The 113,110-nt window shown below is 55.9% G+C and carries 106 protein-coding genes, 17 pseudogenes and 1 other annotated feature (1 of these 124 cut by a window edge); of the genes and pseudogenes, 41 read left to right on the top strand and 82 right to left on the bottom strand.

The features are described from left to right. From LJU29_RS28325 to LJU29_RS28310, 4 genes are all read right to left on the bottom strand, one after another. Positions 1–384, bottom strand: partial view of an AAA family ATPase gene (locus LJU29_RS28325; protein WP_005730296.1) — the 5' portion only. 267 nt of this gene lie to the left of the window's left edge; only the first 384 of its 651 coding nucleotides appear in the window; it begins with the start codon at positions 382–384; its stop codon lies beyond the left edge, outside the window. 158 nt (positions 385–542) lie between these two features. Continuing rightward, a complete protein-coding gene (locus LJU29_RS28320) occupies positions 543–971 on the bottom strand; it encodes a GntR family transcriptional regulator (protein ID WP_005730295.1) in 429 nt (142 codons plus the stop codon). Between the two features lie 127 nt (positions 972–1,098). Then, positions 1,099–3,168 (bottom strand): LPD7 domain-containing protein, encoded by a 2,070-nt coding sequence (locus LJU29_RS28315; RefSeq protein WP_306459410.1) that lies wholly within the window; start codon positions 3,166–3,168, stop codon positions 1,099–1,101. A 287-nt stretch (positions 3,169–3,455) separates the two neighbouring features. Then, positions 3,456–3,875, bottom strand: coding sequence for a hypothetical protein (locus LJU29_RS28310; protein ID WP_054097448.1), 420 nt, complete (start codon positions 3,873–3,875; stop codon positions 3,456–3,458). Positions 3,876–4,197: 322 nt separating this feature from the next. Here LJU29_RS28310 and LJU29_RS29860 point away from each other — a divergent pair, with 322 nt between their 5' ends. After that, entirely contained in the window at positions 4,198–4,659 is a 462-nt protein-coding gene (locus tag LJU29_RS29860) for a hypothetical protein (RefSeq protein ID WP_371321929.1), read from the top strand. Positions 4,660–4,861: 202 nt separating this feature from the next. Here the strand turns inward: LJU29_RS29860 and LJU29_RS28300 are convergent, their stop codons facing one another. After that, entirely contained in the window at positions 4,862–5,587 is a 726-nt protein-coding gene (locus tag LJU29_RS28300; protein ID WP_057443892.1) for a plasmid mobilization protein, read from the bottom strand. A gap of 362 nt (positions 5,588–5,949) precedes the next feature. Between LJU29_RS28300 and LJU29_RS28295 the strand changes: the two genes are divergently transcribed. After that, a complete protein-coding gene (locus tag LJU29_RS28295; protein ID WP_005734769.1) occupies positions 5,950–6,339 on the top strand; it encodes a hypothetical protein in 390 nt (129 codons plus the stop codon). Positions 6,340–6,353: 14 nt separating this feature from the next. On the opposite strand, the gene LJU29_RS28290 is transcribed toward LJU29_RS28295, so the two are convergent. The 26 genes from LJU29_RS28290 to LJU29_RS28170 form a co-directional block, all read right to left on the bottom strand. Further along, a complete protein-coding gene (locus LJU29_RS28290; protein WP_020304530.1) occupies positions 6,354–6,926 on the bottom strand; it encodes a hypothetical protein in 573 nt (190 codons plus the stop codon). Continuing rightward, complete coding sequence (gene stbB / locus LJU29_RS28285; protein ID WP_096059924.1) at positions 6,923–7,642, bottom strand: StbB family protein; 720 nt, start codon at positions 7,640–7,642, stop codon at positions 6,923–6,925. The genes LJU29_RS28290 and stbB overlap by 4 nt, the downstream gene beginning before the upstream one ends. Positions 7,643–7,951: 309 nt before the next feature. Then, positions 7,952–8,557, bottom strand: coding sequence for a single-stranded DNA-binding protein (locus LJU29_RS28280; protein ID WP_019741003.1), 606 nt, complete (start codon positions 8,555–8,557; stop codon positions 7,952–7,954). A gap of 27 nt (positions 8,558–8,584) precedes the next feature. Continuing rightward, complete coding sequence (locus tag LJU29_RS28275; protein WP_257112992.1) at positions 8,585–8,869, bottom strand: hypothetical protein; 285 nt, start codon at positions 8,867–8,869, stop codon at positions 8,585–8,587. Positions 8,870–8,871: 2 nt separating this feature from the next. Beyond that, the gene (locus LJU29_RS28270) at positions 8,872–11,061 is read right to left on the bottom strand and encodes a type IA DNA topoisomerase (RefSeq protein ID WP_257112991.1); all 2,190 of its coding nucleotides are present in this window, start codon (positions 11,059–11,061) and stop codon (positions 8,872–8,874) included. Positions 11,062–11,088: 27 nt separating this feature from the next. Then, a complete protein-coding gene (locus LJU29_RS28265; protein WP_010217641.1) occupies positions 11,089–11,451 on the bottom strand; it encodes a TrbM/KikA/MpfK family conjugal transfer protein in 363 nt (120 codons plus the stop codon). Between the two features lie 40 nt (positions 11,452–11,491). Next, entirely contained in the window at positions 11,492–13,174 is a 1,683-nt protein-coding gene (locus tag LJU29_RS28260; protein WP_257112981.1) for a type IV secretory system conjugative DNA transfer family protein, read from the bottom strand. Then, on the bottom strand, positions 13,174–13,407 hold the full coding sequence (locus LJU29_RS28255) for a hypothetical protein (RefSeq protein WP_257112976.1): 234 nt from the start codon (positions 13,405–13,407) through the stop codon (positions 13,174–13,176). The genes LJU29_RS28260 and LJU29_RS28255 overlap by 1 nt, the downstream gene beginning before the upstream one ends. Before the next feature lie 112 nt (positions 13,408–13,519). Further along, positions 13,520–15,502, bottom strand: a complete 1,983-nt coding sequence (locus LJU29_RS28250; protein ID WP_371321928.1) for an ATP-binding protein — start codon at positions 15,500–15,502, stop codon at positions 13,520–13,522. Next, entirely contained in the window at positions 15,477–15,944 is a 468-nt protein-coding gene (locus LJU29_RS29855; protein WP_371321927.1) for an ATP-binding protein, read from the bottom strand. The genes LJU29_RS28250 and LJU29_RS29855 overlap by 26 nt, the downstream gene beginning before the upstream one ends. 124 nt (positions 15,945–16,068) lie before the next feature. Continuing rightward, entirely contained in the window at positions 16,069–16,335 is a 267-nt protein-coding gene (locus LJU29_RS28245; RefSeq protein WP_004644125.1) for a hypothetical protein, read from the bottom strand. A gap of 46 nt (positions 16,336–16,381) precedes the next feature. Then, on the bottom strand, positions 16,382–16,747 hold the full coding sequence (locus LJU29_RS28240) for a hypothetical protein (RefSeq protein ID WP_004667995.1): 366 nt from the start codon (positions 16,745–16,747) through the stop codon (positions 16,382–16,384). After that, positions 16,732–17,118 carry a hypothetical protein gene (locus LJU29_RS28235; protein ID WP_004667993.1) on the bottom strand — a complete coding sequence of 129 codons (387 nt, stop codon included), beginning with the start codon at positions 17,116–17,118 and terminating at the stop codon, positions 16,732–16,734. Before LJU29_RS28235 ends, LJU29_RS28240 begins: the two co-directional genes overlap by 16 nt. Positions 17,119–17,127: 9 nt before the next feature. Next, the gene (gene virB11, locus LJU29_RS28230; protein WP_257112975.1) at positions 17,128–18,186 is read right to left on the bottom strand and encodes a P-type DNA transfer ATPase VirB11; all 1,059 of its coding nucleotides are present in this window, start codon (positions 18,184–18,186) and stop codon (positions 17,128–17,130) included. A gap of 9 nt (positions 18,187–18,195) precedes the next feature. After that, the gene (locus LJU29_RS28225) at positions 18,196–19,545 is read right to left on the bottom strand and encodes a TrbI/VirB10 family protein (protein ID WP_257112970.1); all 1,350 of its coding nucleotides are present in this window, start codon (positions 19,543–19,545) and stop codon (positions 18,196–18,198) included. Then, positions 19,532–20,341, bottom strand: coding sequence for a TrbG/VirB9 family P-type conjugative transfer protein (locus LJU29_RS28220; protein ID WP_122393730.1), 810 nt, complete (start codon positions 20,339–20,341; stop codon positions 19,532–19,534). Before LJU29_RS28220 ends, LJU29_RS28225 begins: the two co-directional genes overlap by 14 nt. Next, positions 20,331–21,119 (bottom strand): VirB8 family type IV secretion system protein, encoded by a 789-nt coding sequence (locus tag LJU29_RS28215; RefSeq protein WP_057442458.1) that lies wholly within the window; start codon positions 21,117–21,119, stop codon positions 20,331–20,333. Before LJU29_RS28215 ends, LJU29_RS28220 begins: the two co-directional genes overlap by 11 nt. 36 nt (positions 21,120–21,155) lie before the next feature. Further along, positions 21,156–21,470: a conjugal transfer protein gene (locus LJU29_RS28210; protein ID WP_257112968.1), complete on the bottom strand. Its 315-nt coding sequence runs from the start codon at positions 21,468–21,470 to the stop codon at positions 21,156–21,158. 73 nt (positions 21,471–21,543) lie between these two features. Then, a complete protein-coding gene (locus LJU29_RS28205) occupies positions 21,544–22,476 on the bottom strand; it encodes a TrbL/VirB6 family protein (RefSeq protein ID WP_257112967.1) in 933 nt (310 codons plus the stop codon). Positions 22,477–22,486: 10 nt separating this feature from the next. Continuing rightward, entirely contained in the window at positions 22,487–22,840 is a 354-nt protein-coding gene (locus LJU29_RS28200) for a hypothetical protein (RefSeq protein WP_122322525.1), read from the bottom strand. 32 nt (positions 22,841–22,872) lie between these two features. Then, entirely contained in the window at positions 22,873–23,559 is a 687-nt protein-coding gene (gene virB5, locus LJU29_RS28195) for a P-type DNA transfer protein VirB5 (RefSeq protein ID WP_257112965.1), read from the bottom strand. After that, complete coding sequence (locus LJU29_RS28190) at positions 23,556–26,081, bottom strand: VirB4 family type IV secretion/conjugal transfer ATPase (RefSeq protein WP_495629106.1); 2,526 nt, start codon at positions 26,079–26,081, stop codon at positions 23,556–23,558. The genes virB5 (LJU29_RS28195) and LJU29_RS28190 overlap by 4 nt, the downstream gene beginning before the upstream one ends. After that, complete coding sequence (locus LJU29_RS28185) at positions 25,969–26,445, bottom strand: VirB3 family type IV secretion system protein (protein ID WP_080546703.1); 477 nt, start codon at positions 26,443–26,445, stop codon at positions 25,969–25,971. Before LJU29_RS28185 ends, LJU29_RS28190 begins: the two co-directional genes overlap by 113 nt. A 12-nt stretch (positions 26,446–26,457) precedes the next feature. Then, positions 26,458–26,793, bottom strand: a complete 336-nt coding sequence (locus LJU29_RS28180; protein ID WP_306459409.1) for a conjugal transfer protein — start codon at positions 26,791–26,793, stop codon at positions 26,458–26,460. Next, positions 26,793–27,500, bottom strand: a complete 708-nt coding sequence (locus LJU29_RS28175) for a lytic transglycosylase domain-containing protein (RefSeq protein WP_257112958.1) — start codon at positions 27,498–27,500, stop codon at positions 26,793–26,795. Before LJU29_RS28175 ends, LJU29_RS28180 begins: the two co-directional genes overlap by 1 nt. A 390-nt stretch (positions 27,501–27,890) precedes the next feature. Beyond that, a complete protein-coding gene (locus LJU29_RS28170) occupies positions 27,891–28,538 on the bottom strand; it encodes a helix-turn-helix domain-containing protein (RefSeq protein ID WP_019740455.1) in 648 nt (215 codons plus the stop codon). A 501-nt stretch (positions 28,539–29,039) separates the two neighbouring features. On the opposite strand from LJU29_RS28170, the pseudogene parA (LJU29_RS29440) reads away from it, so the two are divergent. Next, positions 29,040–29,668, top strand: a pseudogene (gene parA / locus LJU29_RS29440) (ParA family partition ATPase). Next, positions 29,665–29,895, top strand: a complete 231-nt coding sequence (locus LJU29_RS28150; RefSeq protein ID WP_019742104.1) for a hypothetical protein — start codon at positions 29,665–29,667, stop codon at positions 29,893–29,895. Before parA (LJU29_RS29440) ends, LJU29_RS28150 begins: the two are co-directional and overlap by 4 nt. Before the next feature lie 53 nt (positions 29,896–29,948). On the opposite strand, the gene LJU29_RS28145 is transcribed toward LJU29_RS28150, so the two are convergent. From LJU29_RS28145 to LJU29_RS28070, 16 genes and pseudogenes are all read right to left on the bottom strand, one after another. Then, entirely contained in the window at positions 29,949–30,458 is a 510-nt protein-coding gene (locus LJU29_RS28145; RefSeq protein WP_019742103.1) for a GNAT family N-acetyltransferase, read from the bottom strand. After that, positions 30,455–30,736 carry a type II toxin-antitoxin system TacA family antitoxin gene (locus LJU29_RS28140; RefSeq protein ID WP_019742102.1) on the bottom strand — a complete coding sequence of 94 codons (282 nt, stop codon included), beginning with the start codon at positions 30,734–30,736 and terminating at the stop codon, positions 30,455–30,457. The genes LJU29_RS28145 and LJU29_RS28140 overlap by 4 nt, the downstream gene beginning before the upstream one ends. Before the next feature lie 376 nt (positions 30,737–31,112). Next, positions 31,113–32,360 (bottom strand): type II restriction endonuclease, encoded by a 1,248-nt coding sequence (locus tag LJU29_RS28135; protein WP_019742101.1) that lies wholly within the window; start codon positions 32,358–32,360, stop codon positions 31,113–31,115. Continuing rightward, positions 32,357–32,802: pseudogene (locus tag LJU29_RS28130) on the bottom strand (very short patch repair endonuclease). The gene LJU29_RS28135 and the pseudogene LJU29_RS28130 overlap by 4 nt, the downstream one beginning before the upstream one ends. 108 nt (positions 32,803–32,910) lie before the next feature. Beyond that, positions 32,911–34,094, bottom strand: a pseudogene (locus LJU29_RS28125) (TraB/TrbI/VirB10 family type IV secretion system protein); the annotation flags it as partial. After that, positions 34,081–34,890 carry a TrbG/VirB9 family P-type conjugative transfer protein gene (locus LJU29_RS28120; protein WP_122393730.1) on the bottom strand — a complete coding sequence of 270 codons (810 nt, stop codon included), beginning with the start codon at positions 34,888–34,890 and terminating at the stop codon, positions 34,081–34,083. The pseudogene LJU29_RS28125 and the gene LJU29_RS28120, both read right to left, overlap by 14 nt. Next, positions 34,880–35,667: pseudogene (locus LJU29_RS28115) on the bottom strand (VirB8 family type IV secretion system protein). Before LJU29_RS28115 ends, LJU29_RS28120 begins: the two are co-directional and overlap by 11 nt. A gap of 36 nt (positions 35,668–35,703) precedes the next feature. Next, complete coding sequence (locus LJU29_RS28110; protein ID WP_257112968.1) at positions 35,704–36,018, bottom strand: conjugal transfer protein; 315 nt, start codon at positions 36,016–36,018, stop codon at positions 35,704–35,706. A gap of 73 nt (positions 36,019–36,091) precedes the next feature. Continuing rightward, positions 36,092–37,024 (bottom strand): TrbL/VirB6 family protein, encoded by a 933-nt coding sequence (locus LJU29_RS28105; RefSeq protein ID WP_257112967.1) that lies wholly within the window; start codon positions 37,022–37,024, stop codon positions 36,092–36,094. A gap of 10 nt (positions 37,025–37,034) precedes the next feature. Next, entirely contained in the window at positions 37,035–37,388 is a 354-nt protein-coding gene (locus LJU29_RS28100) for a hypothetical protein (RefSeq protein WP_122322525.1), read from the bottom strand. Positions 37,389–37,420: 32 nt separating this feature from the next. Next, positions 37,421–38,107 (bottom strand): P-type DNA transfer protein VirB5, encoded by a 687-nt coding sequence (virB5, locus tag LJU29_RS28095; protein WP_257112965.1) that lies wholly within the window; start codon positions 38,105–38,107, stop codon positions 37,421–37,423. Beyond that, positions 38,104–40,629, bottom strand: a complete 2,526-nt coding sequence (locus LJU29_RS28090) for a VirB4 family type IV secretion/conjugal transfer ATPase (RefSeq protein WP_495629106.1) — start codon at positions 40,627–40,629, stop codon at positions 38,104–38,106. Before LJU29_RS28090 ends, virB5 (LJU29_RS28095) begins: the two co-directional genes overlap by 4 nt. After that, complete coding sequence (locus tag LJU29_RS28085) at positions 40,517–40,993, bottom strand: VirB3 family type IV secretion system protein (RefSeq protein WP_080546703.1); 477 nt, start codon at positions 40,991–40,993, stop codon at positions 40,517–40,519. Before LJU29_RS28085 ends, LJU29_RS28090 begins: the two co-directional genes overlap by 113 nt. Before the next feature lie 12 nt (positions 40,994–41,005). Then, positions 41,006–41,341 carry a conjugal transfer protein gene (locus LJU29_RS28080; RefSeq protein ID WP_306459409.1) on the bottom strand — a complete coding sequence of 112 codons (336 nt, stop codon included), beginning with the start codon at positions 41,339–41,341 and terminating at the stop codon, positions 41,006–41,008. Next, the gene (locus LJU29_RS28075; protein WP_257112958.1) at positions 41,341–42,048 is read right to left on the bottom strand and encodes a lytic transglycosylase domain-containing protein; all 708 of its coding nucleotides are present in this window, start codon (positions 42,046–42,048) and stop codon (positions 41,341–41,343) included. The genes LJU29_RS28080 and LJU29_RS28075 overlap by 1 nt, the downstream gene beginning before the upstream one ends. 390 nt (positions 42,049–42,438) lie before the next feature. Next, positions 42,439–43,086, bottom strand: a complete 648-nt coding sequence (locus LJU29_RS28070) for a helix-turn-helix domain-containing protein (protein WP_019740455.1) — start codon at positions 43,084–43,086, stop codon at positions 42,439–42,441. A 501-nt stretch (positions 43,087–43,587) separates the two neighbouring features. On the opposite strand from LJU29_RS28070, the pseudogene parA (LJU29_RS29435) reads away from it, so the two are divergent. Together parA (LJU29_RS29435) and LJU29_RS28050 are read left to right on the top strand one after the other, a co-directional pair. Next, positions 43,588–44,216 (top strand): annotated as a pseudogene (parA, locus tag LJU29_RS29435) (ParA family partition ATPase). Next, positions 44,213–44,443, top strand: coding sequence for a hypothetical protein (locus tag LJU29_RS28050; protein WP_019742104.1), 231 nt, complete (start codon positions 44,213–44,215; stop codon positions 44,441–44,443). Before parA (LJU29_RS29435) ends, LJU29_RS28050 begins: the two are co-directional and overlap by 4 nt. 53 nt (positions 44,444–44,496) lie before the next feature. Here LJU29_RS28050 and LJU29_RS28045 read toward each other — a convergent pair whose 3' ends face one another. The 8 genes and pseudogenes from LJU29_RS28045 to LJU29_RS28010 all read right to left on the bottom strand — a co-directional run. Next, positions 44,497–45,006 carry a GNAT family N-acetyltransferase gene (locus LJU29_RS28045; RefSeq protein WP_019742103.1) on the bottom strand — a complete coding sequence of 170 codons (510 nt, stop codon included), beginning with the start codon at positions 45,004–45,006 and terminating at the stop codon, positions 44,497–44,499. Beyond that, positions 45,003–45,284, bottom strand: coding sequence for a type II toxin-antitoxin system TacA family antitoxin (locus LJU29_RS28040; protein ID WP_019742102.1), 282 nt, complete (start codon positions 45,282–45,284; stop codon positions 45,003–45,005). The genes LJU29_RS28045 and LJU29_RS28040 overlap by 4 nt, the downstream gene beginning before the upstream one ends. 376 nt (positions 45,285–45,660) lie before the next feature. Beyond that, positions 45,661–46,908 carry a type II restriction endonuclease gene (locus LJU29_RS28035; protein ID WP_019742101.1) on the bottom strand — a complete coding sequence of 416 codons (1,248 nt, stop codon included), beginning with the start codon at positions 46,906–46,908 and terminating at the stop codon, positions 45,661–45,663. Beyond that, positions 46,905–47,350: pseudogene (locus LJU29_RS28030) on the bottom strand (very short patch repair endonuclease). The gene LJU29_RS28035 and the pseudogene LJU29_RS28030 overlap by 4 nt, the downstream one beginning before the upstream one ends. Beyond that, entirely contained in the window at positions 47,350–48,612 is a 1,263-nt protein-coding gene (dcm, locus tag LJU29_RS28025) for a DNA (cytosine-5-)-methyltransferase (protein ID WP_004661998.1), read from the bottom strand. The pseudogene LJU29_RS28030 and the gene dcm overlap by 1 nt, the downstream one beginning before the upstream one ends. Positions 48,613–49,855: 1,243 nt before the next feature. Then, positions 49,856–51,084, bottom strand: a protein-coding gene (locus LJU29_RS28020; protein ID WP_257112954.1) for an IS91 family transposase whose coding sequence is annotated in 2 segments (ribosomal slippage) — positions 49,856–50,043 and positions 50,043–51,084 — 1,230 coding nt in all. Because the reading frame shifts where the segments join, the coding sequence is not laid out codon by codon here. Continuing rightward, entirely contained in the window at positions 51,065–51,346 is a 282-nt protein-coding gene (locus LJU29_RS28015) for a hypothetical protein (RefSeq protein ID WP_257111429.1), read from the bottom strand. Before LJU29_RS28015 ends, LJU29_RS28020 begins: the two co-directional genes overlap by 20 nt. A 90-nt stretch (positions 51,347–51,436) precedes the next feature. Continuing rightward, positions 51,437–51,550: pseudogene (locus LJU29_RS28010) on the bottom strand (recombinase family protein); the annotation flags it as partial. Between the two features lie 103 nt (positions 51,551–51,653). Between LJU29_RS28010 and LJU29_RS29430 the strand changes: the two are divergent. Beyond that, positions 51,654–51,836, top strand: a pseudogene (locus LJU29_RS29430) (hypothetical protein). 40 nt (positions 51,837–51,876) lie between these two features. Here the strand turns inward: LJU29_RS29430 and LJU29_RS28005 are convergent. From LJU29_RS28005 to LJU29_RS27995, 3 genes are all read right to left on the bottom strand, one after another. Continuing rightward, entirely contained in the window at positions 51,877–52,956 is a 1,080-nt protein-coding gene (locus tag LJU29_RS28005; protein WP_054996845.1) for an LD-carboxypeptidase, read from the bottom strand. 742 nt (positions 52,957–53,698) lie between these two features. After that, positions 53,699–54,679, bottom strand: a complete 981-nt coding sequence (locus LJU29_RS28000; RefSeq protein WP_257112708.1) for an IS5-like element ISPsy2 family transposase — start codon at positions 54,677–54,679, stop codon at positions 53,699–53,701. A 322-nt stretch (positions 54,680–55,001) separates the two neighbouring features. Beyond that, positions 55,002–55,823: a C58 family peptidase gene (locus tag LJU29_RS27995; protein WP_257112953.1), complete on the bottom strand. Its 822-nt coding sequence runs from the start codon at positions 55,821–55,823 to the stop codon at positions 55,002–55,004. Between the two features lie 425 nt (positions 55,824–56,248). Between LJU29_RS27995 and LJU29_RS27990 the strand changes: the two are divergent. Continuing rightward, positions 56,249–56,722: pseudogene (locus LJU29_RS27990) on the top strand (IS3 family transposase); the annotation flags it as partial. A 280-nt stretch (positions 56,723–57,002) separates the two neighbouring features. On the opposite strand, the pseudogene LJU29_RS27985 reads toward LJU29_RS27990, so the two are convergent. After that, positions 57,003–57,386: pseudogene (locus LJU29_RS27985) on the bottom strand (methyl-accepting chemotaxis protein); the annotation flags it as partial. 374 nt (positions 57,387–57,760) lie between these two features. Here LJU29_RS27985 and LJU29_RS27980 point away from each other — a divergent pair. The 3 genes and pseudogenes from LJU29_RS27980 to LJU29_RS27970 all read left to right on the top strand — a co-directional run bounded on the left by LJU29_RS27980 (position 57,761) and on the right by LJU29_RS27970 (position 60,394). Further along, positions 57,761–58,969 (top strand): IS91 family transposase, encoded by a 1,209-nt coding sequence (locus tag LJU29_RS27980; protein ID WP_257113025.1) that lies wholly within the window; start codon positions 57,761–57,763, stop codon positions 58,967–58,969. Between the two features lie 179 nt (positions 58,970–59,148). After that, positions 59,149–60,117: pseudogene (locus LJU29_RS27975) on the top strand (pyocin-S2/colicin E7-DNase domain-containing protein); the annotation flags it as partial. A gap of 1 nt (position 60,118) precedes the next feature. Then, positions 60,119–60,394, top strand: a complete 276-nt coding sequence (locus tag LJU29_RS27970; RefSeq protein ID WP_004666912.1) for a bacteriocin immunity protein — start codon at positions 60,119–60,121, stop codon at positions 60,392–60,394. A 675-nt stretch (positions 60,395–61,069) separates the two neighbouring features. Here the strand turns inward: LJU29_RS27970 and LJU29_RS27965 are convergent. Further along, positions 61,070–61,972 carry a hypothetical protein gene (locus LJU29_RS27965; RefSeq protein WP_257113024.1) on the bottom strand — a complete coding sequence of 301 codons (903 nt, stop codon included), beginning with the start codon at positions 61,970–61,972 and terminating at the stop codon, positions 61,070–61,072. A 63-nt stretch (positions 61,973–62,035) separates the two neighbouring features. Here LJU29_RS27965 and LJU29_RS27960 point away from each other — a divergent pair. After that, a protein-coding gene (locus LJU29_RS27960) for an IS3 family transposase (protein WP_122320854.1) occupies positions 62,036–63,198 on the top strand; the annotation gives its coding sequence in 2 pieces (ribosomal slippage) (positions 62,036–62,291 and positions 62,291–63,198; 1,164 coding nt in all). A gap of 312 nt (positions 63,199–63,510) precedes the next feature. On the opposite strand, the gene LJU29_RS27955 is transcribed toward LJU29_RS27960, so the two are convergent. The 3 genes from LJU29_RS27955 to LJU29_RS27945 all read right to left on the bottom strand — a co-directional run bounded on the left by LJU29_RS27955 (position 63,511) and on the right by LJU29_RS27945 (position 64,614). Next, the gene (locus LJU29_RS27955; RefSeq protein WP_257113022.1) at positions 63,511–63,927 is read right to left on the bottom strand and encodes a TrfB-related DNA-binding protein; all 417 of its coding nucleotides are present in this window, start codon (positions 63,925–63,927) and stop codon (positions 63,511–63,513) included. A 61-nt stretch (positions 63,928–63,988) separates the two neighbouring features. Beyond that, complete coding sequence (locus LJU29_RS27950; RefSeq protein WP_005622028.1) at positions 63,989–64,276, bottom strand: helix-turn-helix domain-containing protein; 288 nt, start codon at positions 64,274–64,276, stop codon at positions 63,989–63,991. After that, complete coding sequence (locus LJU29_RS27945; RefSeq protein WP_005760316.1) at positions 64,276–64,614, bottom strand: type II toxin-antitoxin system RelE/ParE family toxin; 339 nt, start codon at positions 64,612–64,614, stop codon at positions 64,276–64,278. The genes LJU29_RS27950 and LJU29_RS27945 overlap by 1 nt, the downstream gene beginning before the upstream one ends. Before the next feature lie 207 nt (positions 64,615–64,821). Between LJU29_RS27945 and LJU29_RS27940 the strand changes: the two genes are divergently transcribed. Continuing rightward, on the top strand, positions 64,822–65,442 hold the full coding sequence (locus LJU29_RS27940) for a recombinase family protein (RefSeq protein ID WP_257113020.1): 621 nt from the start codon (positions 64,822–64,824) through the stop codon (positions 65,440–65,442). Between the two features lie 25 nt (positions 65,443–65,467). On the opposite strand, the gene LJU29_RS29425 is transcribed toward LJU29_RS27940, so the two are convergent. After that, positions 65,468–65,764 carry a hypothetical protein gene (locus LJU29_RS29425; RefSeq protein ID WP_057431766.1) on the bottom strand — a complete coding sequence of 99 codons (297 nt, stop codon included), beginning with the start codon at positions 65,762–65,764 and terminating at the stop codon, positions 65,468–65,470. Positions 65,765–66,308: 544 nt separating this feature from the next. Between LJU29_RS29425 and LJU29_RS27935 the strand changes: the two genes are divergently transcribed. From LJU29_RS27935 to LJU29_RS27910, 6 genes and pseudogenes are all read left to right on the top strand, one after another. Beyond that, positions 66,309–68,339 (top strand): hypothetical protein, encoded by a 2,031-nt coding sequence (locus tag LJU29_RS27935; RefSeq protein WP_057454612.1) that lies wholly within the window; start codon positions 66,309–66,311, stop codon positions 68,337–68,339. Between the two features lie 353 nt (positions 68,340–68,692). Further along, positions 68,693–69,690, top strand: a pseudogene (locus LJU29_RS27930) (IS3 family transposase); the annotation flags it as partial. Continuing rightward, positions 69,687–70,640, top strand: coding sequence for an IS5-like element ISPsy2 family transposase (locus LJU29_RS27925; protein WP_257113019.1), 954 nt, complete (start codon positions 69,687–69,689; stop codon positions 70,638–70,640). The pseudogene LJU29_RS27930 and the gene LJU29_RS27925, both read left to right, overlap by 4 nt. Positions 70,641–71,202: 562 nt before the next feature. Next, complete coding sequence (gene xopAD / locus LJU29_RS27920) at positions 71,203–78,942, top strand: XopAD/skwp family type III secretion system effector (RefSeq protein ID WP_257113018.1); 7,740 nt, start codon at positions 71,203–71,205, stop codon at positions 78,940–78,942. A 458-nt stretch (positions 78,943–79,400) separates the two neighbouring features. Next, on the top strand, positions 79,401–79,652 hold the full coding sequence (locus LJU29_RS27915; RefSeq protein WP_004643047.1) for a type II TA system antitoxin, ParD family: 252 nt from the start codon (positions 79,401–79,403) through the stop codon (positions 79,650–79,652). Next, on the top strand, positions 79,649–79,960 hold the full coding sequence (locus tag LJU29_RS27910) for a type II toxin-antitoxin system RelE/ParE family toxin (RefSeq protein ID WP_053486599.1): 312 nt from the start codon (positions 79,649–79,651) through the stop codon (positions 79,958–79,960). Before LJU29_RS27915 ends, LJU29_RS27910 begins: the two co-directional genes overlap by 4 nt. A gap of 105 nt (positions 79,961–80,065) precedes the next feature. On the opposite strand, the gene LJU29_RS27905 is transcribed toward LJU29_RS27910, so the two are convergent. Next, entirely contained in the window at positions 80,066–80,380 is a 315-nt protein-coding gene (locus LJU29_RS27905) for an HU family DNA-binding protein (protein WP_005758826.1), read from the bottom strand. A 156-nt stretch (positions 80,381–80,536) separates the two neighbouring features. On the opposite strand from LJU29_RS27905, the gene LJU29_RS27900 reads away from it, so the two are divergent. Together LJU29_RS27900 and LJU29_RS27895 are read left to right on the top strand one after the other, a co-directional pair. Beyond that, complete coding sequence (locus LJU29_RS27900; RefSeq protein ID WP_257111429.1) at positions 80,537–80,818, top strand: hypothetical protein; 282 nt, start codon at positions 80,537–80,539, stop codon at positions 80,816–80,818. Beyond that, a pseudogene (locus LJU29_RS27895) lies at positions 80,799–82,018 on the top strand (IS91 family transposase). Before LJU29_RS27900 ends, LJU29_RS27895 begins: the two are co-directional and overlap by 20 nt. Before the next feature lie 227 nt (positions 82,019–82,245). Here the strand turns inward: LJU29_RS27895 and LJU29_RS27890 are convergent. From LJU29_RS27890 to LJU29_RS27870, 5 genes and pseudogenes are all read right to left on the bottom strand, one after another. After that, positions 82,246–82,518, bottom strand: coding sequence for a type II toxin-antitoxin system RelE/ParE family toxin (locus LJU29_RS27890; protein WP_004662083.1), 273 nt, complete (start codon positions 82,516–82,518; stop codon positions 82,246–82,248). Beyond that, positions 82,508–82,693 carry a type II toxin-antitoxin system RelB family antitoxin gene (gene relB, locus LJU29_RS27885; protein ID WP_003381808.1) on the bottom strand — a complete coding sequence of 62 codons (186 nt, stop codon included), beginning with the start codon at positions 82,691–82,693 and terminating at the stop codon, positions 82,508–82,510. The genes LJU29_RS27890 and relB overlap by 11 nt, the downstream gene beginning before the upstream one ends. Positions 82,694–82,743: 50 nt before the next feature. Further along, positions 82,744–83,022: a hypothetical protein gene (locus LJU29_RS27880; RefSeq protein ID WP_004666944.1), complete on the bottom strand. Its 279-nt coding sequence runs from the start codon at positions 83,020–83,022 to the stop codon at positions 82,744–82,746. A 92-nt stretch (positions 83,023–83,114) separates the two neighbouring features. Then, positions 83,115–83,489: pseudogene (locus tag LJU29_RS27875) on the bottom strand (recombinase family protein); the annotation flags it as partial. Positions 83,490–83,667: 178 nt separating this feature from the next. Next, a protein-coding gene (locus LJU29_RS27870) for an IS91 family transposase (protein ID WP_257113017.1) occupies positions 83,668–84,896 on the bottom strand; the annotation gives its coding sequence in 2 pieces (ribosomal slippage) (positions 83,668–83,855 and positions 83,855–84,896; 1,230 coding nt in all). A gap of 196 nt (positions 84,897–85,092) precedes the next feature. Here LJU29_RS27870 and LJU29_RS27865 point away from each other — a divergent pair. Then, a protein-coding gene (locus tag LJU29_RS27865; RefSeq protein WP_257110834.1) for an IS3-like element IS51 family transposase occupies positions 85,093–86,315 on the top strand; the annotation gives its coding sequence in 2 pieces (ribosomal slippage) (positions 85,093–85,378 and positions 85,378–86,315; 1,224 coding nt in all). After that, positions 85,371–85,487 (top strand) — a sequence feature (AL1L pseudoknot). (Overlaps the previous gene by 117 nt.) A 997-nt stretch (positions 86,316–87,312) precedes the next feature. Here the strand turns inward: LJU29_RS27865 and LJU29_RS27860 are convergent. The 4 genes from LJU29_RS27860 to LJU29_RS27845 all read right to left on the bottom strand — a co-directional run bounded on the left by LJU29_RS27860 (position 87,313) and on the right by LJU29_RS27845 (position 88,905). Next, a complete protein-coding gene (locus LJU29_RS27860) occupies positions 87,313–87,528 on the bottom strand; it encodes a hypothetical protein (protein WP_054077176.1) in 216 nt (71 codons plus the stop codon). Continuing rightward, positions 87,528–87,764 carry a hypothetical protein gene (locus LJU29_RS27855; protein ID WP_054077177.1) on the bottom strand — a complete coding sequence of 79 codons (237 nt, stop codon included), beginning with the start codon at positions 87,762–87,764 and terminating at the stop codon, positions 87,528–87,530. The genes LJU29_RS27860 and LJU29_RS27855 overlap by 1 nt, the downstream gene beginning before the upstream one ends. Positions 87,765–87,808: 44 nt before the next feature. After that, positions 87,809–88,015 carry a hypothetical protein gene (locus LJU29_RS27850; protein WP_054077178.1) on the bottom strand — a complete coding sequence of 69 codons (207 nt, stop codon included), beginning with the start codon at positions 88,013–88,015 and terminating at the stop codon, positions 87,809–87,811. Positions 88,016–88,242: 227 nt separating this feature from the next. Beyond that, positions 88,243–88,905, bottom strand: coding sequence for a recombinase family protein (locus LJU29_RS27845; protein WP_257113028.1), 663 nt, complete (start codon positions 88,903–88,905; stop codon positions 88,243–88,245). A gap of 11 nt (positions 88,906–88,916) precedes the next feature. Here LJU29_RS27845 and LJU29_RS27840 point away from each other — a divergent pair. The 5 genes from LJU29_RS27840 to LJU29_RS27820 all read left to right on the top strand — a co-directional run bounded on the left by LJU29_RS27840 (position 88,917) and on the right by LJU29_RS27820 (position 92,956). Then, positions 88,917–90,079 (top strand): IS3 family transposase gene (locus LJU29_RS27840; RefSeq protein ID WP_122320854.1). Its coding sequence is split into 2 segments (ribosomal slippage): positions 88,917–89,172 and positions 89,172–90,079, totalling 1,164 coding nucleotides; the frame shifts between segments, so codons are not numbered across the junction. 382 nt (positions 90,080–90,461) lie between these two features. Further along, positions 90,462–91,166 (top strand): nucleotide-binding protein, encoded by a 705-nt coding sequence (locus LJU29_RS27835; protein WP_004661990.1) that lies wholly within the window; start codon positions 90,462–90,464, stop codon positions 91,164–91,166. Further along, positions 91,163–91,486 carry a hypothetical protein gene (locus LJU29_RS27830; protein WP_004666942.1) on the top strand — a complete coding sequence of 108 codons (324 nt, stop codon included), beginning with the start codon at positions 91,163–91,165 and terminating at the stop codon, positions 91,484–91,486. Before LJU29_RS27835 ends, LJU29_RS27830 begins: the two co-directional genes overlap by 4 nt. 110 nt (positions 91,487–91,596) lie before the next feature. Beyond that, positions 91,597–92,238 carry an SOS response-associated peptidase gene (locus tag LJU29_RS27825; RefSeq protein ID WP_057423598.1) on the top strand — a complete coding sequence of 214 codons (642 nt, stop codon included), beginning with the start codon at positions 91,597–91,599 and terminating at the stop codon, positions 92,236–92,238. Positions 92,239–92,425: 187 nt separating this feature from the next. Then, entirely contained in the window at positions 92,426–92,956 is a 531-nt protein-coding gene (locus LJU29_RS27820) for a PBECR2 nuclease fold domain-containing protein (RefSeq protein ID WP_057423597.1), read from the top strand. A gap of 982 nt (positions 92,957–93,938) precedes the next feature. Here LJU29_RS27820 and LJU29_RS27815 read toward each other — a convergent pair. After that, positions 93,939–94,889 carry a tyrosine-type recombinase/integrase gene (locus LJU29_RS27815; protein WP_257113015.1) on the bottom strand — a complete coding sequence of 317 codons (951 nt, stop codon included), beginning with the start codon at positions 94,887–94,889 and terminating at the stop codon, positions 93,939–93,941. Then, positions 94,890–95,576: a hypothetical protein gene (locus tag LJU29_RS27810; protein ID WP_122323139.1), complete on the bottom strand. Its 687-nt coding sequence runs from the start codon at positions 95,574–95,576 to the stop codon at positions 94,890–94,892. Positions 95,577–95,708: 132 nt separating this feature from the next. Here LJU29_RS27810 and LJU29_RS27805 point away from each other — a divergent pair, with 132 nt between their 5' ends. Next, positions 95,709–96,209, top strand: coding sequence for an Hcp family type VI secretion system effector (locus LJU29_RS27805; protein WP_054078349.1), 501 nt, complete (start codon positions 95,709–95,711; stop codon positions 96,207–96,209). A gap of 24 nt (positions 96,210–96,233) precedes the next feature. Beyond that, the gene (locus LJU29_RS27800; protein ID WP_019331484.1) at positions 96,234–96,761 is read left to right on the top strand and encodes a DUF2778 domain-containing protein; all 528 of its coding nucleotides are present in this window, start codon (positions 96,234–96,236) and stop codon (positions 96,759–96,761) included. A 365-nt stretch (positions 96,762–97,126) separates the two neighbouring features. On the opposite strand, the gene LJU29_RS27795 is transcribed toward LJU29_RS27800, so the two are convergent. Beyond that, the gene (locus LJU29_RS27795) at positions 97,127–97,900 is read right to left on the bottom strand and encodes a helix-turn-helix domain-containing protein (protein WP_122302952.1); all 774 of its coding nucleotides are present in this window, start codon (positions 97,898–97,900) and stop codon (positions 97,127–97,129) included. A 108-nt stretch (positions 97,901–98,008) separates the two neighbouring features. Here LJU29_RS27795 and LJU29_RS27790 point away from each other — a divergent pair, with 108 nt between their 5' ends. Next, positions 98,009–99,109 carry a polyamine ABC transporter substrate-binding protein gene (locus tag LJU29_RS27790; protein WP_257113010.1) on the top strand — a complete coding sequence of 367 codons (1,101 nt, stop codon included), beginning with the start codon at positions 98,009–98,011 and terminating at the stop codon, positions 99,107–99,109. Positions 99,110–99,418: 309 nt separating this feature from the next. On the opposite strand, the gene LJU29_RS27785 is transcribed toward LJU29_RS27790, so the two are convergent. Continuing rightward, positions 99,419–99,772 (bottom strand): helix-turn-helix domain-containing protein, encoded by a 354-nt coding sequence (locus LJU29_RS27785; protein ID WP_003319387.1) that lies wholly within the window; start codon positions 99,770–99,772, stop codon positions 99,419–99,421. Positions 99,773–100,014: 242 nt separating this feature from the next. On the opposite strand from LJU29_RS27785, the gene LJU29_RS27780 reads away from it, so the two are divergent. The 3 genes and pseudogenes from LJU29_RS27780 to LJU29_RS27770 all read left to right on the top strand — a co-directional run. Next, complete coding sequence (locus tag LJU29_RS27780) at positions 100,015–100,548, top strand: transcription termination/antitermination NusG family protein (RefSeq protein WP_031598405.1); 534 nt, start codon at positions 100,015–100,017, stop codon at positions 100,546–100,548. An 88-nt stretch (positions 100,549–100,636) separates the two neighbouring features. Next, positions 100,637–100,849 carry a hypothetical protein gene (locus LJU29_RS27775; protein WP_257113007.1) on the top strand — a complete coding sequence of 71 codons (213 nt, stop codon included), beginning with the start codon at positions 100,637–100,639 and terminating at the stop codon, positions 100,847–100,849. A gap of 27 nt (positions 100,850–100,876) precedes the next feature. Next, a pseudogene (locus LJU29_RS27770) lies at positions 100,877–101,188 on the top strand (lytic transglycosylase domain-containing protein); the annotation flags it as partial. Positions 101,189–101,366: 178 nt separating this feature from the next. Here the strand turns inward: LJU29_RS27770 and LJU29_RS27765 are convergent. Continuing rightward, positions 101,367–102,227 (bottom strand): annotated as a pseudogene (locus LJU29_RS27765) (IS91 family transposase); the annotation flags it as partial. 90 nt (positions 102,228–102,317) lie between these two features. On the opposite strand from LJU29_RS27765, the gene LJU29_RS27760 reads away from it, so the two are divergent. Together LJU29_RS27760 and LJU29_RS27755 are read left to right on the top strand one after the other, a co-directional pair. After that, positions 102,318–102,599 carry a hypothetical protein gene (locus LJU29_RS27760; RefSeq protein ID WP_057424767.1) on the top strand — a complete coding sequence of 94 codons (282 nt, stop codon included), beginning with the start codon at positions 102,318–102,320 and terminating at the stop codon, positions 102,597–102,599. A 1-nt stretch (position 102,600) separates the two neighbouring features. Further along, on the top strand, positions 102,601–103,803 hold the full coding sequence (locus LJU29_RS27755; protein WP_257113005.1) for an IS91 family transposase: 1,203 nt from the start codon (positions 102,601–102,603) through the stop codon (positions 103,801–103,803). Between the two features lie 9 nt (positions 103,804–103,812). On the opposite strand, the gene LJU29_RS27750 is transcribed toward LJU29_RS27755, so the two are convergent. Beyond that, positions 103,813–104,736, bottom strand: a complete 924-nt coding sequence (locus LJU29_RS27750; protein ID WP_060404573.1) for a recombinase family protein — start codon at positions 104,734–104,736, stop codon at positions 103,813–103,815. A 206-nt stretch (positions 104,737–104,942) separates the two neighbouring features. Here LJU29_RS27750 and LJU29_RS27745 point away from each other — a divergent pair, with 206 nt between their 5' ends. The 6 genes from LJU29_RS27745 to LJU29_RS27720 all read left to right on the top strand — a co-directional run bounded on the left by LJU29_RS27745 (position 104,943) and on the right by LJU29_RS27720 (position 111,197). Continuing rightward, positions 104,943–105,182 (top strand): ribbon-helix-helix domain-containing protein, encoded by a 240-nt coding sequence (locus LJU29_RS27745; protein ID WP_010216588.1) that lies wholly within the window; start codon positions 104,943–104,945, stop codon positions 105,180–105,182. After that, positions 105,182–105,601: a putative toxin-antitoxin system toxin component, PIN family gene (locus LJU29_RS27740; RefSeq protein WP_044324867.1), complete on the top strand. Its 420-nt coding sequence runs from the start codon at positions 105,182–105,184 to the stop codon at positions 105,599–105,601. The genes LJU29_RS27745 and LJU29_RS27740 overlap by 1 nt, the downstream gene beginning before the upstream one ends. 3 nt (positions 105,602–105,604) lie before the next feature. Beyond that, positions 105,605–108,580 carry a Tn3 family transposase gene (locus LJU29_RS27735; protein ID WP_257113003.1) on the top strand — a complete coding sequence of 992 codons (2,976 nt, stop codon included), beginning with the start codon at positions 105,605–105,607 and terminating at the stop codon, positions 108,578–108,580. A 30-nt stretch (positions 108,581–108,610) separates the two neighbouring features. Continuing rightward, entirely contained in the window at positions 108,611–109,324 is a 714-nt protein-coding gene (locus LJU29_RS27730; RefSeq protein ID WP_057432826.1) for a YecA/YgfB family protein, read from the top strand. A 381-nt stretch (positions 109,325–109,705) separates the two neighbouring features. Then, the gene (locus tag LJU29_RS27725; protein WP_257111235.1) at positions 109,706–109,987 is read left to right on the top strand and encodes a hypothetical protein; all 282 of its coding nucleotides are present in this window, start codon (positions 109,706–109,708) and stop codon (positions 109,985–109,987) included. Between the two features lies 1 nt (position 109,988). Beyond that, complete coding sequence (locus tag LJU29_RS27720; RefSeq protein WP_257113001.1) at positions 109,989–111,197, top strand: IS91 family transposase; 1,209 nt, start codon at positions 109,989–109,991, stop codon at positions 111,195–111,197. Between the two features lie 172 nt (positions 111,198–111,369). Here LJU29_RS27720 and LJU29_RS27715 read toward each other — a convergent pair. Together LJU29_RS27715 and LJU29_RS27710 are read right to left on the bottom strand one after the other, a co-directional pair. Then, a pseudogene (locus LJU29_RS27715) lies at positions 111,370–111,582 on the bottom strand (DUF4113 domain-containing protein); the annotation flags it as partial. Between the two features lie 202 nt (positions 111,583–111,784). Next, entirely contained in the window at positions 111,785–113,110 is a 1,326-nt protein-coding gene (locus tag LJU29_RS27710; protein WP_257112998.1) for a replication initiation protein, read from the bottom strand.

Below are 113,110 nucleotides of genomic sequence, written 5' to 3'. Positions count from 1 at the left end.
CGCCAGTCGTGCCAAGTTATCAACCTTGGGAAGGGTTTTGAGATCTCGTCGCTTGGGTCGAAAAGGGATCAACATATGAGTAGCTACCGTCATTGCTGACCGCAGCGCCTCCGAATCGGACCCTCCAGCATCGACCACAATCTGCCTATATCGGCCACGTAAGTCTGTCAGCGTTTGACGAATATTGCCGTGCGCCTGCACGACAGGAATCGCAGGGAGGTCTCCTTGAGCAGACCGTTCGGCGGCCCAGTCGGCAGTCGTGCCCTGTGGGTCCGCATCTAGAAGCAGGACATCACCCCCTCGAGCCTGCAGCCAAACGGCCAGATTTTGAGCTAAACAGCTTTTCCCGCTGCCGCCTTTTTCACCGCCTAAAAGTAAGATCATGAGAAGCCCTTGTAGGATTACTAAAGTGACATAACTTACATAAGTTACTGAAATTTTGCTATGCGCGAAATACGAAACTGCCACTCTGCATCTGCTTGATGTGAGCTAGACGGCCTTTGGATAACAGAATGGCTATGACATCGTGATCAACCGGAGCATCAGGAAGGGGTAGGGCGCAGCCGGCCGAGAACGCGCAGGATTTCATTTTCGAAGGCGACTTTTGATTCAAGGTCGCCTAGCTTTTTATGGCTTTCTGCAACGCGCCTCAGCAAGCCAGGCAGGTGACCATGCTGGGGCGGCTCGTTGCCGTTCGTGACCAAGTAGCCTTTATGATACTGCGCGGCGATGTAACCCTGCGTCTCCAACGAGCGCAGCGCCTCGCGCACGGGCATTCGGCTGACCTGAAAGGCATTGGCGATGGCTTGCTGCGCAAGCCGTTCACCCGGTTCAAGCCGTCCATCCGTGATGGCTTCGCGAAGCGCTTCTTCTATCGTCGCGCGGGGCAGCGCTACAGGCTGTGCAATGCCGAGGGCAATCGTTTCAAGCACGTGCTGCGCGTGCAGCTTTTGCGTTCTGCTGTTACTCATTTACGTCTCCTTTCCATGCATGCGAACAGAACCCTGCGCCGGCGCGCTGAACTCGGCGCTGCGCAGGGTTAAGCGGTTGTTTTCGTGGGAGCCACATCGGGACCTGGAGGCGGCTGATCCAAACGCCTCAGTCCATGCCCATGCCGTCTTCTTCATCAGGCGATGACAGCTCCGGTGTGCCAGCGGCTTCGGCCTGCCCCTTGGGCGTGGTTTCGGCCACTTCCCGATCAGGCGCGATCGGCTGCGCTGACCATTCACGGCGGTTGACCGTCTTGTTCGTCACCGTGCCGTCCTCTTCAATGACCTGCACCACGACAGGCTGGGTGCCCAGGTCTTCCAAACGTACCGGGTCGCCTTGCTTCAGATCTGCATCGTTCATCGCCTTTTCCAGCCCTACGCCCCACACGGTGCGGGGCTTACCTCCCTCGGGCTTGAGCGTCACGAAGTAGCTCATCTGGTTGTCGTCATTGTGCTGATACGGTGCTTCTCCGTGCTCGATCAGCGTGCCCTCGATGACTTTGCTCCTGGACGGGGCTGTCTGGCCCGTTGCTGCTTGAGGGGCTGGGTACAGACGTTGTTCAACCTGGTTGACGATACCAACCGCCATGGCAGTGATTTCATCCAGGTCCTTGACCGATTCAGGCCAGGTCTCGACTTGCCGATAGGCATTTTCAAGGCCGCCTTTAAACGCTTCGCGGTAGCTGTCGTTTTCCATGTACGCCGTCAGCAGGGCAGCCGCTTCCGGGCTCTTGTCATCCGTCGCAATGATCCAGACGGCATGGTCTTCACATCGCAAGCCCATGACCGTATCAGAGGCTCTGACATCCGCTTCGGACATCGGAAAATCACGACGCCATTGTGCTTCAAGCCTCACCAGCTCGCTGGGGCTCTGCAAGTCCGGATCGTCGGCCCGTGCAGGCTTCGCGGCTTCTGGACTCGCCGACGCAGTGCTGGTGGCCACTGTCGGGCTAACGGGCTCGGGCGCAGCGTCTGAAGGCGTTGGCACGTTGGCCTGCGCTTCAGACGTTGCCGTTGCTGCAACATCCGCAGCCGGTTGCGCACGCTGCGCCTGCCATTGAGCAAACGCCTGGTCGCCTTTGGGCTGACCGCGCTCTGGAATGCCCAAGGTGATCGCCACCAGTTCGACGAACGCAATGCGTTCCGGTTCCGGCACGGTGTCCAACTGGGTGGCCAGCGCCTGGCTAACCTGCTCGGCGGTTTTTCCTTCTCCATACAGCGCTTCGATGGGCACCGTAACGCCCATCCTATCCGCCTGGTCCCTGACGTCACGTGTGGAATCGTCAACGTGCCGAGGCAGATCGGTGGCAGGACCAATGCTCTGGCCACCACGCTCAATGTCCAGCTCTGCACGGCGAGCCGCCAGGCTTTGGTTCATGGCCTTGTCAGTGAAGTGAACGTCCAGACCGTTCTTGGCCACGGCCTCGATCACCAGCTTTTTGAAGTCGGCGGTGCCGGTGATGGTGAGTGTGCTGCCAAACCTTTCCCGGGCCAGCTGAAGGGCCACGGACACACCGGACTCGGTAATCCCCGTGCGACGCATAGAGATTGTTTTACCCGTGTCCACAAACAGTGTCTTGTCGGTCTGCTTGTCCAGGTAATGCACGTTCTGACTGAACTTGGCCTTGCGCGTGTACAGATCCTTGGCGCTAAGGTCACGCGCGCGCTGACTGGCGGCGGCGGGATCAACCTGTTTGGCAAAGCGATCCATGACCCGCTTCACACGGTCACGCACGCCTTCAGGGCCAGGCCCTCTGGCACCGCTGATGCTGAAGCCTGGGTCTTCCTTTTCGTCTTCTAAAAGATTGCGTATGGCTGCACTGCCCATGAGATTTACCTCGATGTTGGGTTTCGGGTTATGGAACTGTTCACGTGCTTTGAGCCGTTCGAAGGTCAGCACGGAAACCAGCTGCGCCTTGTCCTGGCGGGTTAAGCGTTGATCGGAGAACACGGCGCGCCTGAGCGCGTAATACTGCTGATCGATCCGGCGTATGGCCCGGCGATGAGCCGGGGCAATCTGGTTGTGCTGCGCTTCCCGCGTGAAATACGCGGCCACCGTCGAGGCCTGCCTGTTAACGGTCAGGGCCTTGATCGAGGCGCGCTTGAACACCAGCGCCTTGTCTGCGGGCCGCTTGAGCGGATCGAACAGCATCCGGGCGCGCTGCTCGATGTCAGCCACCGTGGCGACCCGGTGGGGGTTCTTGGCGTAGGGCGGGACGACAGAACCAGGCCGCCATTGGCGGGGAGGGCGAGGCTTGTCTGAAGTCCTTGGCCTACGCCCGGCAGTGGATCGTCCAGGCGTTGCTGTCGCAGTCGCTGCCTTGGGCATCGACGTGACGGAAGGTGCTCTGTAGAACACCAGCGCGTTGTCAGAAGGCTTCTTGAGCGGATCAAACAGGCGTCGGCCTCGCTCCTCGATGTCAGCGATGGTGGCGACACGGTGAGGGTTCTTGGCATACGGCGGGATTATTCGTCCAGCTCGTACTCGGGCGTTTCGGGGCTTTCCAGCTCCGGCCCGGCGTCGGCCTGTAGCGCCTGCTGGCGTTGCTGTTCCCGTTGCTTCCTGAGAAACGGCGGCAGGCCCGCTTCCTCCTCTTCCTCGCTCAGCTGTGGACCCGTTCCGTCTTCCTCGTCCTCCTCCTGGTACAGGTGGTCGCAATCCAGAATCTCCTCCTGGTTGCGACTGTCCCACGTGAACGTGTGCATCACTGGGCAGTAGCACCGCACCGTCACGGCTTCGGGCCGATCCGGCTTGCCGGTGATCTGCCACATTGCTGACGGACAGGTCTTGCAGGCCATCGGCAGGTGCGGAAGTGCGTCGCCCCGCAGTTTCAGCAGGACTTCGCTGGTGATCTCTCTGTCGTTGCCCGGTGTGTACTGAGTCATGGGATTCTCCATAAGTTTGATAGAACCTGGCTTCGCGTTCGGCCAGTAGCCGAACACGATCTTCAGGGGAGGCTTCGGAATAGGCTTTGCGAAACTTGGGGGTGGCCTTGTTGACGTACTTGATTTCCCTTGCGCGCTGCGGCCAGGCAAGCAAACGTTCCTGGATCACACTGGCTTCAAGCGGTGGTTTCTTCAGTTCACGCCTGACAATGAAGTCATCCTGAAAGATGGTGTCTTTCAGGTTCGTGCCCTTTGCGTCACCCGGCAATTTGACCGAAATGTATTCAGTGTCCTTACCTTCATTACGGATGCGCGTTTCACCGTGCTCAGCCACCAGGGCATAAAAATCGGCACGTGTAGTTACGCCGCGTTCGATGACTTGCTTGACCAGCTCCTGTTTGAACTGGCGGTTCTTGCCGTAAAAGTCATCGCCTTTATAGCGAGACAGGACACTGGCCGCATCGGTGATGTCCGCACGGACATTCTCACGCGGCGAAGACAGGCCATACTTCTGGTTTATGTGCTCCTGAAAAGCTTCAAAGTACTTTTCATGATTCTTGTACACATCAACTGGATTGGCCTCATTGCCACTCAACAGGTTGATACGTGGGATAATGATATGAATGTGAGGCTTGCGTTCAATTACGTCACCGGTTTTCCTGTCAGTGACCGTCTTCATTTTGGGCAAGTGCGCTTCGGCATACAGATTGAATTCTTCAGGCTTGTACGCATGCATAAAGAAGTTCTTGAAATCGGTTGTCACCGCCTTGAGCAATTCAGGTGAAACCGTGTCTTCTTTGAAGCTGAGCGTGAACGTGAGATAGCGATCCTGGCCATGATCCGGGATACTCTCGTAGATGGCCCTGGTGACGCTGAGCTGCCCCTCAATGATCAACCGATGGTCCAATTCATCACGCGTAAACTCTCGACCTGATTTATTGCCTTGTTCTAAATACTCCTGCGCTCCGGTGTTATAGCCACTGACTCTAATCAGCATATTCTATACCTGCTAACAAAATCGTTTCGATGACCACAAGCGATTCATACCATTTGTCTCTCACACTGTCGGCAATAAGGCCCCTATCACTGGCTGATTTAGCGATATAAGCCAACTGAGAAATGTTGTTACCGGCTTTGTTGACGATGAATACTATTCTTTTCCTAAACCCGGTAAACTCTCTGAACACCGGTGTTTTATTTAAAATCAGCTCTCTAAAAAAGGCTGATGCAGAACAGCCCGCCCGTTTGATCATGTCATTAAACTGGGCCATTTCGTCTTGGGTGAGTCGAAACCGGATGATATGAACTTTTTTGCCAGATACGTTAGGTGAGCCACGGTTGCCGTTATGGACTGGCCTCGCCGGTTTTGGTGGGTCAGTCTCGGGCAATACCGTGAGCAATAGTTGTTGAATAGCGTTCAGCTTATTAAGCCAGTGGAGATACTGCTTTTGATAAAGCGTGCCGTTATATGGTGCCGAGTTAGCGGAGTAAGCAACTCGGTTTAGAGCATGTCCGGACTTTTCAAATATCTGCTGCATCCGCTTCTTGTCGATTGCGGACTGCTCAAAGGTAGGCGAACGGCTGATCACCAGATCACGAAAGAATCGGGCTGGCTTCAGGCTGGATTGCGCGATGGGCTCGGCAAACCGAGCGAACTGTTCATCCGTGAAACGGCATGACACGGCGCATGACTTGTTCACTTTTTCGGCCACAAGATCACCTCCTGGGGGCACCTGGAATGACGACAACCAACAACAACGACAACGCTTTCCCGCTCTGCGGGGTTTCAAAGGGGTATCCCCTTTGGCACGTCGATTGGATACGAAAAAGGCGAAGCTCTTTTTTGTAGACAATCGGTAACGTGCCTGTTTAGCGAATTCGAGATTTTGGGTCAGATCCAAGATTGTCTCTGAATGTCTCTCGATGACACAGAATGTCTCTCTGTGTCACTAATCCTGTTAGGTTGACTCTAAATGTCTCTACTTGACTTTGAGTGTCTCTAAATGTCACAAATGGTCTCTAACCCTCGTAAGCCACATTCGAGCATCGTTGAGAACACTGAAAGGAGAAGAAAATGGACGACTGGCGCAACAAACCACGAACAGGCAAGAGCCAGGTAACACCATGGCTGCAACAGATTCAGGCACGCATCGACATGGGGGCCACGATGAAGCAGGCCTACGACGAGCTGATGTCGAATGAGTCCATTTCGCTTGGGTACCGCCAGTTTGTTAGGTACGTCCACACGCTGACATCCAACACACAAGCCACAACACAGAAGACAACGGACAAGCAAACCGCTATAGCTGAGGAACATGCGAAAACGCCCCCTGAGCCAAAAAAGGCAGACAACCAGAGAACACCGATGACACCCGCTGACTTTCGAAAGATCAGGGAAGACTTCGATAGAATGGACTTGAATGCACTTGTTTCAGGCAAGGGGCTGATATTCGACGAAAAATGAATAGCGCGTACTGGCTAGTTCTTATACTTGTCTTTGATACCTGTAGGAATTTTTTCCAACAAAGCGCGTTGTTCTTTATATTCTTGATAGAACCACTTGTTGGTTTCATTAACGTCTTGGCTTTCAATAGCGATCCAGGTCATGCCACCGATCATCATAGCTGCCATCACGACTAATCCTGCAAGCATCATATGGTTAAATCGAGTGGCTTGCGTATCTCTGAGATTTCCAGACAACGCAGACACACGATTTTCCAGTTGTTCAATCTTGACCGTCGCACGATTGAGTGCAGGCTCGAAAGCATTAGCAAGACTGTCATGAATGGCCTCAGAAAGCTTGATCCCGACATCTAGACCAGCCTTGGTCGTGGTGGCTTGAATCAATTCTTTAGTGCTTTTCTGGAGAAACAATGCGGTGTCTTCTGCATCTTCAACAGCATCAGCGACAATTCTTAACGAATCATCCATTGAAAGCTCAAGCAACCTGGGTATGTTCTTGATACTGTCGTGCAAGTGACCCACGTCACTTAGCAACTCGGTAATGAGAACGTCACGTGCAGTGGCTGTATTCTTTTCAATCGTGCTCATAGAGCATCCTCCTCCGCGAACAACGCATCAAAGACTACATCAAGCTTACGATTAACGCCTTTGGCGAGAAGCTTCAAGCCATACATATCTGACCAAAGCTCACGATCTTTCATGTCAGCGCTCTTGTCTTTCAGCAACGTCTTGTAGTCGGCGTCATCGCTCATCAACGATGTAAGAGAAATACGCTTGACTGAAAGAGCGTCGAACAGTTCAGTTTCAAATATTGCGCACTTGCGATTGCAGATAAACGAATGTGCAAGATCGTAATAGGAAATAATGATGGAGAATTCCGAATCAACGTCACTTTTCACCCGATTGAATACCAATCTTATCTTGTGAGCCGGAATGCCCATCGCGGCCAGCGTTCCAATCATGGTTGCTGTCTCTTTCTGCTCCTTGGTTCCAGAAGTTACTGGAACAACGTAGTAATCAATTTCATCGTGAGCCTCTTCGAAGCTTTCCAGGTTGGCCATGAAGTCTTCAACGTTGGAAGCACCCACGTCGATGATGGCCTGGTCTTCAAGCATGAGACGTTTGAACAGCTCACGAAATTTGTTGCCGCGCAGCTTTTCCACGTCCATGCCGAGATTTTCTGCGGTCTCGTTAATCGACTCGATAGCGTAGATCGGGGCACCGTCCATGCGTGGCGATAGCAGGTTGGCGGCAATGGTGGTTTTGCCGACAGTGCCGGTGTAATTGATGATGACGACTTTCATAGTGAATGATCCTGAGTGATTTAAGGTTGATCGAAGTCGCGGTGCCAATAACTGGGCACCGTTTTGAAATGTGGTTGGCTGGGCCGTTTGAACACCAAGGGCGCAGCCCTTGTCATCCCGCAACGGCCGCGTTGACCTCGGGAGCGCGGGGCGGTGAAGCTACCCCACACCCCCAAGGTGAGCCTTTTCTGAACGAGGTAGCGTCAAGTGTGCGCTGCGCCCGTGCTTCCGTTCGCCGCGACGATAGAGCGCGTCACGACGAGCCGGGAGCGCGGCACCTGACGTGGGCAAGATCGATGTGTGGGTGGGTCAGACCAGCATCCAGTTGAACCGGTAGGGGTCCATGAAGGGGATATCGTCATCTCCGGCTCCAAAATCCCCAGCGGGTTGCGGTGCAGGCGCTTTGGCCTGAGTCTGCTTGCCTGATGCACGTGACGGTTTTGGTGCCGCTTTGCCCTTGCCGGACGGTTTTTCCGGTGTCGCCTGTTGGGGAGCTTGCTGCCGTGGGGCTTCCTGGTGATCGCTGTCACTGCTGCCGTGGCCGTTCTGCCCTTGTTGAGCGTCGCCCTGTGGACGGCCTCCGAGCAACTGCATGGTGCCCTGCATGTCCACGACGATTTCCGTTGTGTAACGCTTGACCCCGTCCTTTTCCCATTCACGGGTTTGCAGCTTGCCCTCGATGTAGACCTGCGAACCCTTGCGCAGGTATTCACCGGCGATTTCGGCGACCTTGCCGAACAGCGACACGCGGTGCCATTCAGTCTTTTCGACCTTCTGCCCGCTCTGCTTGTCAGCCCACTGCTCGCTGGTGGCCAGGCTCAGGTTGGTCACCGCCGTGCCGTTGGGCAGGTAACGACAGTCAGGGTCTTGTCCGCAGGTGCCTACCAGGATCACTTTATTGATGCCACGCGCCATGATTGCGCTCCTTCTTCAATGAGTTCGTTAAGGGGTGTCTTCGTTGGGGTCAAACACGAATATCGTGCTCAGAAGCTCTCGGCCACGGGTTGTGGTCTGCTCGGCAGGGCCCAGCAGCAATGCCGTTTTGCCGTCTGCCGACAACTCAAACTCCGCAAAGCAGTTGTCGCAATCCACTGGGCGCCAGGTCATTTGCCACCTTCTGACGTTGACGATATCTACAGTCGCAGGGGTTTCGCAGTTGGGGCAGTGCGCCGTCATCGTGTCACCGTCTGGCCACTGCGCTGCCTTGGGCTGTTGTTCCTCTGGCATAGCTAATGCCTCCATTGAAGAGGGGGGCACGCGCGCGTGGGTTTGCGGCTGAATACGAACTCCAGCTTGGCTTCGTGGTTGAGCTTCAGGGCCGCGTCAAAGGACTTGCCGGTTTTCTTGCTGTGAAAACCCTTCAGTACGCCGGTCTTGCCGTTCGTCAGCAGCGCCTCGATCTGGCCGGGCGACAGCATCTTGCCGCTGACTTCCGGATGGAACTTGAAGGCGCAGGCGCGACAGCCGATCACTCGCGGGGTGACGGCCAGTTCACCGCCGCACATGGGGCACTGAGCGTTCAGACTGTCCAATATCGGCTTACCATCGCCTTGCACGTTGCCCAGGTCGATGTTCTGCACCTGGTCTGCGATGAAGCCTTCCAGTTCGTCCAGGAACTCCTCCACGGTCAGTTCACCGGCCTCGATCATTTGTTGCTGTTCATGCCAGAGCGCGGTCATGTCCGGCGTCGTCGCAATCGCTGGCAACGCGGCGATGAACTCCAGACCCAGCTGGGTGGGGATCAGTTTTTTCTTCTCTACCGCGTAAAAACCACGCTCCTGAAGCTTGGCCAGCATAGCGGCGCGGGTCGCCGGGGTGCCGATGCCGCCGTTCTCGCCTTTCTTGCCCTGGTCGCGGTCGATCAGCAGCTGCTTGATGCGCGGGTCTTGCACGTACTTGGCGACCCTCTGCAGGTCTTTGAGCAACGTGGCTTCGGTGTAGAGCGGCAGGGGCTTGGTTTTTTCCTTGGCCACCGTAATGCCGTCGCATACCCCGGCGTCACCGACTTTCAAATCCGCCAGCGCATCGAAGGGGCTCGCAACCTCGGCGGCGTCCGATGCGTCTTCGTCTTGCTCGTTTTCTTCAGTGACCTGCGCCGACCAGCCGGGCTGCGTCACTTTGGTGGAGCGCGCAACGAAGGTGTGGCCGCTCACGCCAAAACGCACTTCGGCACTGAGGTAACGTTTTTCGGGCAAGAACTGCGCGACGTAACGTTTGACGATGGCCATGTACACGGCGCGTTCATCGTCACTCAGCTGGGCAATGTCGATCTTCACTGCCGTTGGGATGATCGCGGTGTGCGCCGAGACCTTGCTGTCGTCGAAAGCCCGGGTTTTGCGTTCCGAATTCACCTCGGCAAACATCCCGGTCAGGTCCGGCAGGGCTTCGCTGAGCAGGCTCAAGGTCTGCGGGGCCTCGGCAAACTGTTCGTCAGACAAGTAACTGCAATCGGACCGGTTGTAGGTGATGGCCTTGTACTTCTCACGCAGCGCCTGGGTCAGGGCCAGGGTTTTCTCGGCATCGATGCTGTGGGTCTTGCTCATGTACACCTGAAGGTCCAGCAACGCGAACGGCAGTGGTGCCGCCGTTTGCTTCTCTTCCACACGCGCCTCGATCACGTCTGCGGGCTTCATTCGGCACGCATCAGCCACTTGAGTGGCATACGCCTCGTCGATGATGCGGTTCTTGTCATCAATCGGGGCATCAGCGGCCACCACGAGGCGGCACTGCGCACGACTGCTGCCAACGGCCAGGCTTGCCGCAACCGTGTAGTAAAACGCACTGGCGTGACTCTTGTTGGCCAGATAGCGATTCACGATCAGCCCCAGGATCGGGGTTTGAACGCGCCCCACTGATAACACGCTTTTGACGCCCTTGGCCCTACCGGCTAGGGTGCAGGCGCGGGTCATGTTGAACCCGTAGAGCTGGTCACCAATGCTGCGGGCCAGTGCCTTCTGGAACAGGCCGTAAAACTCGCTGTTGTCGCGCAGGCCTTCCAGCGCTTTGCGGGCAGCATTGGCATTCATGTCGTTAATCAGGATGCGTTTGACCGGCGCGGTGTTGCCGAAATGCACCAGGACCTCATCGACCAGCAGTTGGCCTTCGTCGTCCGGATCACCGGCGTGGACGATTTCCGAGGCGCGACTGATCAGCTGCTGGACGATGCTCAGCTGATCCTTGGTGCGTGCGATGGGCTGGTACTTGGGCGGGCGCAGCTTCAGGGGCAGGTCGGCCTGAACCCAGTTTTTATAATCGGGGTTGTGCACCTCGGGCGGGGCCAGTTCGAGCAAGTGGCCCACGCACCAGGTGACGATATTGTTGCTGCCACACTCGAAATAGCCGTCCTTGCGTATGACGGTGCCCAGCGCCTCGGCAATGACCTGGCCCAGGGCAGGCTTTTCCGCAATGAATACTCGCATGGTGTTCTCCTTGTCAGGATCTGGGGCTTAGCCCCGGACCTTGCCGAACTTGTCGTTGATTTTTTGGGTGTAGCTCTGATCAGCACCGGGGCAGCTGTTGAGGTAGTCCTGGCGCGCCGTGGCGGTCTGGCTCCATTTGATGTTCCCGTGCTTCTTGACCAGAATGCTGAAGTAGTCCTGCTCGGCGCTGCGGCACTCGCTGCCACCGCTGTTGCCGGTGAATTTGCCGTAGAGGCACAGCACGGACTTGCACGGGTCACCGGCGAAGGCCGAGCCGCTGCCCAGCAGACACACTGCGAACAGCGCGCAGAGCAGCGTTTTGCCGCGACCGGGCACGGCGTTGCCAGCGACATGACCCTGGCGGTCAGCCGTTTTGCTGAAGGTATTCATGTGTTGCTCCTGCAAGCGTTTGGATGTGCCAGTGGGGGGACTACATCGTTTCGGGGGTATCGTCAGCCTGCGCAGGCTCGGGATCCGGCTCGACCTCAACTGGCTGTGCCTTGTCCGTTGCGGCCTTAGCCACTTCGATTGCCTGAGCGTTGGTGTCTCTGGGATTCCAGCGCTGCCGTTGTTCGGCCTGCATGGGCTTGGTATCGGCCACCGCCACCTTGGCTTCGACAGTGCGCACCGGCACGGTGAGCGCGTCGATTTTGGAAGCATCGCCAATCGGCACATCGGGCGTCGGCATACCGGCTCGCTCTTTGAACACGGGTTCTTCGTACCAGAAGATTTTCCGGGCTCGGATGTTGGCAGCGGGCGTCGTCTTTGTGGCTTCCACAAAAATCAGCTCTTCGCCGTAAGGCAGGGCGCTGACCTCCTGCGGCAACAGCAACGGTCGGGGCTGTTCGCTGTAACTGTCTGTTTGACCTCGAGCACCGATTTCATGCTTCTGTCTGTTCAACGACTGGTTATGGACGCGCACCGTGGTGTTACCCAGGCGCGTGCTGTACTCCTTGGCCAGCTCGACATTGCCGGTGCCGTAGACGATTTCGATGTGAAAGGCCTGCATGATGCCGTTGCCAGCCTCCCGGCCATACGTGCGCTCGCTACGCAGCTGGTCCTTGCCTTGAAAAATGATGATGTAGCGAAGGCCTGCACCGCGTGTCAGCGCCGGGGCCATTTCCATGATCTCGATACGGCCCATGACCGCGATTTCGTCGATCACGAACAACACCTGATACTTGAGTATCAACGTGCCGTCTGCGCAATGACCACCCTGCTCGGGCATCACATCGGTGTTCTGCTGAATGGCCTGAGTGAAGAACAGGTTCATCAGCGGGCCGTATTTCTTGATGGCGTTACCGGTCACGCAAAAGTAGATGCTGATCTTCTCCTTGCGCAGCTTGGTGAAGTCAATGTCGGTGTCTGAGACTGCCCAGGCCACCGTTTTCTCGGCATACATGGACAAGGCACCGCGCAGGATATCGACGGTGGTGGACCATCCGCTGCTCTTGTTCTTCGAGGCCTCGAACACGCCATTGAGCTCTCGAAGGGTTTCCACTGACAGCGCGTTGGGGCCAGTGCTGTGTTGCTCGATGGCTTGCTGCGCCCACACACCGAGCCCGGTGCCCAGTGACGCCACCTCATAGGCCTGGGGCAAGGTCAGCTTCATACCATTGAGCTTCATGCCCTCCATTTCCATCAGGTACAGCAAGATGGCCGCAAACACGTTGGCAGCCTTGTTGTACCACTCCTGGTTCTTGGGGTTGTCCGACACGAACAGCACACCCGCCAGCGTGCGTATCTGCCCCAAGCGGTACAGCGGGTCGCGGCTGAGGGCGCTCAGCGGGTTCCAGCGGTGCGTCTCCAGAAGCTCCGGCGAAAAACGGTAGACCTTGTGTCCGGCTGCGGCCCGAAAACCTGCCGTGTCCCTCCAGTTTTCGAATTTGGGGTCGTTCACCACCACCGAATCGGGGTAGCTCAACAGATTGGGGGTAACGACTCCCACCGTTTTGCCGGTTCCAGGGGGCGCGGCCAGCATGACGAACGTCTGGCCATAGCTGGCTAAGAAGGTGTCCTTGGTAGGGTGTTTGCCAATGAGGATCGCGGGATGCTCCTCGATCCGTTCTTGGGGATTGTCCGGGCTGATGGGTTTCGATTTAGCCTTGCCCATCAGCGGCCCCCTGCTTGACGCTGAAGCGCCTGTTCGTTGTTGCTTTGCGCCTGAAGCGCGGCCTGTTGGTGTTGCAGAGCGATGGACTGCTGCTGGTTGGCCTGCATCTGCTTGAGCGAGGCGCTGATGACTTCAAGCTGGTTCGACTGTCGATCAAGCTGTGACTGAGTCGCGCAGCCGGTCAGGGACAGCATGAACACAGCGGACAGGGTCAGTGTGATTCGAACGTTCATCGTGATATTTCCTTTGAGTAGGCACAGCCAAACGCCAGGCGGCTGGTAGCTGACTGTGTGGCGTTGCATTGGGGATGGTCTGAAAATGCAGGTGTATCAGGCGGCGAGGCGGCTACTTATTTGCACAGCACTCGCTTGAGTTATCGAGTAGCTGTTGATCGGCATGTCGCCACTTCAAATAGTCCTCGACACGCCAGAAACCGGCAGCGGCAGCATTGCGTTCAAGCACCCACCAGGTTTCGCCAGGCTCGACCATGACGTGGTATTCCTTCGCTAACTTACGGCGTGGATCATCTGCCTGGTCCGCAGCCAGCTGCTCCAGATTGGCCTGGTCTTCGCTGCGCATCTCCTGCGCGTCGCCGCCGGTTGTCAGCAGATACTCCAGCGCTGCGGCTGGAATATCTTCAGGCTCTGCGAACTGGCATTCCCATTCACTGCGTATCTCCTGTTTATCGCTTCCAGTGGCCAGCAAATGACCGAGGTAGTCCAGGGCACCGGCTGGAATGTCCGCTAACGGCATGTCCAGAATCCGGGCAACTTCGGGTTTCGCCTTCTCTGTGGCCTCATCAAGCGCCTGACTGATCCGCTCATATTCAGCCTCATCGGCTTCCCGTTTAGCGCGCAACCGCTCGCTGTTCGCCACCTGATCGGCCTTGGCCTGCTCGATGACCCTGTTCCAGTCGGGCGGCGGTGGGCAGACGCCCTTATCAATTAACCCGGCATTGATCCTGCTGAGCAAGACCATGTCCTGCTCCGGCACCGGCGTGCTGACGATTGGGTCCTCCGAATCGTCCTCGATGGCGTCCGACAAGCCGCGCTTCATACGTCCAGTGCCCACTCGCCTCACCAGGTGAAGCTCTCCCCAAGCGTTGCCGGTTGCCCTCTTGCCTTCCATTTCCATGCTCGTGGTGTATTTCATCAACCACTTGTGCATGAACCGCTGACGCTCGGGTGCCATGCGCAGGGAAATGTCATGGAAACGCTGATAGAACGCTTCGTCATGACCGCACGCCAGGCTGTCGCCCTGGTGCGCCACCTCATGCTCGACCAACCCGAAGATATAGGCCGCCGTTTTCATTGGCTCAGATTTAAGGCGTTGGACGATAGTGCGGTTGATGGCCAGGTAGGTTTTACCATCCGTCCACGCTTCACTGGTGTTCGACTCGCCGAGCAACACATCCAGGCGGTCTTTGCTATGCCGAACGGTGCCATCCTTCCAGCGTTCAGCCCCCACACACGCACCGGCATAGTGTTGCAGGCACCAGCGCAACGCTATCCAGGCCCGGCGCGTTTCTTTGTCCAGCGCCTTTTTCTCATCGACAATCGATGTTCGCTCGACATAAGCCTTCTTGACCGTCGCGAAAGCGGCGCACTGGGGCACCTTCAGGTCTCGGTACCAGTGACTGACGGCAGGTCTGGCATTGGCAATCACCCGTTCCAGCACATCTTCAAAATCTTCAACGCTATGGCAACCGAAGCGGTCGAGCGTTTGCGGATGCAGTACCTGGATGATGCGCTGCCCGGCAATGCCTTCGCCCTTGGGTATGTCACTGCCCTTTAAAACAACGGTGTAGGTGCCTTTGTGTTCACGAAACGCCTTGCCAATAAAATCCATCAGGGTGATATGCCGTTTACCTGGCAGCACCGTAATGACTTCTTCATGGCAGAATATTTTGCCTACATCAGCTGCACCGCTGAGCAACGACAGTGCTGATCGCGCTCGACGTGCTTCTGTCTTGCGGCGTCCACCCAATTCCCCCGAGACCTTGTCAGCCAACGGGCCGAACACCTTGGCGATGGCTTTCCAGACCGGGCAGGTCTTGCGCAGTATCTCGCTACGGGAGACGTTGAGGGCAATCGCCTGCTTGGTCACGATCAGGCCTCCAGCCCCCCAGAGGTGCGAGGAATCGTGACGGACCAGCACGCCCTGGTTGTAGATCGAAACCGCGCCTTCTTCCTTGGCCCGGTAATAGGCGTATTCATCCTCGAAGTCCCATTTTTCCGTTGCAGGATCGCGCGTAATGACACGGCCATTGAGTTCAACGCTGATGCGGGTGTAGCGCACCAGGTCACGAATCTCCTGAACGGCAGACATCAACTCCAAATCGTTGAGCGGTTCGTACCAGGTGCCCTCGATGGAGCAACCCCGGTACGCCGTGTTCAAGATCGTCCAGCTCGTAGTTGTAGCCCATCGAGCGGGTATCAACGGTCATCTGCCAATCGTTGGAAGCCCAACGTGTCTTGGCATGCGCCATGATCTGACCCCGGCCCAGGCGAAACCGGCCATAGGTGGCATCGCCTTCCTGGTGCGGTGTGCCAAAGCGTCCGAAGTAGCGCAGCACGTCATTGCGGCTGGCAAATCCGCGACCGTCATCAGCGCAGTGAAAGCCCTCTTTGGTCATGGTCAGGCGCAATGCGGTGGCATCGGCGTCTACAGAGTTCATCACCAGCTCGATGATGGCCTTGCCGATCGATCCGGCCTGACTATGGATGATGTGTTGAATGATTTCAGGGTCCAGCTCAAAAGGTAGCAGCACGGTACACCTCATATAGGTAAGGCCAGGCACAGCCAAACGCCAGGCGGCTGGTAGCTGACTGTGTGGCGTTGCATGGGGATGTTTGAAAATGCGGATGTATCAGGGGGTGACGCGAGCGTAATGCCTACTTGCGGGTCTTACTGGTGCCCTGTGATGGCTTCACCAGTCCGCACACACGGGCATAGCCTGACTCACTATTGGCGAGCGTGCTCCAGCTCCCCTTGTGGCCGGTGTTCAGCATCTCGATAAACGCTTTTACCTCATCGTCGGTTTGCGCAGCCGCGAACTCGATGGTAGTGGTGAAGTTAGCCAAGATGGCTTCTGCTGATGCCTTCGAGAGCGCCAGTACGTCTTTTGCGTCACTTTTTGCGAGCACTTTTTCGGTGGTCATCGTAATGCCTCGTCTGTTGTCTGAATACATGTAGTGAGCGTAAAGCCTACTTGCGGGCCTTACTGGTGTTCTTGTACTCGCCCTGGTACTCGAACTGGCGCAGCTCGCGGTCGTTGGCAAAGCGGGCATCACCGTGCAACGAAGTTTTGGGCTTCAAGCGCACGAAAACGGCCATCAACGTAACGCCGACCGGCAGGAACGTCAGGGCTGCCGTCACACACCATGACCACGGCACGTACAGCATGCGCCGGTCGTTCCAGGGCAGTTTGCGGGCCTCCCACAGCGTGTCCCAGGACAAGCCCGCGAAGTGCCCTTGGGTCAGTTGCAGAAACATCGCCCCCCCTGCGTACAGGCCTGCCACGAAGAACACCAGCATCAATGCGATGACCAGTAATGTCAGTCTCCACCACATAAACTTCTCCTGTCACCCTGCCGGGCGAGCGTGTGCTCGGTCCCCTGAACATGAGCACGTGCAGCCTCGAAGGCTGCGAACGTGTTCGGATAAGGCTGGATCGCTTCGATCATCGTGAACACTTGCCCCAATGCATCACGGTTGTGCCGCTCGCGTTCTACAAGGGCTTTCTCCAGGCCGCGTGCAGGGTTGCGCGTAATGCTGTTATGCAGGGTGACGTAATCCATCTGGATGGCTTCGGCCACTGCGTAGAACTGTGAGTAATTGAGCAGCAGAACGTATGGCTGCGTGGGTGGCTTGGGCCTTTCTGCTACGCGCTTACCGCTACCGCGTGTTGCAAACTTCCGAGTAAAAATCCGTTTCAACCACATGACACACTCCTATTTAGCTCGTTGACGCTGACCATTGAGCAGGGCCAGCTTGTGTTCAGGTTCGTAATGCACTTCCAGGATGTCCTGCTTTTCCATGTACACCACCACATCGAACGAGGTGCGGACAAGGCGCTCGATGTAGTCGTAGTCCAGGCCCTTGCCGACCTCCGATTGCTTCACCAGACCGCACACACGAGCATAGCCCGCTTCACTGTCGTTGGCGTGCGCCGTGGTCACGGTGCCCTTGGTGCCGGTGTTCAGAATCTCGATGAAGTGCCACACCTCATCCCCGGTCAGCTCGGCCAGGAACAGGTGGTCGGGCTTCATCCGCAGCGCGCTGGCCACCAGCGCTTTGGGCGTCACCACATCGCTATAAAGCAGATGCACATGGTTGGGATGAAAGGGCAGGGAGTCTTCCAGTGATTCCTGGATCGTGACCATGCGCCGGTGAGCCGGAAAGAGGTCGATCAGCGTCTTGCCGTAGGTGGTTTTCCCTGACCCTGGCCCGCCAAACACGATGATGTTCTGACGATGGGCAACGGCCATTTCCATGAACGGGTCAAAGTCCCCGGCAGCGTGAGCGTCCTTCATGTCGCACTGCCAGGGCTTGAGGGTCAGCACCGGTGAAGCGATGGCCTGGGCCCGGTCATAGCGGCCACTGTTGACGTAATCCTTATGGGTAAAGCGCAGCAAGGAGGGTTTGCGAAACGTCATCGACAGGGTGCCTTCCTCGCACGCCGGTGCCATGACGATCTGGCCCCGCTCCCCGCCAGGCAATTTAACGGTGTGAATCGGTGAATGAGGAGCCAGCACGCGGGATCTCAGCGCACAGAGCGCATTGGCCAGCCGCCAACACAGGCTGTAGGTGAGCCAGGGCGCGTCCTCGCGCACCCAGCCGTCTGGACCGTCTACCCAGATTTCAAAGGGCCGGTTAATGGCCACATCCTGGGTGCCGGGGCGATTCAGGCGCTCGGTGACGCCTGCCTGGGCGAGAAAGTCCAGGACCAGCGTGTCTTCGGTCAGCCCTTGTTCCTCAGGGTCTTGCGAGTGATCTTGTTCTTGCGTCATGAATACTCCTTAGCGGTTCTCGAAAACCGATGAAAAGTCGATGTCGCGGGCCACGATGACGGTGATGACCGTGCCCGGCAGCAGGTGCGCGGTGTCCGGAATGTTGATGGTGCTGTCCAGCGCCTTGTTGGCCATGCTCTCCACGTTCTGCTCGCTGTTGTTCACCGTGTAACCTCCAGACCCCGAGCTTTTCTGCGTGGTGTTGGACGCAGCCTGAAGCGCGTCCTGGATGAACGACAACATCACTGCACCGCCAAAGCGCTGCATGTAGTGGCGATTGATCCAGGCTTCGGTCCCGCTGGCTCCCATGGGGCCTGCACCCAAGCTGTCAATCTTGGCCCGTACACCCGATTGGGTTTCGATTTCGGTCCAGGTGGTGAACACACTGGTTTCGCCTGGCCCAACCTCAACCGTCTGTTCACCGGTGAGCTTGTCACCCGCTGCCGCAATCACCGTGGAGCCATCGGCGGAATACAGCGGATCGGTCAGACGACAATCCACCAGCCCTGGGTGGGTGCTGATGATTTCGGTGTACAGCGCGCAGCGCGTGTAGGTGTTGTGGCTGACCAGGTACTTGCGGTTCGGTGCCAGGTACGCCTTGGCCGGGGCAAAGGTGGTACCGCCCAGGTTGCTCAGGCTGCTGCGTTTTCTGCTGGACGATTCACCACCCAAACCGCTGCTCGATCCGCCTTGCACGTCAGCCAGCAATGAAGGCGGCAGTGAGGGCTGATCGTTGGTCGGCTGTTGCGGCTGAGTGTCCGCAGCGCCGGTGCCCATCGCATCTTCCGAAGTGACGAACATTGCAGCCCCCAGTTTGCGTTGCCGGGGGGTCTCCACGACCGGTGTGTTCTGGCCGGGCGGTGGCGGCACACTGGCGGCATGTCCCTGATCGGTCGATCCGCGATTGGCGTCCCTTTTATCCTTTTCCTCCTTCGCCAATCGGTCTCTTTCAGCGCGGGCTCTCCTGTCCTCTTCGGCTTTGTCAGCGGCCAGTTTGGCTTCCCGTGCCTTTTTCATGCTGTCGTCGCTGACCTGATTGACGTCCAGGGTCGCGTCCTTCTTGACGTTGGTTTCATCAACCTCTGAGCCGGTAGTTTTCATCTGGGAAATGGTGAAGTACCAGAGTCCGCCAATCACCAGCAGCCCTACAAACACCAGCCCGGCCAGGCCCAGGTAAAGCGACTTCTTGTTTTGGGCATCGCCTGTGCGTTTGGCCCGCACGTCAAAGGCCCCTCGGGCCTGGGTGCTGGCAGGCTCGGAGGCCGTTGCCTGTTCCGGGGTCGCTGCTGGTTCGGGTGGCCCGATGCTGTCCGGCCCTGGGGTGTTCGCCGGGGCTTGGTCGTTGTCATTGTTCTGCATGCTTGAGCTCCCGAATCTCGCCGGTGGTGGTCCCGTTGAAGTTGTACCCCGTGTTCACCTGAACGGTAGGCCGGGCCTCTACAACCAAGCCGTTTAGGCGGAACCGAAACAGCCGGCTGACCCCATGCACCACGACCACGTTCTGTTCGTTGTGCGCGTCCGCCAGGGTTTCGGTGCCATCGGGCAATACCTGGTACAGCACCGGGCGAGGCCCGTTGCCGGTGAAGCGGAAGCAGGTAAGCATGCCGTTGTCCCAGCCCTCATACGGCGCTATGGACCGGCTCTCTGAACTGGAGCGCTTCTGATAGGGGCCGTTTTGCACCGGGCCGTCGCACGGGTTGCCGGGGTCACGGCGTACCGCGCCGGACTTTTTCGGCGGCTCGGGGTAGGTGAAGCGCAGCGCATAGGTCATGTCCGCAGCACGAGTCACCAGTTTCAGTTCCAGCAGGTAGGTGTGCCGGTTGGTGTTGATCACCAGGTTGGTATTGGGCTCCTGGTCGGTGATGGGTTTGATGGCCACCAGATTACCGGCCTTGTTCGGACCGATGGACCAGGCCTTGGGATCACCTGACACCATCAGGCCTGACGCCTCGTTGATGGTCTCGTTGGCCGGAAGCTGAACCAGCGAGGTACGACCTATCGAGGCCTGGATGCGGTACACGTTGTCCGGGCTGTAAACAGCGGTCTGCACGCGCCGGTCGAGTGATGAGCCGGTGCCCAGGCTCTCGGCAAGAGCCGGGACGACACACGTTAAGGCCAACAGCGCCGTCAGGCCTGAAACGGCTTTATTTACCATTGGACACCCCCACTTCCTGGGTCATCGTGTAGGCCTTGACCCCAAAACCTCGGGGGTTAAGCCACTGGTCACCGGCTTTTTTGGCAGGGTTCTTGTAGTCGTAGGTCACCGTCGCCACCCAGGTCACCGGGGCCAGCTGAGGGTCGGGGGTGCCGTTGCGGTCCAGCACGGTTTTGGTGATCCGCACCTGGGCGGTGCCTTCCCGGTCTTTACGCTGGAGGAAGTTGATATTGTTGATATCCGTGCGGATTTGCCGGTTGGTCCCCAGCACTTCCAGATAGCCCTTGGAGGACAACTGGAAATTACGGTATTCGGTAAACGTTTCACCGTAGGACATCAGCTCCACCATGCCGAACTCTGCGTCGTGGCTTGAGAAGTTGTAGCTCTCGCGAAACCGTACATAAGTCGAGAGCCAGAACTCGTCATCGATCTGCTCCGGTGGCTTGCCCTTGTCGTCGGCCCACACCACGTCCGTGTAGCCGGAGTTGTTGTCTACCCGTACCAGGCCAAGTTGCACGGTCTTGAGCGGGGTCAGGCCCATCACGGCGGCGATGGACATAAAGGTCAGCACACCGAAGAAGCCCGCCAGGCGACGGGCGTTTTTGGTCTTGGCCTTCTCGTCGGCGGCGATGTTCTTCTCGAAATACCGCGCTGCGTGGATGAATGCCTGTTCGGCCAGGCTGATGTCTTGTGCGGTGGCCGCGTCGATGCTGGTACGGGCGGCCAGTTGCCGCTCCTGATCGATCACGTCCTGTTTGGATTTTCGAAACTTTTTCATAGATCACCTAAACGGGACAAACACGCGCTGCGCGGATCAGTTCGCGGAGCATTTGGAGTCGTTGGGCGGGACCTCGGCGGGCTTTGCCGGGGAGGCGCTTGCGGCAGTTGCCGGGCGCTTTTGACTGGTGGTCTTGAGCGGCTGGGCCTGGGGCACGGGGCTTGCCGCTGGCCGTACCTGGCCAGGCACGGGGCGCGTAGCCGGTATCACGGCGGCTGGTACAGGCGCAGGCTTGTGGGTAAAGGGCATGTCTTCCCACTGCCCTTCCGGTTCGGAAAGCTTGGGTGCAGAGCCACACCCTGACAGCAAGGCAGCCGAAAGCAGCCCGCTCAAAGCAAGTTTGACATTCATAGTGGAGTACCTGAGAGAAACGAGGGTGTTGCGAGTAGGGAGAGGATGTAGCCGGTAACGGTAAATCGGTGTGCTATTTGATGTTGTTGCGTCCCCTCCGCAGTCTGGAAATGCCGGCAGCGGCACCGCTGGTCATGCTTCTTGCTGCTCCAAATCCTGAAATTTTGCTGATCATTCCGCCTCCGGAGGGGCCACCGCCCATGATGGAGGCTGCTTGCTGAGGCAGTTCGATGACCAGCGCTGTGAACGTGCAAAAGACAATCAGGATGGTGATATTGCCCGCCAAAGTGGTGTTCAAGGAGCCATCTTTAATCATCACGGTGTTGATAAAACCAATTTCGATAGCCAGCACAACTGATATCAGGACCTGAGCCAACATAAAGCCTGCGATGGCTGCAACCCACCCCCAGAAATACTGCTTGGTCTGTTCAAACAGCAGAAAGGCGATGAACAGAGGCCCTACGGCCACGATAGCCGTTGTCAAAACCTTCAGTACAAAGAGCGTGGCGACGGCGGCCAGCAAGAACGGTATGCCTCCCAGTACATAAAACACCACCCCCTGAATCCCCAACCAAATATCAGAGAAACTGGCTCTGAATATATTGAAGTTCATGGCATTGATAAGCGCTTGCAGGTTTATGGTATACGTTGCAATCAAACTATCTATCTGATTGGTCTGCACGCCCTCCTGGCCGGACAAAATGCCCCCCATCCAGTTGGGTAAACCGGTAACGAAGGGCACAATCGTTTGTACGTACCATTGCACACTGAACGCACACGCAGTGATGGCAGCCATTTTCATAATTTCTTTGGCCACATCCTCGAAGGCAACGTTCATTCCTCGGTACAGCCATTGCATGTTTCGCAGCGTGAAGTGGATCAACCACATCGTCCCGAAGAGCGCTCCAAGCCCCAGCATCACCTTGGCCATCCCGGTGACCAAGGCGCTTTGCAGGGCGGCATCAACGAAATTGAACAACGTCTGGGCTATCTTTGTTACGTCCATGCCGCCTCCGTTATTTTGCTCGGGTGTAGGTAGTGTTATCGAAATAGATGACGTTGCCTTCCAGGCGCATGGTTGCAAGACCACTAGCCATACTTAGGACACTATCCGACTCTGCTTTGGCTTCAAATCGCTGCAGGTTAGTTTCCATTTTTCCATACCCCACAATATCAGCTGTAGTTTCGAGGTTTACGTGGAAAATTTCGCCATCCTTAGATATATCCATTACATAGGTTGGTTTGCCCATTCTTTTCATGTTTTCGCCAGTCCATCGCCCCACAAATCCATCCCCTTTGCTATCGAAGCAACCCGACAGCGCCAGTGCAAACAACACCAAGCAAGAAAAAGCCGTCATTCTTTTAAACATGGGTCATCTTCCCTTTTGAATTTATTGGTTAATCAATCGTAGCTGGGCCGCACGCTCGTTTTACCGTTCATGTAATCACGGAACGCCTGGGCCCGTTTTTCGTTTTCCATTTTCTCTTGTTGCTGCTGAAGCATCTGCATGTTGGCCAGCCGCATCTGCTGGTTTTGCAGCTCGATCAGCTCCTGCTGGTAGCGCAGCTGTAAGTCCTCCTTCTGCTGTGGGGTCGTCACCTCGTTCAACCGTGCCCGTAGCAAATCGGCATTCTTGACCCGTTCGGTGCTGGCGTTGTAATTGCGCTCCAGCGCATCGGCAACCGACATCATCTGGTCGAATTTCTGCTGCACGCTGGCATTATCCGAGGTTAAGCCGTAGCGGTCACGCAAACTGGCGATGTCCCGTGCCGTGCCGTAGACATCGGCCCAGTCGCCCATGGGCATGACCTTGTTCAAGGCGGGGTCGTTCAGGAACCCACCCAGCATGTCATTGCCGGTGATGATGCTCTTGTAGTGGTTGTACTGCTGCGCGGTCTCGCGGATGGCGTCCTTGGCCGTGGTCAGTGCATCCATCGCCTGCTTGGCCTGGGCCAACGCATTCGCCCTCAGCGTGAGCAGGGTAGACGGGTCCAGGACCGGAACGCCTGGCACTGCGGCGTGGGCAGCAGGCAGGGCGGCGGTCACTATGAGCGCGCTCAGCGCATAAGCCATCACGTGTTTGTTCATGATGAAACCTCCATTTCGTTGTGTTCCTGAAGGGCCTTCCAGGCTTTCTGGAAGGCCGGCATCCAGCGCTGTGCATCTCGCGTGTTCATGGACTGGCGCAGGTTGTCGGCGTAGTCGAACGCGGGCAGCCATACAGCGGGGTCGTCGGTGTTCAACCATTGGCGCACGGCCTCGGCCACCAGAAACGCATCGACCCATACCTTGGGATCGGTCGTGCCCAGGTGTTGCCGGATACGCTCGGCGACCGCCAGGTTCATTTTCGTGGCCGACAGCAACGGCAACCAGTATTTGAGGGGGCCGCCCAGCTCCATCTTCAGCTTCACCGTCTGGTGACCCTGCTGCACCACCATTTCCCGGCTGAGTTTCCCCATGTCACGCACCGCTTCGAACAGCTTGCCCGTGACGCCAAACTTGGCGTAACTCTTAGCCTGGGCGTTTTTGTTGGGCAGCCAGATGGGCGTAATCACCTGCTGAATGACCGCCGGAGCATACTTCGTCGCCAGCGCTTGCTCGGGATACTGGGTGTCCATGATCAGGATTTCCCCGCGCATGCGTCCGCTTTGCAGCACCTCCTGGATGGCGTCTGCCGTACTCTTGAAGGACAGCGGTGCCCAGTACTCGGCCACCACGTTGAGCAGCAGGTTGCCGGGGCGGGCCTGGTGCATTTCGCGCTTCATGTAGAACAGCGTGTTCAGAAACGCCTCCATGACCTCGGGGTGTTTCTCGGCATAATTGTTTTTGAGCAGCTGCGTGCAATCGAAGGCGAGACGCCGGTAGGTCTGCGCATCGAACTGGTTGACCGGCGAATCCAGTACCCAGGCGTATTGCCCTACACGGCCCTCACCGGCCAGGCGACACCATTTCGATAGCCGGGTCCGCAAGCAGTTTTCGCCTTGTTCGGGGATGTTTCGCAGCAGCAATGACATGCTGCGATTGCGCACGTTGGTGTGCGCCATGACCGCCTCGATAGAGTCCTTGATCCTTGTCTGGTCAGCGTCGTTGCTCTTGTCAGGGCCACCGGCGCAGCACAGCACCAGGTCAAACAGCATTTGCCGCAACCCCGGACTGTCGTGAAACTGGAACGGGTTGACGCCGGTGAAGTGCCCCAACTGCACGGTGTAATACTCGGCCCCCAATGCACACAGCAGGTGTCTCAGCGACTCGTTGTAGTCGATGCTGAATATCAGCGGATCGAAGCGGCTGAGAAAGGTCAGCAGGGTGGCCTCAGCGGTGGTTTTACCGACCCCCGTCTGGCCCGTGAAGACCGCATGCCCTGGCAACATTTCACCGAGGTTGTTCTGACCGGGCGGGCTGTCATGCACGTTGAGCACATATAAGGCCTTGTTGACCGTCAGCACCGGCATCACGCCCGTTCCATCACCGATGGGGTTGCCCTTGACCTTGCCCGTGGGGGTGGAGTGCAGTGAAAAGCTGTCCGCCAGGTTCTCGGTCGATTTCATCATGGGGTACATGGCCTCGGTCACACCTGGGAACTGCGTGTACCAGGTATCGACGTTGCTCATGGTCGAACGCACAAAGGTCGCGTCACGCACCGTAAACACCGACGTCATTTTCGTGCCGTTCTCGATGGCCTGGTCCGGGGTCTTGCCGTAAACGATCAGGGAGGCGTGATAACGACCGAACGCCTTTTCACCCAGGGTGATGCCTTCGATGGCTTTTTCAAGCTCCTTGGTTTGATGGGAGTCGTTTTCGACCGAGCCCAGATCCGCCTTGTGCTTTTGGAATTTGTCCTTGGCCTTGTTGCGATCCTCGAACAGAAACGTTTGCACCAGGGTGAACTCGAATTGCTGCTCGTTGGCTTCATCCCACATGCCGGGGTAAGTCCCGCCACTGGGGTAGTCGCGCAGGTCAAAGGTGGTCGCGAAACGCTGACCGCCTCGGTTGGGCCGGTTCTCCACAAAATCGTAGTTTTCAAAGTTGGTGACGCTGTCAATGATCGCGTCGCCCAGACGGGTATCACTGACCAGCACGTCTTTTTCGTGCCCGTTGATCAGCAGGCTGTAGTAGCGCCCGATCTGCGAGAACAATGCGCCGTGTTCGTTCTCCTCCAGGCCCATGATCGCTGGGTCATATTCGGCCAGTAGGGTTCTGGTCAGTGACAACAGGTCGTTCATGCGCTGGATTCCGTCATCCAGCTCGCGGTACTTAAGAACCAGGGCAAGGCCGTAGCCCACCTGGTAGAAGGTGCCGTTGCGAAACGGTTCGGTATAAGCGTCTACGAAGTCCTGCAGGGCAGGCAGCGGCATCGTGTACTGCGTGTCCAGCTCGATGCCTGTCTTGGTGGTGTAGGTGTGCACCAACAGGTTTTTCCCTTCTTTCTTGCCCAACGCCAGAAAGTAGCGGTTGCGGGTCTCGCACAGGCGGATCAGTTCTGCATCACTGCGAGTCTCAGGGGAGACCCCCTTGAGCTGGATCAGGCTCACCAGGCGATTGCCTGACAGAGTTGTCATGAGCTCGTCTACCGGATAGCCCATCAGCGGCACTTTGTCCTCCGCTGGCATAACGCTTTTGTGAAAATCGTGCGCCATAGAATTTGCTCCATTGCGGATTAATGGGGGTCAGCAACAACGGTTTGCCGTACTTGAGGTTCAGCCGGAGACGCCGCAGTGCAAAGCGGACGCGGCGTAAATATTGAGGATCGATCAGGCCAACAACCCTCAAGGCGATGAGGGCAATCAGGAATGGGGAGGCAACGACCAGGCCCCACACCCAGGACAGCAGAAACGTCGCGGCAACACCGAAGACCAGGCCGCCCATCAGCAATCCCACCATCGGCATGATGGGGATGTTCCAGAACATCGCGGGCCGACTCATCGCGTTGTAGCTTGGGGAAACCTCTTTTTTGAGCACTTCGTTACCGGCCATAAGCACTCCTGGTCAACCCGGCACGCCGGTGCCGAACACCTGCCAGGCCGCCGTGCCCAAGGCCACCGAGCCACCGACAACCAGCAGCACACCCACCTGTTGCAAGTAGTCCATGAAGGTGTGCGAGCGGTCGCCTGTAGAACGGGCAATCAGCCATTGGGCACCTGACCAGATCAGGCAAGCCAGGCCCAGGGTTCCCGCCAGGGTGTAGAGGCCCAGACGGATATTGCTGCCCAACTGGTTCAACGTAGTCAGCCAGTCAGCGGAAGCGATTCCGGGCAGGCAGGCTACGGCCACCAGCAAAATGCACAGCTCGCCTTTGTTGGGCACAAGGGTACGTTTGATCATCATTGATCCTCTTGAGGGAGATTTGAGGGTTCGTCAGGGGGTGAAGCGGGAACAGCAGGTGAAGCGGATGGCGCAGAAGCAGCCGGCGGTGCCGGCGGCAGATAGCGCGGGTACTGGCGCAGCACGTCCCAGCTTTCATAGGTCGGATCAACGGTGGACGCCGGGGCCTGAGCGCGCTGGAGCTGGCTCGGATCAGCTGAACCACTTTCCAGAGCCGGGACGGTGACGCTGGTGCCGCCTGCGTTGGCCAACACCCGTTGCACATGGCTGCTACCGCCAAAAGCGGCCTCGGCCTTGAAGCCGCGTTTGGGGTTGCCGCTGTAGTAGCAGGAAATGGCCTTGTGCAGCGCTACCTGCCGGTTGGGCTCCTTGGCGCTGGTCACTGCATAGCACTGCTCAAGAACAGCGGCGGCCATGCGCAGGTTGGTGCAGGGTTCGAATACAGTTTCAGGGCGGCTGACATCGAAATGCTGCCGGTTGATTTGGCCCAGGCCGATGCTGAAGTTAGCGCCCTCCTCCACCAGCTGCTTCACCACCAATACAGCTTCATCCAGGCTTTGCGGTTGACGCGGCAACACTTTGCCGACCACGCCAATGGCATAGGGATTGAAGGAGGATTCTGTCTTGACGATGGGAGTAAGCGTGGCGGGATGTATCGAGGGAGCGCATTGCATAGCCAGGGCCAGAAAGGCACTGGTGGTGAGCATTGCAGGTTCCTTACGTTATGGGAGGTTTCCCGAATGGCCTTGTACAAGGCCATTTGGTGAAACCTCTCGATCTCCCAAAAATGAGATCGAGGGGTCTTAAATCGTATTTCCGGCCGCGACCCTGTCCGCCAGAAAACTTGTTTGGGGCTTTACGCTGCGCACCCTGGGCCAGTTGCCAACCCTCTGAGCCGTTAAGGCCGACCCATCGCTGCCTTGAAAGAGCTGGTTCCTACCAGCACTATTCTGCGCTATTCGCAGAATCAAGGCTGCATTATGCGCAGAACAATTTCTGCGTCGAGTGCAATTTAAGTAAGAAAAAGCCCGCTGTGCGGGCTTATGAGGGTTTGGAGATAGAAGAGCGCTGTTAGAGCAATTAGGAGTAGCCTGGAATCATAGGCCCGACATCCTCGCATCTACTACTCGTCCGATGAAGCGACAGTTACCGTCGATTTCGATGGTCCTGTATTTTTCATTAAGGGGTCGGAGATACCGGTATCCCGCGTCTTCTACATATTGCTTGAAGGTTTTATCACCAGAATCAAGCATTTCGACTACGTAAAATTTTCCGTTGATCACTTCGGCATCAGGCTTAACGAGAATCAAGGATCCTTCAGGAAAGCTTGGGTTTCCGGTGCAAGTCATCGAATGGCCGTTAACCATAAGCCAATAAGCTCCGTAACCAGCGTTTTCTGTGGACTGTATCATCCTATGACTTTCTCCGATTTTCCCAGGCGATTCGGTAACCTCTCCCGCTGCTACCCAGCTAATAAGAGGAAATTCACGAGGCTCGCGTATAGGCTGACGCACGCCGGATACGTTATTGGGGTCTGAGTACAGAACTGTTTCCATTTGCTGCTGTGCAGTAAGCTGGATACCTAGCGCCGCCATGATGAGCTTTAGCTTTTCGGGGGTAGTCCCCTGCAAGCCACGCTCGAAACGTGAAAGGTTTCCTGAGTCCGAGCCGATTTGATAGGCAAGCTCCTCTAGGGAAAGCTTTTTTGCCTTACGTGCGTTTCTTATGATTTGTCCTATATCCATAGGGCATGAATTTTCCAGCTACCATGCTTGGTGCGCAAAGTCGTATGCGCAAATTTTGCTTGAATTGATTATGCGCCAATCGCAGAATTCACTGTATTTTCCAATCAGGCAGCACTTATGACACCGCTAAAAAAAGCTCGAACAGCCCGAGGTTGGACCCTAACTGAAGTATCCAACCGTCTCGCTGACGTCGGGGCAGACAGGACAGACACGGGAAACCTTTCCCGAGTTGAAAGGGGTGAGCAACGCGCCTCCACAGCGTTGGCAGAAAATCTTTGCCGCATTTTTGATGGCGAAATTACCGAGCTGCACATCCTATACCCAGAGCGCTATAGGTCAGACTCTGCCAACTGATGCTTATAGGTAGACGAAAATTTTGGCGGCTCCGTAAGCCCCCACCTAAATAGACGTCCTTCCAGCTTCCTAATGACTTTATTTTCTGTATAATCGTAAATGCGATTAATCTCAAATACGCAAAATCGCATTTACGCAGAGGCCGATATGATAATAGGTGTTTTGAATCAGAAGGGCGGGGTAGGTAAAACGACGCTATCAGTCAATATCGCTGCTGCTCTTGCCAAAAGGGGGGCACGCGTCCTGCTAATTGACGCTGACCCTCAGGGAAGTTCTTTGGACTGGTCAGCAGCCCGCGAAGGTGAACCGCTTTTTTCTGTAGTGGGCCTGCCCCGTGCATCCATTCATAAAGAAATAAGCCAGGTTGGCCAAGGCTATGATCACATCATCATAGACGGCCCTCCGCGAGTTACTGACCTTGCCCGCAGTGCGATCATGGCCAGTGACCTCGTGTTGATCCCGTGCAGCCATCCCCATATGACATTTGGGCAGCTGATGAGGTTGTGAAGCTCGTACAGGAGGCCACAGTATATAAAGAAAGTCTCAAATACGCTTTTGTGGTAAATCGTAAAATCGCAAATACGGCTATAGGTCGCGATGTAGGTGAAGCCCTGGCTGCCTATCCGGTGACTTTGCTGTCAGCAACAATTACACAGCGTGTTATCTACGCCGAAGCAGCAGCGCAAGGAAAAGCCATTTTTGAAATTTCAGCAGAAGGGCCAGCAACGAATGAAATTGAAGCCTTGGTAGCTGAATTGATGGAGTTCGGAAAATGAGCGCTAAGAAAATCTTGATTGGAGCTAAGCCCACCGTCAACGCAGCTGCCGAAGAATGGGTGCAGAACCGTGAGGTCCAGGCCAGCGACAAAGAAGCCAACAAACGCCTGACTATCGACATACCAGAAAGCTTACATCGAGCTATCAAAATACAATGTGCTGAACGTGGTAACCGGATTGCAGATGAAGTGAGAGAACTTCTTTTACAGAAGTACGGAAAGCAGTAAATACGCTTATAAGTTTTTACTTATTCACGATTATGAGGGTAAACCATGATAAATCAGCGGCTCCCTAGCAAATTTTGGACGGTTGCTAACGCCAAAAATAGGGTATGCGGCGAATCTGGCAATGCAATAAAACCGTGATGCCCATAGAAAGCCACTGCCGCCTCGTCCTTGGCATCCACCATCAGGGCGAAGGCTGCAATCTCCGAACGGATAGCACGGTCGAGCGCATCGGCCAGCAGCGCACCGCCAAGACCTTGCGACTTGAAAGCCTGGTCGACAGCCAAGCGCCCCATACGAACGGCGGGCACGGTCGGATAGCGCGGTAACTTCTTGCCGATACTGGCCGGAAGATCGGCCAATAATAGGCTTGCTGCTGCCAATGTGTAGTAACCCGCGATGCGCTGCCCGTCTGCTAAAGCCACAAAGCAAGCGGCCACGCGGCGGCGAACGTCTTGGGTGACTTGCTCGCGTAGGTATCGATTTAATGGCTCCGAATCGCTGTTGAATGCCGCGCGATCATGCGTGGCATCGAGCAGCGCGAGCCTGAAGGGTGCAACGCTCATTCAGTGCGCAAGAGCTTGCTGCGATGAGCAAAAGCACGTTCCAAAGCACGGACTGGTTGCGCCGGTGATAGCAGTGCTTGTGCAAAGCAATCCTGATCGGCCAGCGATAGCCGGATAACTTCGGCCTGCTCAATGGCGCGTTGCGCCGCATCCTGCACAGCAGACACCACGAAATCAGTCATGGTACGCCCTTGAAGTTCGGCTGCACGCTTAAGCATCGAATGCAAATCGGTGCTAATTCTGGCTTCTAGACGGGCAGTGGATACGGCAGTGGGCATGATTTTATCCTCCTTGTGCAACTGTACGGCAATTTGCCGTACGAATCTAGATAGGCTTTTGGTGATTCCGGCTTATCTTGACCAGCTCGAACGTTTGTTTGCGTAATGTGCAACGGTCGATTATGCGCAGGGGGAACAAAAACAACCTGAACCATGCCCTTGGCGTTAGGTATGGCTCAAAAGAGTAGTTCTTTCTGGCACGGCTCATTAGGGTTGCCTTTAGGTCAACTGAGCCATAGCTGATAAGCTCGGCTTATTTGGGTATACCGAAATGAGCCATATGATGACGACTCTCAATGTTGCGCGGGTGTACCTGCGTGTCAGTACAGAATCTTGGGGCATTTGACAAAAGTGGAATTAAAGTACGTTAAAGCAGTCAGGCCATCTGCCGGAAACGTACCAAGTCCGTGAATGCCGCCACGTCCATCAACCACGCTTGCTGGGCAGGTGTATAGGTCTGATGCAGGCCACGAGGCAAGACGAGTTGCAGGCACTTGCTCGCCATTTCGTCGGTCTGGTGCGTGGAGATAGCTGTTTCCAAGGTCAGCAGGTGTTTGTTGTTGATCCTGTCAGCCTCAGCGAGCACCTGCCGCCAGCGATCCTTGCAGGTTGATTTCACGCCCAGCATAGTAAGCTTCAACGAGTCATACGCCGGGTTGTGGTATTCCGCCATGCCAGGGAACAGAAAATCCGGCTTCGCCTTGTTTTCTGTGACAGCGGTGCGTGCGTAGCGCAAACCGTTTTCCGCAAACAACAGTTCAAGATGGTTTTCCAGCGCAAGGCCGACCCGGCTCTTGCGACGATTTTGCACCGACAGAGAAAATGACAGGAAGCCATCCACGTCAACGCCTACATCCACTTCGCCTGCGAATCCTTTTGATAAACGGTCGGCGATAAGGTAGCGTTCAAGCGTGCGAAACAGGATTTCTTCGCGCTCCATCCAAGTCATTATCACGAGGTCTGGTTCGGCGCGTGCGTCAAGGTCTTTAAGGGTCGAACGTGCATAAGCCGAAAATTCGCGGGTGGTTGGAAACTTCCCTTTGAATTTTTCAAGCATGACATCAAGGTAAGTTTCGGCAGATGTCTCGACTACAACGCCGATGCTTTCCAGAATGAAGCGCGATGCAAATTCGATGCGATCCTGTTCCGTTTCCAATTCGGATTTAACAGAAAAACCGGGATGTGCAAGATCGGCAAAACCAAACAACCATTCAATCTGCCTGGCGATGCTCGACCCGCTTTCAGCAATGACAACCAGCAGACTGCCATCGCGGGGCTTCGCAATCACAAGCAGATCGCCAGCAGCAGCATTCAGCGAAACATTGGTCGTCTTGAAATATAGGCGATATTCCCAGCGCATTACACCACGTTCGTTTCGTGCCCGCTGCCGTGCGTCATACCATGTCAGCGTACTGTCTTCGACTATGGGTTCATCGTCTTGGTCGGTGAGATACATCAGCTTTGCCTGATATTGCACCTTGCCTTCCGGCTCGCCCAGAATCTCCCGCAAGCCCTCTACGCCGTTGAACTCATGCTGGTGCGATTTGATGACATCGGCTTCGACCGCGCTCAAACGCTTGGCTGCGACGCCCTCGAAATACTCGGACAGATACCCTCGTTTCATCCCCGCTCCTCGATAAATCGGGCACTGCCTTGAAGCCAGTCGGCAAGGCTTTGTGCGACTGCCTCAATGTTTTTACTCGCACCACGAATGGCGCATTCCCAGACGATGCCAACCCGCCACCCGCTCGCAAGCAGGGCTTCGCTCGCTTTGTGATCGTTTGTGCGGTTCCGTTCGATTTTATCTTGCCAGAAGTCCGGGCGCGTGCTGGGCCATTTAAACAACGGGCAGTCATGTCTATGCCAGAAGCATCCATGCACGAATATCACTGCATGGTAACGTGGCAGCACGATATCGGGCTTGCCCGGTAATCGCGGACATGGAGACGGAACCGGAAGCCCTTACGGTGCAGCAGACTTCGAATCAGAATTTCCGGTTTCGTGTTGCGCCCCCGTATGCTGGACATCAGCCTGCTACGGGTGGCACTGTCCACTACATCGACCATCAGGCAAACAACGGCAACGCAAGCGGAGTGCCGTCACGCTCATGCGCTATCAGCGCCTGAACGTGGGGAACCATGATGCGGGCCACTTCCTGCATGACCGGCATCACGACCAGACCCCGAGCTTTTCTGCGTGGTGTTGGACGCAGCCTGAAGCGCGTCCTGGATGAACGACAACATCACTGCACCGCCAAAGCGCTGCATGTAGTGGCGATTGATCCAGGCTTCGGTCCGCTGGCTCCCATGGGGCCTGCACCCAAGCTGTCAATCTTGGCCCGTACACCCGATTGGGTTTCGATTTCGGTCCAGGTGGTGAACACACTGGTTTCGCCTGGCCCAACCTCAACCGTCTGTTCACCGGTGAGCTTGTCACCCGCTGCCGCAATCACCGTGGAGCCATCGGCGGAATACAGCGGATCGGTCAGACGACAATCCACCAGCCCTGGGTGGGTGCTGATGATTTCGGTGTACAGCGCGCAGCGCGTGTAGGTGTTGTGGCTGACCAGGTACTTGCGGTTCGGTGCCAGGTACGCCTTGGCCGGGGCAAAGGTGGTACCGCCCAGGTTGCTCAGGCTGCTGCGTTTTCTGCTGGACGATTCACCACCCAAACCGCTGCTCGATCCGCCTTGCACGTCAGCCAGCAATGAAGGCGGCAGTGAGGGCTGATCGTTGGTCGGCTGTTGCGGCTGAGTGTCCGCAGCGCCGGTGCCCATCGCATCTTCCGAAGTGACGAACATTGCAGCCCCCAGTTTGCGTTGCCGGGGGGTCTCCACGACCGGTGTGTTCTGGCCGGGCGGTGGCGGCACACTGGCGGCATGTCCCTGATCGGTCGATCCGCGATTGGCGTCCCTTTTATCCTTTTCCTCCTTCGCCAATCGGTCTCTTTCAGCGCGGGCTCTCCTGTCCTCTTCGGCTTTGTCAGCGGCCAGTTTGGCTTCCCGTGCCTTTTTCATGCTGTCGTCGCTGACCTGATTGACGTCCAGGGTCGCGTCCTTCTTGACGTTGGTTTCATCAACCTCTGAGCCGGTAGTTTTCATCTGGGAAATGGTGAAGTACCAGAGTCCGCCAATCACCAGCAGCCCTACAAACACCAGCCCGGCCAGGCCCAGGTAAAGCGACTTCTTGTTTTGGGCATCGCCTGTGCGTTTGGCCCGCACGTCAAAGGCCCCTCGGGCCTGGGTGCTGGCAGGCTCGGAGGCCGTTGCCTGTTCCGGGGTCGCTGCTGGTTCGGGTGGCCCGATGCTGTCCGGCCCTGGGGTGTTCGCCGGGGCTTGGTCGTTGTCATTGTTCTGCATGCTTGAGCTCCCGAATCTCGCCGGTGGTGGTCCCGTTGAAGTTGTACCCCGTGTTCACCTGAACGGTAGGCCGGGCCTCTACAACCAAGCCGTTTAGGCGGAACCGAAACAGCCGGCTGACCCCATGCACCACGACCACGTTCTGTTCGTTGTGCGCGTCCGCCAGGGTTTCGGTGCCATCGGGCAATACCTGGTACAGCACCGGGCGAGGCCCGTTGCCGGTGAAGCGGAAGCAGGTAAGCATGCCGTTGTCCCAGCCCTCATACGGCGCTATGGACCGGCTCTCTGAACTGGAGCGCTTCTGATAGGGGCCGTTTTGCACCGGGCCGTCGCACGGGTTGCCGGGGTCACGGCGTACCGCGCCGGACTTTTTCGGCGGCTCGGGGTAGGTGAAGCGCAGCGCATAGGTCATGTCCGCAGCACGAGTCACCAGTTTCAGTTCCAGCAGGTAGGTGTGCCGGTTGGTGTTGATCACCAGGTTGGTATTGGGCTCCTGGTCGGTGATGGGTTTGATGGCCACCAGATTACCGGCCTTGTTCGGACCGATGGACCAGGCCTTGGGATCACCTGACACCATCAGGCCTGACGCCTCGTTGATGGTCTCGTTGGCCGGAAGCTGAACCAGCGAGGTACGACCTATCGAGGCCTGGATGCGGTACACGTTGTCCGGGCTGTAAACAGCGGTCTGCACGCGCCGGTCGAGTGATGAGCCGGTGCCCAGGCTCTCGGCAAGAGCCGGGACGACACACGTTAAGGCCAACAGCGCCGTCAGGCCTGAAACGGCTTTATTTACCATTGGACACCCCCACTTCCTGGGTCATCGTGTAGGCCTTGACCCCAAAACCTCGGGGGTTAAGCCACTGGTCACCGGCTTTTTTGGCAGGGTTCTTGTAGTCGTAGGTCACCGTCGCCACCCAGGTCACCGGGGCCAGCTGAGGGTCGGGGGTGCCGTTGCGGTCCAGCACGGTTTTGGTGATCCGCACCTGGGCGGTGCCTTCCGGTCTTTACGCTGGAGGAAGTTGATATTGTTGATATCCGTGCGGATTTGCCGGTTGGTCCCCAGCACTTCCAGATAGCCCTTGGAGGACAACTGGAAATTACGGTATTCGGTAAACGTTTCACCGTAGGACATCAGCTCCACCATGCCGAACTCTGCGTCGTGGCTTGAGAAGTTGTAGCTCTCGCGAAACCGTACATAAGTCGAGAGCCAGAACTCGTCATCGATCTGCTCCGGTGGCTTGCCCTTGTCGTCGGCCCACACCACGTCCGTGTAGCCGGAGTTGTTGTCTACCCGTACCAGGCCAAGTTGCACGGTCTTGAGCGGGGTCAGGCCCATCACGGCGGCGATGGACATAAAGGTCAGCACACCGAAGAAGCCCGCCAGGCGACGGGCGTTTTTGGTCTTGGCCTTCTCGTCGGCGGCGATGTTCTTCTCGAAATACCGCGCTGCGTGGATGAATGCCTGTTCGGCCAGGCTGATGTCTTGTGCGGTGGCCGCGTCGATGCTGGTACGGGCGGCCAGTTGCCGCTCCTGATCGATCACGTCCTGTTTGGATTTTCGAAACTTTTTCATAGATCACCTAAACGGGACAAACACGCGCTGCGCGGATCAGTTCGCGGAGCATTTGGAGTCGTTGGGCGGGACCTCGGCGGGCTTTGCCGGGGAGGCGCTTGCGGCAGTTGCCGGGCGCTTTTGACTGGTGGTCTTGAGCGGCTGGGCCTGGGGCACGGGGCTTGCCGCTGGCCGTACCTGGCCAGGCACGGGGCGCGTAGCCGGTATCACGGCGGCTGGTACAGGCGCAGGCTTGTGGGTAAAGGGCATGTCTTCCCACTGCCCTTCCGGTTCGGAAAGCTTGGGTGCAGAGCCACACCCTGACAGCAAGGCAGCCGAAAGCAGCCCGCTCAAAGCAAGTTTGACATTCATAGTGGAGTACCTGAGAGAAACGAGGGTGTTGCGAGTAGGGAGAGGATGTAGCCGGTAACGGTAAATCGGTGTGCTATTTGATGTTGTTGCGTCCCCTCCGCAGTCTGGAAATGCCGGCAGCGGCACCGCTGGTCATGCTTCTTGCTGCTCCAAATCCTGAAATTTTGCTGATCATTCCGCCTCCGGAGGGGCCACCGCCCATGATGGAGGCTGCTTGCTGAGGCAGTTCGATGACCAGCGCTGTGAACGTGCAAAAGACAATCAGGATGGTGATATTGCCCGCCAAAGTGGTGTTCAAGGAGCCATCTTTAATCATCACGGTGTTGATAAAACCAATTTCGATAGCCAGCACAACTGATATCAGGACCTGAGCCAACATAAAGCCTGCGATGGCTGCAACCCACCCCCAGAAATACTGCTTGGTCTGTTCAAACAGCAGAAAGGCGATGAACAGAGGCCCTACGGCCACGATAGCCGTTGTCAAAACCTTCAGTACAAAGAGCGTGGCGACGGCGGCCAGCAAGAACGGTATGCCTCCCAGTACATAAAACACCACCCCCTGAATCCCCAACCAAATATCAGAGAAACTGGCTCTGAATATATTGAAGTTCATGGCATTGATAAGCGCTTGCAGGTTTATGGTATACGTTGCAATCAAACTATCTATCTGATTGGTCTGCACGCCCTCCTGGCCGGACAAAATGCCCCCCATCCAGTTGGGTAAACCGGTAACGAAGGGCACAATCGTTTGTACGTACCATTGCACACTGAACGCACACGCAGTGATGGCAGCCATTTTCATAATTTCTTTGGCCACATCCTCGAAGGCAACGTTCATTCCTCGGTACAGCCATTGCATGTTTCGCAGCGTGAAGTGGATCAACCACATCGTCCCGAAGAGCGCTCCAAGCCCCAGCATCACCTTGGCCATCCCGGTGACCAAGGCGCTTTGCAGGGCGGCATCAACGAAATTGAACAACGTCTGGGCTATCTTTGTTACGTCCATGCCGCCTCCGTTATTTTGCTCGGGTGTAGGTAGTGTTATCGAAATAGATGACGTTGCCTTCCAGGCGCATGGTTGCAAGACCACTAGCCATACTTAGGACACTATCCGACTCTGCTTTGGCTTCAAATCGCTGCAGGTTAGTTTCCATTTTTCCATACCCCACAATATCAGCTGTAGTTTCGAGGTTTACGTGGAAAATTTCGCCATCCTTAGATATATCCATTACATAGGTTGGTTTGCCCATTCTTTTCATGTTTTCGCCAGTCCATCGCCCCACAAATCCATCCCCTTTGCTATCGAAGCAACCCGACAGCGCCAGTGCAAACAACACCAAGCAAGAAAAAGCCGTCATTCTTTTAAACATGGGTCATCTTCCCTTTTGAATTTATTGGTTAATCAATCGTAGCTGGGCCGCACGCTCGTTTTACCGTTCATGTAATCACGGAACGCCTGGGCCCGTTTTTCGTTTTCCATTTTCTCTTGTTGCTGCTGAAGCATCTGCATGTTGGCCAGCCGCATCTGCTGGTTTTGCAGCTCGATCAGCTCCTGCTGGTAGCGCAGCTGTAAGTCCTCCTTCTGCTGTGGGGTCGTCACCTCGTTCAACCGTGCCCGTAGCAAATCGGCATTCTTGACCCGTTCGGTGCTGGCGTTGTAATTGCGCTCCAGCGCATCGGCAACCGACATCATCTGGTCGAATTTCTGCTGCACGCTGGCATTATCCGAGGTTAAGCCGTAGCGGTCACGCAAACTGGCGATGTCCCGTGCCGTGCCGTAGACATCGGCCCAGTCGCCCATGGGCATGACCTTGTTCAAGGCGGGGTCGTTCAGGAACCCACCCAGCATGTCATTGCCGGTGATGATGCTCTTGTAGTGGTTGTACTGCTGCGCGGTCTCGCGGATGGCGTCCTTGGCCGTGGTCAGTGCATCCATCGCCTGCTTGGCCTGGGCCAACGCATTCGCCCTCAGCGTGAGCAGGGTAGACGGGTCCAGGACCGGAACGCCTGGCACTGCGGCGTGGGCAGCAGGCAGGGCGGCGGTCACTATGAGCGCGCTCAGCGCATAAGCCATCACGTGTTTGTTCATGATGAAACCTCCATTTCGTTGTGTTCCTGAAGGGCCTTCCAGGCTTTCTGGAAGGCCGGCATCCAGCGCTGTGCATCTCGCGTGTTCATGGACTGGCGCAGGTTGTCGGCGTAGTCGAACGCGGGCAGCCATACAGCGGGGTCGTCGGTGTTCAACCATTGGCGCACGGCCTCGGCCACCAGAAACGCATCGACCCATACCTTGGGATCGGTCGTGCCCAGGTGTTGCCGGATACGCTCGGCGACCGCCAGGTTCATTTTCGTGGCCGACAGCAACGGCAACCAGTATTTGAGGGGGCCGCCCAGCTCCATCTTCAGCTTCACCGTCTGGTGACCCTGCTGCACCACCATTTCCCGGCTGAGTTTCCCCATGTCACGCACCGCTTCGAACAGCTTGCCCGTGACGCCAAACTTGGCGTAACTCTTAGCCTGGGCGTTTTTGTTGGGCAGCCAGATGGGCGTAATCACCTGCTGAATGACCGCCGGAGCATACTTCGTCGCCAGCGCTTGCTCGGGATACTGGGTGTCCATGATCAGGATTTCCCCGCGCATGCGTCCGCTTTGCAGCACCTCCTGGATGGCGTCTGCCGTACTCTTGAAGGACAGCGGTGCCCAGTACTCGGCCACCACGTTGAGCAGCAGGTTGCCGGGGCGGGCCTGGTGCATTTCGCGCTTCATGTAGAACAGCGTGTTCAGAAACGCCTCCATGACCTCGGGGTGTTTCTCGGCATAATTGTTTTTGAGCAGCTGCGTGCAATCGAAGGCGAGACGCCGGTAGGTCTGCGCATCGAACTGGTTGACCGGCGAATCCAGTACCCAGGCGTATTGCCCTACACGGCCCTCACCGGCCAGGCGACACCATTTCGATAGCCGGGTCCGCAAGCAGTTTTCGCCTTGTTCGGGGATGTTTCGCAGCAGCAATGACATGCTGCGATTGCGCACGTTGGTGTGCGCCATGACCGCCTCGATAGAGTCCTTGATCCTTGTCTGGTCAGCGTCGTTGCTCTTGTCAGGGCCACCGGCGCAGCACAGCACCAGGTCAAACAGCATTTGCCGCAACCCCGGACTGTCGTGAAACTGGAACGGGTTGACGCCGGTGAAGTGCCCCAACTGCACGGTGTAATACTCGGCCCCCAATGCACACAGCAGGTGTCTCAGCGACTCGTTGTAGTCGATGCTGAATATCAGCGGATCGAAGCGGCTGAGAAAGGTCAGCAGGGTGGCCTCAGCGGTGGTTTTACCGACCCCCGTCTGGCCCGTGAAGACCGCATGCCCTGGCAACATTTCACCGAGGTTGTTCTGACCGGGCGGGCTGTCATGCACGTTGAGCACATATAAGGCCTTGTTGACCGTCAGCACCGGCATCACGCCCGTTCCATCACCGATGGGGTTGCCCTTGACCTTGCCCGTGGGGGTGGAGTGCAGTGAAAAGCTGTCCGCCAGGTTCTCGGTCGATTTCATCATGGGGTACATGGCCTCGGTCACACCTGGGAACTGCGTGTACCAGGTATCGACGTTGCTCATGGTCGAACGCACAAAGGTCGCGTCACGCACCGTAAACACCGACGTCATTTTCGTGCCGTTCTCGATGGCCTGGTCCGGGGTCTTGCCGTAAACGATCAGGGAGGCGTGATAACGACCGAACGCCTTTTCACCCAGGGTGATGCCTTCGATGGCTTTTTCAAGCTCCTTGGTTTGATGGGAGTCGTTTTCGACCGAGCCCAGATCCGCCTTGTGCTTTTGGAATTTGTCCTTGGCCTTGTTGCGATCCTCGAACAGAAACGTTTGCACCAGGGTGAACTCGAATTGCTGCTCGTTGGCTTCATCCCACATGCCGGGGTAAGTCCCGCCACTGGGGTAGTCGCGCAGGTCAAAGGTGGTCGCGAAACGCTGACCGCCTCGGTTGGGCCGGTTCTCCACAAAATCGTAGTTTTCAAAGTTGGTGACGCTGTCAATGATCGCGTCGCCCAGACGGGTATCACTGACCAGCACGTCTTTTTCGTGCCCGTTGATCAGCAGGCTGTAGTAGCGCCCGATCTGCGAGAACAATGCGCCGTGTTCGTTCTCCTCCAGGCCCATGATCGCTGGGTCATATTCGGCCAGTAGGGTTCTGGTCAGTGACAACAGGTCGTTCATGCGCTGGATTCCGTCATCCAGCTCGCGGTACTTAAGAACCAGGGCAAGGCCGTAGCCCACCTGGTAGAAGGTGCCGTTGCGAAACGGTTCGGTATAAGCGTCTACGAAGTCCTGCAGGGCAGGCAGCGGCATCGTGTACTGCGTGTCCAGCTCGATGCCTGTCTTGGTGGTGTAGGTGTGCACCAACAGGTTTTTCCCTTCTTTCTTGCCCAACGCCAGAAAGTAGCGGTTGCGGGTCTCGCACAGGCGGATCAGTTCTGCATCACTGCGAGTCTCAGGGGAGACCCCCTTGAGCTGGATCAGGCTCACCAGGCGATTGCCTGACAGAGTTGTCATGAGCTCGTCTACCGGATAGCCCATCAGCGGCACTTTGTCCTCCGCTGGCATAACGCTTTTGTGAAAATCGTGCGCCATAGAATTTGCTCCATTGCGGATTAATGGGGGTCAGCAACAACGGTTTGCCGTACTTGAGGTTCAGCCGGAGACGCCGCAGTGCAAAGCGGACGCGGCGTAAATATTGAGGATCGATCAGGCCAACAACCCTCAAGGCGATGAGGGCAATCAGGAATGGGGAGGCAACGACCAGGCCCCACACCCAGGACAGCAGAAACGTCGCGGCAACACCGAAGACCAGGCCGCCCATCAGCAATCCCACCATCGGCATGATGGGGATGTTCCAGAACATCGCGGGCCGACTCATCGCGTTGTAGCTTGGGGAAACCTCTTTTTTGAGCACTTCGTTACCGGCCATAAGCACTCCTGGTCAACCCGGCACGCCGGTGCCGAACACCTGCCAGGCCGCCGTGCCCAAGGCCACCGAGCCACCGACAACCAGCAGCACACCCACCTGTTGCAAGTAGTCCATGAAGGTGTGCGAGCGGTCGCCTGTAGAACGGGCAATCAGCCATTGGGCACCTGACCAGATCAGGCAAGCCAGGCCCAGGGTTCCCGCCAGGGTGTAGAGGCCCAGACGGATATTGCTGCCCAACTGGTTCAACGTAGTCAGCCAGTCAGCGGAAGCGATTCCGGGCAGGCAGGCTACGGCCACCAGCAAAATGCACAGCTCGCCTTTGTTGGGCACAAGGGTACGTTTGATCATCATTGATCCTCTTGAGGGAGATTTGAGGGTTCGTCAGGGGGTGAAGCGGGAACAGCAGGTGAAGCGGATGGCGCAGAAGCAGCCGGCGGTGCCGGCGGCAGATAGCGCGGGTACTGGCGCAGCACGTCCCAGCTTTCATAGGTCGGATCAACGGTGGACGCCGGGGCCTGAGCGCGCTGGAGCTGGCTCGGATCAGCTGAACCACTTTCCAGAGCCGGGACGGTGACGCTGGTGCCGCCTGCGTTGGCCAACACCCGTTGCACATGGCTGCTACCGCCAAAAGCGGCCTCGGCCTTGAAGCCGCGTTTGGGGTTGCCGCTGTAGTAGCAGGAAATGGCCTTGTGCAGCGCTACCTGCCGGTTGGGCTCCTTGGCGCTGGTCACTGCATAGCACTGCTCAAGAACAGCGGCGGCCATGCGCAGGTTGGTGCAGGGTTCGAATACAGTTTCAGGGCGGCTGACATCGAAATGCTGCCGGTTGATTTGGCCCAGGCCGATGCTGAAGTTAGCGCCCTCCTCCACCAGCTGCTTCACCACCAATACAGCTTCATCCAGGCTTTGCGGTTGACGCGGCAACACTTTGCCGACCACGCCAATGGCATAGGGATTGAAGGAGGATTCTGTCTTGACGATGGGAGTAAGCGTGGCGGGATGTATCGAGGGAGCGCATTGCATAGCCAGGGCCAGAAAGGCACTGGTGGTGAGCATTGCAGGTTCCTTACGTTATGGGAGGTTTCCCGAATGGCCTTGTACAAGGCCATTTGGTGAAACCTCTCGATCTCCCAAAAATGAGATCGAGGGGTCTTAAATCGTATTTCCGGCCGCGACCCTGTCCGCCAGAAAACTTGTTTGGGGCTTTACGCTGCGCACCCTGGGCCAGTTGCCAACCCTCTGAGCCGTTAAGGCCGACCCATCGCTGCCTTGAAAGAGCTGGTTCCTACCAGCACTATTCTGCGCTATTCGCAGAATCAAGGCTGCATTATGCGCAGAACAATTTCTGCGTCGAGTGCAATTTAAGTAAGAAAAAGCCCGCTGTGCGGGCTTATGAGGGTTTGGAGATAGAAGAGCGCTGTTAGAGCAATTAGGAGTAGCCTGGAATCATAGGCCCGACATCCTCGCATCTACTACTCGTCCGATGAAGCGACAGTTACCGTCGATTTCGATGGTCCTGTATTTTTCATTAAGGGGTCGGAGATACCGGTATCCCGCGTCTTCTACATATTGCTTGAAGGTTTTATCACCAGAATCAAGCATTTCGACTACGTAAAATTTTCCGTTGATCACTTCGGCATCAGGCTTAACGAGAATCAAGGATCCTTCAGGAAAGCTTGGGTTTCCGGTGCAAGTCATCGAATGGCCGTTAACCATAAGCCAATAAGCTCCGTAACCAGCGTTTTCTGTGGACTGTATCATCCTATGACTTTCTCCGATTTTCCCAGGCGATTCGGTAACCTCTCCCGCTGCTACCCAGCTAATAAGAGGAAATTCACGAGGCTCGCGTATAGGCTGACGCACGCCGGATACGTTATTGGGGTCTGAGTACAGAACTGTTTCCATTTGCTGCTGTGCAGTAAGCTGGATACCTAGCGCCGCCATGATGAGCTTTAGCTTTTCGGGGGTAGTCCCCTGCAAGCCACGCTCGAAACGTGAAAGGTTTCCTGAGTCCGAGCCGATTTGATAGGCAAGCTCCTCTAGGGAAAGCTTTTTTGCCTTACGTGCGTTTCTTATGATTTGTCCTATATCCATAGGGCATGAATTTTCCAGCTACCATGCTTGGTGCGCAAAGTCGTATGCGCAAATTTTGCTTGAATTGATTATGCGCCAATCGCAGAATTCACTGTATTTTCCAATCAGGCAGCACTTATGACACCGCTAAAAAAAGCTCGAACAGCCCGAGGTTGGACCCTAACTGAAGTATCCAACCGTCTCGCTGACGTCGGGGCAGACAGGACAGACACGGGAAACCTTTCCCGAGTTGAAAGGGGTGAGCAACGCGCCTCCACAGCGTTGGCAGAAAATCTTTGCCGCATTTTTGATGGCGAAATTACCGAGCTGCACATCCTATACCCAGAGCGCTATAGGTCAGACTCTGCCAACTGATGCTTATAGGTAGACGAAAATTTTGGCGGCTCCGTAAGCCCCCACCTAAATAGACGTCCTTCCAGCTTCCTAATGACTTTATTTTCTGTATAATCGTAAATGCGATTAATCTCAAATACGCAAAATCGCATTTACGCAGAGGCCGATATGATAATAGGTGTTTTGAATCAGAAGGGCGGGGTAGGTAAAACGACGCTATCAGTCAATATCGCTGCTGCTCTTGCCAAAAGGGGGGCACGCGTCCTGCTAATTGACGCTGACCCTCAGGGAAGTTCTTTGGACTGGTCAGCAGCCCGCGAAGGTGAACCGCTTTTTTCTGTAGTGGGCCTGCCCCGTGCATCCATTCATAAAGAAATAAGCCAGGTTGGCCAAGGCTATGATCACATCATCATAGACGGCCCTCCGCGAGTTACTGACCTTGCCCGCAGTGCGATCATGGCCAGTGACCTCGTGTTGATCCCGTGCAGCCATCCCCATATGACATTTGGGCAGCTGATGAGGTTGTGAAGCTCGTACAGGAGGCCACAGTATATAAAGAAAGTCTCAAATACGCTTTTGTGGTAAATCGTAAAATCGCAAATACGGCTATAGGTCGCGATGTAGGTGAAGCCCTGGCTGCCTATCCGGTGACTTTGCTGTCAGCAACAATTACACAGCGTGTTATCTACGCCGAAGCAGCAGCGCAAGGAAAAGCCATTTTTGAAATTTCAGCAGAAGGGCCAGCAACGAATGAAATTGAAGCCTTGGTAGCTGAATTGATGGAGTTCGGAAAATGAGCGCTAAGAAAATCTTGATTGGAGCTAAGCCCACCGTCAACGCAGCTGCCGAAGAATGGGTGCAGAACCGTGAGGTCCAGGCCAGCGACAAAGAAGCCAACAAACGCCTGACTATCGACATACCAGAAAGCTTACATCGAGCTATCAAAATACAATGTGCTGAACGTGGTAACCGGATTGCAGATGAAGTGAGAGAACTTCTTTTACAGAAGTACGGAAAGCAGTAAATACGCTTATAAGTTTTTACTTATTCACGATTATGAGGGTAAACCATGATAAATCAGCGGCTCCCTAGCAAATTTTGGACGGTTGCTAACGCCAAAAATAGGGTATGCGGCGAATCTGGCAATGCAATAAAACCGTGATGCCCATAGAAAGCCACTGCCGCCTCGTCCTTGGCATCCACCATCAGGGCGAAGGCTGCAATCTCCGAACGGATAGCACGGTCGAGCGCATCGGCCAGCAGCGCACCGCCAAGACCTTGCGACTTGAAAGCCTGGTCGACAGCCAAGCGCCCCATACGAACGGCGGGCACGGTCGGATAGCGCGGTAACTTCTTGCCGATACTGGCCGGAAGATCGGCCAATAATAGGCTTGCTGCTGCCAATGTGTAGTAACCCGCGATGCGCTGCCCGTCTGCTAAAGCCACAAAGCAAGCGGCCACGCGGCGGCGAACGTCTTGGGTGACTTGCTCGCGTAGGTATCGATTTAATGGCTCCGAATCGCTGTTGAATGCCGCGCGATCATGCGTGGCATCGAGCAGCGCGAGCCTGAAGGGTGCAACGCTCATTCAGTGCGCAAGAGCTTGCTGCGATGAGCAAAAGCACGTTCCAAAGCACGGACTGGTTGCGCCGGTGATAGCAGTGCTTGTGCAAAGCAATCCTGATCGGCCAGCGATAGCCGGATAACTTCGGCCTGCTCAATGGCGCGTTGCGCCGCATCCTGCACAGCAGACACCACGAAATCAGTCATGGTACGCCCTTGAAGTTCGGCTGCACGCTTAAGCATCGAATGCAAATCGGTGCTAATTCTGGCTTCTAGACGGGCAGTGGATACGGCAGTGGGCATGATTTTATCCTCCTTGTGCAACTGTACGGCAATTTGCCGTACGAATCTAGATAGGCTTTTGGTGATTCCGGCTTATCTTGACCAGCTCGAACGTTTGTTTGCGTAATGTGCAACGGTCGATTATGCGCAGGGGGAACAAAAACAACCTGAACCATGCCCTTGGCGTTAGGTATGGCTCAAAAGAGTAGTTCTTTCTGGCACGGCTCATTAGGGTTGCCTTTAGGTCAACTGAGCCATAGCTGATAAGCTCGGCTTATTTGGGTATACCGAAATGAGCCATATGATGACGACTCTCAATGTTGCGCGGGTGTACCTGCGTGTCAGTACAGAATCTTGGGGCATTTGACAAAAGTGGAATTAAAGTACGTTAAAGCAGTCAGGCCATCTGCCGGAAACGTACCAAGTCCGTGAATGCCGCCACGTCCATCAACCACGCTTGCTGGGCAGGTGTATAGGTCTGATGCAGGCCACGAGGCAAGACGAGTTGCAGGCACTTGCTCGCCATTTCGTCGGTCTGGTGCGTGGAGATAGCTGTTTCCAAGGTCAGCAGGTGTTTGTTGTTGATCCTGTCAGCCTCAGCGAGCACCTGCCGCCAGCGATCCTTGCAGGTTGATTTCACGCCCAGCATAGTAAGCTTCAACGAGTCATACGCCGGGTTGTGGTATTCCGCCATGCCAGGGAACAGAAAATCCGGCTTCGCCTTGTTTTCTGTGACAGCGGTGCGTGCGTAGCGCAAACCGTTTTCCGCAAACAACAGTTCAAGATGGTTTTCCAGCGCAAGGCCGACCCGGCTCTTGCGACGATTTTGCACCGACAGAGAAAATGACAGGAAGCCATCCACGTCAACGCCTACATCCACTTCGCCTGCGAATCCTTTTGATAAACGGTCGGCGATAAGGTAGCGTTCAAGCGTGCGAAACAGGATTTCTTCGCGCTCCATCCAAGTCATTATCACGAGGTCTGGTTCGGCGCGTGCGTCAAGGTCTTTAAGGGTCGAACGTGCATAAGCCGAAAATTCGCGGGTGGTTGGAAACTTCCCTTTGAATTTTTCAAGCATGACATCAAGGTAAGTTTCGGCAGATGTCTCGACTACAACGCCGATGCTTTCCAGAATGAAGCGCGATGCAAATTCGATGCGATCCTGTTCCGTTTCCAATTCGGATTTAACAGAAAAACCGGGATGTGCAAGATCGGCAAAACCAAACAACCATTCAATCTGCCTGGCGATGCTCGACCCGCTTTCAGCAATGACAACCAGCAGACTGCCATCGCGGGGCTTCGCAATCACAAGCAGATCGCCAGCAGCAGCATTCAGCGAAACATTGGTCGTCTTGAAATATAGGCGATATTCCCAGCGCATTACACCACGTTCGTTTCGTGCCCGCTGCCGTGCGTCATACCATGTCAGCGTACTGTCTTCGACTATGGGTTCATCGTCTTGGTCGGTGAGATACATCAGCTTTGCCTGATATTGCACCTTGCCTTCCGGCTCGCCCAGAATCTCCCGCAAGCCCTCTACGCCGTTGAACTCATGCTGGTGCGATTTGATGACATCGGCTTCGACCGCGCTCAAACGCTTGGCTGCGACGCCCTCGAAATACTCGGACAGATACCCTCGTTTCATCCCCGCTCCTCGATAAATCGGGCACTGCCTTGAAGCCAGTCGGCAAGGCTTTGTGCGACTGCCTCAATGTTTTTACTCGCACCACGAATGGCGCATTCCCAGACGATGCCAACCCGCCACCCGCTCGCAAGCAGGGCTTCGCTCGCTTTGTGATCGTTTGTGCGGTTCCGTTCGATTTTATCTTGCCAGAAGTCCGGGCGCGTGCTGGGCCATTTAAACAACGGGCAGTCATGTCTATGCCAGAAGCATCCATGCACGAATATCACTGCATGGTAACGTGGCAGCACGATATCGGGCTTGCCCGGTAATCGCGGACATGGAGACGGAACCGGAAGCCCTTACGGTGCAGCAGACTTCGAATCAGAATTTCCGGTTTCGTGTTGCGCCCCCGTATGCTGGACATCAGCCTGCTACGGGTGGCACTGTCCACTACATCGACCATCAGGCAAACAACGGCAACGCAAGCGGAGTGCCGTCACGCTCATGCGCTATCAGCGCCTGAACGTGGGGAACCATGATGCGGGCCACTTCCTGCATGACCGGCATCACGACACTATTGCCGAACTGGCGATACGCTTGCGTATCGCTTACCGGGATTCTGAACGTATCGGGAAACCCCATCAGACGTGCGCACTCACGTGGCGTAAGGCGGCGCGGGCGTTTCTTGCCTTGATTGACCAGAATTTCCGAGCCATCCTTGTGATACCGCGCAGACAGGGTGCGCGTCACACTATCTGGAAACGCCATGCCAAAACCGAAGCCGTTACCGGCTGCGCGGTGTTTTTCGGCGTAAGCTTGGAGGTAGGCCCACAGGTTAGGCGTCAGTGTGTATTTTGGTTGAACAACACGTTTTTTGTGATCGAAAAATCTGTCTTCGTCCCATGGCAAAACGCGTTCTGTTCCATCGGTCTTGTGCAGGATCGACGCCAGACGGGGCCCGTCTGTTGGCAGGCGCAAGTCGTCCCATGAAAACCCTGTTTTCTCGCGAAAGCCGACGATGATAATCCGCTCGCGGTGCTGCGGCGTGAAATGCTGGCCGTCGATTACCTTGTAATGCACATCGTAACCAAGCTCTTCTCGTAGCGTTTGCAGGATTACCTCGAATGTGTTGCCCTTGTCGTGCGAAAGCAGGTTTTTCACGTTCTCCAGCAGGAACGCCGCAGGCCGTTTGGTAGCGATCATGCGGGCAACGTCGAAAAACAGCGTTCCCTGGGTGGTGCATTCAAAACCGTGTGGCCGTCCGAGCGAATTCTTCTTGCTCACCCCAGCGATACTAAACGGCTGGCATGGAAAACCGCCCAGCAGTACATCATGATTGGGCACGTCTTCAGCAGGAAATGGCACGATATCGCCGACGAACTGGTGGCGGTCGCCATAATTTTCGATGTAGGTTTTTTTCGAGAAGTCGTTCCACTCGCTTGTGAACACGCATTCACCGCCATGCGCCTCGAAGCCCATGCGAATACCACCGATGCCCGCGAACAGATCAACGAAGCGAAAGCGATGATCGCCAGTCACAGTACCAGTTGTCAGCGTTTGCAGCATGTCGCGCAACGCCGGTTCAAGCATGGTCGGACACGGAGTCTCCCCCTTTTCCCAGCGTCCTATGGTTTTGGCATTCTTTCCGACGCGCTCGGCGATTTCGCGTTGGGTAAAACGGCTTCGTGCCTGCTTAAGCAGTTCAAGCGGCTGGGCATGTGTCATTTTTTCCTCTCTGGGTATATTTGCGGACATTATGACCTATATCATTCCCTTTACATAGGATTTTCTGAAAGGGGTTGTAAGCCGGAATCCCAGAAATTTCCTTCATGGTTGGGAAGCCAGTACGGGTGCGGATTAACGCCAAACAGTTGTTTTCCGGCAGCGACACCGCCAAGCCGAAAACTGTTTGATTGAGCGGCCAAAACATGTACGGAAAACCGTGTCGGATAGCAAAAGCAGCCGGAAACCGCTCTGGTGACGTTTTCCGACGGAATTTTCCGGGGTTCCGGCTTACACCCCCAACCTGGCTGGAAACAGAGCTAACTGTATGGACGTACAGTTAACGGCGTGCCGCCATCACCCGTCAACTCAAGCCGACCAACTGCGCAAAACGCATGCCTTCATTGAAGGCAAACAGCGGTTAGATAGGTTCTGATATTTATGCGAAGCCAGCGCGCACACGCGCCCGGTTGAGGACTGGGGCGACTTGTCGCCCTGGGCCTCAGAATCCGGGTCAAGCGCCCGTAGGGTGGCCGTAGGCCAGGGCAGGGCAGCTTCATCGCCCTGGGCCGCTTAGACGGCTGATCCACTTTGTCACAGGCACAGACCATACGCGCCGTGCCGAAGGCACGACTTGCGCGTGCATTACCGCTTTATGAGGTGGTTTTCCACCGCGTAAATCCCTGTTTTTCCTGAAAGGGGAAACTGAAGGGGGGATAAAATTCCATTTATTTCAAACACTCCAGTGCGCCACCTCCGGAGTGGCCAAAAATAGCCGTTGGCACAGCCAAAAAAGGGGTCGATAGAGAAAACGGACAAAATCGTACGTTAAGCATTCGACCTGTCAGGTTAAGAGCATAGAGATAGACGCCTCGGCGTCTGACGCGGTGCCAGTGAGCAGCCTGACGCCGGGCTGAGGTGTACTTCAAACGGACAAGCCTAAAAACCATAAGTCTCTGAAAAGTATTGTGATCTTGCTAAAAATCTAACCGCAAACGATGGCATAACGTACGATTTTGTCCGAATTCTGCTGGCTCCCCTTAAACACAGAACATGAGGATGGTTCATGCATAGGAATTTCAAAATGCCTATGCATCAGGCTGACGCTATGACGGAGGCGTCATGCCTTCATAGCGATGCGTAGTAAGACGCTGAGGCGTTACATATGCAGTGAAAATCCCTATCAGAAAGCGTTAATGCAGGTTATTTCACCGCGAAGCCTAGGTGCGGACGCACCTTCCCCCTGTCAGGGCTTCACGTACCTCATCTGCGCGATCGCCTGAGCGTTGAGGACCAGTCCCTGCACCGTCAGCCCGCTGATTGCCGCCGTGTATACCATCCGCGCGCCACACAGCACGCAACGGAACGGATCGACGTTTAGAAAGGCTTTGGCCATCTGCACAAAATACAGCTTCGGTGTCGGTCTGGCGTCGCCATCTTCAATGCTTCATACACCTTCGGCAGGTATTTCCCACACACCCGATTGGCCAGAAAACCAAAATACCGGATCATCCGGAAATGCTTTTCCGGGATGTGCTGCACCACCCGGCGCAGCATGTCGGCCTGGCTCAGCGTTTCCTGCTGATAGGTCTGCGTGCGGTGATCCAGGTAGGTAAAGCTCAACGTGGCTCCGGAGGTGTAATGCGCCAGACGACTGCCCGAGATGGGCGGTTTTTTCAGGTAGCGGCCCAGGTAATTGACGGTCTTTCGCCCGTTTTCCGTCTTCTTCGACAAGTGGATGTGCCAGTGCTGGCCGCCAGCGGTCAGTATCAGACGGTGCCAGTCGCTTTCACAGAGGATGTGGGCCAGCGGCGGCGGCATCGTCAATTGCGAAAGCGGCTGTCCCAGCAGGTAATCGCGCACCAGCCACATCCAGCGCCGCCGCAGGGCCTCTTTGTGGAACGACAGATTTTTCCAGACGCCCTGCTCATCCAGGCCGCCCGCGGTCACCGACAGGTGGACGTGGGGATGCCAGTTGAGCCGCCGGCCATAGGTGTGCAGCCCCCCGAAAATCCCGACGCGCAAACCGCGCCGCCTGGCGGTGTAGATCAGGTTATCGGCCGCCAGACGAAACAGCGCATCGAGCAGCCAGCGGTTGTAGAAGAACAGGGACCACAGCGTGTCGGGCAGCGTGAACACCAGATGCTGCCAGGGGCAGTCGGGCAGACGGTTGTTTTGCACGGCGATCCACTGGTCGGTGGCCTTTTTGCCGCAGGAAGGACAGGCCCGGCAATGGCAGGTGTTGCACAGGTATTTGACGTGTGGGCAATGCTCATTGGCGCAGGTGTAGTGTTTGACGCCCAGTATCGAGGTGCCGCAGGCGAGCATTTTGCTGATCGACTCCACTTCGATTTGGCGCAGACCGCCGGCCTCCAGCAAATCTGCCCAGCAGCCGTTGGCCGTGAAGAGGTTTTTGAGCGGTCGAGGTTTGTAAGCAGGCGGTGCAGAGGCCACGTCAGCAGGGCGGCTCCTCATCGTGGTGAATGACGGCGGTGATGGCGAATCCGCCTGGCCCTTCTCTCATCGAAACGCTTACGCAAGAAGCGTCGGGAAACATGTCGTTCAGATACGTTGTCTGGCAGCAACTACAAAGATCGACATTACCGAAAGGATTGATATCGAAGAAAAAGTCGGTATCGGGAACGAAGGTGGTATGCCCGGCGCGTTGGAGACGGGTCTGCTTTGCCTTGGCTTTTGCCCGGCTCGCCCGTTTACGTTTTTTGGTCTCTGACGCCATGTGTAAGCCTGTGCTGAGGAGGGATCGACTCGATTTCGGCTATGATAACCGATTTCAAAATCCCACAATTTGCAGCCGCAGGCTGCCCAGTTCATGCATTTTGGTGTTCGGTTTACGCCCAGCGTATCGACCGGCGCACTTGGCCAAGTCTATGCCTTGGCGCTGTCGCTCTCGCCGGTCCTCGAAGTCGTCACGCGCTATTTGGGGTCGGTTCCGGCTGGGGGCGAAATGACACCCTAAGCTTTTCGCCGTTGGGCCAGAGATATTCGCCAGTCAGAATACGTGCGCCCAGCCCACCGGTAAAGATATGCGCCAGGAGCTCGGGCGGCACATCAAGCTCTTCATTTCACTGCTCTGGGGCTCTCCGGAATTCCCGTCTGACGAGCTGACGTTCACCCTGCACACACCTGAATGCTAGATCGCCCGATATCTGGGTATCAGCAAAAACACCGTCACTGACATCGTGCGCAGGCATCGCGAAACGGCTTAAGGTGTCATTTCGCCCCCAGCCGGAACCGACCCCATGCAGGTTATTCATTTACAGGAGTCTGTGTCAGGCTGCACAACCGGGACAGGTTGTTGCATAAAATACTGGCCTGATGATCCAGAATAAATGGCTGATTAGTTTCACCATGCCCGAATTCCGGGTAATAATAAACCGGATAGTTAACGCGCCCGGCGAACTGTTTTATCACATACCGGTAAAGCGTTTTTTCTTCGTCGCTGGCATTCAGGCCGTAAAACTGACCAAAAATAACACCGCGTGGGTGAAATTTCCGGCTGTACTCTATCTGATGCAAGGTGCGGTCAAGCTGTTCAGGAGTTCCCCCCGTATCTTCCAGCATCATAATTTTATCTGAATAGCTGCCCTCATAGACAGTGGAAAACAGAGACTGAACCAGGGTCAGGTTCCCGCCATCCAGTTTACCACTCACTGTTTTTGCTGCCTGACGGTTCATCGGCTCGATGCCGGTGTAATTAACCCCGTGAGACAGGGCCTCAAAGACTTCATTCAGACTGTTGTTCATACTGAGTTTTTTACTGTTATCAATCTCATGCATTTCTTTATTATAAGACGCCACCACGCCATGCACGCCTGGCCAGTTCAGCTCATGACTGACAAAGCTGTGAATGGCCGTTACGTCACTGAAGCCGATGAGGATTTTCGGCGTTGAGGCTGAAATACGCTGTCGGCTTGCATGCAGGGCAGGGTAAAGGTTGAGCGCCCCCGAGCCGCCCCTGACAAACCAGAGGTAGTGCACGTTGCGATTACTGAGAGCATTAATGAGGGTCCGGGCCCGCTTTTCATCCGTATTGACGTAACCCAGCCTGGTAGGCTTCTGGTCGAGATATCGTTTGTCAACCGCGTAGCACTGGCGGGAAAACGCCGTCTCAATCTCCGGGATGATGTTCTCGTCATATTGCGACGAGCTTGCAATCAGGAATACCGTCCCTTTTTGACCGGAACAGACTTTTCGTTCAGGCACCCCAGCCGGGGGAGCTGTTTTCTTCACAATGGTCGGTGGTAAGGTGGTCGCAAACCCGGACAGGAAAAGCACAAGAACGAGGAGCGCGGTTTCTTTAAATGCCGTGCTTTTTATCTGAATCATATTCATCTTCCTTAACAATATGTTCGCCGCTGTTTTTGTTACGCTGGCATCTGCTGCGCGGCGGACGGTCACTACTTTTTTAGATTTGAAAAAGACTCTCCGACGGACCGCAGGTCTTTTATTTACACGGCTGTAAAGCGGCAGCGGTGGCAGGTTTACTGAAAAAACAGCTGACGTTTACCAGCTTCCGGCACAGCCCCGGTACTCAGGGGTTCTGTGCCGGAACCCGGATCAGGAGTCTACCCGTTAATCAGGCTGTATCCCGTGAATTCGAATGTCTCACCATACCTGACGGATATAATGAGGGCCCCGTTACCGACCGTTGTGGTATCGACATATTCATTGCTAATCAGTGCGTTCGCATCCCCTCCGGTAGTGGCATTTCCTCTCGCGTTTTTCACCTTCAGCCTCAGTCCGATCCCCTGAGTTCCCGCGTCAGTGTGAATGATAAGCTCCCCTCCTGCCACATCGCTGGCAACAAGCCTGAGCACATTGCCATCAAAGCCGGCGGATGCAAAAGGAAACGCCGTACTTGCCTCAAGGGCGTAGTCGCTGAGGCTTTTGCCCGACGCAAAGTCATAATCAACGGGTGTAAAGGAAGGTCTGAAGTAGCCGGATGTTTTCCGGCTACCGAGTCCTCAGCACTTTTCAAAAAACGATGCATGTCGAAATTTGCTCAATTATCTTCGCTTTTTAGCTCTTTCGGCCGCTGCAAAGCCTTTTGCGGTAACCATTTCCTGCATTACACGCGCACCTCTCCTGCGCTCGCCAACAAATGTCGGCGGGCCATCCACAGGTTTGACAGGGCGAACAACGTCACCATCTGCGCGGTGTTCTTGGCCAAGCCCCGAAAGCGCACTTTTTCATAGCCAAACTGGCGTTTGATGACCCGAAACGGATGCTCGACCTTGGCGCGAATCTGGGCCTTGGCCTTCTCGATTTTTCGGATCGCCTTGTACAAAATACTGCGTTTTCCGTGCTTTTTGTAAGTGCTGCGGCGGGCGGCAATCTGCCAAATGACCTTGCGCCCAGCGTGTTCTTCGCGCTTCTCGACCCCGGTGTAACCTGCGTCGGCGCAGACTACGTTTTCCTCGCCGTGCAGCAGTTTGGCAACCTGCGTGACGTCTGCCACATTGGCCGCTGTTACTACCACGCTGTGCACCAGGCCTGACTCGTCGTCGGCGCCGATGTGAGCCTTGGCGCCGAAATAGTACTGGTTACCTTTCTTGGTTTGATGCATCTCAGGATCGCGTTTGCCATCCTTGTTCTTGGTCGAACTGGGCGCGTGAATCAGCGTGGCATCGACGATGGTGCCTTGACGCAACGACAAGCCACGGTCGCCCAGATAACCATTAATTACGCCGAGAATCCCGGTCGCCAACTCGTGCTTTTCCAGCAGACGACGGAAGTTGAGAATGGTGGTTTCGTCTGGAATTCGCTCCAGGCTCAGGCCTGAAAACTGACGCAGGATGGTCGTCTCATACAGCGCTTCTTCCATCGCCGGATCGCTGTAGCCGAACCAGTTCTGCATCAGATGAACACGCAGCATCGCCATCAGTGGGTAGGCGGGCCGGCCACCTTCTCCTTTTGGATAATAGGGCTCAATCAGGGCAATCAAACCTTTCCAGGGCACCACCTGATCCATCTCGATCAGGAACAATTCCTTACGGGTCTGCTTGCGCTTGCCGGCATACTCGGCGTCGGCGAAGGTCATCTGTTTCATCATCGAAAAGCTCGGCGACTGGTGTCCGGAGATTTTGCCAAATTAGGAAGTCTTTTTCAGAGTTTCCTTAGATTATCTGTAGCTCATAGTGAATTTCGATGCAAAAATAATTGCTTCGCCAAGTCTTCGCTCTCGCCTAGACCGCCGCCTAGTGTACTGTTTTCGAAAAAAATCAGTTGGTAATCCTTGAAAAAATCAAAATTTATCAATGGTTTGCTCTGTCGCGCATTGGTAACTTATTTCGCAACCAGTGCACTAGATGCATTCGTGGCGGACTTGAACTGGGTAACGAAAATTTGAAATTCCTATACACCGAGCAGTGTCACTCCACACGCTGAATAACCATGTTCTCCAATTGCAGGTGCCCATTCAGTCGACTGCCGTATCTGGTCATCAGATTCTGGAACATCGAAGGCAACTCCGGTAAAGTGGTAGAGAACTCGCCATAGTTTGGATCAAAGAGGTTCACACTGCCTTCGGAGCTGGAAGCAGTGATGGCATGCCTTACACGCTTTCCATTGTTTTCAAAGCACAAGCTGATCAAATGGGCGCTACCATCTCGCGCAATTTTTTGCAATGCGGTCGATTGCCGATCCGCATGGAATACCGAGGGTTCACCTACAGGCTGCAAATCTTGACTTCGCAAAAGGGTTTTGCGCGCCGATATTCGACCTGCTTCTCGCTGCTCCCGCGACCCGCTCACTGAACCTGCTGCATTTTCGTATTGGTTCTGGATGTCCGAAGCATGGTCAAGATCCAGCGCCTCCATTCTGTAACTCGCCTCCCCCTCATCACGCAATCGCAGCCATTGGATTGCCAAGCCCATACAAGATTGACTAGCGTTCGCATTATTCAACGCTGCAATTCTATAGTTGAATACTGCGTCGATATCCGCCTCAGAGGACTCAGCAGAGGACACGTCGTCATCTGAACTACTCAAGGCCTTCGACGATGAACAGCCGCGTTCCACAGATTGGTGAGTAAGTATTTCTAACCGATGAAGACCAGCCCCTGACCTGACCCTCGTTCTGCCACGTTGAACGATGCTATCAGCCTGCTGCTTGTCTTCCTCCGCTGTCGGAAAGCTCTGCTCGAGCCGCTCTCTGGTTCGGCGCGACAACTCCGCGGACCGTAGCAAAAGCATCTCACGCCCGGCTGAATCCGTCGAAGGAGGCGGTACCTGCGGACTGTTCGAGGGTCTCGCGCTGATCGAGTCGCGAGCGCTCGCTCGCTCAGACTCTGTGTACCCACCAAAATAAGCGCCAGATGACCCTGCTCTGTTGATACCCACCATATGTGCTGATTTTCTCCGCTTACGGGCTTGCAGGAAACTGAACCTGCAAAATAAGAATGGGTGGTAGCGGGCAAGAAAAAGTTCCACCTTGATGCATAGGCATTTTGAAATTCCTATGCATGAACCCGCTCTGTTGATACCCAACTAACGTATACTGGCCTGCAGGACAACTGAGTGGCAACTGGGCAAGAAAAAGTTCCATCTTGATGGAGCAGCGTGCAGTACACACCTCGACCGCTCAAAAACCTGCCCAAAGCAGGGCCGGAACCATGGACCCAGAACAGGTCTGGGTTGCAGACATAACCTACCTGCCTACGCAGGAAAGCGTGGCCCACGTGAGCCTTGTGACAGATGCGTACTCACGCAAGATCGTTGGCCATTACGTGCATGAAAGCCTGCATACCCAATCGGTGATAAAGGCACTGGAAAAAGCGGTAGGAGAGCGAAAAACCGATCAGATGCTGATTCATCATTCAGATCGCGGCGCCCAGTACTGTTCCGATCTCTATCAGCAGCTGCATACCAGGCATGGAATCCGGTGCTCGATGACGGATGGCTATGACTGCTATCAGAACGCTATGGCCGAGCGAGTAAACGGGATTTTGAAGACTGAGTTTCTACTCCATCGGCCTAAAGACTTGGCAGATGCAGTGAAAATGGTTGATGAATCAGCGCAGATCTACAATGGGGAGCGGCCACACTCATCCCTGAAATACAAAACGCCCGATGCGGTGCATCGGGCATTTTGAGCGTGAAACAGGTGTAAACCTATTTCAGGACTAGACATTCCTTAAGGTTTGCTCGTCTGGGAATCTTTTTGCTTTCTTCCAGCCTTCCCGGGGCAGGCAAAGCCTTTGTCTCTGTGTCGTGTGAGCGGATCTGCCCGAGATCGACCTGGGCGAGTATTGCCGCCGCAAAGGCCTTTATCCCGAGCAGATCGAGTATGAGTGCTTAAGGGCAGTTGCCGGTTGCGGGAAAGTCCTTCTTCCCGCTTGCTCGCCAGGCAACTGCGCTAAGCACGCTTGCGTTTTACGTCTTGAAGTGTGAAGTCATTTTTTGCAAATCTTGCCCCAGGGACGCCAGCTCAATCGTCGCCGTTGCGCTTTGCTCGCTCGCTAACGCGGACTGATCGGCCACATCACGAACACTGAGAATGCTGCGATTGATTTCTTCAGCTACGGCACTTTGTTGCTCTGCGGCAGTTGATATTTGCAGGCTCATTTCCTGAATCGTGCCGATAGAGTGGTTGATTTGGGTGATTGCCTGCTCGGCCTTTTGCGCCAGTTCAACAGTGCCCAATGTGCGTTCGCGGCTGGATACCATCAGGGTGGCGGCGGCTTGCGTACCTTGCTGCAAAGCAAGGATCAGCGTTTCGATTTCCTTGGTGGAGTCTTGCGTACGCTGAGCAAGTGAACTGGGCAGCCTGCGGCTGCAAATTGTGGGATTTTGAAATCGGTTATCATAGCCGAAATCGAGTCGATCCCTCCTCAGCACAGGCTTACACATGGCGTCAGAGACCAAAAAACGTAAACGGGCGAGCCGGGCAAAAGCCAAGGCAAAGCAGACCCGTCTCCAACGCGCCGGGCATACCACCTTCGTTCCCGATACCGACTTTTTCTTCGATATCAATCCTTTCGGTAATGTCGATCTTTGTAGTTGCTGCCAGACAACGTATCTGAACGACATGTTTCCCGACGCTTCTTGCGTAAGCGTTTCGATGAGAGAAGGGCCAGGCGGATTCGCCATCACCGCCGTCATTCACCACGATGAGGAGCCGCCCTGCTGACGTGGCCTCTGCACCGCCTGCTTACAAACCTCGACCGCTCAAAAACCTCTTCACGGCCAACGGCTGCTGGGCAGATTTGCTGGAGGCCGGCGGTCTGCGCCAAATCGAAGTGGAGTCGATCAGCAAAATGCTCGCCTGCGGCACCTCGATACTGGGCGTCAAACACTACACCTGCGCCAATGAGCATTGCCCACACGTCAAATACCTGTGCAACACCTGCCATTGCCGGGCCTGTCCTTCCTGCGGCAAAAAGGCCACCGACCAGTGGATCGCCGTGCAAAACAACCGTCTGCCCGACTGCCCCTGGCAGCATCTGGTGTTCACGCTGCCCGACACGCTGTGGTCCCTGTTCTTCTACAACCGCTGGCTGCTCGATGCGCTGTTTCGTCTGGCGGCCGATAACCTGATCTACACCGCCAGGCGGCGCGGTTTGCGCGTCGGGATTTTCGGTGCGCTGCACACCTATGGCCGGCGGCTCAACTGGCATCCCCACGTCCACCTGTCGGTGACCGCGGGCGGCCTGGATGAGCAGGGCGTCTGGAAAAATCTGTCGTTCCACAAAGAGGCCCTGCGGCGGCGCTGGATGTGGCTGGTGCGCGATTACCTGCTGGGACAGCCGCTTTCGCAATTGACGATGCCGCCGCCGCTGGCCCACATCCTCTGTGAAAGCGACTGGCACCGTCTGATACTGACCGCTGGCGGCCAGCACTGGCACATCCACTTGTCGAAGAAGACGGAAAACGGGCGAAAGACCGTCAATTACCTGGGCCGCTACCTGAAAAAACCGCCCATCTCGGGCAGTCGTCTGGCGCATTACACCTCCGGAGCCACGTTGAGCTTTACCTACCTGGATCACCGCACGCAGACCTATCAGCAGGAAACGCTGAGCCAGGCCGACATGCTGCGCCGGGTGGTGCAGCACATCCCGGAAAAGCATTTCCGGATGATCCGGTATTTTGGTTTTCTGGCCAATCGGGTGTGTGGGAAATACCTGCCGAAGGTGTATGAAGCATTGAAGATGGCGACGCCAGGACCGACACCGAAGCTGTATTTTGTGCAGATGGCCAAAGCCTTTCTAAACGTCGATCCGTTCCGTTGCGTGCTGTGTGGCGCGCGGATGGTATACACGGCGGCAATCAGCGGGCTGACGGTGCAGGGACTGGTCCTCAACGCTCAGGCGATCGCGCAGATGAGGTACGTGAAGCCCTGACAGGGGGAAGGTGCGTCCGCACCTAGGCTTCGCGGTGAAATAACCTGCATTAACGCTTTCTGATAGGGATTTTCACTGCATATGTAACGCCTCAGCGTCTTACTACGCATCGCTATGAAGGCATGACGCCTCCGTCATAGCGTCAGCCTGATGCATAGGCATTTTGAAATTCCTATGCATCTAGTTTAGCCGCTGGTACGGCTTCGGGGCTTTTGGTCGGCGTGTCAGCTTTGGTCTATTCACCCAAACTGGCTAACGGAGAGTTACCTGAGCGTTATGCTTTCAACACACCATTGTCGGATCTGACGCCTGAGCTGGGTAAAGACTTGCCAGCGATTGCGGCATCTGGTGGTACTGTTGATTTGTCATTTCGACTTAGCTCTAAAACAGCAGCAGATGGGCAGTCTGAAGTTTTTGTTGTCAAGACCGATGCTTTGACAGCATCGTCGAAAGTAAGAGTGGTATCAGCTGTTCTTGATGTAGAGCAGAACACCTATAGCGTGACGACGGGAGATGTACCACCCAGGATATTGACTTGGACACCGATTGTCAGTCCTGGGAATAGCTCAACAACATCGCCTGCTGAACAGCCAGCTCCACCCGTGTATACGGGGGCTGCAGTAACGCCCGTTGAAGGGAGGATAGATGCATTCCCGGCTGTTTCAGAAGCCAGTTTTGATGATTTCATTACGGTTTTTCCGGCAGACTCTGGTTTACCACCCATCTATACGATGTTCCGGGATCGGCGAGAAGATCCGGGCGTTGCAACAGGTGTCGGTCAACCTGTATCGGGGATCTGGCTAGGGGCTGCATCGCTAGGTGAAGGGGCTCCCATTCCATCGCAGATTGCTGATCAGCTTCGCGGCAAGGAGTTCAAGAACTTCAGAGACTTTCGGAAAGCTTTCTGGCTCGCTGTCGGTGCTGATCTAGAGTTGTCAAAACAATTCAAAGGATCAAATAATACTCTGATTAAAGGAGGCACTGCGCCATTTGCAATTCCGAGCGAGCAAGTTGGAGGGCGTGGTCAATTTGAGATTCATCACGTCATACCTGTTCATCCAGCCGGAGCGGTTTACGATGTGGAAAACATGCGTATAATGACCCCCAAACTACATATTCAAACTCACACCAAGAAAGAGGGATTGTGAAATGGAATTTAAAAATAAATATGAAGAGTATACAGAGACTGAGTTTTTAGCGTTTCTTGAAGAGTTTTTTGTCAACAAACAAAATCTAGAGGGTGATGAGTACGGACAGTACATAAGTAAGCTTGCTAAGCACTTTGATGACATCAGTGAACATCCAGAGAAGAATGGGCTTATTTTTTACCCCGCAGAAGGTGTAGAGGACAGTCCTGCAGGTGTATTAAAGGTTCTTAAAGAGTGGCGAGCCGCCAACGGTAAGCCAGACTTCAAAAAAGCCTAGTTTAAGGAAATTCTGTTTTATTTATTGCCCACTACAAATCAAGACGTGAGGCTTGACGGAGTGAAAATGGAATAAATCCACGGTTCCTCTAGTCAATTGAACCCAGTTACCGAGTAAACTTCGGTAACTGGTTTTTTGTTAGGCTTTGTACGTAAAGTATTGTCGCAAGCACCGCATAGCTGTAGCGGCTTGCAATCGAAAACAGCCGTACTCGCAATCAGCGCAATTTTCGGCTCAGATTAACTGCGACTGACGGAGCCGTCTGGCTCAGATTAATTGCGAGCGAGCTTGCATTCAGCCGCATCGACTTGCATTCCATCGTTTCCGGCTCACATTAGCTGCAACTGAACCAGCACCGGTTAGCACGTCCATCAAACGAGGGTTTGTTGGACAAAAACCGCGCTCCAGGCGCAGGTATGGTAGGGCTGGGGTGACGGAGTCCAGCAAATCTGTATATATTTCAACGTCCAGAAAATGTGTATTACCACGAGTTTCTGCACGCACATTCAGTTGCAAAAAGCGTGAGCCGGGCAACCTGCAATTTGAGCAGGTCGCAAATGTCGTGAGCTGGGATGCAGTTAATCTGAGCCAACTGCACCGGATACACGCAAATAATCTGAGCCGAAAATTGCGCTAATTGCGAGCACGCGTGTTTTCAAACGCGAGCCGCTACATCTAAATAGCTTTCGACGGCAGCTCAGCGGGTAGATCGGGGTTATACCGATTATATGTATCCACAGCGGCCGGCCAGAGCCCAAGCAGTGTATTGCGATGCCGGTCCACCCAACCGACGATTTCGCTGATGTTGGAAGGGAGAGGTCCAATCCGCGTGCTAATAGTGAGCGCTTCGAGGTCGATGTCCCAGGCGGCGCCTCTTGCTTGGAATGCCACGGTCGGTCGACTGTCAGCGGAGGCACAGAAAACTGTAGCTTGTGGAGTATCAAACCTGTTCAACGGCGGGCAGAGCTCATGAAACTCATCCAGGAGAGGCTTGGGTGCCACGTAAAGCCCGCTATCTTCGAACTGTGCCCGGCCATGCTCCTCAAAGTCGTACGGGACATAACCACTTGGGGTCTGAAACGCTACCGCTTCGATGAGTTCTGCAGGTATTGAATCGAAGTTCAACCACCAGGTCTCCTCCATAGTTTTGGTTTTTTTATAGTGCCGAACTAACTCCTCGTCACTCAATGCCTTCAGATCGTAGTAACACGACAACCCCATGGATTTTCTCCAGAGCTTGCTTTCTCCGAGCAGCTTGCTGAACTTCACATATGGGATCAGACCAGAAGGAGTAAAGCTTTCAAGTGCCCATTTAGATAGCGACTCAGATTCGATCTGAATGCGCACCAACGTTTTTTTATCAGTTATAAGATTTTTGATCCTCTTCAGATACTCCACGTTGGAGGGGGTCAGTTTCTCACCCGTCAAAAGCCCATGACCGAGGGGGCTAGGGCTGGTCGTAAGCCAGACACACGGGCCGACAGTCCGACCATCCTGGGTTCGGTAAGGTGATCCCTTGAGTTCGGTGTTAAAAATCACGCCCGCAAGGGGCACTGAGGTGTAGTGATAGAGCTTCATTGTAGTGGTCTAATGGTTCCGGACACTCATTTAGGCGAGAATATCGCCAGATAGAGGTGTCTGATGACCAAACAACGCCGTACCTTTTCCGTTGAATTCAAACGCGAGGCCGCAGGCCTCGTGCTCGATCAAGGCTATAGCCATATCGAAGCCTCCCGCTCGCTTGGGGTGGTCGAATCTGCGCTGCGTCGCTGGGTCAACCAGCTTCAACAAGAGCGCAACGGTGTCACTCCACAGAGCAAAGCCCTCACGCCCGAGCAGCAAAAAATCCAGGAGCTCGAAGCCCGGATCGCCCGTCTTGAGCGGGAGAAATCCATTTTAAAAAAGGCCACCGCGCTCTTGATGTCGGAAGAGCACGAGCGCATGCGCTGATTGATCAGCTCAGTGTCCATGAGCCAATCGAATTGCTGTGCGAAGTGTTCGAGGTACCTCGCTCGTGCTACTACAACCATTGCCTGCGGCGTCGGTCTCCAGACGCCGAGCGGGTTCGTTTACTTAGCCGAGTCAATGAGCTGTTCGGGCAAAGTCGAGGCGCTGCCGGCAGCCGCAGTATCGTGTCGATGATGCAGGCGGATGGCGAGCAAATCGGTCGGTTCAAGGTGCGTAGCTTGATGCGGGAGCTGGGATTAATCAGCAAGCAACCAGGCTCGCATGCTTATAAAAAAGCAACAGTGGAGCGGCCTGACATTCCGAACATTTTGAATCGGGAGTTCGATGTACCCGCGCCCAATCAGGTCTGGTGTGGCGACATCACCTACATCTGGGCGCAAGGAAAATGGCATTACCTGGCGGTGGTTATGGATCTTTACGCGCGTCGGGTGGTGGGCTGGGCGTTTTCGAACAAACCGGATACGGACTTGGTGATCAAGGCGCTGGACATGGCTTATGAGCAACGCGGCAAGCCTCAGGGCCTGCTGTTTCATTCCGACCAGGGCGTCCAATACGGGAGCCGACAGTTTCGCCAGCGGCTTTGGCGATACCGCATACGCCAGAGCATGAGCCGCCGGGGTAATTGCTACGACAACTCGCCGATGGAGCGTGTGTTCCGCAGCTTGAAAACTGAGTGGATACCGACCGTGGGCTACATGACGGTCCAAGAGGCTCAGCGGGATATCAGTCATTACCTGATGCATCGTTACAACTGGATTCGGCCACACCAGTTCAATGATGGAATGGCGCCCGCTCAGTACGAGAAAAACCTTAACGTCGTGTCCGGGATCAGTTGACCACTACATCATACCTGCGTCCTTGGATCCAAAGATCGCAAGGGTATCGCATCAATGATCTTCCCCCAACCCGCTCGGATAGAGGATTACGGGCGCGCTTGGTCTGCACAGCGCGCAGGCCGAGAGGCCGGAGGCGTTAGAGCCGACTCGCCGGCGTGGATTGAAGCCCGAAGGGGCGAGACGGGTCGGCTTCATGGCCTGGCTCGATGCGCAGCACGAAAGCCCGGCCCTGAGCGCAGCGAAGGGAACGCACATCAGACGTTACCAGCGTTCGAGCTGCACCGAGGCTCAAACAGCCAGGGCACTCCTCTCCTATTGCGATCGAGCAGATCTGAGTGATTGAGCCAAAGCCAGAACGTCACCCGCAGCTGCAGGGGGAAGCCAGGCTTCAACCTTGACCCAATCAGCCGGCAAATCCTCCAGGCGCGCCCGAATGCGTGCCATAAGCCTGTGAACCACCTGCCGGGTCAATCCAGTCTCCAAGGCTGCTTCGGACACGCTGGCACCCATGACCAAGACAAGCCTGGCAGCACTTATCGAGCGATCGGAGAACGCCCGACGTCGATTCTGTCCCGCAAGCACGGCCATGACCCGCCCAAATTCGTCCGCGGCCATCAGGGCGCAGGGTGAAACAGGACTGATCATCCTGATCAATTGGGCAATCTGGGCGTTGCTGTAGTTCTGAGTGATCTTCGTTGCAAGACCAGGCAGGTCAGGATCTACAATCATAGGGGCAGACCAGGCTGAAAGAAGTCAAAACTACAGGAATCGCAACCACATGTAACCTGTATCAAGCTGCAGTTTTGACACTGACTTCAACGTGCATGCCGCCTTGGGCGAGCATGTTGATCAATCGATCCACGCTGAAAAGGTCGATCTTCCCGCGCTGGAGTTCTGAAATGCGGGGTTGCGTTACGTTGAACAGCTGCGCAGCGTCAGCCTGCGAGAGCTGACGCACCTCGATAAAGTCTCGGATAGCCGTCATTAGGCTGGTGCGAATACGCATGTTCTCTGCTTCGGCTGGTGAGTCCTCCAGGGCGTCCCAGACGCTGCTGAAGGCTTGATTTGATTCAGTCATTAGTTCAACTCCTTAGTCAGTTCTTTCATCCGCTTGGCGGCGAGGTCAAGGTCGTGCTTGCTCGTTTTTTGCGTCTTCTTTTGGAAGCAGTGCAGGACATAAACCGCCGTCGCGAATTTCGCAATGTAGATCACACGGAAGGCGCCGTGGGCGTCCCTGATCCGTATCTCCTGTGCCCCTGGACCAACGGTCGTCATGGGCTTCCAATCGTCAGGCTCATTGCCCACCTGCACCCTATCCAGCTGAAAGCCGGCCTCACGGCGGGCAGAGATTGGGAACGCTCTCAGGTCGTTTAGAGCTGAGCCCATAAAGATGATTTGTTTGAGGACTTTGTTCATGGACTAATTATACGTGATTACGTATATCTAGTCTCTTTTATTTTACCTGCATTTTTGTCACCACATGGTGCTACTTATTATCGTCAACATAGGGTATACCCCAAGTGATACGAAAATCAGCACGAACAGATTTCAGCTTTGCGCACTTAAAGCACACCCAATTTGATACAATCATTAGACTACACCCAAAATGAGACGGATCTACTGATGTTCATTCGTGCATACCTTCGAGCATCGACCGATGACCAGGACGCAAGTCGAGCGCGTGATTATTTGGAAACGTTTGTCTCCGGCTACTGCAAGGCCATCGCATCGTGCTACATGGAAAATGCCAGTGGCAGCCATGCCGACCGCCCGGAATTAATTCGATTACTCAAAGATGCTCGCCGAGGTGACGTGCTGCTGGTGGAAAGCATCGATCGGCTGTCGCGGATGGATGACCAGGCTTGGCGATCCCTCAAAACAGCAATCGATAACCGAGGCATACGGATCGTCTCTGTGGATCTGCCTACCAGTCATCAAGGCATGACGGCCCAGTCGGGGGACGAGTTCACCGACCGCATGCTGGCGGCCATCAACTACATGATGATCGATATGATGGCCGCCATCGCCAGGAAGGACTATCAGCAAAGAAGACTGCGCCAGGCACAAGGTATTGAGAAGGCAAAAGCTTCAGGCGTCTACAAAGGCAGACCCGTAGACGCAGAGCTGCGTAACCGAGTGCGTGAGCTGCTGGCTGCGGGTCTCGGTATCCGCGCAGTAGCGAGGCACGCTGCGTGTTCAACTACGACCGTCATGAAGGTCCGCGACGAGCTGGCGCAACGTTAGTCGGTTAAGGCCAATAGGCACTGACCTACTCATCATCACGAAGCACCCAGCCCGCTTTTGAAAAAGCCCACCGGCTCAGGACGAGGCTATCAAGGGGGTCATACGGGCGGTTGTCCCAGTCGTGGCTTGAGATATTCACCCTTCGAGCATTTGTGATCAGTGTTCCTGTGTGGCCTCCCCGGGAAATCAATTGGACTGAATCATCTGGCTGTCGCTCGAATTCAATCCGAACCAGGATGGGATAGTCATACCCATTGCCTTTTGCCTGAAGCGGCTCAGTACAGGTTATGAACCCCATGACAGGGGTAGCAATTGCGTTCATGGCATGTCCCTTAGTGCTTTGGCTGTGCAGCGGCTCAGCAATCTTGCCAAGTCTATTATCAGGCTCTGTTTCGGAGCTGTCTTAGGAACCCTCCTGTGCTTTTTGAACACTCAAGCGAGGCATCGGCTCTTGCCGGTTGGTCAAATGAACAACAATGTCGAGGCAGCGATTAGGAAAATCAATGATTAAGGCTAATAGTTGGAGCAGCAATCTGAATGCATACAGAATACTCCAAGAACCGCAAAGTCTGACGGAGGAGCCCCCTCCCATCCAGACCATTTGCCCTGTTCAGCCTGAAAGCATGGCGCCACCGGAGCATCACAACCACCGGCACCTTGTGACACAAGAGGAAAACCGTGGCAGACATCTTGTTGGCAATCCGATGCGGCGCACGCGCTCTGATGTCGGCGCTCACGGCTTGACGCCTCATCAGCCTTTGCTTACACGTTCAAAATCCGATCACGGATTGGAACGTGTTGCAACGCCTTTGGCGTTTGAGGTACAGAGCCTCGGATCTGAGCAAACCGCTAGTAGTGCTGAAGTTATGACAGCCGCCGGCAGGCGCCATTCGCTCCTGACCGATTACCAAGCCGCGATTGCCCGACCGCTCGACCTTGATCGCGTGCTTGCAGCCGTAAAGTTACGCGCGGCCGCCGAGATCTATTGCAAGAAAAACAACTTGGCACGTCTCTCTCCACGGCCCCCACGCACGAGTGCGGGCAATCAACGCCTTGATGCCTTGGTCAACCGGCCCGTCGATGAATTGATCGCCGAAGTGCAGGCCGCCCCCCGCAAGTTCAGCCGAACGCAGCTCACCGACGTTGCACAGAGGCACCTGCTCGCCGCATTGAATATCGACATAGACCAATACAAGAAGGGCGTGCACAAAGCCGGCCTGTACGAAGGACTACACTCGGTGGCGGGACGCTTGGTTAGCGTAGCTGCCGCAGCAGTCAGCGCTGGGGTTTCCGAGGTCCCCGGCGTGAGTAAGACCGTCACCAAGACAGTCAAGATTCTTTCCCACCAACTGCCGTCCAGCGTGGTCAATCCAGCTCTGACAGGCGGCCTTCGTTCCGTCACGGACGTCATGGAATCGTTTAAGCGCGTGGGTGGACTCCCTGTCCTATCGCCGCAGATCGATAAGAGCCCCGATATGGGTAAGATAGTGAAAGCCGCGAGGGAGATGCGCGGTCAACTCGATGAGGCCGTTGGACATTTTGCGCGAGCCCATAAGAGCGACCCCCAGGCGCTGCCGCGATTGGTGGACGCCTTTCTCGCGCTGCATGGCGTAGCCGACCGACAGTATCGGCGCCGCATCGGCCTGAATCGCACGCAAACCTACGGTAAAGGTTGGGGAATGGCCGTAAATGGCGTGGCCGCCATAGGCACCGTTGTGTCCACTACCGTTCCGGTGGTGGGTCAAGTCGCGGGCCCCGCCATTCTGGCCAGCACTATCCCTTTGCAATGGGGAGCGGGCTACTTGGACGAGCGGCGCAACAAGCACCGCTACAACCTACGCGCCAACACGAAGTGGGGGGACTTTCTGAAGGACAATGCGGCGAATATCCACTTCAAGGATCTGACTGTCGGGCATATTTCCGAGTCCAAGCTGCGCCAGTCGTTCCTGACCCAGCCAGAGGTGCAGATCGCCGCGATTCGCGAGGTTTACGAGGACACCATCGGCGAGCTGATGCGGCGGCGGCTCGAGATGCAGAAGGACATTGACGTCCAGCGCGAGGCGGGCAGGCCGATGCGCGCCCTAGCTCTTAAGCAGCTGCGGGAACTAGACGCCGAGATAGACGTTACGAAGATGCACGCCGACCAATTCGAGTCTTTCAACATGGACCGCTGGAGCGCTATTCCTGAGGACAGCGTAATCGGACGCTGCTTGGACGACCTCGACAATCTCCAGAAGGCCAACCGCCGAGCGCGTCTGCGCAAGCCGGGCGAAGGTGCACAGATCGTGCAGCGCTACGTGCAGGCATTCCAGGGCGGCGTATCGACGGGGACGACGCTACCGGTGGTCGATGCCGTCGCGTCGATCGACAGCTTCCACGTACATGACTCGCAAGGTCACGACCATGGCTTGCAGCCCGCGCCGCTCGCCGTGGCGGCGGGCACGGGTGCTGCGGGCGGTGCCGTCTTCACCGGTGCAACGGGCGAGGTGCGGATGAGTAAAGCTGACAATAAGAAGATCATGACGCAACTGCGCGTGGACCCCGAGGTATACACAGCCGATGCTGAGCACTGGCGATTTCGCGCCGGAAATCGCGATGTCGACCTGCGTACGTCCGCCGGATATAAGCAACACGCGCATACGCGTTGGGACGAGCTTGCGCTTGTTGCCCAAGCGCTCAAACATGGCCTCACGAGTGGCCCGGTAGGACTGAAGAACCTAGCGGTCGCAAAGGTAGAGCTGCGCCAGGCACGAGCCAGCTTACAGTCGGCGCTCGACGCATTGGCCGCGTCAGGTCTGCCACACCGGACGCCGGATTCCGCCCGTGCCCCGACGATCTCGTCGATGAAGGACCAGCTCTATGACTATTCGGAAGTTCGACGGCACCTTGGTGTGTAGAGCTTTTTGAAGTTAGGGTGTAAAACGTTAGCAGAGTATTTTCCCCTAATTGTAGCGGCCTGCAATCGAAATGGGATCGATAGAGGTGCGGAGCACGGATGGTTTATACCGCAGCCATCGCCGGCCTGACCGTGCAGGGCTTGATCAACAACGCTCAAAGCATCGCGCAATTGAGGTACGTGCCGGCCTGATACGGGAGAGGTGCGTCCAAAATCTGGAAAAGGTACAGAAAAGTCGCTTTCAATCCATTTTTCGGCGTGGGTGATGGGTTAAAAAAGCTTTTTGCCGACATCGACGCCACGTTGGCATCACGCAGAGGGTGCCTTTTTAGGAGGATTACCCTGTATAGTGTCACTCCACAGAGCAAAGCCCTCACGCCCGAGCAGCAAAAAATCCAGGAGCTCGAAGCCCGGATCGCCCGTCTTGAGCGGGAGAAATCCATTTTAAAAAAGGCCACCGCGCTCTTGATGTCGGAAGAGCACGAGCGCATGCGCTGATTGATCAGCTCAGTGTCCATGAGCCAATCGAATTGCTGTGCGAAGTGTTCGAGGTACCTCGCTCGTGCTACTACAACCATTGCCTGCGGCGTCGGTCTCCAGACGCCGAGCGGGTTCGTTTACTTAGCCGAGTCAATGAGCTGTTCGGGCAAAGTCGAGGCGCTGCCGGCAGCCGCAGTATCGTGTCGATGATGCAGGCGGATGGCGAGCAAATCGGTCGGTTCAAGGTGCGTAGCTTGATGCGGGAGCTGGGATTAATCAGCAAGCAACCAGGCTCGCATGCTTATAAAAAAGCAACAGTGGAGCGGCCTGACATTCCGAACATTTTGAATCGGGAGTTCGATGTACCCGCGCCCAATCAGGTCTGGTGTGGCGACATCACCTACATCTGGGCGCAAGGAAAATGGCATTACCTGGCGGTGGTTATGGATCTTTACGCGCGTCGGGTGGTGGGCTGGGCGTTTTCGAACAAACCGGATACGGACTTGGTGATCAAGGCGCTGGACATGGCTTATGAGCAACGCGGCAAGCCTCAGGGCCTGCTGTTTCATTCCGACCAGGGCGTCCAATACGGGAGCCGACAGTTTCGCCAGCGGCTTTGGCGATACCGCATACGCCAGAGCATGAGCCGCCGGGGTAATTGCTACGACAACTCGCCGATGGAGCGTGTGTTCCGCAGCTTGAAAACTGAGTGGATACCGACCGTGGGCTACATGACGGTCCAAGAGGCTCAGCGGGATATCAGTCATTACCTGATGCATCGTTACAACTGGATTCGGCCACACCAGTTCAATGATGGAATGGCGCCCGCTCAGTACGAGAAAAACCTTAACGTCGTGTCCGGGATCAGTTGACCACTACAAAGCGCAAGCAGACCCGTAAGGAATTGTTCCTGATCGAGATGGATCAGGTGGTGCCCTGGAAAGGTTTGATTGCCCTGATTGAGCCCTATTATCCAAAAGGAGAAGGTGGCCGGCCCGCCTACCCACTGATGGCGATGCTGCGTGTTCATCTGATGCAGAACTGGTTCGGCTACAGCGATCCGGCGATGGAAGAAGCGCTGTATGAGACGACCATCCTGCGTCAGTTTTCAGGCCTGAGCCTGGAGCGAATTCCAGACGAAACCACCATTCTCAACTTCCGTCGTCTGCTGGAAAAGCACGAGTTGGCGACCGGGATTCTCGGCGTAATTAATGGTTATCTGGGCGACCGTGGCTTGTCGTTGCGTCAAGGCACCATCGTCGATGCCACGCTGATTCACGCGCCCAGTTCGACCAAGAACAAGGATGGCAAACGCGATCCTGAGATGCATCAAACCAAGAAAGGTAACCAGTACTATTTCGGCGCCAAGGCTCACATCGGCGCCGACGACGAGTCAGGCCTGGTGCACAGCGTGGTAGTAACAGCGGCCAATGTGGCAGACGTCACGCAGGTTGCCAAACTGCTGCACGGCGAGGAAAACGTAGTCTGCGCCGACGCAGGTTACACCGGGGTCGAGAAGCGCGAAGAACACGCTGGGCGCAAGGTCATTTGGCAGATTGCCGCCCGCCGCAGCACTTACAAAAAGCACGGAAAACGCAGTATTTTGTACAAGGCGATCCGAAAAATCGAGAAGGCCAAGGCCCAGATTCGCGCCAAGGTCGAGCATCCGTTTCGGGTCATCAAACGCCAGTTTGGCTATGAAAAAGTGCGCTTTCGGGGCTTGGCCAAGAACACCGCGCAGATGGTGACGTTGTTCGCCCTGTCAAACCTGTGGATGGCCCGCCGACATTTGTTGGCGAGCGCAGGAGAGGTGCGCGTGTAATGCAGGAAATGGTTACCGCAAAAGGCTTTGCAGCGGCCGAAAGAGCTAAAAAGCGAAGATAATTGAGCAAATTTCGACATGCATCGTTTTTTGAAAAGTGCTGAGGACTCGGTAGCCGGAAAACATCCGGCTACTTCAGACCTTCCCAAGGAACCAAATCCGTCCAAAAGGCCACACAACGCGACACTTTTAATGAAAATTTGGTGGCTACATAACTTCAGCGTCAGTGGTCAAAAACCTCTTTAAGGAACGCTGCAAAAATAGCCAACCGCTCAGCAGGCCCGGCAAGAGGCTGGCTCGCTCATTACACAGCCGCGCAGAGACATCACTGCAGTTCGAACGCGAGGCGTGAGCGGCCAAACGGCACCTTGGCTGGACGCGCCACTGAGGCGGCCCTGTTGGAGGAGCGGATCCTCGCTCAAATATCAGCGTCGGTACGAAGATCAGGTGCAAGAGCTAAAGGTCGTATTGCGTCAGCAAACAACGCCTTGACCGCCAAGAAACACGGCCCAGTGCAACTCAACCGTGACAACGACTACATTCGGATGGACTAATTGCAGACATGAGAATCCCCAACGTCAATCTAAACGCATTGAGCACAAACCGGTCTTTCAGTGAAGAGGACCAGCTCAAGCGGACCGGGGATCAGCCGGAAGCCAGTACCGGCAACAGTTGCAATGAGCGGCAGCCGGCCAAACGGCGACGGGTGGAGCAGGATGAACCTGGAGCCGGTGGCCGCGCACGGGACAGGGACGCTCGGCAACAGCCTACCATTCACGCGCACTTGCGCAACGATATCACCGACCGACATCGTACCAAGTCCGAGCGGCCCCATGACAGAGCGCCCGCTGACGTCAGTGCATCGTCATCGCATCGTAGGCCACAAAGAACAACGCATGGCTGGGAGGCGCGCTTGGCCGAACACACGTTCGACCGGGCGGCAGGAAAACGACCTCGGGAAGAGCGAGAGCCGTATCGGCAGCCAAAGCGGCCAATGCATGACTTGGAGTGGACGGCGGCGGATCTTCACCAGGCCGAACATCAGCTCGATCCAGCTGCAAAAGAGCAGCTGCAGGAACAGCGAGAGCGGTATCGGAAATGGCTGAGTGCCCCCAGCCGAGTACCTCAGAACCACAACGCTCGCTTGTGCGTGTCGGTGGCAAAGGAAAACGCGCTGGCGCGTCACATCGGCTGCGGGCTGGCGCTGCCTTTCCTGGATGAGAGCGTCAACGCGCAAACCAATGCGCAGTGGCTCGACCAATACCTTCTGATGATTGCCAGTGCAAGGCGCGCCACAGGGGCAGGCGTAACGCATAGCGAGCTCGATCGTTGCACGGAGGTTGCGGCGCAGTATCTCTGCAAGACCAAGTGGTTTGACGGTGCATCGCTGACGCAGCTGGCCCATGTGGGCAACAAGCTGAGCAAGCATCCGAACCAGCAAGCGTGCATGGATGCAATCGCGTGGATCGCCGGACAGCTCAATCAGGCAGATGATTTATCGGGACTGGATGGCCGCCACTCAGTCCTATTCTTGAACGCCTTCGCCAAGAACTTCAACAGCGGCAGGTGTGAACGCGCGGTGGCTCGTCTGGCGCGTCACTTGCAACGTAACCACTCTGCCCGATCGTCTCTGGACGCGCAGCACATCGGCCTGGCACTCAATGCCTTCAGCAAGTGGCCCGACAATCCGGACTGCCAATCCATGGCGTACTTGCTTGCTGATATGCTTGCAAGCAACAGACGCTTGCGTCATGCGATGGATGGGCAGAGCGTCGCGAACGCGCTCAACGCCCTGAGCAAATGGCCCGACACACCGCACTGCGCGGACGCCGCCAACGCACTGGCCTTGAGGCTGGCCAATGATCGCAACTTGCGCTACGTCCTCAAACCGCAAGAATTCGGAAACACATTGAATGCCCTGAGCAAATGGCCTGACACGCCGGACTGCACTGCCGCCGTCAAGGCACTGGCCTCGCGACTGGCCGACGAGCGTGGTTTGCGCAGCGCCCTCGACCCGCAAGGCGTGGCCAACGCGCTCAATGCCCTGAGCAAATGGCCCGACACGCCAGACTGCAAGGACGCCGCTTATGCGCTGGCCTCGCGGCTGGCCGACGAGCGCGGTTTGCGCAACGCCCTCAACCCGCAAGAACTGACCAACGCGCTCAACGCCCTGAGCAAATGGCCTGACACGCCGGACTGCGCGGACGCTGCCAACGCGCTGGCCTCGCGACTGGCCAACAATCGCGAGTTACGCAACGCCCTCACCCCGCAAGGCGTGGCTAACGTGCTCAATGCCCTGAGCAAATGGCCCGACACGCCGGACTGCGCGGACGCTGCCAACGCGCTGGCCTCGTGGCTGGCCGACGAGCGCGGTTTGCGCAACGCCCTTGACCCGCAAGAACTGACCAACGCGCTCAACGCCCTGAGCAAATGGCCTGACACGCCGGACTGCGCGGACGCTGCCAACGCACTGGCCTCGCGGCTGGCCAATGAGCGCAGCTTGCGTAACGCCCTCGACCCGCAAGGCGTGGCCAACGCGCTCAACGCCCTGAGCAAATGGCCCGACACGCCCCACTGCACTGCCGCCGTCAAGGCACTGGCCTCGCGACTGGCCAACAATCGCGAGTTACGCAACGCCCTCACCCCGCAAGGCGTGGCCAACGCGCTCAACGCCCTGAGCAAATGGCCCGACACACCGCACTGCGCGGACGCTGCCAACGCGCTGGCCTCACGGCTGGCCGACGAGCGCGGTTTGCGCAAAGCCCTCAACCCGCAAGGCGTGGCCAACGTGCTCAATGCCCTGAGCAAATGGCCCGACACGCCGGACTGCGCGGCAGTCGCCAGCGCATTGGCCTCGCGACTGGCCAACAATCGCGAGTTACGCAACGCCCTCAACCCGCAAGAACTGGCCAACGCGCTCAACGCCCTGAGCAAATGGCCCGACACACCGCACTGCGCGGACGCTGCCAACGCGCTGGCATCGCGGCTGATCGACGCCCCTGGGTTGTGCAACGCCCTCAACCCGCAAGGTGTGGCCAACGCGCTCAACGCCCTGAGCAAATGGCCCAACACGCCAGACAGCAAGTACGCCGCCAACGCGCTGGCCTCACGGCTGGCCGACGAGCGCGGTTTGCGCAAAGCCCTCACCCCGCAAGAACTGGCCAACGCGCTCAACGCCCTGAGCAAATGGCCCGACACGCCGGACTGCGCGGCAGTCGCCAGCGCATTGGCCTCGCGACTGGCCAACAATCGCGAGTTACGCAACGCCCTCACCCCGCAAGAACTGGCCAACGCGCTCAACGCCCTGAGCAAATGGCCCGACACACCGGATTGCGCGAACGCGGCCAACGCACTGGCCTCGCGACTGGCCAACAATCGCGAGTTACGCAACGCCCTCACCCCGCAAGAACTGGCCAACGCGCTCAACGCCCTGAGCAAATGGCCCGACACACCGGATTGCGCGAACGCGGCCAACGCACTGGCCTCGCGACTGGCCAATGATCGCCACTTGCTCAGCGCCCTCGACCCGCAAGGCGTGGCTAACGTGCTCAATGCCCTGAGTAAATGGCCCGACACGCCGGACTGCACTGCCGCCGTCAAGGCACTGGCCTCGCGACTGGCCAATGATCGCCACTTGCTCAACGCCCTCAACCCGCAACAGATGGCCAACGCGCTCAACGCCCTGAGTAAATGGCCCGACACGCCGGACTGCACTGCCGCCGCCAACGCGCTGGCCTCGCGACTGGCCAATGATCGCCACTTGCTCAACGCCCTCACCCCGCAACAGATGGCCAACGCGCTCAACGCCCTGAGCAAATGGCCCGACACACCGGATTGCGCGAACGCGGCCAACGCACTGGCCTCGCGACTGGCCAATGATCGCCACTTGCTCAGCGCCCTCGACCCGCAAGGCGTGGCTAACGTGCTCAATGCCCTGAGTAAATGGCCCGACACGCCGGACTGCACTGCCGCCGTCAAGGCACTGGCCTCGCGACTGGCCAATGATCGCCACTTGCTCAACGCCCTCAACCCGCAAGGCGTGGCCAACACGCTCAACGCCCTGAGCAAATGGCCCGACGTGGACGTTAGCCAGGCCTCCGCTGACGCCTTGGCCTCGCGACTGGCCAATGATCGCGAGTTACGCAACGCCCTCAGTCATATCGGCGTGACTCAAGCACTCAACGCCTTGAGCAAATGGCCCGAACGTGCGAATTGCGAGAGTGCTACCGATGTCTTGGCCGGCAGGCTGGCGGAGGACAACGATCTGCGACAAGCCATGGATGAGCACCACGTGGCTGTGTCGCTCAATGCGCTGAGCAGATGCCTCGGAAGGCCGGCATGTCATTCGGCAGTGTTGCTGCTCGCCGAACGCGTCGGCTCGGCAGAGTTGCCGTGGCAGCAGTTCGAGATGCGTGGGCTCGCCATGGTGGCCAACGCGATGTCCCGTCTGCTGCACCTGGATGAGGAACAGTTCCAAATTTTGGGACGCGCCAAACTGCTGGCAATGGCCGGGCACCTGGAGCTGCACCGTGAGCGTTTTGAGTCTGCCTCCGCGCAAGACATTGGTATGCTCTTCAAGGCCCTTTCATCGGCGCAACTCCATCGCCAGATGCGTCCGCTGGCTCGGTCGGCCCTGGAGCGGGTTGCGGTGCTCGCGCAGGAAAACGGATTACGGGAAACCAACCTTGAGGGGCTCGGCAGCCTGTGCATGGGATTCTTGCCGTTGATCCGCAGCCCAGAGTTGACCTCTCGCCATCGGGGGCACGCATTGCGCGTGTTCAATACGTTGCAGCCCATCATCGAGCGCAAGATCGACTTGTACCTTACCGGCGGTGTCCCGCCGTCTTCGACCGACCTCGAACAATACGCCACTCGATGCCCGGCGCTGACCTTCTTCCAGGTACTCAAGGCTTACAGCATGGTGAGCCGGCAATGCAAGCCGCGCCACATCGAAGGCTCGCGCCAGGAAATTCGCCAACGTCGCGAAGAGTTGGGGAAATGGGTTGACAGGACGCTGGAGCGGACACGCGAGGCCATCGAGGAGGACCTCGGCGAGATGAGCTGGAACTTGATCGCGCAGATCGAGGCCGGTGACATCGTATTTGACGCCCTGGACCTGCGCATGGCGAAGGAAGCAGCGAAGATTACGCAGGCCCATCCACCGAGCCAGTTCGACCTTGACGCCGGGCGCCTGAGCATGCGGTCGGCACCCGGCGAGCCCGTTGCTCCGGCACCCGGCAACGGCAGCACGACCCACATCGTGGTCGATCTGCGCGGCAAGGAAGTGTCGACCAATGCGACCGAGACGAACAAGCCGTACTCGCTATTTACACGGCTGACGGGCTTGCCGCTGGTGGAGGTCCAACTGCCTGGGGCAATTTCGACGTTCATGCTCGCGCGTACGCTCACCTACCAGGACGAACCCTGGCGTTTTGACATGTTCGGCGGCAGCCGCGCCACGCGAGGCCACATGAGTCGCCCCGCCCAGTTGCTGTCCGGCACATCCGGAGCACCGTCGCTGCTGCCGGCAATGCGCTATACAGACACCGCGCCGGGCAGTAGCCTGATGCAGCTCATCGCCAAGCTTGCCCCGCAGCGCGAAGACTGGTCGCGGATGCAGCGCTCGCTACTAGAGATGGTGCCGACCGATCACGTCATTGAGGGCACACTGCGTCTGGGATTTTTTGAAGACGTCAGCGGCCCTGCGCACCCGTTCAAGCCAACAGCACCGGACGGGCATGCATTGGCGCTGTGCCCCAACGATGGTTGCGGCTTCCTGAAGCTGGAGGTGGCACTACGCATACCGGCCTTCCGTGAGTACTTCTCTGCCTGGCAAGCAGTGCAGGCCGGTGAGGCCAGCCAGAAGCAGCGTGACCTTATTGCCAAGGATAAGGGACCCACGCGGCTGGCACCGCAGGCGCTGCAGCACTTCCCACGTGACGAGGCGGCACTGCAGGAGGCGCACGAGGCGATGCAGCGCCGGTTGCAGGCGCTGCCGTCGGAGTTGAGTCAACTCACGTTATACGAACTGGCCACCAGCGGCGGCTACCAGGGCCAAAGAGTCAGGGCGGTGCCTGCTGCCGACGACAAGGTGCACCTACCGAGCGAGCGCAGCCAGACCTTCGACGCCGCAGGCGGCGCCTTGCTGATCGGCAAGCCGCCCTATGACAAGGAGAACCTGCTGCCCGTGCCGGAAGAACGCGTCGCGACAGTGGCGCAGAGCGACGCCACCGCCGAATTCCTCTCGCAGTCCTTTGGTATCCAGTACAGCTACACTGGCTTCGACGACGGATCGGGCAGCGACGCCGAGATGCTGCACAGCAAGGGCATGCTCATCGTGGTGCCATCAAAGAACTGGCCAGCCAATTTTGCGGACATGGATCTGGCCTGCTCGAAGGAGGACCTCAAGACCTTATCGCGCTGGACGACCGGTCGCGACCGCAGTGCCGTGCCGCAGGACATGCTCACCACCGGCAGCCTGCGGCTCAAGGACATCGTGGAGCCCGGACGCATGGGCGCACTGCCTATCCCGGAACTGCGCAAGCGCAACATGGACACCGACGGCGACGACGCGTTCGTGTACGCGGGCTACCCCAAGCTGGCCGCGCTGATTTCGCGCGAGATGGCCGATCGCGAGGTACGCCGCGGCCAGCCACGTTCCTTCAAGCCGCCGAAAACGGCCACGCCGGCCATTGATCCTGACAACGGCCATTACCAGGCGGGGCGGCTGTCCGAGATCATGTCTCTGCAACGTGGCGGCCAGATCATGGGGGCGGCCAGCACCTTGGCAGCGCGCTTCATGGCGCAGCCTGACCACCTGCGTGAGGCAATGGCGCGCAATATGATGTTCGGCACTTATGACGGCATTGAGCGCGACCTGCGTAACGGTCTACGTGTAGCACTCGACAGCAAAGCCAGAGATCCTCAGGTGTTGACGGAACTGCGCAACCAGGCATACAACGCCATCGGGCGCGCCCACCTGCCCGAGGCACGTGAAGCCGCCGAGCTCCTGCATGCACAACTGCTTCGACTGGAGCCGGGGGCATCATCGCGTGCCGAAATGCCGCCATTGCCGGATGCGCTGGGCGAGGCCTTCCCACGCCTCGCCCAGGCGTACCTTGCTGCGCCTGATACTGAGGCACGGATTCACGCCATCATCGACAACTACCCGGTGTGCAGGCTCTCGCACGCGCAATTCCCGGCAGGGCAACCGGGGCTCATCCCTGGAGAGCCGGAACTGAGCATGCGCAACCTCTTCACCATCGCGATCAAGGTGGGCACCGATGCGCTGAAGTCTGACACCGGCACTGCGCTGTTCGCCAAGATCGTTGAGTCGTGCGAACGATCCGAGCGAGGGTTCGCTGATCGGGTTCGCAGCGTACCGTATGGCAAGGTGACTGCCCGGGCCATGCACGATGGTCGCTTCGACGCCGAGCAGACCCAGATGGACCTGCAGAACATGCCGACGATGGCTGCGGGCGTCATGCAAGACGCGCTACACTCGCTGCAGCAAGCAGACCTGATCGACCCACCGCCACCGCCCGCCGAGCGCTTGCGCGCCGTGCAGCCAGAGGACATTGCGCTTGAGGCGCAGAGCTTACTGAAGCGTGCTCGCGAGATGGAACCTAGGGTCACTCACATGCTGAGGCGCGTCGCCGAGTCCCATGCTGGGCAACTGGCGGGCATGGACCATCAACTGAAGTCGGTCGGCTCGTTGAAGGAAAAGCTAAAGCAGCAGATGGCTGTGAAAAACAAGACCCTGGAAGAAGCCGTGGCCGGCGTGAACGATGCGTTGCGCTACAGCGTAGTACTGGATCCGCAGGATTTCACCGCTGGCTTGCGCGGTGTGCTGGCCTCGCTGGACGATCAGGGCCATGTGCGCGTCAAGCTGAACAACCTGTTTGCCAAGCACAAGCCAGCCTTTAAAGCGGTCAATGTCACTATGCGCAGTCCCGAAGGCGCGCTCTGGGAGATCCAGTTCCACACGCCTGACACCTTCAGGCTCAAGGAGCAATTCCATGATCTTTACAAGCACGGCTATGCGCTGCAGCTTCAGGGTGCCCCACTGACTGACCAGCGAGAAGTGCAGGCGCCCGCGCAAGACGCCTTCAGACTCGTGCCTTCGCCGCCAGAGTGCGACGATATCGACGACTGGGAGGAGGAGAACGTCCCGGCCTTGGCAATCACGGTTCCGGCTTTCAAATCCCAACCAAACAATCGCAAAGACGCCGCAAAATTCCGTGCAGGCGTGAGCAGCACACCGCAAGTGACGCTGTCACAGCAGAGGGTGCCAACTCGATGACCCCCTTGATAGCCTCTTCCTGAGCCGGTGGGCTTTTTCAAAAGCGGGCTGGGTGCTTCGTGACGATGAGTAGGTCAGCGCCATTGGCCTTGACCGACTAAGGTTGCGCCAGCTCGTCGCGGACCTTGATGGGGAGCCCGCAGAATTCGGAAAAAATCGTACTACAAGGGCTTCCCCATTGAGCACAAGCCCAATAGTTTCTGTTTGACTCCGCTGCATGTGCCGGATCGACGGAAAGAAGGTGAAGGACTGCAGTACTACAAACGGTCATCTTGAGCTGATCGCTCGGTAAGCCGGAATCCCAGAAATTTCCGTCATGGGCGGGAAGCGAGTACTGGTGCGAATTGACGCCAAACAGGTGTTTTACGACAACCTGCGTCAATGTAACCATGTATAACCGCCTGCTCCATTAGCACATATGTTCTAATGTGGGAATGTGTAGTCTTGGAGGTTATCCCATGAGTCGCTTAACCATCGACATAACAAACCAGCAGCACCAAAGCCTGAAAGCGCTGGCTGCCTTGCAGGGCAAGTCCATCAAGCAATATGCGCTGGAAAGACTGTTTCCGGGCGATGCTGATGCCAATCAGGCATGGGAAGAACTGAGAACCCTGCTCGGCGCACGTATTCACGAGGGACTTACCGGCAATGTGTCTGCCAAGAGCATCAGCAAAATTCTCGATGAAGAACTGATCGAGGGCAGCGCTTGACCGGCTACGTTCTCACCGCTGCGGCAGAATCCGATCTGCGGGGCATCGTCCGCTACACCCGTAAGCAATGGGGCGATGCGCAGGTGCGCCGCTACATCGCTACGTTGGAACAGGGGATCGCCAACCTCGCCGATGGCCGGGGTGTGTTCAAAGACATGAGTGCGCTTTTTCCGGCTCTACGGATGGGGCGGTACGAGCATCATTACGTCTTCTGCCTACCGCGTGAGGGAGCGCCTGCTCTGATCGTGGCTATTTTCCATGAGCGCATGGATCTGATGACACGACTGGTTGATCGGCTCAAAGAGTAATAGTCTGGGTAGCCATGATGGAAATAGCGGCTGTTTTCGATTGCAAGCCGCTACACCTAGCGGCCGTCACCACAATTCCGGCCATTAGACTGAAATCAGTTCAGCTTAACGTACTTCAAAATCCTTTTTCTGAGGCGCACCGTTGTTGATCGCGTCGTTCAGCCTCTTGGCCGGGACGAACTTGATGACTTTCTTGGCAGCGATTTCGATGGCAGCGCCAGTCGAGGGGTGGCGGCCAGTGCGGGCTGGGCGCTCTGCCACTTTCAGTTTGCCGATGCCCGGTAGAGTGATTTCTGCACCGTTGCCCAGCTGGTCGGCAACGATCTGTCCCAATTGATCAAGAGCCTTACCCGTGGTGTTTTTTGGCGCGTCGATAGCTTCTGCGATACCGGCGATGAATTGGTCTTTAGTCAGAGACATTATGGTGTTCCTTCCCTATCAAGTTCATTTGGATTGCAGAGTAAGGGGTCAGCTTGGGGCCGAGAACTGGGCAGCCTGCGGCTGCAAATTGTGGGATTTTGAAATCGGTTATCATAGCCGAAATCGAGTCGATCCCTCCTCAGCACAGGCTTACACATGGCGTCAGAGACCAAAAAACGTAAACGGGCGAGCCGGGCAAAAGCCAAGGCAAAGCAGACCCGTCTCCAACGCGCCGGGCATACCACCTTCGTTCCCGATACCGACTTTTTCTTCGATATCAATCCTTTCGGTAATGTCGATCTTTGTAGTTGCTGCCAGACAACGTATCTGAACGACATGTTTCCCGACGCTTCTTGCGTAAGCGTTTCGATGAGAGAAGGGCCAGGCGGATTCGCCATCACCGCCGTCATTCACCACGATGAGGAGCCGCCCTGCTGACGTGGCCTCTGCACCGCCTGCTTACAAACCTCGACCGCTCAAAAACCTCTTCACGGCCAACGGCTGCTGGGCAGATTTGCTGGAGGCCGGCGGTCTGCGCCAAATCGAAGTGGAGTCGATCAGCAAAATGCTCGCCTGCGGCACCTCGATACTGGGCGTCAAACACTACACCTGCGCCAATGAGCATTGCCCACACGTCAAATACCTGTGCAACACCTGCCATTGCCGGGCCTGTCCTTCCTGCGGCAAAAAGGCCACCGACCAGTGGATCGCCGTGCAAAACAACCGTCTGCCCGACTGCCCCTGGCAGCATCTGGTGTTCACGCTGCCCGACACGCTGTGGTCCCTGTTCTTCTACAACCGCTGGCTGCTCGATGCGCTGTTTCGTCTGGCGGCCGATAACCTGATCTACACCGCCAGGCGGCGCGGTTTGCGCGTCGGGATTTTCGGGGGGCTGCACACCTATGGCCGGCGGCTCAACTGGCATCCCCACGTCCACCTGTCGGTGACCGCGGGCGGCCTGGATGAGCAGGGCGTCTGGAAAAATCTGTCGTTCCACAAAGAGGCCCTGCGGCGGCGCTGGATGTGGTTGGTGCGCGATTACCTGCTGGGACAGCCGCTTTCGCAACTGACGATGCCGCCTCAACTGGCCCACATCCTCTGTGAACGCGACTGGCGCCGTTTGATACTGACCGCTGGCGGCCAGCACTGGCACATCCACTTGTCGAAGAAGACGGAAAACGGGCGAAAGACCGTCAATTACCTGGGCCGCTACCTGAAAAAACCGCCGATCTCGGGCAGTCGTGTGGCGCATTACACCTGCGGGGCCACGTTGAGCTTCACCTACCTGGATCACCGCACGCAGACCTATCAGCAGGAAACGCTAAGCCAGGCCGACATGCTGCGCCGGGTGGTGCAGCACATCCCGGAGAAGCATTTCCGGATGATCCGGTATTTTGGTTTTCTGGCCAATCGGGTCTGCGGGCAGTACCTGCCAAAGGTCTATGAAGCACTGAAGATGGCGACGCCAGGACCGGTACCAAAGCTGTATTTTGCGCAGATGGCCAAAGCGTCGATGCGTTCCGCTGCGTGCTGTGTGGCGCGCGGATGGTTTATACCGCAGCCATCGCCGGCCTGACCGTGCAGGGCTTGATCAACAACGCTCAAAGCATCGCGCAATTGAGGTACGTGCCGGCCTGATACGGGAGAGGTGCGTCCAAAATCTGGAAAAGGTACAGAAAAGTCGCTTTCAATCCATTTTTCGGCGTGGGTGATGGGTTAAAAAAGCTTTTTGCCGACATCGACGCCACGTTGGCATCACGCAGAGGGTGCCTTTTTAGGAGGATTACCCTGTATAGGAATTATTGAAATTCCTATGCATGAACTGATTTCAGTCGTTGTAGTGGCCGGAATATTGGCGACGGCAGCTAGGGGTACTCTTGGCGGGCGTGCAGGACGTCCACGATGCTGATGCGCTCTGTACCGACGCGGTAGACAACCAGGTAGTTGGGATGCACAACCGCTTCGCGCGTTCCTGGAACACGGCCGGGACGGTGGATGTAAGGGTGCAGGGGGAGAGCCTCGACCGTGGCCTCAAGGGTGGCCTGCATCTGCTCGGCAGCATAAGGGTTGCGCTCGGCTAGGTAGCCGGCGATTTCCTCCAGTGCCTCCAAAGCTTGTGGAAGCCACTCAACTAGCACGGCGGCGCTTTGCCTCAATCATGGCTCTGACGCGAGCCATTGCTTCATCGTGCGGCACGGGTGGACGCGGATCGGCCAAACTGCGCTCGATACGCAGGCGAAACCAACGGTCGTAATTGTCGGCCTGTTCCTGGGTCTCGAACTCCGAGACGCGAGGGTCAAGTTGAATGCTCATAATGCCTCCTGATGAAATTGTACGCCCAAACCGTCGAAATGACCGTCCTGTCATTTTGAGTGTTCTTTCGGCACCTGAATGACGCCATCAGCAATACCTTGGGCCAGCAACTCCATCATTTTCGCGAAGCGAAACAATCCTGGATATTGCAGGCAGATATAGTCCATCTGGACCTTTGATGAGCTGTCGAGCACCTGTTTGAAAGCCAGCATATAGTCATAGCAGCCCTGAAGTAGCTGGCTATCGCCACTTTCTGTAGATGGAAATCGGCTGGCATAGTCATGGACTATCTTCGCCAGCTGGTGTTGCTCTGCGGATAAATCGAGCATTTTTTTGCCTGATGAAAGGGTTCGATACTGTTGACCAAGTGACTGAAAATACCTCAGCAAGGTCACAGACGGTTACTGAACCAAGCAGCACCTCAGACATCTGCCTTAGCCGCCAGGTACTGCGACCAAACGCGTTTTACCTGGCTGACGCTGGACCCTGCCAGCCTCGCAGTCTCTGCAATGCTACACCCGCCGCTTTTAAAGGCAATGATCTGTTCATGCACTTTAGCATTCGGCTTGCGTCCTCTATATAGACCAGCGCTCTTGGCCAAGTCGATGCCTTGCCGCTGTCGCTCTCGACGGTCCTCGAAGTCGTCACGCGCTATTTGCAGTGCCACACGCAAGAGCATGTCTTGTACGCCTTGCAACACCACCTTGGCGACGCCACTGGATGCCTCGGCCAATTCCGATAAATCGACGATGCCGGGCACCGCCAAGCGTGCGCCCTTAGCCTTGATCGCGTCCATGCATAGGAATTTCAAAATGCCTATGCATCAGGCTGACGCTATGACGGAGGCGTCATGCCTTCATAGCGATGCGTAGTAAGACGCTGAGGCGTTACATATGCAGTGAAAATCCCTATCAGAAAGCGTTAATGCAGGTTATTTCACCGCGAAGCCTAGGTGCGGACGCACCTTCCCCCTGTCAGGGCTTCACGTACCTCATCTGCGCGATCGCCTGAGCGTTGAGGACCAGTCCCTGCACCGTCAGCCCGCTGATTGCCGCCGTGTATACCATCCGCGCGCCACACAGCACGCAACGGAACGGATCGACGTTTAGAAAGGCTTTGGCCATCTGCACAAAATACAGCTTCGGTGTCGGTCTGGCGTCGCCATCTTCAATGCTTCATACACCTTCGGCAGGTATTTCCCACACACCCGATTGGCCAGAAAACCAAAATACCGGATCATCCGGAAATGCTTCTCCGGGATGTGCTGCACCACCCGGCGCAGCATGTCGGCCTGGCTCAGCGTTTCCTGCTGATAGGTCTGCGTGCGGTGATCCAGGTAGGTAAAGCTCAACGTGGCTCCGGAGGTGTAATGCGCCAGACGACTGCCCGAGATGGGCGGTTTTTTCAGGTAGCGGCCCAGGTAATTGACGGTCTTTCGCCCGTTTTCCGTCTTCTTCGACAAGTGGATGTGCCAGTGCTGGCCGCCAGCGGTCAGTATCAGACGGTGCCAGTCGCTTTCACAGTGGATGTGGGCCAGCTGCGGCGGCATCGTCAATTGCGAAAGCGGCTGTCCCAGCAGGTAATCGCGCACCAGCCACATCCAGCGCCGCCGCAGGGCCTCTTTGTGGAACGACAGATTTTTCCAGACGCCCTGCTCATCCAGGCCGCCCGCGGTCACCGACAGGTGGACGTGGGGATGCCAGTTGAGCCGCCGGCCATAGGTGTGCAGCGCCCCGAAAATCCCGACGCGCAAACCGCGCCGCCTGGCGGCGTAGAGCAGGTTATCGGCCGCCAGCCGAAACAGCGCATCGAGCAGCCAGCGGTTGTAGAAGAACAGGGGCCATAGCGTGTCGGGCAGCGTGAACACCAGATGCTGCCAGGGGCAGTCGGGCAGACGGTTGTTTTGCACGGCGATCCACTGGTCGGTGGCCTTTTTGCCGCAGGAGGGACAGGCCCGGCAATGGCAGGTGTTGCACAGGTATTTGACGTGTGGGCAATGCTCATTGGCGCAGGTGTAGTGTTTGACGCCCAGTATCGAGGTGCCGCAGGCGAGCATTTTGCTGATCGACTCCACTTCGATTTGGCGCAGACCGCCGGCCTCCAGCAAATCTGCCCAGCAGCCGTTGGCCGTGAAGAGGTTTTTGAGCGGTCGAGGTTTGTAAGCAGGCGGTGCAGAGGCCACGTCAGCAGGGCGGCTCCTCATCGTGGTGAATGACGGCGGTGATGGCCAATCCGCCTGGCCCTTCTCTCATCGAAACGCTTACGCAAGAAGCGTCGGGAAACATGTCGTTCACGCTGCTGATTTTCAGCGGTTCCGGCGCTGGCTTTACCCATGCTTCTTGTCTCGAGTGAACCGCCCCGGGTTTCTCGGAGACTCCAACCTTTGAGAGGATGGAGCGATGAAAAAACTACCGAAGTACTCCCCAGAGGTCCGTGAGCGGGCCATCAGGATGGTTTTCGAACACCTTCCTGAGTACGAGTCGCAGTGGGCCACCATCAGTGCCATTGCCCCCAAGATCGGCTGCACGCCCGAGACATTACGGCTGTGGGTTCGCCAATCTGAGCGCAACAGCGGCCAGCTTGATGGGCTGAGCACAGTCGAACGTGAGCGAGTCAAGCTGTTGGAGCGTGAGAACCGTCAGTTGCGTCAAGCTAACGAGATATTGCGTAAGGCCTCAGCCTATTTTGCCCAGGCGGAGCTCGACCGCCCATTCAAACGATGAAGACGTTTATTGATGAAAACCGCCAGTCTTACGGGGTCGAGCCGATTTGCAAGGTGTTGCCAATCGCCCCGTCGACGTACTACCGGTACGCTGCTCAGCAGGCTGACCCCAGCCAGCAGTCAGCGCGTGCGCAGCGTGACCAGGAACTGGGTGAGCACATCCAGCGAGTCTGGGATGAGCACTTCCATGTATATGGCGTGCGCAAGGTCTGGCGACAGTTGCTGCGTGAAGGCCAGCAAGTCGCCCGCTGTACGGTGCAACGCCTGATGGGAGAGCTGGGCCTGCAAGGCGTGGTACGCGGCAAGCCTGTCAAGACGACGGTCAGCGACCAAGCCAGGCCGTGCCCGCAGGATCATGTCAACCGTCAGTTTGTGGCTGAGTGCCCGAACGCCCTATGGGTATCGGACTTTACCTACGTCAGTACCTGGCAGGGTTTTGTTTACGTGGCCTTCATCGTTGATGTCTTTGCCCGATTCATCGTCGGTTGGAAGGTGTCCAGTTCAGCGCGTACCGATTTTGTACTCGATGCACTGGAGCAAGCCCTTTACACCCGTCGCCCAGTCAAGCAGGGTGGACTCATTCACCACAGTGACCGTGGCGTGCAGTACGTGTCCATTCGCTATACCGAGCGTCTTGTCGAAGCCGGTATTGAGCCATCGGTCGGGAGTGTCGGTGACTCTTACGACAATGCCTTGGCTGAGACCATCAATGGTCTTTACAAGGCTGAAGTGATTCATCGACGCTCTTGGCCCACACGGGGGGCGGTGGAGCTGGAAACGCTGAAATGGGTGGACTGGTTCAATCACCGCCGCCTGCTGGAGCCAATCGGTCATATTCCACCGGTCGAGGCAGAAGCCATCTATTATCAGCAACTCACCGAGTCTGCCCACGTGGCATGACTCAAACAAAAGGGTCTCCGAGAAACCCGGGGCGGTTCACGAGCCTAAAACTTCATGTTTTTTTGATGCAGATCAATAAAGACCCTCTGGACCTATTGCTGATGGAACCAAATCGCTGGCTAAGCTAACACAAGGCCTGTGTTACGGAAAAATTGCGAAAAAGAGACGATTTGTAGATGGTGGGATTACAGAAGACCGTAATTCAGTTACAGCGCTTTGTGATCCTCAATGGAATGCAATGATTTGACCCTAGCGGGTCACTATGACTTTTTATTCAAGGAGAAGTTCAATGGTAAGAATTAATAATTGGAGCAGCAATCTGGATGCCTACAGGATACTCCAAGAAGCGCAAAGTTTGACTGAGGAGCTTCCTCACTTCGATACGGCTTTTCCCATTGAGTCTGAAAGCATTGCGCCACCGGAGCATCACAACCATCGCTACCGTATTGGACAAGAGGAGCACCGTGTCAGATATCTTGCTGCAAACAGGAATACGTGCCGCCCCCTCAGCACGTGCGTTCGGAAACGCCAGAGGTAACAGTCCGCGAAACTGAAACAAACAGGCTTATGCTTAAAAGCTTCTGGATCTTCGGTGCGGAATTTGAATAGATATCACCTTCCTCTCAGCGTCAACTGCTCAGTTTCCAAACTCTATCAGCAATCACGGAAGAAGCACATGACCAACTTTTTTACCTCGTAAACCCCAATGATATTCGGATTGATCGGAAGTCGAATCCCCATACGGCTACAGCGCGAGGTGCCGGTGGCGAACCGGTATTGACAGTTCCCGCCAGCCTGCCTGACGAAGAAATAATGCATGCGTTAGACACGTTCATTTACCTTGGGGGATTAGTTTTCAGAACGTAAAAAAGCCCCCTTGCCTGCTGAAAGCGAGGGGGCCGAAATACAGCCTCGTTATTGACAGCTCCTTGATGGGTGGCCAAAAGCATTCAGATCCAGGCTGCGGGTTCCGTTAGGCTTGTTCCGGGGGGACGTGTCAGCCTAGGCCGTTGGCCCGCGCTGTATCAGTCGCCGTTAGCAACGCCCGGTCCTTTTCCACGTAACGGCCCAGCACGTAGCAGGCCACCGGCAGATCACCGCGCGGCTGCACCGATGACACGACCGCCACGATGCGCCAGCCCGCTGCCAGCGCCTCGTTGACCTCTCCCGTGTCAAACAGCTCTTGGATTTCGTCGACCTCATGCAGCTGCATCAGTAAGCCTCCTGATCGTACTGCGCGATAGTCTTCGGCTCGGTCTCACCAATCCAGCCGAGCACATACTCGGTGCTGGGCAGACTTTCCCATAGACCGGTTTCGAGATTGCGTTCATGGCTCACACCGGGCCGCACCAACAACAGTACCCAGCCGTCTTGCAGGTGCCGGTTCACTTCGTGCTCCAGCTCCAGCTCGCGCACCTGCTTAACGTTGCTTATAAAAAAATCCGCCATCCTTAACGCTCCTTTGGTCATGTAAAGCTCAGTGATCCCCGCCTTCAGCAACCTCTGGGCGTAGACGCTTGGGCAGCAGCACACCTGCGGCGCCCTTGGGGGAAGCTGCGGTATAAATGGTACTCGGCGTACTGACTGGTGCCATCTTGCATCACACACACCGCCAAAATTACCCAGCCGTCATCCAGCAGCGTCTGAGCTTGCTGCTGCCCGTTGACAGTACGCAGTTGCTTAATGTCTTCAATGGCCATCGATACTGCTCCTTGCTTGAATGATGGCTTATTGTAATCAAGTCTAGGCCATGAGATTCCTTTGTGTGTTGCAAAATCATGCGTCCTGCACGTCATGCTCGACGAGGGCTTTAGAGTCGGAGACTAAATCGATGTAGCTAAAGCGCGAAATGTTGTGTGTGGGCGACGGAACAGCAAACGTGCGACGCACGGGAGACCGGGCGTAAAAATAATAGTTATTGCTACGTTCATAACTTCGCTTTGGCTTGGTTCTGTGCCCACACACGCTTGACCTGGCTGACACTGACCCCGGCCAGCCGAGCAGTCTCCGCAATGCTGCATCCACCGCTTTTAAGCGCGATGACTCGTTCATGCATTTTGGTATCTGGCTTACGACCAAGGTATCGACCTGCATCCTTGGCCAAGTCTATGCCTTGTCGCTGTCGCTCTCGCCGGTCCTCGAAGTCGTCACGCGCTATTTGTAAGGCCACACGCAACAGCATGTCTTGTACGCCTTGTAACACCACCTTGGCGACGCCGCTGGATGCTTCGGCCAATTCCGATAGATCGACGATGCCGGGCACCGCCAAGCGTGCGCCCTTAGCCTTGATCGCGTCCACAAGCCTTTCTGCTTCGACCAAGGGAAGACGGCTGATTCGGTCGATCTTCTCAGCGATGACGACTTCACCTGGTTGCAGGTCCTCGATCATGCGCAACAGCTCGGTACGGTCGGATCGAGCACCCGATGCTTTTTCGCGATAGACCGCGGCCACGTAGTAGCCCGATGCTCGCGCATTGCCAATGATCGCTTCTTGGCGCTGCAAGTCCTGGTCTTCTGTACTGACACGCAGGTACACCCTGTAGTGGTCTAATGGTTCCGGACACTCATTTAGGCGAGAATATCGCCAGATAGAGGTGTCTGATGACCAAACAACGCCGTACCTTTTCCGTTGAATTCAAACGCGAGGCCGCAGGCCTCGTGCTCGATCAAGGCTATAGCCATATCGAAGCCTCCCGCTCGCTTGGGGTGGTCGAATCTGCGCTGCGTCGCTGGGTCAACCAGCTTCAACAAGAGCGCAACGGTGTCACTCCACAGAGCAAAGCCCTCACGCCCGAGCAGCAAAAAATCCAGGAGCTCGAAGCCCGGATCGCCCGTCTTGAGCGGGAGAAATCCATTTTAAAAAAGGCCACCGCGCTCTTGATGTCGGAAGAGCACGAGCGCATGCGCTGATTGATCAGCTCAGTGTCCATGAGCCAATCGAATTGCTGTGCGAAGTGTTCGAGGTACCTCGCTCGTGCTACTACAACCATTGCCTGCGGCGTCGGTCTCCAGACGCCGAGCGGGTTCGTTTACTTAGCCGAGTCAATGAGCTGTTCGGGCAAAGTCGAGGCGCTGCCGGCAGCCGCAGTATCGTGTCGATGATGCAGGCGGATGGCGAGCAAATCGGTCGGTTCAAGGTGCGTAGCTTGATGCGGGAGCTGGGATTAATCAGCAAGCAACCAGGCTCGCATGCTTATAAAAAAGCAACAGTGGAGCGGCCTGACATTCCGAACATTTTGAATCGGGAGTTCGATGTACCCGCGCCCAATCAGGTCTGGTGTGGCGACATCACCTACATCTGGGCGCAAGGAAAATGGCATTACCTGGCGGTGGTTATGGATCTTTACGCGCGTCGGGTGGTGGGCTGGGCGTTTTCGAACAAACCGGATACGGACTTGGTGATCAAGGCGCTGGACATGGCTTATGAGCAACGCGGCAAGCCTCAGGGCCTGCTGTTTCATTCCGACCAGGGCGTCCAATACGGGAGCCGACAGTTTCGCCAGCGGCTTTGGCGATACCGCATACGCCAGAGCATGAGCCGCCGGGGTAATTGCTACGACAACTCGCCGATGGAGCGTGTGTTCCGCAGCTTGAAAACTGAGTGGATACCGACCGTGGGCTACATGACGGTCCAAGAGGCTCAGCGGGATATCAGTCATTACCTGATGCATCGTTACAACTGGATTCGGCCACACCAGTTCAATGATGGAATGGCGCCCGCTCAGTACGAGAAAAACCTTAACGTCGTGTCCGGGATCAGTTGACCACTACACCCGCGCAACATTGAGAGTCGTCATCATATGGCCCATTTTGGTATACCCAGATAGGCCATGGTTTATCAGCTATGGCTCAATGGGTATAACCGCAAGCCTATAGAGCCATCTTAGAAAGAACCACCATGTTGAGCCATACCGAAAGCCCGAGGCAGGTCTTACGCTGGTTTCTGTTCCGTTACGCCCTAGACCCCTATCTGCATAAATTCATATTTGAATTCCTCAATGAATTCCTATTGAATTCTTTTGAGATATCGTTCAGGATAGCCTGATAGATATCTGCATGAATTCCTAAAGAATTCACTGCGGATATCGTTAAGGATATCCATAATGATATCCTTTTGAATTCCTGATAGATACTATAGGTGCTTATATGCCGGTCATATCGTTCGTGTCCCCCAAAGGCGGGGCTGGCAAGACAACATCTGCCCTTGCGCTGGCCACTCAGATTGCAAAGCGTGTGCCTGTGACAGTGATTGATGCTGACCCAAATCACCCCATAGACTCCTGGTCAAAAGGGGGGGCGGTTCCAGAGAACATGACTGTTATCTCCGGTGTAACAGACCAAACGATAAGTGACACCATTGCGGAAGCAGCAACCAAGACGCCTTTTGTAATCGTGGATCTTGAAGGCACAGCGGCGACAATCGTCGCGTACGCTATAGCGGAGTCTGATCTGGTTATAATTCCTTCCCAAGGGTCGCAGTTGGATGCTGAGCAAGCCAGTAGGGCGTTTGGTCTCATCAGAGCGCATGAGCGAGGCATTCAGAAGCATAAGCCCGACTACAAATTGCCCTACGCGGTCTTATTTACGCGCACCTCCGTCGCAATACAAAGCAGGGACACACGGCATATTCGAGAGAGTTTCAAGAAAGGCGGTATCCCGTTTTTTGAGGTTGAACTCAACGAAAGGGCTGCCTTCAAAGCCATGTTTTCATATCGTCAAACCTTGGAATTGCTTCCTCGCAACGAAGTATCCAATGTAGATAAAGCCATTGATAATGCTGAGGTTTTCGCTCGCGAAGTTATTGCCAAGCTTACACCTGGCGATGCAAAGCCTATGGAGGTTGAAGCATGAGTCGAGTCGATCCTTTAGAAGGCCTGAAGAATTTTGAGCCTAAGCCTGCTGCTAGCCAAAAGTCGAAACAGGAAAGTGCTGCACTTGAAGAGCTGGCAAGCGAACATGGCTTCGTAGCCCGGCATCCAGCCCCATCAAATGCACGAGTCGATAGATCAAAGCGAAGGTTCACAACCGGCAGAAATATCCAAATCAATATCAAGGGCGATCAAGCTACTAAAGATGAGCTTTATCGCCTTGCAGATGACATTGATGCTCCCCTAGGGGAGACCCTTAAAAGGGCGCTGTCAGCACTGGCGCGTGAGCTGAATTCAAAATAGGCTGGTCAGCAGGGCTCCTAAAGGGTCAGCGTCTGTAGAGTCGAATAATTGGAACGCTGGGGCAGGGCAGGGCCTCACATTAGGACATTTACATGTTCCAGTGAGGCTCTATGTGCAGCCATTACGAAGCACCGTCACCGCACCAGATAGCCGAAGCGTTCGGCGTAGCACCGTTCGACCAGGGCAGACTTGATTTGTGGCCTGGCTACCTCGGTCCATTCCTACGTAGCGCTGACGGACGCGTCGAGGACAATGAATCTCCCGCATCCATGGAGGTGCTGACTGGCTCCTTTGGGCTGATCCCGTCCTGGAGCAAGGACAGTAAAATTGCCAGGCGCACGTACAATGCTCGGTCAGAGACAGTGGCCGAGAAACCATCGTTCCGACATGCATGGCGCCAGGCGCAACATTGCATTATCCCTGCGGTGGCCATCTACGAGCCGGACTGGCGATCAGGCAAGGCAATAGTTACGCGTATAGCCCGTGCAGACGGCGAGCTGCTAGGCATTGCTGGGCTGTGGGAGCAGTGGCGCGATCCGTCCACTGACCAGATCCTGCACAGCTATACCATGCTGACCGTGAATGCAGATGATCACGACTTCATGAAGGCGTACCACAAGCCCCAGGATGAAAAGCGCATGGTAGTGATTTTGCCCAAGGGCTCATATGCGGACTGGTTGACTGCGCGGCCAGAGCAGAGCGCGGCGTTTATGAACCAGTACCCGGCAGATAGGCTGATTGTGGACATGTGATGAGCCTTACCTGGAGCTGGTGATGGACAGGGTGACTTGTCGCGCTGGCTGTCACCGGCAATCCTGAATGTCGAGGGAACTCTGCTCGCTGAATTGAACCTCTACCGCCAGGCTCGGCATCACTACTGCCTTTCTCAAGACATGGCACAATGACGACCTAACAACCGCCAAGATTGAGCGACGACGTTTGAGCACGGACACTCTCCTACCCAAAATTTCTGAAGTAAAAGGCCAGCCCACGTGGGTTGATAGCAATCTTCCTGACCTGCGTACCTTGGCGCGTGAGCTGCGTACACATGCTCTTGAGGAAGTCACTGCGGCGTCCAGCCATGAAGACGCCATTGAGGTGACAGCTCAGCATCTGGGGTTCATCGACTCTGCGATTTTGTCCATAACCGTCAGTACGCCTATGGGGGATGTGACGATCCTGCGCAGCAGCATCTACCACATCGTCGAAAAACGACTGGATGCCCGTGAGCGCTACGTAAGATTGGCTTTAGACACTCTCACAGGGCCGCTAGAGGTCTGGAAAGTAGCTTTCACGGACGGCACTGACCGTCTGGCTTTCATTGGTGCGTATGAGTCTAAGCGGCAGATGCTCGTAAGCGTTGTGTTCATCGAGGGCCAGATGCTCTGGAATTTTATGCACACGGACGCCAAATCGCTCAACAAGCATCGTCATGGCGAGTTGCTGTACAAGCGCTACACGCTTTTTTGAGAGCAAAGAAAAAGAGCTACTTGTGAAAGTAGCCCTAAAATTTCAAGCTTGATATTCATATACACACCCTCAAGCAGGGGTGTGGAGGTCTCACCCTACGCCGATGTTCAGCCATCGCCGGGGTTCCTACGCCAGTCATTGCCGCTGAAGGCCACTGGTTTCGCGCTCAATTGCAATCATATACATGGTGACACGTGTGTCAACCAAATTTGATGAATGGCCGTGATTTTCCGGGACTTCCGATGACCCTTGATGATAGGAATTCCGCTGCACTACCTGCTCTTGATTGGGCCTATGGCAGTACCAGGTAACTGCTAGCCGTTGTTTTAGAGAGTCAAAAACGGGAGCCAAGGCTCCCGTTTCTTCTCTGGTGCGGTTAGTCCTTAGAATTCCTGTATCACGCGATACAAGCGAATGGACCAGTAAGCCGCTTGCAGCGCGCGAATCAGTTCAGACGGCAGAAACCGTTCGAAAACTGCTTTCATAGAGTAAACCTCATGCGTTAAAGGGCTCGCCCAGATCGAGCGAGGGTATCAACGAGGCGGACAGCACAAAGCCTTAAAGTTGACGGCAGTGTCATCCCGCAATACCCTTTAACCGCCAAGTCAAAAGAAGTATTGCGTTTCGTCTTGCCCTGCATGTTACCAATCGCTTTGCAACGAAGGAAGAAGTTCGCTGAGCGCTGCGTGTGGATGATTTCAAAACGCCGTGAGGCCCGCAGTTTGCGGGCCTCGTCGTTTCTGAGTAAAAATTTGCAAAAGGTACATCGTGGGATGATATGTATTAAAAGTATTCCCCACTGTACCCCTCAGAATCATTGAGCCTCACCGTTCGTCGGTGGCAAGGGAGTTCGTTTTCGCAGTTTTTTGGTAAGTGTTGCTAGGGTATCTGTTGTCAACTAATCGTTGAATGCTTTTTTCCGACGAGCGGTCAATGCTCTGAGCCATCAAGACAGTAACCGAACCTTTCGCTAGCGCTAGTCTCAGTACTTCACTTTGAAAGTCGGTGAATCCTCTGGACGCTGGCCGCGCCTATCGTATAGCCGCGTGGTACTGATGTTGGCATGGCCCAGCCACATCTGCACCTTGGCGATATCCGCATCATGCTCCAGCGCATTGGTTGCCGCTGTTGCTCGCAAACCATGCACACCCAATCGCTCGACCTCGATGCCTGCCACGCGTGCCCACTGCGCAACAATGGTGTAAAGACCATTCGCAGTGATACCGGCACCGGTGGTGGTACCACGCATCGAGCGAAACAGCGGACCCGGCGCGGCGTCTCGTTCAACATCCTGTTCCAGGTACGCATAGATGCGCTCGGCGGCCACTGGATGGAGGGGCAGAAAGCGGATCTTGCTGCCTTTGCCATGCACCCGCAGGTGTTTGATGCCACGACGCTCCTGCAGATCACCGGTCTTGAGTTGCGCCGCTTCCTCTCGACGCAAGCCGTGGTACAGCAGCACGGCCAATATGGCCCTATCGCGCAGCCCCTTGAGTGTTTCAGTGTCTGGGGCATCGAGCAGCTGCTTGGCCTGGTGGTCACCGAGGGCCGGTGTCTTGCCTTCATTGCTCTCAATCCGAGGCCGTTTGACGCCGTGGACGGGATTACCTCCCGCGACCGCGTTGTTCTCCAGGAGGTGATCGAAGAGGCTGGCCAGCGCGGCCAGTTTGCGTCGGATCGTGGCACCGGCCAGGCCTCGCAGCTCCAACTGTGCGCGCCAGGCTAAAACGTGAGAGCGGGTCACAGCGCGAAATTCCTCGGCGCCGGCCAGACCGACAAAGCTGCAGAAGTCCTGCAGGTCATTCTGGTACGCACGACGCGTGCGCGGGTTGTCGATATTGGCGAACCATTCCACTGCCGCAGGCATCGCAGCGAGGTGCTGGAACTCCGCAGCCGTCAGCCGACGCTTAGGTTGGATAACAAGCTGGGACATCTAAGCTACCTTCCAGTTTTTTGTGTGGATCACCCGGCAACGGTGGACTACTTCCTCGACGCAAGGATGGCGCGGTGAGCTGGTGTAGATCTCTGTACCGTAGAAGGGAAGAGCGCCTAGGAAGTCTTCCAGCACAGCATCAACTTCAAGTGAAAGCAAAACCAATGCTTTGAAGGCGTTGGGCACTTGGTCTTTCTCGAATATGGCCCATCTATCCGTCATGGCCCGTTCTGCCTTTCCCTCCCTGTCCCATTCCCTGGATTTGTGGTGGACCAGTGCGTTACGCGCCTTGACCAGCCCTTTGAGGCTATTGAACGCAGGTCCGTTCTCATTGAGGGAGCGACCGCAGATGAGACGAGGAACAATCATCCACTTGCCTAGCAGATCCATTTTATCCAAGTAAAGGGTGGCCACCCTGTCGCCCAGCTGGATGGCTGCCAAGTCAAAAACAGCAGCTTCGATGGCCATGGCTGAAAAGACGATGGTCTTGATGCCGTTCGCAGCCTTTCGGTCTTCGCGGTCCATAGCTCCGGTGGGATCGTAAGGCGGGCAAAACAGGGGACTGGGATCTGCAGCATCGTCAAGAAAAAATGCGAAGGCGTCTTCCGCAATTCTTGCGTAGGTGTCCGCCATAGTGTCGACACGGATGTAGGTGTCGCGGATCTGAAAGGGGTCTGAGCTGCTCATCAGCGTCCTGACTTAAAAGTGGTGATAACGTATTTTATCACCACTTTTGCTAATTTGTCGGCCAGCCCGATTGACCACGCAAAGCAAGCCACTCAAAATGCTGCAAATCAATCAGCAGGGACGATTAGCGACATGGCATTTGATGCGTATCTGAAAATCGACGGAATTCCAGGTGAGGCTCTTGACGCTCAGTTCAAGGACTGGATCGAAATGGAAAATTTCGACATAGGTGCAAGCCAATCCGCCTCAGCGACGGCGAGCAGTGCAGGCGGGGCAACGAGTGGTCGTGCACGCATGAGTGACTTCTTCTTCCGCAAAACCGTGGACAAAGCCACACCAAAACTGCACGAAGCTTGCTGCAGTGGAAAGCACTTCAAAGAGGTCACCATCGCGGTCAATCGTGCAGGCACTGACAAACTCAAATACCTGGAAATCGTACTTGAAGAAGTCATTATTTCCTCCGTCTCTCTCAACGGTAATGGGGATGTAGAGGGCGGCTTCCCCACAGAAACGGTACGACTGAATTATGGCCGTATCAAAATGACCTATACACAACAAAAACGCGCAGATGGGCAAGGGGGCGGCCAGGTCGTAGGCGGTTGGGATGGCATTGCCAACAAGGTATACGCCTGAGATTACATACGGAGAAGCATGCCTATGGACAACTCTTCAATTGATACCAACAAAGTCGCGTACTGCACTTTTGAATTGACAGGCCAGCCGATGAGCCTGCTGAAGTGCAGTAATAACGAGAGCTACGAGGCTTTTTCAGGCTTATCTGGTTTTGCCAACGATCCTGCCGAAGTGAGCAACGCGGAAAACGGTCCGCTCCCGCCCGGCCGCTACTATATTTTAAATAGGGAAAGTGGTGGAAGGTTCGGTTGGCTCAGGGATCCCATCACGGACCTGATAGCAAGAACTGAGCGCAGTGATTGGTTCTCACTCTACCGGGACGATGGGCAAATCGATGATAGTACGATAATAGATAATGTTAAAAGACAAAACTTTCGGCTGCATCCTGTAGGCCCGATGGGAGTGAGCGAAGGCTGTGTGACAATGACATCAAAGCTCGGGTTTGAGCAACTAAGTGTATATTTACACAACATGGATGGAGACAGAATACCAGGCTCCGGACAAAAATATTACGGAATTTTAGACGTTATCGACCCGAGGAAAGCTAAATGATACGAGTTATAAAAGCTTGCATGAAATCAGTCGCTATACTCATCGCGGCAGTTTTTCTAGCTCGTTATCTAGTGGGCAGTGGATTGGTCAAAGCCGTACTAGATTCCTCGGTTGGAAATAAAATATATGTAGGGTTACGTGGTGTTTTCAACGTAAGTGGCAGCGAAGACGCAGAGACATTAGTAGTCTGCGTAGTGCTCGGGCTTTCTATATTATTTTTGGCTTTTTCATCGTGGCTGCTATCTAAGATTTTTTTTAAGTATTCTTCAAAATAGAAATTAGCTAGCCGCTGGAGCGTTTTGGATAGGGCGGCGATTTTTTAAAGTAAAATGTAATTTTTTTATGCTAAAAATTTAAACATATAGCTAGTTTATAGTGCTTTGGAAAAAGTATGCAAAAAGCTCTGATTGCGATTTTATATTAAGCTTAGAGTAGAAGTTTCTTCGGTGGACCTTCACTGTTTCTGAAGATACAGAAAGTTTTCCTGCAATTTCGCTATTTGAGAAACCGCTCAAAGCTAACTTCAACACTTCAATTTCACGACTTGTGAGTTTGGGGGCGAGTTTTACAATTCGGTCCTGCCACTGCTGCGGGCGTGAGTTTTTTGACTCGCCGATTTCAGAGGCTATCTGCTGCTTCATTAAGGCTAATACCCAAGGTTTAATCAAGTCAAATGTAGCGATATTGTCTTGAGTAAAGCGGCTTTTACTACCCAATGATAGACATAGTGTTTTATCAGAATCAAGCTGAACGTTGTACTGGACCTCATCGACCGATACGAACTCCTCAAAATACAGATGATAGTATTCCGTTTCAGAAAAGTGAGTAGGTACAATGTCCAAAAGATGAAAAAAGCCACTTTGCGGATTTTCTCGATTGGCTATGTAAAAAGGGTCAAGCATGTAGAGACCCTTCACATAGTGGTTAATCAGTCCGTCTATTTCCTCAGCATCTGCAGTTTCGATGTGGCAGAGTGCCTGCACGCCATTGCTCTCGAAAACCAGCACTACCCAGTTGTCAATTGGAGAGTATTCGTTCAGCAACCTGACTAACGAACTCCAAAACTCAGGCCGGTTTAGCTTCTCGATCAGCTTGGCTATTGATCTGTGCCAAATATTGCACTGGAGCTGGTTTAGCATCATCTACCCCTTTTGGGTTATTTGAAATCGGACTCGGTACGATTATATTGCAGCCTCGCGGATTCGGAGCCTACTAATGATTACTGACAACCGGCATGGAGAAAGCCTATGAAAAACGTGTGTCTATTGACCCTCTTGACTGCCTCTTTGTTCAGCGTGGGCCTGAATACAGCGGTGGCAAGCCCGCCCAGTGTTAATCTGTACAACTGGTATGGCTTCATCGCACCAGATACCCCTAAGGAATTTGAGCACGAAACCGGCAACCAATTGCTCATTGATTCCTTTGACAGCGCCGAGATCATGCAAAGCAAGGTTATGGCTGGACGCACAGGGTATGATGTAGTGGTAGCCACTTCAAACGTGTTACCAAATTTGATCACTGCAGGAGTTCTCCAACCTCTGGATCGTAGTCAGCTCAGTAACTGGTCTCACCTTGAGTCAGATATATTGGCTAAGGTCTCTGTCAATGATCCAGGAAATCGTTACGCAGTACCCTACCTCTGGGGTACTACCGGAATCGGCTATGATGTCGATAAGGTGAAGGCTGCCCTAGGCGATGATGCCCCGGTCGATAGCTGGGATTTGGTATTCAAGGAAGAAAATATTAGCAAGCTGAAGCAATGCGGTGTAGCAATGCTCGATTCCCCTAGTGAAATTATTTCTATTGCATTGCATTATCTTGGATTGCCTCACAACAGCAAGAACCCTGAGGACTATAAGAAAGCTCAAGCCCTGCTGCTAAAGATTCGTCCTTATGTGCGCTATTTTGACTCGTCCAAAATTGACGCTGATCTTGCTGATGGAAACATTTGCGTCGTTGTCGGGTGGGCAAATGGTGCACTTGCCGCGCAAGAAATAAACGAAAAGAACAAGACTGGACGACGGATTGCGTACTCCATTCCACGTGAAGGCGCTTTAGTATGGTCTGAAAATATGGTTTTGTTGAAAGACGCCCCTCATCCTCAAGAGGGTATGAAGTTCATAAACTATATGCTGCGTCCTGAGGTGATTGCTAAAACTTCAAATCATACACTGTACCCTAACGCGAATAAAGATGCACTGCAGTTTGTAGACTCAAAGCTTAGTAGTAACACATCTATATATCTGGATAAAGATGCCGTCGCTAGGCTTTTCCCTCTGGAGCCGCTACCTTTGAAGCTGGAACGGATTCGTACCCGTGCTTGGGTTAAAATAAAAAGCGGTATGTAATCCTTAATATATTTAATATTGAGTGCCCCTTTGCTTATGTTTTTTAGTTCAGGGGCTCTCAAATGACTGTATTGAGTTGAGGTTCATAATAAGCTATGAGTGCTCTAATAAGTGTATTCACAAAGCAATGTCAGGTAGAAATCAAAGAGTTGATGGACTTGATACGTTTAGACGAAAAGTACGCATCTTTGTTGTCGGATGGTATTTTTCCAATAGATCACGAAGCAATTGAATTCAATTACCAACGACGTTTTCGAATAATGGAAATTTCACGTAAATACGGCCTGGGCTGATGTTTGATATGGCTTGTTATTTTTCATCAGACTTGTTGTAAGTCGTGAATTTATTCATGAATGCCAGAATCTCTTCTAGAGATTCTGGCGAATCAACTTCTATTGCTTTGTCAGCGATTGCCTGTCTAAGCGATATCAGGCGCGTCCTCAGTACGTCTTGGCCGCCTGGTAGCAGTTCGCCAGGAGCTACATCAAAAGCCATCGAGATTTTTATCAACTGCTCAACGCCGGGGAGGTGTATTCCTCTTTCGTAACAACCTACAAGCGGCGCATCACAGCCTATTTTTTCAGCAAGGGCTGCTTGGCTCATGCCTGACAATTTACGAAGAGCCTTGATTTTTGCTCCTACGAAGCTTCGAAGCGTGTCCATTTTTTACCCATAAAATCGCATGGTTTCATGCGGTTGGCTCACGGAAAAGAAAACAAATCATCTAATAGATGGTTTTCCATTTACTTTTTCTTTTGTTTGCTCTATTTTGTTATCTACAAATCCATCACCTGGTGGCCATCCCGGCCCAGTACAGATGGAGCTGGTTTCCATCAGCACACCACTCGCCCCTGCGCTCAGCGGTTTGGGAATTCGAAAGAGCGCCTGATCGAAAGGTTCTGAATATGAAAAATTGGCGTGTTTTGATGCACAATTCTGCCGTACATCAGTCACTTATCACGTTGATCGAACAGTTGGACGTGGAGGTGTATTCCCCCGAAAGCACTACCTACCGCAAACGTCCGGATCGCCCTTCATCGGTAGAGACGAAGGTGCGTTTGTTTCCTGGCTATCTGCTGCTGCGCTTCGATCCTGAGGTCACGCACACGACGACTATCACCGCTCTGAATGGCGCTCATGGGTTCGTTCAGTTTGGCGGTAGCTCCTGTGAGTTTGGCGGTAGGGCCTGTGTTGTGCAGGACGCTACGGTCGAGCAATTAAAAGCCGCTACCTTGGTTCGTTCTAACCGTCAGCTTGACTGCATCGAGTTTCGTAATTTGCCGACAGAGCTGGAAAAAACGCTGCGTCTGATCATCGATATGAAATCTGATGCTGCGCGCAGAGCGGCTTTCCTTGCGCTGCTGGCCCAGGACGCAGCGCTGGAGCGCCTTGTCAGGCGCCACGGAACCCTTTGCTATTCGAGGGTACGTGCCGCCTAGGCATTACTACTTCCCACGATTTCCCATTTCACCGCCTGGTTTTTCCAGGCGGTGTTTTTTTGCGTTCTCACAGCCCTTAGGAGTTCCCATGGCGTCATCCGAAGATGAAACAACCACCAAGACAGTAAGCGTTTATATCCGCCCGGCCAGGGTGGAGGCGCTGAACAAAGCTGCGATACGGGTGAGCTATGAAACCCAAAGCTCCAGGCAGATTTCACCCTCGGAGCTCGCTCGCTACCTGATCGATAACTATTTGGAGCAGGCCGTTCAGGAGCTCATTGCAGATGCTGCAAGAAAGTAGTCGTTCCGTAACCCAGGAGTTTTTAACATGCTCACCACCAGTGCCTTCCTGGCCCTGGCTATGCAATGCGCTCCCTCGATACACCCCGCCACGCTTACCCCCATCGTCAAGACAGAATCCTCCTTCAATCCCTATGCCATTGGCGTGGTCGGCAAAGTGTTGCCGCGTCAACCGCAAAGCCTAGATGAAGCCGTATTGGCGGTGAAAAAGCTGGTCGCGGAGGGGGCTGACTTCAGCATCGGCCTGGGCCAAATCAACCGGCAGCATTTCGATGTCAACCGACCCGAACCTGTATTTGAGCCCTGCACCAACCTGCGCATGGCCGCCGCTGTTCTTGATGCATAGGAATTTCAAAATGCCTATGCATCAGGCTGACGCTATGACGGAGGCGTCATGCCTTCATAGCGATGCGTAGTAAGACGCTGAGGCGTTACATATGCAGTGAAAATCCCTATCAGAAAGCGTTAATGCAGGTTATTTCACCGCGAAGCCTAGGTGCGGACGCACCTTCCCCCTGTCAGGGCTTCACGTACCTCATCTGCGCGATCGCCTGAGCGTTGAGGACCAGTCCCTGCACCGTCAGCCCGCTGATTGCCGCCGTGTATACCATCCGCGCGCCACACAGCACGCAGCGGAACGGATCGACGTTTAGAAAGGCTTTGGCCATCTGCACAAAATACAGCTTCGGTGTTGGTCCTGGCGTCGCCATCTTCAGTGCTTCATAGACCTTTGGCAGGTACTGCCCGCAGACCCGATTGGCCAGAAAACCAAAATACCGGATCATCCGGAAATGCTTTTCCGGGATGTGCTGCACCACCCGGAAAAGCATGTCGGCCTGGCTCAGCGTTTCCTGCTGATAGGTCTGTGTGCGGTGATCCAGGTAGGTGAAGCTCAACGTGGCCCCGTTGGTGTAATGCGCCAGACGACTGCCCGAGATGGGCGGTTTTTTCAGGTAGCGGCCCAGGTAATTGACGGTCTTTCGGCCGTTTTTCGTCTTCTTCGACAAGTGGATGTGCCAGTGCTGGCCACCAGCGGTCAGTATCAAACGGCGCCAGTCGCTTTCACAGAGGATGTGGGCCAGCGGCGGCGGCATCGTCAGTTGCGAAAGCGGCTGTCCCAGCAGGTAATCGCGCACCAGCCACATCCAGCGCCGCCGCAGGGCCTCTTTGTGGAACGACAGATTTTTCCAGACGCCCTGCTCATCCAGGCCGCCCGCGGTCACCGACAGGTGGACGTGGGGATGCCAGTTGAGCCGCCGGCCATAGGTGTGCAGCGCCCCGAAAATCCCGACGCGCAAACCGCGCCGCCTGGCGGCGTAGATCAGGTTATCGGCCGCCAGCCGAAACAGCGCATCGAGCAGCCAGCGGTTGTAGAAGAACTGGGCAGCCTGCGGCTGCAAATTGTGGGATTTTGAAATCGGTTATCATAGCCGAAATCGAGTCGATCCCTCCTCAGCACAGGCTTACACATGGCGTCAGAGACCAAAAAACGTAAACGGGCGAGCCGGGCAAAAGCCAAGGCAAAGCAGACCCGTCTCCAACGCGCCGGGCATACCACCTTCGTTCCCGATACCGACTTTTTCTTCGATATCGATCCTTTGGGTGATGTCGATCTTTGTAGTTGCTGCCAGACAACGTATCTGAACGACATGTTTCCCGACGCTTCTTGCGTAAGCGTTTCGATGAGAGAAGGGCCAGGCGGATTCGCCATCACCGCCGTCATTCACCACGATGAGGAGCCGCCCTGCTGACGTGGCCTCTGCACCGCCTGCTTACAAACCTCGACCGCTCAAAAACCTCTTCACGGCCAACGGCTGCTGGGCAGATTTGCTGGAGGCCGGCGGTCTGCGCCAAATCGAAGTGGAGTCGATCAGCAAAATGCTCGCCTGCGGCACCTCGATACTGGGCGTCAAACACTACACCTGCGCCAATGAGCATTGCCCACACGTCAAATACCTGTGCAACACCTGCCATTGCCGGGCCTGTCCTTCCTGCGGCAAAAAGGCCACCGACCAGTGGATCGCCGTGCAAAACAACCGTCTGCCCGACTGCCCCTGGCAGCATCTGGTGTTCACGCTGCCCGACACGCTGTGGTCCCTGTTCTTCTACAACCGCTGGCTGCTCGATGCGCTGTTTCGTCTGGCGGCCGATAACCTGATCTACACCGCCAGGCGGCGCGGTTTGCGCGTCGGGATTTTCGGTGCGCTGCACACCTATGGCCGGCGGCTCAACTGGCATCCCCACGTCCACCTGTCGGTGACCGCGGGCGGCCTGGATGAGCAGGGCGTCTGGAAAAATCTGTCGTTCCACAAAGAGGCCCTGCGGCGGCGCTGGATGTGGCTGGTGCGCGATTACCTGCTGGGACAGCCGCTTTCGCAATTGACGATGCCGCCGCCGCTGGCCCACATCCTCTGTGAAAGCGACTGGCACCGTCTGATACTGACCGCTGGCGGCCAGCACTGGCACATCCACTTGTCGAAGAAGACGGAAAACGGGCGAAAGACCGTCAATTACCTGGGCCGCTACCTGAAAAAACCGCCCATCTCGGGCAGTCGTCTGGCGCATTACACCTCCGGAGCCACGTTGAGCTTTACCTACCTGGATCACCGCACGCAGACCTATCAGCAGGAAACGCTGAGCCAGGCCGACATGCTGCGCCGGGTGGTGCAGCACATCCCGGAAAAGCATTTCCGGATGATCCGGTATTTTGGTTTTCTGGCCAATCGGGTGTGTGGGAAATACCTGCCGAAGGTGTATGAAGCATTGAAGATGGCGACGCCAGGACCGACACCGAAGCTGTATTTTGTGCAGATGGCCAAAGCCTTTCTAAACGTCGATCCGTTCCGTTGCGTGCTGTGTGGCGCGCGGATGGTATACACGGCGGCAATCAGCGGGCTGACGGTGCAGGGACTGGTCCTGGGGTCTGGGGAGCAATGGAACAGGGAAGTCAGTTAAGCCCCTACGTCACCAGTACCGGTCAGTACCCTCCATGTGCACTTCGCTTTCGGAGAAGCAGTGGCGGTCGTCCGCGCCACTGGCGATGTCGCTCAGCAACTCGTTCACCGTGTCGTCCAACTCTGCATCGCTGTCGTAAGGCACCTTCAGTTCGTACTCGCCGTTCGATCGCCGCTGAGCGTCGTACTCATCGAGATAGAAGTGTTCAATGTGCTCTATCGTGCGTTTCTTACCGCGCACAAATTTACTGTTGTTCTCAATCCGCAGAGTCAGCAGGAGGGTGGCGACCTTGGTCGTGCTGATACCGGTGTTGCCATTGTCCCGCACGCCGGATGCCTTTCGCGCCGACTTCTCGTAGGCGCTGATCGCTACGCCGCGATGCCGAAGGTAGCTGTACAGCGTGCTCTTGGAGACGTGCAGCTTCTGCGCGATAGCGGCAACGGACAACTTACGTTCACGATACAGCGTTTCGGCAACCATCGCCGTCGCCTGCGCTCGTGGCGTCAGCCCCTTCGGCCGTCCGCCCATCCGTCCGCGTGCTCGCGCGGCCGACAGTCCTGCCTGGGTGCGTTCCCGAATCAGTTCGCGCTCAAACTCGGCCAACGATGCAAACAGATTAAATACCAGCCGGCCTTGTGCACTGGTGGTATCGATGGGGTCATTCAGGCTCAACAGGCCGACCTTGCGCTCAATCAAATTGCCCACCAGCTCTACCAAATGCTTGAGTGAGCGTCCCATCCGGTCGAGTTTCCAGATCACTAACACGTCCCCAGCTCGAACTTGGCCAAGCAGTTCGTCCAATGCGGGCCGCGCCGTTTTCGAGCCACTGGCTACATCTTGGTAAATGCGTTCGCAACCGGCGCGGTTGAGTGCATCGAGCTGCAGGTCGAGATTTTGGTCGCGCGTGCTTACGCGGGCATAGCCGATTTTCATCAAAAGTCTTCTTTACTCGTCTGATTTCGACAATATCGAACTTTGATACGTCAAACCATTATTATGAACCTGTTGTGGGCACAGACGGCGTGTACGGCTGATCGTTTGTTAAAGTTTCGAAAAACGATCGTTTTATCGAACCATTGCAGTGTAGCGTAACAAAGCGTACAAACACCTAAATGCAAAAACACCGATCAGGAGAGCACATGAATACTGTTCGCTGGAACATCGCCGTATCGCCGGACGTGGACCAGTCCGTCCGCATGTTTATCGCGGCTCACGGCGGAGGACGCAAAGGCGATCTGTCACGCTTTATCGAGGAGGCCGTACGCGCTTATTTACTGGAACAAGCTGTCGAGCAGGCGAAGGCCGCCGCCGCCGGCATGAGCGAAACGCAGCTGACCGATCTCATCGACGAGGCCGTGCAATGGGCGCGTGAGCACTGATGCGGGTCATTCTCGACACCAACGTCCTGCTCGGCGCACTGATCTCGCCACTCGGCGCACCCGATGCGATTTATCGTGCCTGGCGCGCTAAGCGTTTCGATCTGGTGACATCAACGGCCCAGCTCGACGAGCTGCGTCGTGTAAGTCGTTATCCGAAGCTCAAGGCTATTTTGCCTGCCCACCGCGTTGGCACGGTGGTCAACAACATGCAACGCGCCATCGTACTGGATACGTTACTGCCTCTGGCGGAGGGCATTGAAGCTGAGGATCCTGATGACACCTTTTTGCTCGCGATGGCAGTGACTGGCGAGGCTGACTACCTCGTAACCGGTGATCGACGGGCCGGGTTGCTGCAACGTGGCAGCATCGGCCGTACGCGGATCGTCACCCCGGCCACTTTTTGCGCCGATGTACTGTAACGCATGCCCGTCAGCTTCCTGTCGACCACGCAACGGGAACGCTACGCTCGCTATCCAGAGACACTTTCCAGTGAAGAACTGGCGCGCTACTTCCACCTGGACGATGATGACCGCGAGTGGATCGCCACCAAACGTCGTGACAGCAGCCGTCTGGGCTATGCACTACAACTGACAACCGTGCGTTTTCTTGGTACGTTTCTGGAGGATCCCACTGCCGTGCCAGAAGCCGTACTGCGCACCCTCGCAACCCAGCTCAATATCCCTGAGTTTGCCGATTGCGTCGCAGCTTATCGCAGAACCAGGCAGCGCTGGCAGCACACAACCGAAATCCGCGCACGCTATGGCTACCGTGAGTTCGCAGACACCGGCAATCAATTTCACCTTGGGCGCTGGCTATGCGCCCTGTGTTGGACGGGCACCGATCGCCCGAGTGTGCTTTTCGAGCATGCCAACAGTTGGTTGATCGGTCACAAGGTACTGCTGCCTGGCGTCACCCTTTTGGAACGATTCGTTGCCGAGGTGCGGTCGCGCATGGAGTCGCGCCTTTGGCGGTTGCTGACGCGTGACGTAACAGATGTCCAGCGGCAGCGCCTTGACGATTTGCTGGATCCTGTCGAAGGCAGTCGCCAGTCCTGGCTTGATCGATTACGCAAGGGACCGGTACGCGTGAGTGCCCCAGCACTGGTACAAGCATTGTTGCGCATCGAAACGATACGTGATCTGGGAATCAAACTGCCTAATACCAAGGTACCGCCCAGTCGCATCGGGGCATTGGCACGCTTTGCCAGCACCGCCAAAGTCTCAGCTGTGGCCAGACTTCCAGACGCACGGCGCATGGCTACCCTGGTGTCTTTTGTCCACAGTCTAGAAGCCAGTGCTCATGACGATGCCCTTGATGTGCTCGACCAGTTGTTGCGCGAACTGTTTAGTAAGGCGCAAAAGGAAGATCGCAAGACCAGGCAGCGTACGTTGAAAGACTTGGATCGGGCTGCTTCAATGCTGGCCAGCGCATGTCGAATGCTACTCGACCCAAGTCTGCCAGACTGCGAATTACGCGAGCGTGTGTATGCCGCTATTGGACAAGACGAACTGACCCAGGCCCTGAACGATATTGGTACTCTGGTGCGCCCGCCAGACGATGTGTTTTACACCGAACTGGCGGCCAAACAGGCGACTGTGACGCGCTTTTTACCGACGCTGCTGCGTGTCATCCAGTTCGACGCCAATCCGACAGCACGCCCACTGGTACAGGCACTGCAATGGTTGCATCAGAGGCCAGACCATGACCCAGCTATCACCATTGTGGACAAGGCATGGCAACGTCATGTCGTGGGAGAGGACGGAAAGGTCAATTCCAGAGCCTTTGCCTTCTGTGCCCTCGCCAAGTTGCGTGTGGCGATTCGTCGGCGCGACGTATTTGTCAATTCAAGCTGGCGATATGCCGACCCGCGCGCGGGCCTGTTAGAAGGGACCGAGTGGGAGGCTGCGCGGCCTGTCATTTGCCGCTCACTGGAGTTGAGCGTGCAACCGCAGGCCACCTTGGCCGCGTTGACACAGGAACTGGATGAAACCTATCGGCGCGTCGCTGCACGCCTGCCCGACAACGACGCAGTTCGCTTTGAGACAGTCGGCGACAAGACAGAATTGGTACTCAGCCCGCTGGAAGCATTGGCGGAACCGGCATCGCTGATCGCTTTGCGTCATGAGATCAAGATACGCATGCCCCGCGTCGATCTGCCGGAAATCCTACTGGAGATAACAACCCGCACCGACTGCATGGAGGCGTTCTCGCATCTAACTGAACGCACAGCACGGGCCGCCGATCTAAACACCAGTCTGTGCGCGGTGCTCCTGGCCGAAGCCTGCAACACTGGCCCCGAACCGTTTGCACGCCAGGACACACCAGCACTGCGGCGGGACAGACTGCTGTGGGTTGATCAAAACTACGTGCGGGATGACACGCTGACTGCCTGCAATGCCGTGCTGGTAGCCGCACAAAACCGCATCGCACTGGCCCGCACTTGGGGAGGCGGCGATGTAGCTTCGGCTGACGGCATGCGCTTTGTGGTGCCTGTACGCACCGTCCATGCCGGACCAAACCCAAAATACTTCAATCGTGGACGCGGCGTGACTTGGTATAACCTGCTGTCCGATCAATGCTCGGGGCTAAACGCGATTACCGTCCCCGGCACCTTGCGCGACAGCCTGGTGTTACTGGCGGTCGTACTAGAGCAGCAGACCGAATTGCAGCCCACGCAGATCATGACCGACAATGGCGCTTATAGCGATGTAGTGTTCGGCTTGTTCCGGCTTCTGGGGTATAGGTTTAGCCCACGCTTGGCAGACATCGGTGGCACTCGGTTCTGGCGAGTCGATGCACAAGCCGACTACGGCGAACTCAACGCTCTGGCAAAACAGTGCGTCAACCTTGATCGCATCACACCACATTGGGACGACGTACTGCGTTTGATTGGTTCACTCAAACTTGGCCTGGTGCCCGCGATGGGAATCATGCGCACCCTGCAGGTCGATGAGCGACCGACACGACTGGCCCAGGCCATTGCTGAAATTGGTCGCATCGACAAGACTATTCACACACTGAACTTCATTGACGACGAGTCGCGCAGACGCGGAACGCTGCAGCAACTCAATCTCGGCGAGGGTCGCCATAGCCTGGCCCGCGAGGTCTTCCACGGCAAGCGCGGAGAACTGTTCCAGCGCTACCGCGAGGGACAGGAGGATCAGTTGAGTGCGCTCGGACTAGTCGTGAACATGATCGTTTTGTGGAACACCTTGTACATGGACGCGATACTCACACAGCTACGCCGCGAAGGCTATCCGGTGCGACCCGAAGACGAGGCGCGGCTTTCGCCGTTTGGTCATGAGCATATCAACATGCTCGGGCGCTACTCATTCTCCGTACCGGATGCCGTCGCACGCGGAGAACTGCGGCCACTTGGGAAAGCCTCAGAAACCTGAATTACTCAACTTTATTGGAACAAACACCCCATGAGCCATCCACCTTTTCAACAAGCGCTGACCGATGCCGAACTCGATAGGCTGACTGATTTTCTTGATGCCATCGGCTCACCGGCCATGAACATTGAAATGCTCGACGGCTATTTTGCGGCACTGATCTGTGGTCCGGAGATGGTGCCTCCCAGCGAGTACCTACCACAAATCTTGGGCGAGAATTTTAGTTTTGAGAGCAATGCTCAGGCTACCGACATGATGGGGCTCATCATGCGCCACTGGAATACGATTGCATCGGTATTGCTTCACACGCTGGAGGAGCCTGACGTGTATTTGCCAGTGCTGTTGGAGGATGACGATGGCATTACTTACGGCAACGATTGGGCTCTGGGCTTTATGCGCGGAGTTCAGGCCCGACCTGGAAGTTGGCGTGACCTGATCGACAGCGACGAACATAGCGGGCCGATGCTCCCCATCATGCTCTTGGCCTATGAGAATGACCCCGATCCAGCGCTGCGACCACCGTCGGTTACTAACGAAAAGCGTGAAGAAGTGATTGAGATGATGATCGCCAGTCTGACGATCATCTATCGCTTCTTCGAGCCTCATCGATGGTCGCTGGCACTGAGACCACCCGATGTACCACTACGCAGAGAAGGACCGAAAATTGGACGCAACGCCCCCTGTCCGTGCAGCAGTGGACGCAAATTCAAACATTGCTGCGGATCCAAATCCCCAACGATGCACTGACCATTGCTGGTGACCCAGGCAGCTTAACTGACTTCCCTGTTCCATTGCTCCCCGGACCCCGTCCTCAACGCTCAGGCGATCGCGCAGATGAGGTACGTGAAGCCCTGACAGGGGGAAGGTGCGTCCGCACCTAGGCTTCGCGGTGAAATAACCTGCATTAACGCTTTCTGATAGGGATTTTCACTGCATATGTAACGCCTCAGCGTCTTACTACGCATCGCTATGAAGGCATGACGCCTCCGTCATAGCGTCAGCCTGATGCATAGGCATTTTGAAATTCCTATGCATGAACTGGGCAGCCTGCGGCTGCAAATTGTGGGATTTTGAAATCGGTTATCATAGCCGAAATCGAGTCGATCCCTCCTCAGCACAGGCTTACACATGGCGTCAGAGACCAAAAAACGTAAACGGGCGAGCCGGGCAAAAGCCAAGGCAAAGCAGACCCGTCTCCAACGCGCCGGGCATACCACCTTCGTTCCCGATACCGACTTTTTCTTCGATATCAATCCTTTCGGTAATGTCGATCTTTGTAGTTGCTGCCAGACAACGTATCTGAACGACATGTTTCCCGACGCTTCTTGCGTAAGCGTTTCGATGAGAGAAGGGCCAGGCGGATTGGCCATCACCGCCGTCATTCACCACGATGAGGAGCCGCCCTGCTGACGTGGCCTCTGCACCGCCTGCTTACAAACCTCGACCGCTCAAAAACCTCTTCACGGCCAACGGCTGCTGGGCAGATTTGCTGGAGGCCGGCGGTCTGCGCCAAATCGAAGTGGAGTCGATCAGCAAAATGCTCGCCTGCGGCACCTCGATACTGGGCGTCAAACACTACACCTGCGCCAATGAGCATTGCCCACACGTCAAATACCTGTGCAACACCTGCCATTGCCGGGCCTGTCCCTCCTGCGGCAAAAAGGCCACCGACCAGTGGATCGCCGTGCAAAACAACCGTCTGCCCGACTGCCCCTGGCAGCATCTGGTGTTCACGCTGCCCGACACGCTATGGCCCCTGTTCTTCTACAACCGCTGGCTGCTCGATGCGCTGTTTCGGCTGGCGGCCGATAACCTGCTCTACGCCGCCAGGCGGCGCGGTTTGCGCGTCGGGATTTTCGGGGCGCTGCACACCTATGGCCGGCGGCTCAACTGGCATCCCCACGTCCACCTGTCGGTGACCGCGGGCGGCCTGGATGAGCAGGGCGTCTGGAAAAATCTGTCGTTCCACAAAGAGGCCCTGCGGCGGCGCTGGATGTGGCTGGTGCGCGATTACCTGCTGGGACAGCCGCTTTCGCAATTGACGATGCCGCCGCCGCTGGCCCACATCCTCTGTGAAAGCGACTGGCACCGTCTGATACTGACCGCTGGCGGCCAGCACTGGCACATCCACTTGTCGAAGAAGACGGAAAACGGGCGAAAGACCGTCAATTACCTGGGCCGCTACCTGAAAAAACCGCCCATCTCGGGCAGTCGTCTGGCGCATTACACCTCCGGAGCCACGTTGAGCTTTACCTACCTGGATCACCGCACGCAGACCTATCAGCAGGAAACGCTGAGCCAGGCCGACATGCTGCGCCGGGTGGTGCAGCACATCCCGGAAAAGCATTTCCGGATGATCCGGTATTTTGGTTTTCTGGCCAATCGGGTGTGTGGGAAATACCTGCCGAAGGTGTATGAAGCATTGAAGATGGCGACGCCAGGACCGACACCGAAGCTGTATTTTGTGCAGATGGCCAAAGCCTTTCTAAACGTCGATCCGTTCCGTTGCGTGCTGTGTGGCGCGCGGATGGTATACACGGCGGCAATCAGCGGGCTGACGGTGCAGGGACTGGTCCTCAACGCTCAGGCGATCGCGCAGATGAGGTACGTGAAGCCCTGACAGGGGGAAGGTGCGTCCGCACCTAGGCTTCGCGGTGAAATAACCTGCATTAACGCTTTCTGATAGGGATTTTCACTGCATATGTAACGCCTCAGCGTCTTACTACGCATCGCTATGAAGGCATGACGCCTCCGTCATAGCGTCAGCCTGATGCATAGGCATTTTGAAATTCCTATGCATCAAGCCGTGTCGTGTAGCTCTGGCTCATCAGCTCACGCCGCATGCCCCAGTCCGGCGTCATTGGCACTGAACCAGTGCGCAAAGTCCCACGACCCCACCTGCCATTGATCATGTCCAATGCCGCCATCAGTCGATCCGAACTCGCCGGTTGATTGGTCATGAAAAGGTCATCGGTAAATTCACCTGGTTGGCAGATATCGGGGAGCCAGCAGAATTCGGACAAAATCGTACGTTATGCCATCGTTTGCGGTTAGATTTTTAGCAAGATCACAATACTTTTCAGAGACTTATGGTTTTTAGGCTTGTCCGTTTGAAGTACACCTCAGCCCGGCGTCAGGCTGCTCACTGGCACCGCGTCAGACGCCGAGGCGTCTATCTCTATGCTCTTAACCTGACAGGTCGAATGCTTAACGTACGATTTTGTCCGTTTTCTCTATCGACCCCTTTAAGGGCTCTCCAGCTTGCGGCCCCTGCGGGACCGCAGATATCTGATGTACAGCGGATTGCACACCCGAGGCGCGGCCATCAGCAGGCTGACCTACAGGGGCCTGAACGGGTGGGTTAGCGGGTGAACGATCCTGCCGAGGAGGTACGGACACAGCCTTACGGCTGCCCCTCAGAACACTCACACTGGCAGGTCGGGAGACTTCCGTGAGGATGTGCGCGTAGCTGGCCACCGTTCTCACCGATACGCCGGCGAGCGTCGCAATCGCAGAACGTACCAGTGCCTTGCCCTGGTCTTGAAGCTGCCTGCACGCGGCCCGTATCTTCGATTCTGTGGCTTTTTGCCGCAGCTCATTAGTGCGCTTGGCCGCCAGGCTCTGCCGTTCGGTGAGCGACAAGCTGCCATCGAGCTGCATGGCCCCTCGGTGGCAACGGCGATCACCGGTGTAGCGATCCCACGTCCAGCGGCCTACGGATTTGACCGTGGCGCGTATCGACGACAGCGGCAGGTTTTCCGAAAACCCCTGCTTCAGAAAGCTGTTGTGGTTGTACGCATACGCATCGAGCGAGCGCATGAACGACTCGAACGAACCCAGCTCGCGCTCGCGATTGACGATGCTGTACGCAAAATAACGCAACTGCTCGAACAGGATGCAGTGCCGCGAATGGCTGACCTGGTCAAGCTTGGGACCTGTGGCCCAAGGTTTGACGGTCAGCTCCACCGCGCTCGCCAGTTCGCCCAGTTCGTACACGTGGCTATGAAATTCGGTCGTCTCCCACCAGGGATGGCCAGGTGTTTTGGCAACCGGGCCACCGTGGTAGTCCACGTCCGCGTCGAGGCGAGCCGCAAACGCGGCATAGATCGCTTTCATGTACTGAATCGGCTTGGCCCGTGCATTCTCTGTCGTGCATACGGACGGCACGGCATAGAACAACTGGGAATGGCCGCTTTTGCGGTTGCGCACCATCAGGTTCGGCGCAGGCAACCCGGCATCGTCCCAGGCCAAGGCGTTGGCATGGTCCAGGTCGAACACCAGCCAGGACACCATGCCGGGGCGATTGACCTGCATATAGGGATAACGCAGCGCGTATTCACGAGGACGGACGCGAGTCGCGGTTTTGTCGTCACTGCACCGCGCGAGGTACGGCGCTTCCAGCAATAACCGGTTGAGCGCAGTGCCGTCTTCGAAGAAACGGGCCGGTGGCATGTGGGTGCTGCTGGCCAGCGGATCGGTGTTGGCCGTGGATGAGGTCGCGAGGGCAAGACTGTTCGCGTTGTCGTGGCTCAT

Source organism: Pseudomonas ficuserectae (assembly GCF_024584585.1).
In the GTDB taxonomy this organism is placed as follows: domain Bacteria; phylum Pseudomonadota; class Gammaproteobacteria; order Pseudomonadales; family Pseudomonadaceae; genus Aquipseudomonas; species Aquipseudomonas amygdali.
This window is presented reverse-complemented; position numbering and strand designations above follow the sequence as displayed.

Excerpts from the sequence above, each read along its gene's own strand:
- LJU29_RS28320 (WP_005730295.1), bottom strand. The coding sequence starts at position 971 with ATGAGTAACAGCAGAACGCAAAAGCTGCACGCGCAGCACGTGCTTGAA.
- LJU29_RS28310 (WP_054097448.1), bottom strand. The coding sequence starts at position 3,875 with ATGACTCAGTACACACCGGGCAACGACAGAGAGATCACCAGCGAAGTC.
- LJU29_RS28295 (WP_005734769.1), top strand. The coding sequence starts at position 5,950 with ATGGACGACTGGCGCAACAAACCACGAACAGGCAAGAGCCAGGTAACA.
- LJU29_RS28290 (WP_020304530.1), bottom strand. The coding sequence starts at position 6,926 with ATGAGCACGATTGAAAAGAATACAGCCACTGCACGTGACGTTCTCATT.
- stbB (WP_096059924.1), bottom strand. The coding sequence starts at position 7,642 with ATGAAAGTCGTCATCATCAATTACACCGGCACTGTCGGCAAAACCACC.
- LJU29_RS28280 (WP_019741003.1), bottom strand. The coding sequence starts at position 8,557 with ATGGCGCGTGGCATCAATAAAGTGATCCTGGTAGGCACCTGCGGACAA.
- LJU29_RS28275 (WP_257112992.1), bottom strand. The coding sequence starts at position 8,869 with ATGCCAGAGGAACAACAGCCCAAGGCAGCGCAGTGGCCAGACGGTGAC.
- LJU29_RS28270 (WP_257112991.1), bottom strand. The coding sequence starts at position 11,061 with ATGCGAGTATTCATTGCGGAAAAGCCTGCCCTGGGCCAGGTCATTGCC.
- LJU29_RS28265 (WP_010217641.1), bottom strand. The coding sequence starts at position 11,451 with ATGAATACCTTCAGCAAAACGGCTGACCGCCAGGGTCATGTCGCTGGC.
- LJU29_RS28260 (WP_257112981.1), bottom strand. The coding sequence starts at position 13,174 with ATGGGCAAGGCTAAATCGAAACCCATCAGCCCGGACAATCCCCAAGAA.
- LJU29_RS28255 (WP_257112976.1), bottom strand. The coding sequence starts at position 13,407 with ATGAACGTTCGAATCACACTGACCCTGTCCGCTGTGTTCATGCTGTCC.
- LJU29_RS28250 (WP_371321928.1), bottom strand. The coding sequence starts at position 15,502 with ATGTCTGCCGTTCAGGAGATTCGTGACCTGGTGCGCTACACCCGCATC.
- LJU29_RS28245 (WP_004644125.1), bottom strand. The coding sequence starts at position 16,335 with ATGACCACCGAAAAAGTGCTCGCAAAAAGTGACGCAAAAGACGTACTG.
- LJU29_RS28240 (WP_004667995.1), bottom strand. The coding sequence starts at position 16,747 with ATGTGGTGGAGACTGACATTACTGGTCATCGCATTGATGCTGGTGTTC.
- LJU29_RS28235 (WP_004667993.1), bottom strand. The coding sequence starts at position 17,118 with ATGTGGTTGAAACGGATTTTTACTCGGAAGTTTGCAACACGCGGTAGC.
- virB11 (WP_257112975.1), bottom strand. The coding sequence starts at position 18,186 with ATGACGCAAGAACAAGATCACTCGCAAGACCCTGAGGAACAAGGGCTG.
- LJU29_RS28225 (WP_257112970.1), bottom strand. The coding sequence starts at position 19,545 with ATGCAGAACAATGACAACGACCAAGCCCCGGCGAACACCCCAGGGCCG.
- LJU29_RS28220 (WP_122393730.1), bottom strand. The coding sequence starts at position 20,341 with ATGGTAAATAAAGCCGTTTCAGGCCTGACGGCGCTGTTGGCCTTAACG.
- LJU29_RS28215 (WP_057442458.1), bottom strand. The coding sequence starts at position 21,119 with ATGAAAAAGTTTCGAAAATCCAAACAGGACGTGATCGATCAGGAGCGG.
- LJU29_RS28210 (WP_257112968.1), bottom strand. The coding sequence starts at position 21,470 with ATGAATGTCAAACTTGCTTTGAGCGGGCTGCTTTCGGCTGCCTTGCTG.
- LJU29_RS28205 (WP_257112967.1), bottom strand. The coding sequence starts at position 22,476 with ATGGACGTAACAAAGATAGCCCAGACGTTGTTCAATTTCGTTGATGCC.
- LJU29_RS28200 (WP_122322525.1), bottom strand. The coding sequence starts at position 22,840 with ATGTTTAAAAGAATGACGGCTTTTTCTTGCTTGGTGTTGTTTGCACTG.
- virB5 (WP_257112965.1), bottom strand. The coding sequence starts at position 23,559 with ATGAACAAACACGTGATGGCTTATGCGCTGAGCGCGCTCATAGTGACC.
- LJU29_RS28190 (WP_495629106.1), bottom strand. The coding sequence starts at position 26,081 with ATGCCAGCGGAGGACAAAGTGCCGCTGATGGGCTATCCGGTAGACGAG.
- LJU29_RS28185 (WP_080546703.1), bottom strand. The coding sequence starts at position 26,445 with ATGGCCGGTAACGAAGTGCTCAAAAAAGAGGTTTCCCCAAGCTACAAC.
- LJU29_RS28180 (WP_306459409.1), bottom strand. The coding sequence starts at position 26,793 with ATGATCAAACGTACCCTTGTGCCCAACAAAGGCGAGCTGTGCATTTTG.
- LJU29_RS28175 (WP_257112958.1), bottom strand. The coding sequence starts at position 27,500 with ATGCTCACCACCAGTGCCTTTCTGGCCCTGGCTATGCAATGCGCTCCC.
- LJU29_RS28170 (WP_019740455.1), bottom strand. The coding sequence starts at position 28,538 with ATGGATATAGGACAAATCATAAGAAACGCACGTAAGGCAAAAAAGCTT.
- LJU29_RS28150 (WP_019742104.1), top strand. The coding sequence starts at position 29,665 with ATGAGCGCTAAGAAAATCTTGATTGGAGCTAAGCCCACCGTCAACGCA.
- LJU29_RS28145 (WP_019742103.1), bottom strand. The coding sequence starts at position 30,458 with ATGAGCGTTGCACCCTTCAGGCTCGCGCTGCTCGATGCCACGCATGAT.
- LJU29_RS28140 (WP_019742102.1), bottom strand. The coding sequence starts at position 30,736 with ATGCCCACTGCCGTATCCACTGCCCGTCTAGAAGCCAGAATTAGCACC.
- LJU29_RS28135 (WP_019742101.1), bottom strand. The coding sequence starts at position 32,360 with ATGAAACGAGGGTATCTGTCCGAGTATTTCGAGGGCGTCGCAGCCAAG.
- LJU29_RS28120 (WP_122393730.1), bottom strand. The coding sequence starts at position 34,890 with ATGGTAAATAAAGCCGTTTCAGGCCTGACGGCGCTGTTGGCCTTAACG.
- LJU29_RS28110 (WP_257112968.1), bottom strand. The coding sequence starts at position 36,018 with ATGAATGTCAAACTTGCTTTGAGCGGGCTGCTTTCGGCTGCCTTGCTG.
- LJU29_RS28105 (WP_257112967.1), bottom strand. The coding sequence starts at position 37,024 with ATGGACGTAACAAAGATAGCCCAGACGTTGTTCAATTTCGTTGATGCC.
- LJU29_RS28100 (WP_122322525.1), bottom strand. The coding sequence starts at position 37,388 with ATGTTTAAAAGAATGACGGCTTTTTCTTGCTTGGTGTTGTTTGCACTG.
- virB5 (WP_257112965.1), bottom strand. The coding sequence starts at position 38,107 with ATGAACAAACACGTGATGGCTTATGCGCTGAGCGCGCTCATAGTGACC.
- LJU29_RS28090 (WP_495629106.1), bottom strand. The coding sequence starts at position 40,629 with ATGCCAGCGGAGGACAAAGTGCCGCTGATGGGCTATCCGGTAGACGAG.
- LJU29_RS28085 (WP_080546703.1), bottom strand. The coding sequence starts at position 40,993 with ATGGCCGGTAACGAAGTGCTCAAAAAAGAGGTTTCCCCAAGCTACAAC.
- LJU29_RS28080 (WP_306459409.1), bottom strand. The coding sequence starts at position 41,341 with ATGATCAAACGTACCCTTGTGCCCAACAAAGGCGAGCTGTGCATTTTG.
- LJU29_RS28075 (WP_257112958.1), bottom strand. The coding sequence starts at position 42,048 with ATGCTCACCACCAGTGCCTTTCTGGCCCTGGCTATGCAATGCGCTCCC.
- LJU29_RS28070 (WP_019740455.1), bottom strand. The coding sequence starts at position 43,086 with ATGGATATAGGACAAATCATAAGAAACGCACGTAAGGCAAAAAAGCTT.
- LJU29_RS28050 (WP_019742104.1), top strand. The coding sequence starts at position 44,213 with ATGAGCGCTAAGAAAATCTTGATTGGAGCTAAGCCCACCGTCAACGCA.
- LJU29_RS28045 (WP_019742103.1), bottom strand. The coding sequence starts at position 45,006 with ATGAGCGTTGCACCCTTCAGGCTCGCGCTGCTCGATGCCACGCATGAT.
- LJU29_RS28040 (WP_019742102.1), bottom strand. The coding sequence starts at position 45,284 with ATGCCCACTGCCGTATCCACTGCCCGTCTAGAAGCCAGAATTAGCACC.
- LJU29_RS28035 (WP_019742101.1), bottom strand. The coding sequence starts at position 46,908 with ATGAAACGAGGGTATCTGTCCGAGTATTTCGAGGGCGTCGCAGCCAAG.
- dcm (WP_004661998.1), bottom strand. The coding sequence starts at position 48,612 with ATGACACATGCCCAGCCGCTTGAACTGCTTAAGCAGGCACGAAGCCGT.
- LJU29_RS28015 (WP_257111429.1), bottom strand. The coding sequence starts at position 51,346 with ATGGCGTCAGAGACCAAAAAACGTAAACGGGCGAGCCGGGCAAAAGCC.
- LJU29_RS28005 (WP_054996845.1), bottom strand. The coding sequence starts at position 52,956 with ATGATTCAGATAAAAAGCACGGCATTTAAAGAAACCGCGCTCCTCGTT.
- LJU29_RS28000 (WP_257112708.1), bottom strand. The coding sequence starts at position 54,679 with ATGAAACAGATGACCTTCGCCGACGCCGAGTATGCCGGCAAGCGCAAG.
- LJU29_RS27995 (WP_257112953.1), bottom strand. The coding sequence starts at position 55,823 with ATGCTTTTGCTACGGTCCGCGGAGTTGTCGCGCCGAACCAGAGAGCGG.
- LJU29_RS27970 (WP_004666912.1), top strand. The coding sequence starts at position 60,119 with ATGGAATTTAAAAATAAATATGAAGAGTATACAGAGACTGAGTTTTTA.
- LJU29_RS27965 (WP_257113024.1), bottom strand. The coding sequence starts at position 61,972 with ATGAAGCTCTATCACTACACCTCAGTGCCCCTTGCGGGCGTGATTTTT.
- LJU29_RS27955 (WP_257113022.1), bottom strand. The coding sequence starts at position 63,927 with ATGATTGTAGATCCTGACCTGCCTGGTCTTGCAACGAAGATCACTCAG.
- LJU29_RS27950 (WP_005622028.1), bottom strand. The coding sequence starts at position 64,276 with ATGACTGAATCAAATCAAGCCTTCAGCAGCGTCTGGGACGCCCTGGAG.
- LJU29_RS27945 (WP_005760316.1), bottom strand. The coding sequence starts at position 64,614 with ATGAACAAAGTCCTCAAACAAATCATCTTTATGGGCTCAGCTCTAAAC.
- LJU29_RS27940 (WP_257113020.1), top strand. The coding sequence starts at position 64,822 with ATGTTCATTCGTGCATACCTTCGAGCATCGACCGATGACCAGGACGCA.
- LJU29_RS29425 (WP_057431766.1), bottom strand. The coding sequence starts at position 65,764 with ATGAACGCAATTGCTACCCCTGTCATGGGGTTCATAACCTGTACTGAG.
- LJU29_RS27935 (WP_057454612.1), top strand. The coding sequence starts at position 66,309 with ATGACAGCCGCCGGCAGGCGCCATTCGCTCCTGACCGATTACCAAGCC.
- xopAD (WP_257113018.1), top strand. The coding sequence starts at position 71,203 with ATGAGAATCCCCAACGTCAATCTAAACGCATTGAGCACAAACCGGTCT.
- LJU29_RS27915 (WP_004643047.1), top strand. The coding sequence starts at position 79,401 with ATGAGTCGCTTAACCATCGACATAACAAACCAGCAGCACCAAAGCCTG.
- LJU29_RS27905 (WP_005758826.1), bottom strand. The coding sequence starts at position 80,380 with ATGTCTCTGACTAAAGACCAATTCATCGCCGGTATCGCAGAAGCTATC.
- LJU29_RS27900 (WP_257111429.1), top strand. The coding sequence starts at position 80,537 with ATGGCGTCAGAGACCAAAAAACGTAAACGGGCGAGCCGGGCAAAAGCC.
- relB (WP_003381808.1), bottom strand. The coding sequence starts at position 82,693 with ATGAGCATTCAACTTGACCCTCGCGTCTCGGAGTTCGAGACCCAGGAA.
- LJU29_RS27880 (WP_004666944.1), bottom strand. The coding sequence starts at position 83,022 with ATGCTCGATTTATCCGCAGAGCAACACCAGCTGGCGAAGATAGTCCAT.
- LJU29_RS27860 (WP_054077176.1), bottom strand. The coding sequence starts at position 87,528 with ATGCAGCTGCATGAGGTCGACGAAATCCAAGAGCTGTTTGACACGGGA.
- LJU29_RS27855 (WP_054077177.1), bottom strand. The coding sequence starts at position 87,764 with ATGGCGGATTTTTTTATAAGCAACGTTAAGCAGGTGCGCGAGCTGGAG.
- LJU29_RS27850 (WP_054077178.1), bottom strand. The coding sequence starts at position 88,015 with ATGGCCATTGAAGACATTAAGCAACTGCGTACTGTCAACGGGCAGCAG.
- LJU29_RS27835 (WP_004661990.1), top strand. The coding sequence starts at position 90,462 with ATGCCGGTCATATCGTTCGTGTCCCCCAAAGGCGGGGCTGGCAAGACA.
- LJU29_RS27830 (WP_004666942.1), top strand. The coding sequence starts at position 91,163 with ATGAGTCGAGTCGATCCTTTAGAAGGCCTGAAGAATTTTGAGCCTAAG.
- LJU29_RS27825 (WP_057423598.1), top strand. The coding sequence starts at position 91,597 with ATGTGCAGCCATTACGAAGCACCGTCACCGCACCAGATAGCCGAAGCG.
- LJU29_RS27815 (WP_257113015.1), bottom strand. The coding sequence starts at position 94,889 with ATGTCCCAGCTTGTTATCCAACCTAAGCGTCGGCTGACGGCTGCGGAG.
- LJU29_RS27810 (WP_122323139.1), bottom strand. The coding sequence starts at position 95,576 with ATGAGCAGCTCAGACCCCTTTCAGATCCGCGACACCTACATCCGTGTC.
- LJU29_RS27805 (WP_054078349.1), top strand. The coding sequence starts at position 95,709 with ATGGCATTTGATGCGTATCTGAAAATCGACGGAATTCCAGGTGAGGCT.
- LJU29_RS27800 (WP_019331484.1), top strand. The coding sequence starts at position 96,234 with ATGGACAACTCTTCAATTGATACCAACAAAGTCGCGTACTGCACTTTT.
- LJU29_RS27795 (WP_122302952.1), bottom strand. The coding sequence starts at position 97,900 with ATGCTAAACCAGCTCCAGTGCAATATTTGGCACAGATCAATAGCCAAG.
- LJU29_RS27790 (WP_257113010.1), top strand. The coding sequence starts at position 98,009 with ATGAAAAACGTGTGTCTATTGACCCTCTTGACTGCCTCTTTGTTCAGC.
- LJU29_RS27785 (WP_003319387.1), bottom strand. The coding sequence starts at position 99,772 with ATGGACACGCTTCGAAGCTTCGTAGGAGCAAAAATCAAGGCTCTTCGT.
- LJU29_RS27780 (WP_031598405.1), top strand. The coding sequence starts at position 100,015 with ATGAAAAATTGGCGTGTTTTGATGCACAATTCTGCCGTACATCAGTCA.
- LJU29_RS27775 (WP_257113007.1), top strand. The coding sequence starts at position 100,637 with ATGGCGTCATCCGAAGATGAAACAACCACCAAGACAGTAAGCGTTTAT.
- LJU29_RS27760 (WP_057424767.1), top strand. The coding sequence starts at position 102,318 with ATGGCGTCAGAGACCAAAAAACGTAAACGGGCGAGCCGGGCAAAAGCC.
- LJU29_RS27750 (WP_060404573.1), bottom strand. The coding sequence starts at position 104,736 with ATGAAAATCGGCTATGCCCGCGTAAGCACGCGCGACCAAAATCTCGAC.
- LJU29_RS27745 (WP_010216588.1), top strand. The coding sequence starts at position 104,943 with ATGAATACTGTTCGCTGGAACATCGCCGTATCGCCGGACGTGGACCAG.
- LJU29_RS27740 (WP_044324867.1), top strand. The coding sequence starts at position 105,182 with ATGCGGGTCATTCTCGACACCAACGTCCTGCTCGGCGCACTGATCTCG.
- LJU29_RS27735 (WP_257113003.1), top strand. The coding sequence starts at position 105,605 with ATGCCCGTCAGCTTCCTGTCGACCACGCAACGGGAACGCTACGCTCGC.
- LJU29_RS27730 (WP_057432826.1), top strand. The coding sequence starts at position 108,611 with ATGAGCCATCCACCTTTTCAACAAGCGCTGACCGATGCCGAACTCGAT.
- LJU29_RS27725 (WP_257111235.1), top strand. The coding sequence starts at position 109,706 with ATGGCGTCAGAGACCAAAAAACGTAAACGGGCGAGCCGGGCAAAAGCC.
- LJU29_RS27710 (WP_257112998.1), bottom strand. The coding sequence starts at position 113,110 with ATGAGCCACGACAACGCGAACAGTCTTGCCCTCGCGACCTCATCCACG.